97 protein-coding genes and 2 tRNA genes (2 of these 99 running past the window's edge) are annotated in these 115,343 nt (G+C 71.4%); 56 read left to right on the plus strand and 43 right to left on the minus strand.

The features are described from left to right. Together ACRYCC_RS11405 and ACRYCC_RS11410 are read left to right on the plus strand one after the other, a co-directional pair. Positions 1-737, plus strand: partial view of a TatD family hydrolase gene (locus tag ACRYCC_RS11405; protein ID WP_433811054.1) — the 3' portion only. Its footprint begins 82 nt before the window's first position; 737 of the gene's 819 nt are visible here — the last part of the coding sequence; its start codon lies beyond the left edge, outside the window; the stop codon is at positions 735-737. Between the two features lie 176 nt (positions 738-913). Continuing rightward, on the plus strand, positions 914-4,129 hold the full coding sequence (locus ACRYCC_RS11410; RefSeq protein WP_433811056.1) for a LamG-like jellyroll fold domain-containing protein: 3,216 nt from the start codon (positions 914-916) through the stop codon (positions 4,127-4,129). Between the two features lie 411 nt (positions 4,130-4,540). On the opposite strand, the gene ACRYCC_RS11415 is transcribed toward ACRYCC_RS11410, so the two are convergent. The 5 genes from ACRYCC_RS11415 to ACRYCC_RS11435 all read right to left on the minus strand — a co-directional run bounded on the left by ACRYCC_RS11415 (position 4,541) and on the right by ACRYCC_RS11435 (position 9,744). Next, the gene (locus ACRYCC_RS11415; RefSeq protein WP_433811057.1) at positions 4,541-7,219 is read right to left on the minus strand and encodes a right-handed parallel beta-helix repeat-containing protein; all 2,679 of its coding nucleotides are present in this window, start codon (positions 7,217-7,219) and stop codon (positions 4,541-4,543) included. 154 nt (positions 7,220-7,373) lie between these two features. Continuing rightward, entirely contained in the window at positions 7,374-7,958 is a 585-nt protein-coding gene (locus tag ACRYCC_RS11420) for a hypothetical protein (protein WP_433811059.1), read from the minus strand. Between the two features lie 73 nt (positions 7,959-8,031). Continuing rightward, on the minus strand, positions 8,032-8,502 hold the full coding sequence (locus ACRYCC_RS11425; protein ID WP_433811061.1) for an FAD synthase family protein: 471 nt from the start codon (positions 8,500-8,502) through the stop codon (positions 8,032-8,034). Positions 8,503-8,506: 4 nt separating this feature from the next. After that, a complete protein-coding gene (locus ACRYCC_RS11430; RefSeq protein WP_433811062.1) occupies positions 8,507-9,316 on the minus strand; it encodes a CDP-alcohol phosphatidyltransferase family protein in 810 nt (269 codons plus the stop codon). Continuing rightward, positions 9,313-9,744, minus strand: coding sequence for an FAD synthase family protein (locus tag ACRYCC_RS11435; RefSeq protein WP_433811064.1), 432 nt, complete (start codon positions 9,742-9,744; stop codon positions 9,313-9,315). Before ACRYCC_RS11435 ends, ACRYCC_RS11430 begins: the two co-directional genes overlap by 4 nt. Before the next feature lie 220 nt (positions 9,745-9,964). On the opposite strand from ACRYCC_RS11435, the gene rsmA reads away from it, so the two are divergent. The 3 genes from rsmA (at position 9,965) to ACRYCC_RS11450 (ending at position 13,599) form a co-directional block, all read left to right on the plus strand. Continuing rightward, positions 9,965-10,777: a 16S rRNA (adenine(1518)-N(6)/adenine(1519)-N(6))-dimethyltransferase RsmA gene (gene rsmA / locus ACRYCC_RS11440; protein WP_433812148.1), complete on the plus strand. Its 813-nt coding sequence runs from the start codon at positions 9,965-9,967 to the stop codon at positions 10,775-10,777. 130 nt (positions 10,778-10,907) lie between these two features. Continuing rightward, the gene (locus tag ACRYCC_RS11445; RefSeq protein WP_433812149.1) at positions 10,908-11,810 is read left to right on the plus strand and encodes a 4-(cytidine 5'-diphospho)-2-C-methyl-D-erythritol kinase; all 903 of its coding nucleotides are present in this window, start codon (positions 10,908-10,910) and stop codon (positions 11,808-11,810) included. Positions 11,811-11,823: 13 nt separating this feature from the next. After that, a complete protein-coding gene (locus ACRYCC_RS11450) occupies positions 11,824-13,599 on the plus strand; it encodes an ABC-F family ATP-binding cassette domain-containing protein (protein WP_433811066.1) in 1,776 nt (591 codons plus the stop codon). Positions 13,600-13,690: 91 nt separating this feature from the next. On the opposite strand, the gene ACRYCC_RS11455 is transcribed toward ACRYCC_RS11450, so the two are convergent. Beyond that, positions 13,691-14,227, minus strand: coding sequence for a MarR family winged helix-turn-helix transcriptional regulator (locus tag ACRYCC_RS11455; RefSeq protein WP_433811068.1), 537 nt, complete (start codon positions 14,225-14,227; stop codon positions 13,691-13,693). A 57-nt stretch (positions 14,228-14,284) separates the two neighbouring features. Here ACRYCC_RS11455 and ACRYCC_RS11460 point away from each other — a divergent pair, with 57 nt between their 5' ends. Continuing rightward, positions 14,285-15,133, plus strand: a complete 849-nt coding sequence (locus tag ACRYCC_RS11460) for a trans-aconitate 2-methyltransferase (RefSeq protein WP_433811070.1) — start codon at positions 14,285-14,287, stop codon at positions 15,131-15,133. Between the two features lie 246 nt (positions 15,134-15,379). Continuing rightward, a complete protein-coding gene (locus tag ACRYCC_RS11465) occupies positions 15,380-15,745 on the plus strand; it encodes a VOC family protein (protein WP_433811072.1) in 366 nt (121 codons plus the stop codon). 84 nt (positions 15,746-15,829) lie between these two features. Here ACRYCC_RS11465 and ACRYCC_RS11470 read toward each other — a convergent pair whose 3' ends face one another. From ACRYCC_RS11470 to ACRYCC_RS11485, 4 genes are all read right to left on the minus strand, one after another. After that, positions 15,830-16,210: a hypothetical protein gene (locus tag ACRYCC_RS11470; RefSeq protein WP_433811073.1), complete on the minus strand. Its 381-nt coding sequence runs from the start codon at positions 16,208-16,210 to the stop codon at positions 15,830-15,832. Beyond that, positions 16,207-16,665, minus strand: coding sequence for a hypothetical protein (locus tag ACRYCC_RS11475; protein ID WP_433811075.1), 459 nt, complete (start codon positions 16,663-16,665; stop codon positions 16,207-16,209). The genes ACRYCC_RS11470 and ACRYCC_RS11475 overlap by 4 nt, the downstream gene beginning before the upstream one ends. A gap of 62 nt (positions 16,666-16,727) precedes the next feature. Then, positions 16,728-17,522: a TetR/AcrR family transcriptional regulator gene (locus ACRYCC_RS11480; RefSeq protein WP_433811077.1), complete on the minus strand. Its 795-nt coding sequence runs from the start codon at positions 17,520-17,522 to the stop codon at positions 16,728-16,730. A gap of 17 nt (positions 17,523-17,539) precedes the next feature. Then, positions 17,540-18,484, minus strand: a complete 945-nt coding sequence (locus tag ACRYCC_RS11485) for an acyl-CoA desaturase (protein ID WP_433811078.1) — start codon at positions 18,482-18,484, stop codon at positions 17,540-17,542. 333 nt (positions 18,485-18,817) lie between these two features. On the opposite strand from ACRYCC_RS11485, the gene ACRYCC_RS11490 reads away from it, so the two are divergent. The 13 genes from ACRYCC_RS11490 to rfbD all read left to right on the plus strand — a co-directional run bounded on the left by ACRYCC_RS11490 (position 18,818) and on the right by rfbD (position 32,203). Next, positions 18,818-18,892 (plus strand) — tRNA-Gln (locus tag ACRYCC_RS11490). Positions 18,893-19,088: 196 nt separating this feature from the next. Continuing rightward, complete coding sequence (gene glmU, locus ACRYCC_RS11495) at positions 19,089-20,579, plus strand: bifunctional UDP-N-acetylglucosamine diphosphorylase/glucosamine-1-phosphate N-acetyltransferase GlmU (protein ID WP_433811080.1); 1,491 nt, start codon at positions 19,089-19,091, stop codon at positions 20,577-20,579. Between the two features lie 28 nt (positions 20,580-20,607). Beyond that, positions 20,608-21,585, plus strand: a complete 978-nt coding sequence (locus ACRYCC_RS11500; protein WP_433811082.1) for a ribose-phosphate diphosphokinase — start codon at positions 20,608-20,610, stop codon at positions 21,583-21,585. 281 nt (positions 21,586-21,866) lie between these two features. Further along, positions 21,867-22,493 carry a 50S ribosomal protein L25/general stress protein Ctc gene (locus ACRYCC_RS11505; protein ID WP_433811084.1) on the plus strand — a complete coding sequence of 209 codons (627 nt, stop codon included), beginning with the start codon at positions 21,867-21,869 and terminating at the stop codon, positions 22,491-22,493. Between the two features lie 157 nt (positions 22,494-22,650). Continuing rightward, the gene (gene pth, locus ACRYCC_RS11510) at positions 22,651-23,235 is read left to right on the plus strand and encodes an aminoacyl-tRNA hydrolase (RefSeq protein WP_433811086.1); all 585 of its coding nucleotides are present in this window, start codon (positions 22,651-22,653) and stop codon (positions 23,233-23,235) included. A gap of 340 nt (positions 23,236-23,575) precedes the next feature. Continuing rightward, the gene (locus tag ACRYCC_RS11515; RefSeq protein WP_433811087.1) at positions 23,576-25,036 is read left to right on the plus strand and encodes a sugar transferase; all 1,461 of its coding nucleotides are present in this window, start codon (positions 23,576-23,578) and stop codon (positions 25,034-25,036) included. A gap of 29 nt (positions 25,037-25,065) precedes the next feature. Beyond that, complete coding sequence (locus tag ACRYCC_RS11520; protein ID WP_433811089.1) at positions 25,066-25,872, plus strand: 3'(2'),5'-bisphosphate nucleotidase CysQ; 807 nt, start codon at positions 25,066-25,068, stop codon at positions 25,870-25,872. A gap of 48 nt (positions 25,873-25,920) precedes the next feature. Then, positions 25,921-26,835 (plus strand): sulfate adenylyltransferase subunit CysD, encoded by a 915-nt coding sequence (gene cysD, locus ACRYCC_RS11525; RefSeq protein ID WP_433811091.1) that lies wholly within the window; start codon positions 25,921-25,923, stop codon positions 26,833-26,835. Positions 26,836-26,876: 41 nt separating this feature from the next. After that, positions 26,877-28,139 (plus strand): sulfate adenylyltransferase subunit CysN, encoded by a 1,263-nt coding sequence (gene cysN, locus ACRYCC_RS11530; RefSeq protein WP_433812151.1) that lies wholly within the window; start codon positions 26,877-26,879, stop codon positions 28,137-28,139. A gap of 106 nt (positions 28,140-28,245) precedes the next feature. Then, the gene (locus ACRYCC_RS11535) at positions 28,246-29,169 is read left to right on the plus strand and encodes a glycoside hydrolase family 26 protein (protein WP_433811092.1); all 924 of its coding nucleotides are present in this window, start codon (positions 28,246-28,248) and stop codon (positions 29,167-29,169) included. Between the two features lie 132 nt (positions 29,170-29,301). Beyond that, positions 29,302-30,369 carry a glucose-1-phosphate thymidylyltransferase gene (locus ACRYCC_RS11540; RefSeq protein ID WP_433811093.1) on the plus strand — a complete coding sequence of 356 codons (1,068 nt, stop codon included), beginning with the start codon at positions 29,302-29,304 and terminating at the stop codon, positions 30,367-30,369. Then, positions 30,366-31,346 (plus strand): dTDP-glucose 4,6-dehydratase, encoded by a 981-nt coding sequence (gene rfbB, locus ACRYCC_RS11545; RefSeq protein WP_433811095.1) that lies wholly within the window; start codon positions 30,366-30,368, stop codon positions 31,344-31,346. The genes ACRYCC_RS11540 and rfbB overlap by 4 nt, the downstream gene beginning before the upstream one ends. Next, entirely contained in the window at positions 31,343-32,203 is an 861-nt protein-coding gene (gene rfbD / locus ACRYCC_RS11550) for a dTDP-4-dehydrorhamnose reductase (RefSeq protein ID WP_433811097.1), read from the plus strand. The genes rfbB and rfbD overlap by 4 nt, the downstream gene beginning before the upstream one ends. 66 nt (positions 32,204-32,269) lie before the next feature. Here the strand turns inward: rfbD and ACRYCC_RS11555 are convergent, their stop codons facing one another. Further along, entirely contained in the window at positions 32,270-32,863 is a 594-nt protein-coding gene (locus ACRYCC_RS11555; RefSeq protein ID WP_433811098.1) for a dTDP-4-dehydrorhamnose 3,5-epimerase family protein, read from the minus strand. 46 nt (positions 32,864-32,909) lie between these two features. Between ACRYCC_RS11555 and ACRYCC_RS11560 the strand changes: the two genes are divergently transcribed. Further along, positions 32,910-33,995 (plus strand): hypothetical protein, encoded by a 1,086-nt coding sequence (locus tag ACRYCC_RS11560; RefSeq protein WP_433811100.1) that lies wholly within the window; start codon positions 32,910-32,912, stop codon positions 33,993-33,995. A gap of 39 nt (positions 33,996-34,034) precedes the next feature. Here ACRYCC_RS11560 and ACRYCC_RS11565 read toward each other — a convergent pair whose 3' ends face one another. The 3 genes from ACRYCC_RS11565 to ACRYCC_RS11575 are packed head-to-tail and all read right to left on the minus strand — an operon-like array spanning position 34,035 to position 38,346. Beyond that, entirely contained in the window at positions 34,035-35,420 is a 1,386-nt protein-coding gene (locus ACRYCC_RS11565) for an O-antigen ligase family protein (RefSeq protein ID WP_433811101.1), read from the minus strand. 5 nt (positions 35,421-35,425) lie between these two features. Beyond that, a complete protein-coding gene (locus ACRYCC_RS11570; RefSeq protein ID WP_433811103.1) occupies positions 35,426-37,189 on the minus strand; it encodes a right-handed parallel beta-helix repeat-containing protein in 1,764 nt (587 codons plus the stop codon). Next, positions 37,186-38,346: a DUF1972 domain-containing protein gene (locus ACRYCC_RS11575; protein WP_433811105.1), complete on the minus strand. Its 1,161-nt coding sequence runs from the start codon at positions 38,344-38,346 to the stop codon at positions 37,186-37,188. The genes ACRYCC_RS11570 and ACRYCC_RS11575 overlap by 4 nt, the downstream gene beginning before the upstream one ends. A gap of 159 nt (positions 38,347-38,505) precedes the next feature. Between ACRYCC_RS11575 and ACRYCC_RS11580 the strand changes: the two genes are divergently transcribed. Genes ACRYCC_RS11580 through ACRYCC_RS11590 form a run of 3 tightly spaced genes read left to right on the plus strand, consistent with a single transcriptional unit; the run spans position 38,506 to position 42,360 of the window. Continuing rightward, positions 38,506-39,645 carry a glycosyltransferase family 4 protein gene (locus ACRYCC_RS11580; protein WP_433811106.1) on the plus strand — a complete coding sequence of 380 codons (1,140 nt, stop codon included), beginning with the start codon at positions 38,506-38,508 and terminating at the stop codon, positions 39,643-39,645. After that, positions 39,635-41,059 (plus strand): GumC domain-containing protein, encoded by a 1,425-nt coding sequence (locus ACRYCC_RS11585; RefSeq protein ID WP_433811107.1) that lies wholly within the window; start codon positions 39,635-39,637, stop codon positions 41,057-41,059. The genes ACRYCC_RS11580 and ACRYCC_RS11585 overlap by 11 nt, the downstream gene beginning before the upstream one ends. After that, complete coding sequence (locus tag ACRYCC_RS11590) at positions 41,056-42,360, plus strand: polysaccharide biosynthesis protein (protein WP_433811109.1); 1,305 nt, start codon at positions 41,056-41,058, stop codon at positions 42,358-42,360. Before ACRYCC_RS11585 ends, ACRYCC_RS11590 begins: the two co-directional genes overlap by 4 nt. Here the strand turns inward: ACRYCC_RS11590 and ACRYCC_RS11595 are convergent. From ACRYCC_RS11595 to ACRYCC_RS11605, 3 genes are all read right to left on the minus strand, one after another. Further along, a complete protein-coding gene (locus ACRYCC_RS11595) occupies positions 42,336-43,346 on the minus strand; it encodes a sulfite exporter TauE/SafE family protein (RefSeq protein ID WP_433811111.1) in 1,011 nt (336 codons plus the stop codon). The genes ACRYCC_RS11590 and ACRYCC_RS11595 overlap by 25 nt on opposite strands. A gap of 79 nt (positions 43,347-43,425) precedes the next feature. Continuing rightward, positions 43,426-44,949 (minus strand): adenylyl-sulfate kinase, encoded by a 1,524-nt coding sequence (gene cysC / locus ACRYCC_RS11600; protein WP_433811113.1) that lies wholly within the window; start codon positions 44,947-44,949, stop codon positions 43,426-43,428. Between the two features lie 170 nt (positions 44,950-45,119). Continuing rightward, positions 45,120-45,848 carry a class I SAM-dependent methyltransferase gene (locus tag ACRYCC_RS11605; RefSeq protein ID WP_433811115.1) on the minus strand — a complete coding sequence of 243 codons (729 nt, stop codon included), beginning with the start codon at positions 45,846-45,848 and terminating at the stop codon, positions 45,120-45,122. A 243-nt stretch (positions 45,849-46,091) separates the two neighbouring features. Here ACRYCC_RS11605 and mfd point away from each other — a divergent pair, with 243 nt between their 5' ends. The 4 genes from mfd (at position 46,092) to ACRYCC_RS11625 (ending at position 53,780) form a co-directional block, all read left to right on the plus strand. Beyond that, positions 46,092-49,619 carry a transcription-repair coupling factor gene (gene mfd / locus ACRYCC_RS11610; RefSeq protein WP_433811118.1) on the plus strand — a complete coding sequence of 1,176 codons (3,528 nt, stop codon included), beginning with the start codon at positions 46,092-46,094 and terminating at the stop codon, positions 49,617-49,619. 77 nt (positions 49,620-49,696) lie between these two features. Further along, positions 49,697-50,371, plus strand: a complete 675-nt coding sequence (locus tag ACRYCC_RS11615; protein WP_433811119.1) for a SurA N-terminal domain-containing protein — start codon at positions 49,697-49,699, stop codon at positions 50,369-50,371. Between the two features lie 3 nt (positions 50,372-50,374). Then, complete coding sequence (locus ACRYCC_RS11620; protein WP_433811120.1) at positions 50,375-51,337, plus strand: nucleoside triphosphate pyrophosphohydrolase; 963 nt, start codon at positions 50,375-50,377, stop codon at positions 51,335-51,337. 109 nt (positions 51,338-51,446) lie between these two features. Further along, positions 51,447-53,780 (plus strand): transglycosylase domain-containing protein, encoded by a 2,334-nt coding sequence (locus ACRYCC_RS11625; protein WP_433811122.1) that lies wholly within the window; start codon positions 51,447-51,449, stop codon positions 53,778-53,780. 701 nt (positions 53,781-54,481) lie between these two features. Here ACRYCC_RS11625 and ACRYCC_RS11630 read toward each other — a convergent pair. The 5 genes from ACRYCC_RS11630 to ACRYCC_RS11650 are packed head-to-tail and all read right to left on the minus strand — an operon-like array spanning position 54,482 to position 58,572. Next, positions 54,482-54,919: an RrF2 family transcriptional regulator gene (locus ACRYCC_RS11630; protein WP_433811124.1), complete on the minus strand. Its 438-nt coding sequence runs from the start codon at positions 54,917-54,919 to the stop codon at positions 54,482-54,484. Between the two features lie 25 nt (positions 54,920-54,944). Then, entirely contained in the window at positions 54,945-55,916 is a 972-nt protein-coding gene (locus ACRYCC_RS11635; RefSeq protein ID WP_433811125.1) for a sulfate/molybdate ABC transporter ATP-binding protein, read from the minus strand. Then, entirely contained in the window at positions 55,916-56,704 is a 789-nt protein-coding gene (locus ACRYCC_RS11640) for a sulfate ABC transporter permease (RefSeq protein WP_433811127.1), read from the minus strand. Before ACRYCC_RS11640 ends, ACRYCC_RS11635 begins: the two co-directional genes overlap by 1 nt. Continuing rightward, positions 56,697-57,593 carry a sulfate ABC transporter permease subunit CysT gene (cysT, locus tag ACRYCC_RS11645; protein ID WP_433811129.1) on the minus strand — a complete coding sequence of 299 codons (897 nt, stop codon included), beginning with the start codon at positions 57,591-57,593 and terminating at the stop codon, positions 56,697-56,699. The genes ACRYCC_RS11640 and cysT overlap by 8 nt, the downstream gene beginning before the upstream one ends. Before the next feature lie 4 nt (positions 57,594-57,597). Next, the gene (locus tag ACRYCC_RS11650) at positions 57,598-58,572 is read right to left on the minus strand and encodes a sulfate ABC transporter substrate-binding protein (protein ID WP_433811131.1); all 975 of its coding nucleotides are present in this window, start codon (positions 58,570-58,572) and stop codon (positions 57,598-57,600) included. A 249-nt stretch (positions 58,573-58,821) separates the two neighbouring features. Here ACRYCC_RS11650 and eno point away from each other — a divergent pair, with 249 nt between their 5' ends. The 5 genes from eno (at position 58,822) to ACRYCC_RS11675 (ending at position 62,971) form a co-directional block, all read left to right on the plus strand. Then, a complete protein-coding gene (eno, locus tag ACRYCC_RS11655; RefSeq protein WP_433811133.1) occupies positions 58,822-60,105 on the plus strand; it encodes a phosphopyruvate hydratase in 1,284 nt (427 codons plus the stop codon). Positions 60,106-60,164: 59 nt separating this feature from the next. Then, on the plus strand, positions 60,165-60,635 hold the full coding sequence (locus tag ACRYCC_RS11660) for an FtsB family cell division protein (RefSeq protein ID WP_433811135.1): 471 nt from the start codon (positions 60,165-60,167) through the stop codon (positions 60,633-60,635). A gap of 130 nt (positions 60,636-60,765) precedes the next feature. Continuing rightward, complete coding sequence (locus ACRYCC_RS11665) at positions 60,766-61,218, plus strand: DUF501 domain-containing protein (protein WP_433812153.1); 453 nt, start codon at positions 60,766-60,768, stop codon at positions 61,216-61,218. Continuing rightward, positions 61,215-62,132, plus strand: a complete 918-nt coding sequence (locus tag ACRYCC_RS11670; protein ID WP_433811137.1) for a Ppx/GppA phosphatase family protein — start codon at positions 61,215-61,217, stop codon at positions 62,130-62,132. The genes ACRYCC_RS11665 and ACRYCC_RS11670 overlap by 4 nt, the downstream gene beginning before the upstream one ends. An 8-nt stretch (positions 62,133-62,140) precedes the next feature. Further along, positions 62,141-62,971, plus strand: coding sequence for a uracil-DNA glycosylase (locus ACRYCC_RS11675; protein WP_433811139.1), 831 nt, complete (start codon positions 62,141-62,143; stop codon positions 62,969-62,971). 1 nt (position 62,972) lies between these two features. On the opposite strand, the gene ACRYCC_RS11680 is transcribed toward ACRYCC_RS11675, so the two are convergent. Next, the gene (locus tag ACRYCC_RS11680; protein ID WP_433811141.1) at positions 62,973-63,638 is read right to left on the minus strand and encodes a DUF4232 domain-containing protein; all 666 of its coding nucleotides are present in this window, start codon (positions 63,636-63,638) and stop codon (positions 62,973-62,975) included. A 330-nt stretch (positions 63,639-63,968) separates the two neighbouring features. On the opposite strand from ACRYCC_RS11680, the gene ACRYCC_RS11685 reads away from it, so the two are divergent. From ACRYCC_RS11685 to ACRYCC_RS11700, 4 genes are all read left to right on the plus strand, one after another. After that, positions 63,969-65,306, plus strand: a complete 1,338-nt coding sequence (locus ACRYCC_RS11685) for an NAD(P)/FAD-dependent oxidoreductase (RefSeq protein WP_433811143.1) — start codon at positions 63,969-63,971, stop codon at positions 65,304-65,306. A gap of 20 nt (positions 65,307-65,326) precedes the next feature. After that, positions 65,327-66,598: a class I SAM-dependent methyltransferase gene (locus ACRYCC_RS11690; protein WP_433811145.1), complete on the plus strand. Its 1,272-nt coding sequence runs from the start codon at positions 65,327-65,329 to the stop codon at positions 66,596-66,598. Positions 66,599-66,799: 201 nt separating this feature from the next. Beyond that, a tRNA-Leu gene (locus ACRYCC_RS11695) sits at positions 66,800-66,873 on the plus strand. 88 nt (positions 66,874-66,961) lie between these two features. After that, positions 66,962-67,762 carry a Bax inhibitor-1/YccA family protein gene (locus ACRYCC_RS11700; RefSeq protein WP_433811147.1) on the plus strand — a complete coding sequence of 267 codons (801 nt, stop codon included), beginning with the start codon at positions 66,962-66,964 and terminating at the stop codon, positions 67,760-67,762. Between the two features lie 121 nt (positions 67,763-67,883). Here the strand turns inward: ACRYCC_RS11700 and ACRYCC_RS11705 are convergent, their stop codons facing one another. The 3 genes from ACRYCC_RS11705 to ACRYCC_RS11715 form a co-directional block, all read right to left on the minus strand. Next, positions 67,884-68,111: a DUF4287 domain-containing protein gene (locus tag ACRYCC_RS11705; protein ID WP_433811149.1), complete on the minus strand. Its 228-nt coding sequence runs from the start codon at positions 68,109-68,111 to the stop codon at positions 67,884-67,886. Between the two features lie 225 nt (positions 68,112-68,336). After that, complete coding sequence (locus tag ACRYCC_RS11710; protein WP_433811151.1) at positions 68,337-69,557, minus strand: acetyl-CoA C-acetyltransferase; 1,221 nt, start codon at positions 69,555-69,557, stop codon at positions 68,337-68,339. A gap of 204 nt (positions 69,558-69,761) precedes the next feature. Beyond that, positions 69,762-71,162 (minus strand): cystathionine beta-synthase, encoded by a 1,401-nt coding sequence (locus ACRYCC_RS11715; RefSeq protein ID WP_433811153.1) that lies wholly within the window; start codon positions 71,160-71,162, stop codon positions 69,762-69,764. Between the two features lie 233 nt (positions 71,163-71,395). On the opposite strand from ACRYCC_RS11715, the gene ACRYCC_RS11720 reads away from it, so the two are divergent. After that, positions 71,396-72,439 carry an SGNH/GDSL hydrolase family protein gene (locus ACRYCC_RS11720; protein ID WP_433811155.1) on the plus strand — a complete coding sequence of 348 codons (1,044 nt, stop codon included), beginning with the start codon at positions 71,396-71,398 and terminating at the stop codon, positions 72,437-72,439. Positions 72,440-72,530: 91 nt separating this feature from the next. Next, positions 72,531-73,889: an outer membrane protein assembly factor BamB family protein gene (locus ACRYCC_RS11725; protein ID WP_433811156.1), complete on the plus strand. Its 1,359-nt coding sequence runs from the start codon at positions 72,531-72,533 to the stop codon at positions 73,887-73,889. Positions 73,890-73,898: 9 nt separating this feature from the next. Here ACRYCC_RS11725 and ACRYCC_RS11730 read toward each other — a convergent pair whose 3' ends face one another. Continuing rightward, the gene (locus ACRYCC_RS11730; protein ID WP_433811157.1) at positions 73,899-76,391 is read right to left on the minus strand and encodes an FHA domain-containing protein; all 2,493 of its coding nucleotides are present in this window, start codon (positions 76,389-76,391) and stop codon (positions 73,899-73,901) included. 217 nt (positions 76,392-76,608) lie between these two features. Continuing rightward, complete coding sequence (locus ACRYCC_RS11735; protein WP_433811159.1) at positions 76,609-78,759, minus strand: MMPL family transporter; 2,151 nt, start codon at positions 78,757-78,759, stop codon at positions 76,609-76,611. A 169-nt stretch (positions 78,760-78,928) separates the two neighbouring features. On the opposite strand from ACRYCC_RS11735, the gene ACRYCC_RS11740 reads away from it, so the two are divergent. Next, positions 78,929-80,107 (plus strand): cystathionine gamma-synthase, encoded by a 1,179-nt coding sequence (locus ACRYCC_RS11740; RefSeq protein ID WP_433811161.1) that lies wholly within the window; start codon positions 78,929-78,931, stop codon positions 80,105-80,107. A 129-nt stretch (positions 80,108-80,236) separates the two neighbouring features. Beyond that, the gene (locus ACRYCC_RS11745; RefSeq protein ID WP_433811163.1) at positions 80,237-81,220 is read left to right on the plus strand and encodes an alpha/beta hydrolase; all 984 of its coding nucleotides are present in this window, start codon (positions 80,237-80,239) and stop codon (positions 81,218-81,220) included. Here ACRYCC_RS11745 and ACRYCC_RS11750 read toward each other — a convergent pair. From ACRYCC_RS11750 to ACRYCC_RS11760, 3 genes are all read right to left on the minus strand, one after another. Then, a complete protein-coding gene (locus ACRYCC_RS11750; protein ID WP_433811165.1) occupies positions 81,217-81,780 on the minus strand; it encodes a hypothetical protein in 564 nt (187 codons plus the stop codon). The two genes, ACRYCC_RS11745 and ACRYCC_RS11750, sit on opposite strands and share 4 nt — an antisense overlap. Before the next feature lie 58 nt (positions 81,781-81,838). Continuing rightward, positions 81,839-83,791 (minus strand): hypothetical protein, encoded by a 1,953-nt coding sequence (locus ACRYCC_RS11755; protein ID WP_433811167.1) that lies wholly within the window; start codon positions 83,789-83,791, stop codon positions 81,839-81,841. A 75-nt stretch (positions 83,792-83,866) separates the two neighbouring features. Further along, positions 83,867-85,267, minus strand: a complete 1,401-nt coding sequence (locus ACRYCC_RS11760) for a sigma 54-interacting transcriptional regulator (RefSeq protein WP_433811168.1) — start codon at positions 85,265-85,267, stop codon at positions 83,867-83,869. Positions 85,268-85,508: 241 nt separating this feature from the next. On the opposite strand from ACRYCC_RS11760, the gene ACRYCC_RS11765 reads away from it, so the two are divergent. Together ACRYCC_RS11765 and ACRYCC_RS11770 are read left to right on the plus strand one after the other, a co-directional pair. Continuing rightward, on the plus strand, positions 85,509-86,669 hold the full coding sequence (locus ACRYCC_RS11765) for an FIST signal transduction protein (RefSeq protein WP_433811170.1): 1,161 nt from the start codon (positions 85,509-85,511) through the stop codon (positions 86,667-86,669). Beyond that, positions 86,662-87,630 (plus strand): ROK family protein, encoded by a 969-nt coding sequence (locus ACRYCC_RS11770; protein WP_433811172.1) that lies wholly within the window; start codon positions 86,662-86,664, stop codon positions 87,628-87,630. Before ACRYCC_RS11765 ends, ACRYCC_RS11770 begins: the two co-directional genes overlap by 8 nt. A 20-nt stretch (positions 87,631-87,650) precedes the next feature. Here ACRYCC_RS11770 and ACRYCC_RS11775 read toward each other — a convergent pair whose 3' ends face one another. Further along, positions 87,651-88,298 carry an HD domain-containing protein gene (locus ACRYCC_RS11775; RefSeq protein WP_433811174.1) on the minus strand — a complete coding sequence of 216 codons (648 nt, stop codon included), beginning with the start codon at positions 88,296-88,298 and terminating at the stop codon, positions 87,651-87,653. A 209-nt stretch (positions 88,299-88,507) separates the two neighbouring features. Here ACRYCC_RS11775 and ilvA point away from each other — a divergent pair, with 209 nt between their 5' ends. Continuing rightward, the gene (gene ilvA, locus ACRYCC_RS11780; RefSeq protein ID WP_433811175.1) at positions 88,508-89,725 is read left to right on the plus strand and encodes a threonine ammonia-lyase; all 1,218 of its coding nucleotides are present in this window, start codon (positions 88,508-88,510) and stop codon (positions 89,723-89,725) included. A 140-nt stretch (positions 89,726-89,865) separates the two neighbouring features. On the opposite strand, the gene ACRYCC_RS11785 is transcribed toward ilvA, so the two are convergent. The 5 genes from ACRYCC_RS11785 to hppD all read right to left on the minus strand — a co-directional run bounded on the left by ACRYCC_RS11785 (position 89,866) and on the right by hppD (position 96,303). Beyond that, entirely contained in the window at positions 89,866-91,275 is a 1,410-nt protein-coding gene (locus tag ACRYCC_RS11785; RefSeq protein WP_433811177.1) for a M1 family metallopeptidase, read from the minus strand. A gap of 111 nt (positions 91,276-91,386) precedes the next feature. After that, positions 91,387-92,772: a M1 family metallopeptidase gene (locus ACRYCC_RS11790; protein WP_433811179.1), complete on the minus strand. Its 1,386-nt coding sequence runs from the start codon at positions 92,770-92,772 to the stop codon at positions 91,387-91,389. A gap of 91 nt (positions 92,773-92,863) precedes the next feature. Next, complete coding sequence (locus ACRYCC_RS11795) at positions 92,864-94,381, minus strand: M1 family metallopeptidase (RefSeq protein WP_433811181.1); 1,518 nt, start codon at positions 94,379-94,381, stop codon at positions 92,864-92,866. A gap of 45 nt (positions 94,382-94,426) precedes the next feature. Continuing rightward, positions 94,427-95,131, minus strand: a complete 705-nt coding sequence (locus ACRYCC_RS11800) for an RDD family protein (RefSeq protein WP_433811183.1) — start codon at positions 95,129-95,131, stop codon at positions 94,427-94,429. 77 nt (positions 95,132-95,208) lie between these two features. Further along, positions 95,209-96,303, minus strand: coding sequence for a 4-hydroxyphenylpyruvate dioxygenase (hppD, locus tag ACRYCC_RS11805; protein WP_433811185.1), 1,095 nt, complete (start codon positions 96,301-96,303; stop codon positions 95,209-95,211). A 151-nt stretch (positions 96,304-96,454) separates the two neighbouring features. Between hppD and ACRYCC_RS11810 the strand changes: the two genes are divergently transcribed. Further along, entirely contained in the window at positions 96,455-96,940 is a 486-nt protein-coding gene (locus tag ACRYCC_RS11810) for an Lrp/AsnC family transcriptional regulator (protein WP_433811187.1), read from the plus strand. Between the two features lie 115 nt (positions 96,941-97,055). Here the strand turns inward: ACRYCC_RS11810 and greA are convergent, their stop codons facing one another. Further along, positions 97,056-97,556, minus strand: a complete 501-nt coding sequence (gene greA / locus ACRYCC_RS11815) for a transcription elongation factor GreA (protein ID WP_433811189.1) — start codon at positions 97,554-97,556, stop codon at positions 97,056-97,058. Between the two features lie 312 nt (positions 97,557-97,868). Between greA and mca the strand changes: the two genes are divergently transcribed. After that, complete coding sequence (gene mca / locus ACRYCC_RS11820) at positions 97,869-98,723, plus strand: mycothiol conjugate amidase Mca (RefSeq protein WP_433812154.1); 855 nt, start codon at positions 97,869-97,871, stop codon at positions 98,721-98,723. Next, positions 98,723-98,977, plus strand: a complete 255-nt coding sequence (locus tag ACRYCC_RS11825) for a hypothetical protein (protein WP_433811191.1) — start codon at positions 98,723-98,725, stop codon at positions 98,975-98,977. Before mca ends, ACRYCC_RS11825 begins: the two co-directional genes overlap by 1 nt. 44 nt (positions 98,978-99,021) lie before the next feature. Here the strand turns inward: ACRYCC_RS11825 and ACRYCC_RS11830 are convergent, their stop codons facing one another. After that, entirely contained in the window at positions 99,022-100,335 is a 1,314-nt protein-coding gene (locus tag ACRYCC_RS11830) for a sensor histidine kinase (protein ID WP_433811192.1), read from the minus strand. Positions 100,336-100,435: 100 nt separating this feature from the next. Further along, positions 100,436-101,125 carry a response regulator transcription factor gene (locus ACRYCC_RS11835; RefSeq protein ID WP_433811194.1) on the minus strand — a complete coding sequence of 230 codons (690 nt, stop codon included), beginning with the start codon at positions 101,123-101,125 and terminating at the stop codon, positions 100,436-100,438. An 88-nt stretch (positions 101,126-101,213) separates the two neighbouring features. Between ACRYCC_RS11835 and ACRYCC_RS11840 the strand changes: the two genes are divergently transcribed. The 4 genes from ACRYCC_RS11840 (at position 101,214) to ACRYCC_RS11855 (ending at position 107,542) form a co-directional block, all read left to right on the plus strand. Further along, positions 101,214-102,584, plus strand: coding sequence for a dihydrolipoyl dehydrogenase family protein (locus ACRYCC_RS11840; RefSeq protein ID WP_433811196.1), 1,371 nt, complete (start codon positions 101,214-101,216; stop codon positions 102,582-102,584). A 93-nt stretch (positions 102,585-102,677) separates the two neighbouring features. Continuing rightward, on the plus strand, positions 102,678-104,039 hold the full coding sequence (locus ACRYCC_RS11845; protein WP_433811198.1) for a right-handed parallel beta-helix repeat-containing protein: 1,362 nt from the start codon (positions 102,678-102,680) through the stop codon (positions 104,037-104,039). A gap of 102 nt (positions 104,040-104,141) precedes the next feature. Continuing rightward, complete coding sequence (locus ACRYCC_RS11850; protein WP_433811200.1) at positions 104,142-106,136, plus strand: thioredoxin domain-containing protein; 1,995 nt, start codon at positions 104,142-104,144, stop codon at positions 106,134-106,136. A 227-nt stretch (positions 106,137-106,363) separates the two neighbouring features. Further along, on the plus strand, positions 106,364-107,542 hold the full coding sequence (locus tag ACRYCC_RS11855; RefSeq protein ID WP_433811202.1) for a C40 family peptidase: 1,179 nt from the start codon (positions 106,364-106,366) through the stop codon (positions 107,540-107,542). A 58-nt stretch (positions 107,543-107,600) separates the two neighbouring features. Here the strand turns inward: ACRYCC_RS11855 and ACRYCC_RS11860 are convergent, their stop codons facing one another. Both ACRYCC_RS11860 and ACRYCC_RS11865 read right to left on the minus strand, forming a co-directional pair. Next, positions 107,601-108,203 carry an acyl-CoA-like ligand-binding transcription factor gene (locus ACRYCC_RS11860; protein ID WP_433811204.1) on the minus strand — a complete coding sequence of 201 codons (603 nt, stop codon included), beginning with the start codon at positions 108,201-108,203 and terminating at the stop codon, positions 107,601-107,603. Further along, on the minus strand, positions 108,184-109,707 hold the full coding sequence (locus tag ACRYCC_RS11865) for an MFS transporter (RefSeq protein WP_433811206.1): 1,524 nt from the start codon (positions 109,705-109,707) through the stop codon (positions 108,184-108,186). The genes ACRYCC_RS11860 and ACRYCC_RS11865 overlap by 20 nt, the downstream gene beginning before the upstream one ends. A gap of 115 nt (positions 109,708-109,822) precedes the next feature. Here ACRYCC_RS11865 and abmR point away from each other — a divergent pair, with 115 nt between their 5' ends. From abmR to ACRYCC_RS11890, 5 genes are all read left to right on the plus strand, one after another. Beyond that, positions 109,823-110,335: an ATP-binding transcription factor AbmR gene (gene abmR / locus ACRYCC_RS11870; RefSeq protein WP_433811207.1), complete on the plus strand. Its 513-nt coding sequence runs from the start codon at positions 109,823-109,825 to the stop codon at positions 110,333-110,335. 260 nt (positions 110,336-110,595) lie between these two features. Continuing rightward, positions 110,596-111,159 carry a hypothetical protein gene (locus ACRYCC_RS11875; RefSeq protein WP_433811209.1) on the plus strand — a complete coding sequence of 188 codons (564 nt, stop codon included), beginning with the start codon at positions 110,596-110,598 and terminating at the stop codon, positions 111,157-111,159. 79 nt (positions 111,160-111,238) lie between these two features. Further along, positions 111,239-112,033, plus strand: coding sequence for an isoprenyl transferase (locus ACRYCC_RS11880; protein ID WP_433811210.1), 795 nt, complete (start codon positions 111,239-111,241; stop codon positions 112,031-112,033). Between the two features lie 132 nt (positions 112,034-112,165). Then, a complete protein-coding gene (gene phoH2, locus ACRYCC_RS11885) occupies positions 112,166-113,545 on the plus strand; it encodes an RNA 5'-3' helicase PhoH2 (RefSeq protein WP_433811212.1) in 1,380 nt (459 codons plus the stop codon). A 410-nt stretch (positions 113,546-113,955) separates the two neighbouring features. Beyond that, the gene (locus ACRYCC_RS11890) at positions 113,956-114,888 is read left to right on the plus strand and encodes an aggregation-promoting factor C-terminal-like domain-containing protein (protein ID WP_433811214.1); all 933 of its coding nucleotides are present in this window, start codon (positions 113,956-113,958) and stop codon (positions 114,886-114,888) included. 77 nt (positions 114,889-114,965) lie between these two features. Here the strand turns inward: ACRYCC_RS11890 and ACRYCC_RS11895 are convergent, their stop codons facing one another. Next, on the minus strand, positions 114,966-115,343 hold the 3' end of the coding sequence (locus ACRYCC_RS11895) for a class II fumarate hydratase (protein ID WP_433811216.1). It continues 1,017 nt past the right edge of the window; the window shows 378 of its 1,395 coding nt (coding positions 1,018-1,395); the start codon falls outside the window, past its right edge; its stop codon occupies positions 114,966-114,968.

A 115,343-nucleotide genomic window follows, 5' to 3' on the forward strand; every position in this document is an offset into this window, starting at 1 on the left:
ACCTCGACCTGCTGGAGGTCCCGGTGGCGAGGGCCGTGGCGGCCGCCCACGCGGTCGGGGTGCGACGGCTCATCACGATCGGATGCGACCTCAAGTCCTCGCGCTGGGGCACCGAGGCGGCCCGCGACCACGGTGACGTGTTCGCGGCCGTCGCCATCCATCCCAACGAGACCACGGCCCTGCGCGACGACGTCCTGGACGACATCGCGGAGCTCGCCGTGCTGCCCCAGGTGCGGGCCATCGGCGAGACCGGCCTGGACTACTACCGGGACTGGGCGGGGGTCGAGGACCAGCAGCGGTCGTTCCGCGCGCACATCGAGATCGCCAAGCGCACCGGCAAGACCCTGGTCATCCACGACCGGGAGGCGCACGACGACGTGCTGCGCATCCTGCGCGAGGAAGGCGCACCGGACAAGGTGGTCTTCCACTGCTTCTCCGGCGACGCCGCGATGGCCGGGGTCTGCGTCGACCAGGGCTACGTGATGAGCTTCGCCGGAAATGTGACCTTCAAGAACGCCGGTCCGCTGCGGGAGGCGTTGAAGGTCGCGCCGCTGGAGCTGCTGCTGGTCGAGACCGACGCGCCGTTCCTGACCCCGATGCCGCACCGCGGCAAGACCAATTCCTCCTATTTGATTCCGTTGACGGTTCGTCACATGGCCGAGGTCAAGGGCGCTGACCTGGCCGAACTCTGCACCGCCATCTCCACGACCGGAGACCGCCTTTTCGGCCCCTGGTGACCCACCATCTCGGAACCCTTCGGGAACGCTTAGTTACGATTTGATAAGTACCCGTTTGCCATGAAAGCCGTCCGTTAGCATCCCTTGACCGGTGTGGCCTAGAGGGCCCCCGGGGGGCGATGGGGCGGGTGAAGGTGAACGTGAGATCTATTCTGCGTGGGCGCCGACGTGCGGGGATGTCGGGCGTGCTGGTGGTGGCGATGTCGCTGCTGGGCCTTTCGGGGCTGCAGACGTCGGCCTCGGTGGCGGACACCGATCCGCCGGAGGGGACGCCGCCGACCGTCAGCGCCGACCCGCTTCCGACCTGGCAGATCGACGGAGTGGTCTGGAGCCAGACCCTCGTCGGCAACACCGTCTACGCGGTGGGGAGCTTCACCAAGGCCCGCCCGCCGGGTGCGGCCGTGGGGGCGGCCACCGAGGTCGCCCGGGCGAACATCCTCGCCTACAACATCACCACCGGGAACCTCATCACCTCCTTCGACCACACCCTCGACGCGCAGGCCCTGCGGGTGGTGGCCTCGCCGGACGGTTCGAAGATCTACGTCGGCGGTGACTTCACCACCGTCGACGGGCAGCCGCGCAGCCACATCGCGGCCTTCAGCACCGCCACCGGCGCGCTGGACCCGAACTTCCACCCCGACGTCTCCAACACGGTGCGCGCCATCGCGACCGACGGCACGACCGTCTACTACGGCGGCAACTTCTTCAATGTCGACGGGCGCACGCGCACACGGCTGGCCGCCTCGGACGCGGCCACCGGCGCGCTGTCGCTGACCTGGAAGCCCGCGGCCGACGACGACACGGTCTACGCCCTGGCGCTGTCCCCGGACCACACCCGGGTCATCGTGGGCGGCCGGTTCCAGCAGCTGAACGCCGAACCGCACGTCGGGGTCGGCGCGGTCGACACCGACACCGGCGCGAGCGCGCCGTGGAGCAGCACCCCCATCCCCGCCAAGAGCGGCACGAACTACTCCTACGTCACCGACCTGCAGGTGCAGGGCGACGTCGTCTACGCGGGCGACGACGGCGAGGGCGGCCACTGGTTCGACGGCCGCTGGGCCGCCAACGTCAACACCGGTGACCTCGTCTGGCTGGACAACTGCTACGGCGCCACCTACAGCGTCGTGCCCGTGGGCCAGGTGCTCTACAGCGTCTCGCACGCGCACGACTGCAGCTCGCTCGGCGCGTTCCCCCAGCCGAGCACCGCCGCGTGGCACCGGGCGCTGGCGGAGACCATCTACCCGACCGGCACCGACCCGTCCCCCCCGGGCAGCAACAGCAGCTACTCGGGGCAGCCCGTCCCGACCCTGCTGCACTGGTTCCCGACGCTGAGCCCGGGCACCTTCACCGGGCAGTCCCAGGCGGCGTGGTCGGTCGTCGGCAACGCGAACTACATCGCGGTGGCGGGAGAGTTTCCCCGGGTCGAGGGCAGGGCCCAGCAGGGCCTGCAGCGCTACGCCATCAAGTCCATCGCGCCGAACAAGTTCGGGCCGGAGGCCGGCGCGCTGACCGCGCCGACCGCGGTCGCGCTGACCGGCGGGAAGCTCCGGGTCGCCTGGAAGGCCACCTGGGACCACGACAACAACAAGCTGAAGTACGAAGTGCTCCGGGACGGCGGCACCACCCCGGTCTACAGCACCACCGTCGCCTCCTCGTTCTGGGTGCTGCCGCGGATCGCCTACGTCGACTCCGACGCGGCCTCGGGCTCCACGCACACCTACACGGTCCGGGTCACCGACCCCTCCGGGAACTCGATCACCAGCCCCGTCTCCAACTCGGTGACCGCGAGCACGGTCACGGCCAGCCCCTACGCCGACAAGGTCGTCTCCGACGGGGCCGTCGACCTGTGGCGGCTCGGTGAGCCGAGCGGCGCCACCGCCTACGACTACGCCGGCGGCAACGACCTGGCCCTGGCCTCCGCGGTGACCCGCAACGTCACCGGCGGGATCGTCGGCGACCCCGACAAGGCGTCCTCGTTCAGCGGCAGCAGCAACGGGCGCGGGGTCACCCCGGCGATTCCCACCCCCGGTGACCTCAGCGTCGAGGCCTGGTTCAAGACCTCCAGCTTCCTCGGCGGCAAGATCATCGGGTACGGGGACAAGACCAGCGGTTCCAGCTCGTCGTACGACCGGCAGCTGTACCTCAGCAACAACGGCACCGTCGTGTTCGGCATGTACCCGAACGCGGTCAAGACCGTGCAGTCCGGCAACGGCTACAACAACAACAAGTGGCACCACGTCGTCGGCACGGTCGACGGGTCGGCCGGCATGAAGCTGTACGTCGACGGCAACCTGGTCGGCAGCGACGCCACGGCCAAGAGCGGCCAGCCCTTCTCCGGGTACTGGCGGGTCGGCGGCGACAACGTGGCCGGGTGGCCGCTCGCTCCCTCGAGCTCCTACCTGAACGGCACCATCGACGAGGTCGCGGTCTACCCCAAGGCGCTGTCCGCCGCCCAGGTCGCCACCCACTACGGGCTCGGGACCGGCACGGTGACGCCCAACAAGCCGCCGACCGCCGCGTTCGCCTCCTCCTGCACCTGGCTGGACTGCACGCTGGACGCCTCGGGGTCGGCGGACACCGACGGCACGGTGGCGAGCTACGCGTGGGACTTCGGCGACGGGCAGACCGGCACCGGCCAGAACCCGACGCACTCCTACGCCCTCGCGGGGGACTACACCGTCAAGCTGACCGTCACCGATGACAAGGGCGACTCCGACTACGTGATCCACACGGTGTCGGTGCAGTCGAAGGCACTGGCCCGCGACGCCTTCGGCCGGTCCGTCACCGGCGGCTTCGGGACCGCGGACCTCGGCGGAGCGTGGACCAGCACCGGGACGGCGGCCAACCTCTCGGTGGACGGCGGCGCGGCCAAGGTCGCGCTCCCGACGCTCAGCGCCGGACCGGGTGCCTACCTCAACGGCATCTCCACCACCGACGCCGACGTCGGTGTGGCGCTGTCGGCCGACAAGGTGGGCACCGGCAACGGCACCTACGTGTGGCTCGCCGCCCGCCGGATCAGCGGGGCCGGCGAATACCGGGCCCGGGTGCGCCTGCGTCCCTCCGGCGTCGTCTCCCTGCAGCTCAGCAGGACCGACGCGGCGAACGCGGAGACGGCCATCGGCACGGAGCAGACCGTCGCCGGTCTGACCTACGCCGCCGGTACGGTCCTGCACGTACGGCTGCAGGCCGTCGGCACCTCGCCCACGGAGCTCAAGGCCAAGGTGTGGACGGGTGCCACCGAGCCCGACTGGCAGGTCACCGGGTCGGACTCCACGGCCGGGCTGCAGGCGGCGGGAAGTGTGGGCATCCGCACCTACCTCTCCGGCAGCACGACCAACGCCCCCATCACGGTGACCCTGGACGACTTCACGGCGGACCGCACCGCCCAGTGACCCTCGTCCGGTGAACCCGACCGGCCGGCAGGGCCGCGAGCAGCGGTCCTGCCGGTACGGCAGCGCACACCTCACGCCCCCGGGAAGCCTTCCCGGGGGCGTGAGCCTTGTCCGAGGTCACGAGCCGAGCTCACGCCTCGTCCTCCCACCGCCCGTCGCGTCCCCGCGCACAGTCCCCACTCCGTGAGCGTGCAATCGTTCGTCGAACGATTGCATGGTCACGGATGACATGAGGTGGGGCCGGGCGGTCGCACTGCCACGGCGGCACGATCCCGCGCCCGGTGAGGACGGCGCAGGACCCTCCCGATCCCCAGGAGAGTCCTGCGCACTGCCAGGAGGAAAGCGACCGTACGCCGCCTACGTGACGTACGGCGCCTGTATGGCGATGCCGGTAGCGGGGTGGTGCGGTGCTCAGCCCCAGGCGCCCATGTGGCGGACACCGGCGGCACGGCCCAGCGCCGTGGCGATCAGGTCGGGCAGCGGGCGCGCGGCGGCGGCCACCTGGGCCTGGAGGGAGCCGTCGAGGGTCCCGTCGGTGCGCGCGGCCGTGGTGCTGTCGAAGCCCAGCCCGTGCGCCTCCTGCCCGGTGCCGGACCGGAAGGGGCCGATGCCGGTGTAGGTGGCGGGGTTGCCGGCACCGCGGGACCAGACGATCAGCCACGCGGGCGTGCCCGTGTCCTGCCGCGCGTAGACGTTGCCGTCGGCCTCGATCTGCATCTGGGCGGCGCTGCGCTCGTGCGAGTAGTCCTCGACGCACAGCACGCAGGTGGCCCCGCTCCGGACGCGCGAGAGGATGTTGTTGCCCACCTTGATCTGCCCGACGAGCCAGGTCATCGTGGGGTCGGGCAGCTTCTGGCGCGGATCGTGACCCGGCGTGGACAGGTTGGACGCACGCCGGCCGTCCTGCACGAGGTTGATCGTGCGCATGTTGCCGCTCAGCGTGTTGTTCCAGATCTGGACGCCGGCCGTGTCGTTGACGCGGATGCCGTCGTCCTTGCTACCAGTGATCACGTTGTCCGCGACCAGCGCCTTGGCGGAGAGCTCCAGCGAGATCCCGTGGTGGGTGTTGTCGACGATGTCGTTGCCGGTGAGCTCGATGTCGTAGACGGACTCGTCCATCCAGATGCCGGTGCCGAGGTTGGCGTGCAGCCGGCTGTTGACGATGTCGACCCTCCGCGAGCGGGTCACCTTGATGCCGCCGGCCACCGGGGCGGACTTGAAGTGCTCGAGGTTGTTGTTCTCGCTGAGCACCGACTCCATCCGCAGGTCGTCGGCGTAGTTGGCGTGGATGCCGAGCATGCCGTTGCCGCGGCTGGTGACGTGCTTGAGCGTGATGTGGTTGGCCAGGGCGCTGAACCCGGTGGTCGCGCTGTCGATGACGGTGACGTTCTCCACCGTCACGTTGCCGGCCACGATCTTGACGGTGGCCATCTTCGGCAGCGAGGTGGCGTAGCGCCGGACGCCGATCCCGCGGAGCACCGACCCGCCGGCCCGGATGGTGATCGCGTCCGCCAGGTCGGTGGCCCGTACCTCCCGCCCGGACGGGTCCGAGCCGACGTACAGGCGGTGGGCGGCGTAGTCGGCGAAGAACGTCCCGCCGGTCACCTCGGCCCGGGAGCCGACCTGGCGCTGCGGGGCTCCGCCGATCCAGAGCTCATCCGGATGGGCCGCCATCGGATACTTCGGGTCCACGAACTGGAAGGCCGAGTCCGAGCTGACGGAGCCTCCCGCGGTGTAGGTGGGGCTGGCGTCGAACTGGGCCGTCCAGTTGTCGTGGTACCAGTCGCCGCCGTCGGACTTCCAGCCACCGACGGTGGTACTGCCGTCGAACCAGACGGCCTCGTGCGGGTACGACTGGATGGTCAGCGCCTTGGTCGCAGGCACCGTCACCGACTCGTGGTACGTGCCCGCCCGCAGGACGATGGTGCCCCCGGCCGGGGCCTTGCCGATGGCCTGGGCGACGGTCCGCAGCGGTTCGGCCACCGTGCCGGCCGCCGAGTCGCTGCCGCCCGGAGCGACCACGATCGCCTTCGCCGGGACCGCGTAGGCGGTGGAGCCGACCGCGGCCGAACCGGCCTTCGCCGACTTGCGGTCACCGCTGCCGTCGGTGGACGGCGAGCCGGGTACCGGGCCCGCCGGGGTACCCGGTGCGGCCGGGGACGTCCCGGTGCCGGGGGAGGCGGAGCCACTGGGCGAGGGGCTCACCGGGGAGCTTCCAGAGGAGCTCACGGAGGGGCTCGCCGTGGGACTCGCCGTGGGGCCCGCCGTGGGAGTGCCGGCGGGGCTGGTCACCGGGGCCGGGTTCGCGGTGGCCGGCTGCCCGGCCACCGAGTCGACGGTGAAGCCGCCGACGAGCACCGAGGCGGGGGTGCCCTGGCGGGAGAGGTAGGTCCAGACCCCGAGGGCTCCGGCGGAGGTCACCCGCTGGTCGCTCTGGTCGGTGGCGGTGTGCTGCCACTGGGCGGGCACGGGGGCACCGACCAGCCATGCCTTGCTGGCCAGCGTCACCGGGGCCGTACCGGTCACGCGGGTCTGCAGCACCATCTGCTGCCCCTCCGGCAGCCGCGTGGGCAGTTCCGTCTCGCCGCCGAACAGGGTCTCCTGGCCCGCGTTGACCCTGGAGAACGACAGGCGGACCCCGCCGCCGGGCAGGACCCGGAGCCGGGCCCGGTAGGCGTTCTTGGCAGCGGAGGCACGCACCATCACGGCGCTGTACACGCCGGTGCCCGTGATCGGGATCTGCGGCACGGAGACGGTGAGCGTGCTCTCGACGTCCGTGCCGGTGGTGCCCGAGAGCATGGCCACCACGGAGGAGCCGGGATCGGCCAGGTCGAGCCGGGCCGCGCCGGGCTTGACCGAGGTGGCCTTGTCCGAGCTCACGTCGTAGCCGCCGCCGAGATCCGCACGCCCCCACCCGCTGCCGACGGTACGGGTCATCGTGTCGGTGACGACCCGGGCGGAGTCGCTGACGAGCTGATACCCGGACCCGGTGGGGGTGACGACGGCGGCCGCGGCCAGGACCGTGGCCAGCCCGGCGGCCCGGGTGACGACGATGCGCCGTAGGCGGCGGTTCCGAAGCGAACGGGGCATGAATTCGACCTAACGCAGGGAGGCACGTTGGTCGAAGAACGTAGCCGCGCACTATGTTCGCTCGCCAGGCCTGTAACGGATAATTTCGCTATTAACGTGTAATTTCGCTGTTAGATCGGACAAACATGCCGTTTGAGCACGAGCGGCCGGTGGCCTAGCGCAACGATCCGGTGAACGACGTGACGGGGTGCTTGGCATCCAGCTGGACGCGCAAGGTGACGGACTTGTAGCCCGAGGAGGGCACCGTGAACGCGTAGGACGCCGACCGGGTCTGCCCCGCCGCGACGGTGCCGTAGAAGTCGTTGAGGTTGCCGTAGTAGGTCCGGACGGCCTGGCTCTTGCGCGGCCCGTACACCGCGCTGACCTTCACCTGGTCGAGGTTCAGCGGCTGTGCCGTCGCGTTGGCGAAGCGCACCGTGAAGATCGTGATGACCTGGCCCTTGATCGATCCAGGTCCGATGTCCTTGACCTTGGCGGACTTGATCGCGGCGATCGAGACGACGACCCGGTCCTTGTAGGTGACCTTCTTGCGAAAGCCCACCGAGGTGCGCAGCCCCTTGGCGCCCGGCACCGTCGTGGTGTCCTGGCCTGCGGCGATCGTGCTCTCACCGGTGGGCGGAGTAGGAGTCGCCTCGGCCTTCTTCTTCGACCCCGAGCACCCGCCGACGGCCACCACGAGAGCGCAGCCCGCCGCGGCGGTGCGGGTCAGCAGGCCGGCTCGGGCCATGCGACGTGCCATGCCTTCATCTCCTCGATCATGTCTCGGGGCGATCCGGGTCCCGGCGGGCACCGGATCGCGTCGTCCGGGGTGCTCAGCGCATCGGCAGGATCTGGGCGCCGTCGGCGGGGGCCGACGCCTCGCTTCCGCCCGCGTTGATCAGCTGGCGCAACGCCGTGCTGGAAGTGTGCACAGTGTAGGGAAAGTACACGACTCGTACTCCTACCGCGCCGAGGTCGGCCTCCAGCCGATCGCCTTTCTCGGTGCCTTTCCAGTCGTCGCCTTTGAATAGCACATCGAACTTCAGTTGCTGCCACATCACGAACTTGTCGCTCGACACATCGGTGACGGCCTCGTCGACGACGTTGATGCTGCGCACGATCTCGAGCCGTTCCGCCAGGGGAACGACGGCGGCCCTGCCCTTGGCCCGGACGAGCACCTCGTCGGTCACCACCCCGGCGATGAGGTGGTCGCATTCGCGCCTGGCGCGCTTGAGGATGTTGAGGTGCCCGATGTGGAACATGTCGTACGCACCCGGAACGTAACCGACGACCCCCATGATCATCGCCTCAGCTCTGCTGCGGGACGAGGTCGTGCTCCTGCCGCCGGGCCGCGGGGGGCGTGTCCAGCGCGGACATGTCCCGGAACCACTTGACCAGGGCGGCGGCGAGGAAGAGCAGGTTGCCGGCGAACAGTAGCACGTACAGCACGAAGAACAGCTCCGGGGACCCCAGCAGCAGGAACGCCAGGCACAGCACCCCGTAGTCGGTCGGCATCACCATCAGCGAGCGGATCGTGGACGGCCTGGCGGGTTCCTGCGGGCCGGCCCCGGTGGTCGCCTGATGCACCCGGCGCAGCTGGTCGTTGAGGATCATCCCGAAGAACATCACCGCGGCGACCACGCAGAAGCCGATCGGGACCAGCAGGTAGGCCGGCTCCGCGAGGTCGAAGAAGCGGTAGCAGGCGATCAGCATGGCCGAGTGCAGCAAGGAGATCTTGGCGCAGTCGATGATGTGGTCCAGCCACTCGCCCGACTTCGAGCCCCCGCCGCGCAGCCGCGCGAGCTGCCCGTCGGCGGAGTCCAGGGCATAGCCGAGGATCAGCGCCAGGCTCACCCCGACGCCGGTGAGCGGCGACGGCGGCACCAGCGCGAGCAACGCGATGCCGGCGAAGGAGAACAGCGCGCTGATCGCGGTGACCTGGTTGGGCGTGAGACCCATCGTGTAGGCGAGCGCGGCGAGGACCCGGCCCAGCTTCCGGTTGACGAACCGGGAGTAGGCGGGCGCCCCCTTGGCGGTCTTCTGCGCGGACGACAGGCTCCGCAGCGCCTGGCCGAACCCGCGCGGGGCGGTGCGGGTGGTGTCGGTCTCAACGGTCACGCTACTGACGTCCTTGCCGGAGTACGGGTGAGTGCGGTGTGCAGGGCGGGGCTCGTCGTTCCGGGCACGTCGGTCAACCGTACGACCCGTACGCCCGTGCCGGTGAGCGCCTCCTCGAGCCGGGCGGCGCCGGGCAGCGCGTCCGGGCCGGCGAAGGCGGTCTGGAAGGCGAGCGAGGCCCACACGGCCCGCGGGTCCGCGTCGGTGAGCGGGACGGCGTGGTCGACGTACCGGACGTGACGGACGAGCTCGAGGCGCTCGATGAGCGGTACGTACGGCCTGACCCCCGAGAGCTCCTCCGCCAGCTCGTCGGTCAGCACCCCGACCGTCAGATGGTCACAGGAGTTCCTGGCCCGCCGGAGGACCTCCAGATGCCCCACGTGGAACAGGTCGAAAAGCCCCGACGTGTAGCCCGTCACCCCGTGCACCCGTTCCCCTTGCGTTGTTCTGGTCGCTTGGTCACCTCGTGATAAAGCCGCTGGTTAAGCTAGCAGCCATTGATTTCGCTCATGTCACGTTTGCGGAGACCTGCCGGACATTTCGCGAGCCTCCGGTCGGTGGTGCGGTGGGCACCTGTTCGGCTGAGCTGCGACACTGATCTCCGTGGGGGACACTTCGGAGCTGCTCGGCCCGGCCGAAATACGGGAGATGGCCGCCCGGCTGGGTATCAGGCCGACCAAGACGCTCGGGCAGAACTTCGTGATCGACGCCAACATCGTGCGGCGGATCGTGCGGGCGGCCGAGCTGGACCCCGGTGACGTGGCCATCGAGGTCGGCCCGGGCCTCGGCTCGCTCACCCTCGCCCTGCTCCCGGCCGTCCGGCGGCTCGTCGTGATCGAGATCGACCCGCCACTGGCCGAGGAGCTGCCCCGCACGGTCGCCGCGCGAGCCCCCGGGCTGGCGGACCGGCTGGAGGTCGTGCGGGCCGACGCGCTGCGGATCGCCTCCGTCCCCGGTCCCGACCCCACCGCGCTCGTCGCGAACCTGCCGTACAACGTGGCGGTCCCCGTCGTGCTGCACCTGCTGGCGCTGCTGCCCTCGCTGCGGCACGGGCTGGTGATGGTGCAGGCCGAGGTCGCCGACCGGCTCACCGCGCCGCCGGGAAGCAAGATCTATGGGGTGCCCTCGGTGAAGATGGCCTGGTACGCGCAGGCTCGGCGGGCGGGCCAGATCGGCCGGTCGGTGTTCTGGCCGCCCCCCAAGGTGGACTCGGGCCTGGTGGCCTTCACCCGCCGGGAGCCGCCGGTCACCACTGCCTCCCGGGTCGAGGTGTTCAAGGTCATCGACGCGGCCTTCGCCCAGCGGCGCAAGACGCTGCGCGCCGCCCTGGCCGGCTGGGCGGGCTCTCCGGCCGCGGCCGAGCAGGCGTTGCGCGCCGCGGGCGTCGATCCCTCGGCCCGGGGCGAGGCGATCGACGTGACCGCCTTCGCGCGCGTCGCCGAGCACCGCCCGGCGATGTGATCTCGACGAATGACGGGGCCCGTCCGGCGGGCCGGCCCCCCGAGCCCGCCGCGGTGCCCGGGCGGCGGCGGTATGGGGCGGCGGACGCACCATCGGCGCCGTGGTCGTACGATCTCCGGCTGTGACCAGTGTGACGGTACGGGTGCCAGCGAAGGTCAACCTTCAGCTCGGGGTGGGGCCCCGCCGCGACGACGGCTATCACGACCTCGTCAACGTCTTCCACGCCGTCTCCCTGTTCGACGAGGTGACCGCCGCCCCCTCCGGGCGCCTGGAGGTCCTGGTCGAGGGCGAGTCCATCGAGGGGGTGCCCACCGACGGCGACAACCTGGCGGCCCGGGCGGCCCGGCTGCTGGCCGAGCGGATCGGGGCGCGTCCCTCGGTGACCCTGCGGATCCGCAAGTCGATCCCGGTGGCCGGCGGCATGGCCGGCGGCAGCGCCGACGCGGCCGCGGCCCTGGTCGCCTGCAACGAGCTGTGGCAGGCCGGCTTCTCGCGCGAGGACCTGACGGAACTGGCCGCGATCCTGGGCAGCGACGTGCCGTTCGCGCTGGTCGGCGGCACCGCGGTCGGCGTCGGGAGGGGGGAGCGGCTGACTCCGGCCCTGGTCCGCGGGCGCTTCCACTGGGTCATCGCCTACGCGGACGGCGGGCTGTCCACCCCGGCCGTCTACGCCGAGTGCGACCGGATGCGCGGCGGCGGGCGGGACGGGGTCGGCCGGCCGCGGACCTCCGACGACCTGATGTCCGCGCTGGCGACCGGCGACGCGTACGCGCTCGGCGCCGCGCTGAGCAACGATCTGCAGCCCGCCGCGATCGCCCTGCGTCCGTCGCTGCGCCGCGTCCTCATCGCGGGACGCAACTTCGGGGCGCTCGGCGGCATGGTCTCCGGCTCCGGGCCGACCTGCGCGTTCCTCGCCGAGTCCGAGGAGGACGCCGTCGACCTCGCGACCGCCCTGTCGGACGTCGACGTGGTCCGGGCGGTCTCCCATGTGCACGGCCCCGTCCACGGCGCCACCATCATCGAGAGCCACTAGCCTTGATGACGTCGTGAATCTGATCAATCTCGAGAACGTCAGCAAGGCCTACGGGCCCGCGCCGCTGCTCGACGCCATCTCCCTCGGGGTGGAGGAGGGCGAGCGGATCGGCGTCGTCGGCCTCAACGGCGGCGGCAAGAGCACGCTCATCTCGATCATCGCCAAGGACGTGCCGCCGGACGACGGCAGGGTCACCCATTCCCGCGGCCTGCGGATCGGCGTGCTGGCCCAGCGGGACGAGTTCCCCGACGGCGCCACCGTCCGCGGCCTCGTCCTCGGCGACCGGCCCGAACACGAGTGGGCGGGCGACAACAGGATCCGCGAGATCCTCGCCGGGCTGCTGGCCGATCTGGATCTGGACGCCCCTGTCGCCGGGATGTCGGGCGGCGAGCGGCGCCGGGTGGCGCTGTCCCGGCTGCTGGTCCCCGAGACCGAGCTGCTGGTGCTCGACGAGCCCACCAACCACCTCGACCTCGAGGCGATCGCCTGGCTGGCCGGCCACCTGAAGTCCCGCAAGAGCGCGCTGATCGTCGTCACCCACGACCGCTGGTTCCTCGACGAGGCCACCGAGCGCACCTGGGAGGTCGTCGACGGCCAGGTCCAGCGCTACGAGGGCGGCTACTCGGCGTACGTGCTGGCCAAGGCCGAGCGGGCCCGCATCGCCGCCTCCACCGAGGAGAAGCGGCAGAACCTGCTGCGCAAGGAGCTCGCCTGGCTGCGGCGCGGCCCGCAGGCCCGCAGCACCAAGCCGAAGTTCCGGGTCGACGCGGCCCAGGCCCTCATCGCCGACGTGCCGCCGCTGCGCGACAAGGTGGAGCTCACCAGCTTCGCGACCGCCCGTCTCGGCAAGACCGTGTACGACCTCGAGGACGTGAGCGTACGGCTCGGTGACCGCGCCATCTTCCAGCGGCTGACCTGGCAGCTGGGGCCGGGGGACCGGATCGGCGTCGTCGGCGTCAACGGCAGCGGGAAGAGCACGCTGCTGCGGCTGCTCGACGGTGTGATCAAGCCGGAGTCCGGCCGGGTCGTGCGCGGCAAGACCGTACAGCTCGCCCATCTGTCCCAGGATCTGGAAGAGCTCGACCCCGCCCGGCGGGTGCTGGAGTCGGTCGAGGAGATCAAACGCCGCATCACCGTCGGCAAGCGCGACTGGACCGCCGGTCAGCTGCTGGAGCGGCTCGGCTTCCGCGGCGACGCGCAGTGGACCCCGGTCGGCGACCTGTCCGGTGGCGAGCGGCGCAGGCTGCAGCTGCTCCGGCTGCTCATGTCCGAGCCCAACGTCCTCCTGCTGGACGAGCCGACCAACGACCTCGACATCGAGACGCTGACCGAGCTGGAGGACCTGCTCGACGGCTGGCCGGGCACCCTGGTGGTGGTCAGCCACGACCGTTACTTCCTCGAGCGGATCACCGACAACGTCTACGGGCTGCTCGGCGACGGCGGGCTGCGGATGCTGCCCGGCGGCGTCGAGGAGTACCTGGCCCGCCGCGCCGCCGGCGACGCCGGCACGGGACTGAGCGGCACCGCGCCGGCTCCCGCGGCCAGACCCGCCGCGAAGCCCGCCGCACGCCCCACCGGGCAGGACTGGAAGGCCAAGAAGGAGCTCGACCGGCTGGAGCGGCGGCTGGCGAAGCTGACCGCCCGGGAGGCCGAGCTGCACGAGCTGCTGGCCGCCCACGCCACCGACTACGAGAGGCTCCTGGCCTTCAACGAGGAGCTCAAGTCGGTCGCGGCCGAACGCGAGCAGGTCGAAGAGGACTGGCTCACCCTCGCCGACGCCCTCGGCTAGCCGCCCCACCCCCGATCACCCAGCGCCCCACCCCTGATCACCCACGTCCCCACTCCGTGATCATGCAATCAATCGACGAACGATTGCATGATCACGCTGGGGGAGTGGCCGGGGCGGAGGAGGAGGGTCGCGCGTTCGCGTCGGCGTCGAAGGGGACCAGCAGGCTGCGCAGCAGCACCGTCAGATCCTTGCGTTCGGTGGCGCTGAGAGCGCCGAGAAGCTCGTGCTCGCGGTCGATGAGATCGGTGAGCGCCGCGTCGACCCGGGTCCTGCCCGCGGCGGTCAGCCGTACGAGCACGCCGCGCTTGTCCTGCGGATCCGGGTGGCGCTGGACGAGCCCGGCGGCCTGCAGGCGGTCGATGCGGTTGGTCATGGTGCCCGAGGTGACCAGGGTCGCGCGCAGTAGCTGACCGGGGCTCAGCTGGTAGGGCTCGCCGGCCCGGCGCAGGGCGGTGAGCACGTCGAACTCCCAGGACTCGATCTCGTGGGCGGTGAAGACCGCCCGCCGGGCCCGGTCGAGGTGCCGGGCGAGCCGGGAGACCCGGCTGAGGACGTGCAGCGGCTCCACGTCGAGATCCGGGCGTTCCACGCGCCAGGCCGCGACCAGCCGGTCCACTTCGTCCTCCATGGGCACCCACCCTACCTGTCTTGACATCGAGATACCGGGTTGGCACGATGTCTCTTGATGTCGAGAGAAATGGACTCCGAGATGCCCGAGGACCCGGCAGGGCCGCCTCTGGCCGACGACGTCTGGGACCCAGCGCAGTACTGGGTCTTCGCCGACGAGCGCAGCAGGCCGTTCTTCGAGCTGGTCGGCAGGATAGGCGCGCAGGCGCCGTCCCGCGTCGTCGACCTCGGCTGCGGTCACGGAGAGCTCACCGCCACCCTCGCCCGGCGCTGGCCCGGCGCGGCCATCACCGGCATCGACAGCTCGACGGAGATGATCAATGCCGCGCGGAGATCGGCGGCGGGCCACCCCGGGAGCCTGGAGTTCGCCGTCGGGGACATCGCCGGCTGGGCGCCCGACCGGCCGGTCGACGTCATCGTCTCCAACGCCGCCCTGCAGTGGGTGCCCGAGCACCGGGAACTGCTGCCGCGCTGGACCCGGGCCCTGACCCCCGGCGGCTGGCTGGCCTTCCAGGTGCCGGGCAACGCGGACGCGCCCAGCCATGCGCTGTTGCGCGAGCTGTGCACCTCACCGCGCTGGCGGGACCGGCTGGCCGACGTGCTGCGGTGGCATCCGGTCGATGAGCCGGCCGGTTACCTCCGGCTGCTGGCCGCCCAGGGGTGCCGGGTGGACGCCTGGGAGACGACCTACTGTCAGGTGCTGCAAGGCGAGGACGCGGTGCTGGAATGGGTCAAGGGCACCGCCCTCCGTCCGGTGCTGGCGGCCCTCGGCGGGGAGGAGGCGCCGCGGACCGCGCGGTTCCTCGCCGAATACGCCGGGCTGCTGCGCGAGGCCTATCCGCCCGGCGCGCACGGCACGCTCTTCCCGTTCCGCCGGATCTTCGTCGTGGCCAGGACGGGCTCGTGACCCGCCGGCGGCGCGGCCCCGCCCGGGGGGTCACCTAGACGTGGCTGCCGTCCGCCGCGGGACGGCGGGTATTTCGTTCCCCTGCGGTGTGCCCTGCCCCGCGGCGGACGGCAGCCACCCGGCAGCATGCACCGAGGACCGCCTTCCCCGAAAGCGTGGACCGCGCAGCCGGTCTCCGCTCGGGAGCGACACCCGTGCACCCGGCCAGGTCCACCCCGTTCACCCCGGAGCAGGAGGAGCACGCCCGTGCCCGTCATCGGAATCCACCATGTGCAGCTCGCAGCCCCGCCCGGCAGCGAGGAGATCCTGCGGGCCTTCTACGCCGGGGTCCTCGGCCTCACCGAGGTGCCCAAGCCGCCTGAGCTGGCGGCCCGTGGGGGAGCGTGGTTCCGCGGCGCCGGGATCGAACTCCACCTGGGCATCGAGCCCGACTTCCGGCCCGCGCGCAAGGCGCACCCGGGCATCCTGGTCGCCGGCCTGGACGCGCTCGCCGCGCGCCTGCGGGACGCGGGTCACCAGGTCCGCGCCGACGACCTCTTCCCGGGCCACCGGCGCTTCTACACCGACGACCCGGTGGGCAACCGGCTGGAGTTCCTGGAGCCGGCCGGCTGACGGCCCCCGGGGATCCGTCGTCAGCGGGACCCGGACCCTGGAAGCCCGGCCGCCCGGCAGGGAAGCCCGGGCGGCCGGGCTGACTCACCCCGTGCCGGAGCCCCCCGTGGGCCGCCCGCCGGCCTCGCCGCCGGTCTCCGGCCCCGCCTCCGGCCAGGCTTCGGGCCCGGCGTCCGGCTCGGTCTCGGGCCCGGGCGCCGGCCCGGCCGCCGGGTCGGTGCGTGCGCCGCCCTCGGTGGCCGCGGCCTCCTCCCAGCCGGTGAGGACCCGGTGCAGCCGGTACAGCAGGCGCCGGAGCTCGACGATGTGATCGGTCTTGCGGGTGGCCTGCCGGAAGTGGTTGTCCTCGGCCCGCTGGATGTCCTGGAGCACCCAGAGGATCTCGTCCAGCTCGCCGAGGAACCCCTCCGCGCAGTCGTCGGCGGCAGTGTCATGGGCGGTGCGGCCCTCATGACGAGCGATCATCGGCCCGGCCCCCCGGCGGTCGCCGTCCAGGCCCGGTGCAGCCGGCCGGAGGCGGCCCGGGTCCGCACGACGGTCGCGTAGAGCTCGCGCAGCCGGCCGGCCAGCAGGTCGGTGGGGACCGGGCGCAGATCGGGCGTCTCCAGCACCTCCCCGGCATCGTCGATCCGCAGGATGAGCCGCACCAGCTCGGCGGGCGAGGCGGCGTCCAGCGAGGCCGGCTCCAGGGCCGACAGCGCGAGGTGCAGCGGGGCCAGTGCCGCGGCGAACGCCCGCGGGCCCAGCGCGCTCAGCCCCGGCCGCTCCAGCTCGGCGACCGCTAAGTGCAGCCGCCGCGCGAGCGGATCGTCGGGGACGGCGCGGCCGGCGGATCCGAGTGCGCGGGCGCGGCGCCCGAGGTCCGCCCGGCCGGGCGGGGACGCGGGCATCGGGCCGGGGAGCCGTGTGAAACCATCCATCACTCACCCTCCTCTTCGAACTTTTGTTCGAAGGGTAAGGAGGGGCTCCGACATTTTCCGGGTCAGTCGGTCTCCGGGCCCGGCTCGGGGTCGTCGGTCTCGATCCGCCGGACCCGCCGCTCGGCCTTGTCGGCCCGCGCCGCGGCCCGCTCTTCGGCCTTGCCCTGCTTGACCGCCACCTTCTCCATGCGCTTGGCCTGCCGCTCCTGCTCCCGGCGGCGGCGGCGCGGATCCAGGGAGGGTTTGGGCTCCAGGCCCGACAGCCCGTTCCAGGCGAGGTTCACCACGTGCGCGGCCACCTCTTCACGACGGGGTTTGCGGACGTCGAGCCACCACTGCCCGGTGAGGGCGACCATACCGACGAGCATCTGCGCGTACATCGGTGAGGTCTTGTCGTCGTAGTCGTGCCGGTCGAACTCCTGGCCCAGGATATGCTCGACCTCGGTGGCTATCTCGCTGAGCAGGCTGGCGTAGCTGCCCGTGCCGGAGGCGCCGTGCGAGTCCCGCACCAGGATGCGGAACCCGTCGCTGCACTCCTCGATGTACTGCAGCAGGGCCAGTGCGGCCTGTTCGAGCTTCTCGCGGTAGTGGACCCCGTCGGCCAGCGCCCGGGTGACCAGGGCGAGCAGCCGCTCCATCTCCCGGTCCACGACGACCGCGTACAGGCCCTCCTTGCCGCCGAAGTGCTCGTAGACCACAGGCTTGGAGACACCGGCCTTGGCCGCGATCTCCTCAACCGAGGTGCCGTCGAACCCGCGCTCGGCGAAGAGCGTGCGGCCGACGTCGAGCAACTGCTGGCGTCGTTCGGTGCCGGTCATGCGTTTCCGGCGTGACCGGGGGGCTGCTGATTCGCTCACAGGATCAATAATGGCGGTCATCGCAGACGCTTTGCCGCCAAGCGATCCGCTTTCGGCCACCGGACGTCGGTCGCCCAGCCGAGTTTCTCGAAGGCCCAGATGATGCGGGCGCTGATGTCGATCTGGCCCGGCAGGGCGCCGTGCCGCGCGCAGGTCGGATCGGCGTGGTGCAGGTTGTGCCAGGACTCGCCGAGCGACGGGATGGCCAGCCACCACACGTTGCGCGCCTTGTCCCGCGAGTCGAACGCCTCGTCGCCCACCATGTGGCAGACCGAGTTGATCGACCAGGTGACGTGGTGCAGCAGGGAGATCCGGACCAGCGACCCCCAGAAGAAACCGGTGAGCGCGCCCTGCCAGGACATGGTCAGCAGGCCACCGAGCAGGGCCGGGGCGCCCAGCGAGCCGAGCACGATGACCGGGAACAGCCGCGAGATGGTCTTGATGTCCTTGTCGGCGACCAGGTCGGGGCAGTACTTCTGCCATGACGTGCGGTGCCGGTCGAACAGCCAGCCCATGTGGGCCCAGAAGAAGCCCTTGGTCAGGGCCTTCCAGTCGCTGCCGAACCGCCACGGCGAGTGCGGGTCGCCGAGCTTGTCGGAGAACTTGTGGTGCCGGCGGTGCGTCGCCACCCAGTCGATCACCCCCATCTCCAGGGCCATGCTGCCGGTCAGCGCCAGGAAGATGCGCAGCGGCCGGTTTGCCTTGAACGATCCGTGGGTGAAGTGGCGGTGGTAGCCCACCGTGATGCCGGCGGCGGTGACGACATAGAACAAGGCGAAGATGACGATGTCGCTCCAGCCCAGCCCCCACCCCCAGGCGAGGGGGACCGCCGCCAGGACGGCCAGGAACGGAACGACGATGAAGACGACCAGAAGGATGAGCTCGAAGTCGCTCTTGGGCTTGGCGTCGATGTCAGGTCGAGGCTGAGCGCGTGCCGGCTCGATCACAGGAACTGTGGCCATGAAGCGATTCGCTCTCTCTTTGGGGGCGCCTTACCTACGCAACCGTAACCTACGGTTGCGTAGCTTTAGGAGTATGCCCCGGGAAATCGGGATGAACCTGGCGTCTCGGCAAGGGCTGCCTTCCCAGGTCAGATCAGGTGTCCGCGGTCGATGCCGCTTCTCCTGCATCCATCCCCGCTATCGGAGGCCCGTCACGTGATGTCACTCACACGCGTGGGGCCGGAGGTGCCGGGAAACTCGCGAGGACCGGGAAATAGGCGCGAACTGGATGGTGAGTCCCCGGTATCGTGGGCCGGGACCGGCGGGTGCTCCCATGGACCGAGACCGGTCCCTTCCGACGTGGTGTAATCGGCAGCACAAGGGTTTTTGGTGCCCTTAGTCCAGGTTCGAGCCCTGGCGTCGGAGCCACCCGAGACGTGCCGTACCCCTCCACTGTACGGCGCCGGGGGCGCCGGCCCGGGGCCGGGCGGTATCCTGCAGGTGTCGGGCGAGTTACGGCCTGCCGCTTCGGTGAAGCCGCAGGTCGTCCCATGGACGTGCGCACCGCGTCCAGCGCCCATGCTGAGCCAGACCGTCCCAATCCGCGATGCCGAGGAGCCTCTCCGTGAGCGCGAGCCGTCCGGCTGCCGTCGTTGTCCTTGCCGCCGGCGAGGGGACGCGGATGAAGTCCCGTACTTCCAAGATCCTCCACGAGCTCTGCGGCCGCAGCATGGTCGGCCATGTGCTGGCCGCCGCCGGAGCCCTCCAGCCCGGAAAGCTGATCGTGGTCGTCGGTCACCGGCGCGACCAGGTCATCGACCATCTCCGGCGGACCGCCCCGGACGCCGTACCGGTCGTCCAGGAGCAGCAGGCGGGCACGGGTCACGCGGTCCGCATGGTGCTGGAGCAGGTCGGCACGCTGACCGGCACCGTCGTCGTCACCAATGGCGATCACCCCCTGCTGACCGGCGCCACGCTCGAGGAGCTGGTCCGCACCCACGAGACCGAGGGTAACGCGGCGACCATCCTGAGCACCGACATCCCCGACGCGACCGGCTACGGCCGGATCGTCCGCCAGGCGGACGGCAGCGTCGCCTCGATCGTCGAGCACAAGGACGCCACCGACGCCGAACGCGCGATCAGCGAGATCAACGTCGGCATGTACGCCTTCGACGGCGAGCTGCTGGAGAGCGCGCTCAAGCGGGTGACCACCGACAATGCCAAGGGTGAGGAGTACCTCACCGACGTCGTGGCCATCCTGCGGGCCGACGGCCACCGCGCCGGGGCCTACAAGAGCCCCGACTGGATCGAGACCCAGGGCGTCAACGACAAGGTCCAGCTCGCCCAGGCCCGCCGGCAGCTCAACGACCGCATCGTCGAGGCCCACCTGCGCGCCGGCGTCACCGTCGTCGACCCGCAGACGACCTGGGTGGACGTGCAGGTGACGCTGGAGCCGGACGTGGTCCTGCACCCCAACACCCAGCTGCACGGCGCCACCACCGTCCGCGAGGGCGCCGAGATCGGGCCCAACACCACCCTGACCGACACCGTCGTCGGCGCGGAGGCCGTGGTCACCAACGCCGTCTGCATCGGGGCCGAGGTCGGCGCCGACGCGTCGGTCGGGCCGTACGCCTATCTCCGGCCCGGCACCCGGCTGGCCCGGGGGGCCAAGGCGGGCACGTACGTGGAGATGAAGAACGCGGTGGTCGGCGAGGGCTCCAAGGTGCCGCACCTGACCTACGTCGGGGACGCCGAGATCGGCCAGGGCTCGAACATCGGGGCGGCCTGCGTGTTCGTCAACTACGACGGCGTGCACAAGCACCGGAGCACGATCGGTGACCACGTCAAGGTCGGCAGCGACAACATGATCGTCGCGCCGGTGACGGTGGGCGACGGCGCCTACACCGCGGCCGGCTCGGTGATCATCAAGGATGTGCCCTCCGGGGCCATGGCCGTGGCCCGCGGGCAGCAGCGCAACGTCGAGGGCTGGGTGGAGCGCAAGCGCCCGGGAACCCCCTCCGCCGAGGCCGCTCGCCGGGCCCGGGAGGCGGCCGCCGTGACGGCTCCGGACGAGAACACCGGTGTGGGCGCGGAGGCCCCGCAATCCGGCGAGTAAGCGCACGTACCAAGGGGGAGCGACAAAGGTGAGCGTTATCAAGGTGAGCGGTGAGAAGAAGCTGATGCTCTTCTCGGGCCGGGCGTACCCGGAGCTGGCTCAGGAGGTGGCGAGCAATCTCGAGATCGAGCCGACCCCCACCGCGGCCTACGATTTCGCCAACGGTGAGACGTTCGTGCGCTTCATGGAGTCGGTACGGGGCAGCGACGCCTTCGTGATCCAGAGCCATGCCGCTCCGATCAACCAGTGGATCATGGAGCAGCTGATCATGGTCGACGCGCTCAAGCGTGCGTCGGCCAAACGGATCACCGTGGTGGCCCCGTTCTTCGGCTACTCCCGGCAGGACAAGAAGCACCGTGGGCGGGAGCCCATCTCGGCCCGGCTGATGGCCGACCTGTTCAAGACGGCGGGCGCGGACCGGCTGATCACCGTGGACCTGCACACCGCGCAGATCCAGGGCTTCTTCGACGGGCCCGTCGACCACCTCTTCGCGCTCGACCTGCTGGCCGACCACGTCGAGCGCAGCCTGGACACCTCCCAGGTGACGGTGGTGGCCCCGGACGCCGGGCGGGTCCGGGTGGCGGAGCGCTGGACCGACCGGCTGGGCTGCCCGCTCGCGATCATTCACAAGCGGCGCGACCCCGAGGTGGCCAACGAGGTCAAGGTCTTCGAGGTGGTCGGTGAGGTCAAGGGCCGTACCTGCGTCGTCGTCGACGACATGATCGACACCGGTGGCACGATCGTGAAGGCCGCCGACGCGCTGTTCGACCAGGGCGCCGCGCGGGTCGTGGTGGCCGCCACCCACGGTGTCCTGTCGGGCTCCGCGGTGGACAGGCTGAAGAACTCGCGGATCTCCGAGGTGGTGCTCACCAACACGCTGCCGATCCCGGACGACAAGCAGTTCGACAAGCTCACCGTGCTGTCGATCGCGCCGCTCATCGCCAGGGCGATCAACGAGGTCTTCAGTGACGGCTCGGTGACCAGCCTCTTCGAGAGCCAGTACTGACGGCGTCGCCGGTGAGCCCGCCCCCGCCGCTCCGAAGGTGTTCGCCAGAAGGTCCTTGATTGCCGGGGCGATGCGGTCTAAGGGACGGGGATCGGCTAGACTCCTATGACTGCGTGCGCCCCAGCGAGTGCAGTACGGCTCCCCAGACGGGCCGTACGCCGCGGGGAACGCAATGGTCTTCGAAGCACTCTGCATCGAGTATCGATTCGCGCCAGCAAGCTTGGTCCTCGGCGGACGCCCTCACGGGTGGCCGGGGATCGCAACAACGAGGAGTTTTCGTCGTGTCCGAGGTACGCATCGCCGCCGAGCCGCGCACTGAGTTCGGTAAGGGTGCCGCCCGGCGCACCCGCCGGGCCGGTAGGGTGCCCGCCGTCCTCTATGGTCACGGCACCGACCCACAGCACATCTCACTGCCCGGGCACGAGCTCATGCTCGCCCTGAAGACCTCGAACGTGCTGCTTCGCGTTCAGGGCCTCAGCGGTGCCGACGAGCTCGCGCTGCCGAAGGACGTGCAGCGGGACCCGATCAAGGGTTTCCTCGAGCACGTCGACCTGCTGCTGGTGAAGCGCGGTGAGAAGGTCGCCGTCGAGATCCCGGTGCAGCTGACCGGTGAGATCGTCTCGGGCAACCGGCTGGACCAGCAGCTGGTCCAGATCGCGGTCGAGGCCGAGGCCACCCACATCCCGCAGTCGGTCGAGATCAACGTGGACGGCCTGGACGTCGGCGCAGTGATCTACGCCAAGGACGTCGAGCTGCCGCGCGGGGTCACCCTCGCCGTCGACGAGGACGCGCTCGTCCTGCAGATCGTGGCCGAGAAGACCGCCGAGCAGGCCGAGGCCGAGATCGCCGGCGAAGGCGCCGAGGCCGCCGCCGAGGAGCCCTCGGCCGAGGAAGCCTCCGCCGAGTAACACTGCCTGGTCGTGGTCTCCGGCCCTTGTCACGGTGCGAACCGTGCGAGGGCCGGAGGCATGTCGGGCACCGGGCCTCCACCGCGGCTCACCGCACCCCACCGCATCTCGCGGCGGCCCGTGCCGGTGCCCGCGGGCCGTCGAGCGGAGCGAGCTGATGAACACCGATCTGTGGCTGATCGTCGGTCTGGGCAATCCCGGCCCGGACTACGCCGGAAACCGGCACAACGCCGGTTTCATGATCCTCGATGTGCTCGCCGGGCGGATCGGCGGACGTTTCAAGAGCCACCGGGCGCGGGCGGACGTGGTCGAAGGCCGCCTGGGCGGCCCCGGCGGCACCCGGGTCGTGCTGGCCAAGCCCCGCACCTTCATGAACGAGTCGGGCGGCCCGGTCGCCGGACTGCGCGACTTCTTCAAGGTGCCCGTCGAGCGCCTCATCGTCGTGCACGACGAACTCGACATCCCGTACGGCGCCGTACGGCTGAAGCGCGGCGGCGGGGACAACGGTCACAACGGGCTGCGCTCCATCACCCGCTCCCTCGGGGACAAGGAGTACCTCCGGGTCCGCTTCGGAGTGGGCAGGCCGCCCGGCCGGATGGACGCCGCCGCCTTCGTGCTGCGTGACTTCTCCGCCGCGGAGCGCAAGGAGCTGCCGCTCGAGCTGGAGCGCGGCGCCGACGCGGTGGAGATGCTCGTGGCGCAGGGCCTCGAAGCCTCCCAGAACGCGATCCACGGCTCCTAGGCGACCGCCCGCCCCCCTATGAGGTCGGTCACACCGGCGCGACCGTCGAGGTGGAGACCCGATCCGGACATCCCTGAACCCCGGTGCCCGGCCCGCCGGGCCGGCCGCCGGGACGGGCCGGGAACGGCCGATCACCAGCGGTGACGGCCTTCGGACGACCGGGCAGAGTCAGGTCGAAAGTGACCTAATTGAGCCGGGATGGAGGTTGGTGTTCGGTAACGTGAAAGTAAGATGCACGTCGATTGGGACTTGAGAGACACGTGAACAATAGCTGTCGTGCGGGTGTCGTCCGGGAGTCCGCGTCCTGGACGGAACTGTGTCCGACGGTGGTGAGGCGTGCATGACGATCGTCAACGGAGTGCAGGCACGGGTCTCCGCCCGGTCGGCGGCCCAGCTGGAGGGGGCGACCGCCTGGCTGACCCGGTATGAGCGGAACGCGCGGGCCATCGACTTCCTGAGCGTGTGCGCCGCCAGCCTGCTGGCGTTCCTGCTGCGGTTTTCGGGCGTCCCCGAGACCTACCCGTACGTCGCGCTCAGCGTTGCGCTGCCGTTCCTGTGGATCCTGTCGCTGACGTTGTCCCGCGCCTACGAGCCGCGGCTGTTCGGAGTGGGCTGGGAGGAGTTCCGCCGGGTCCTGAACGCCGGGTTCGCGCTGACCGCGACGGTCGCGATCGTCGCCTACGCCACCAAGGTTGAGGTGGCCCGCGGCTATGTGGTGATGGCGCTGCCGCTGGCGACCTTCCTCGACCTCGTCGGCCGCTACTGGCTGCGCAAGCGCCTGCATCGGCAGCGGTGGCAGGGCGCCTGCATGCGCCGGGTCGTGGCCGTCGGCCATCGCGCGGCCATCAGCGACCTGATCAGGCTGCTGCGCCAGAAGCGCTACCACGGGATGGCCGTGGTGGCGGTCTGCCTGCCGGAGCGGCCGCCCAACGGCGAGCACTTCGTCGAGGGCGTCCGCGTGCACGGCGACTTCAAGGAGATCGCTCAGGTGGTCCATGCCATCGGCGCCGACTCGGTCGCGGTGCTGGCGTGCCCCGAGATGGACGGCACCGCGCTGCGCCGGCTGGCTTGGCAGATCGAGCAGGACGACATCGAGCTCGTGGTGGCGCCGGCGCTGATGGACGTGGCGGGGCCGCGCATCTCGGTCCGGCCGGTCGCCGGCCTGCCCCTGCTGCACGTGGACCATCCCGAGCTGACCGGCGGCCGCCAGCTCGTCAAGAGCCTGTTCGACAAGATCGGCGCCACGTTCGCCCTCGTGCTGCTGGCGCCGCTGCTCGCCGTGATAGCCCTGGCGATCCGGGTCACCAGCGCCGGTCCGGCACTGTTCCGGCAGACCCGGGTCGGCAAGGACGGCAAGGAGTTCACCGTCCTGAAGTTCCGCACCATGGTGCAGGAGGCCGAGGCGCTCAAGGTCGGGCTGGCCGAGCGGAACGAGCACGACGGCGTACTGTTCAAGATCAAGAAGGATCCCCGCATCACGCGGGTGGGGGGCGTCCTGCGCCGGTATTCGCTCGACGAGCTGCCCCAGCTCATCAACGTGCTGCGCGGCGACATGTCGATGGTCGGGCCCCGGCCGCCCCTGGCGGAGGAGGTGGCACAGTACGGTGATGACGTGCGGCGCCGGCTGGTGGTCCGCCCGGGTCTGACGGGTCTGTGGCAGGTGAACGGACGCTCGGATCTGACCTGGGAGGAATCCGTCCGCCTCGACCTGCGCTATGTGGAGAACTGGTCTCTGGCGCTCGATCTGCTCATCCTGTGGAAGACGTGCTCCGCGGTGGTGCGCGGGTCAGGCGCGTACTGACACGAGCGTACTGACGCAAAGGGAAGTGGATGCAGGAGTACTCGGGGGACGACCATGAGGTCGCGGCACGGCTGGCGACCGAGGCGGGGCGGCTGCTGCTGCGGATCCGGGCCGAGGGCGGCCCCGATGTCCGGGACGCCGGCGACCGTGGATCACACGACTTCCTGATGGCGGCGCTCGGCCGGGCGCGCCCCGGGGACGCCGTCCTCAGCGAGGAGGGTGCGGACGACCTCGCCAGGCTCGACGCGGACCGGGTGTGGATCGTCGACCCGCTCGACGGGACCCGCGAGTTCGGCGAGGAGGGACGGCCGGACTGGGCCGTCCACGTCGCCCTGTGGCGGCGGGACGCGACGGGCCCCGGCGGCGGTCTCAGCGCCGGTGCGGTGGCGCTGCCCGCCCGGGAGGTCACACTGAGCACGGCGGCGGCCGGCGCCAGGGCCGGAGACCTTCCGCTCACCGTTCAGCCGCCCCGGCCGGGTAGGATCCGCATCGCGGTCAGCCGCACCCGGCCGCCGGTCTTCGTGCAGCGGATGGCCGAGCGGCTGCCGGCGGAGGTCGAGCTGGTCCCCATCGGATCGGCCGGCGCGAAGATCTCCGCGGTGCTGCTCGGCGAGGTCGACGCGTACGTGCACGCCGGTGGCCAGTACGAATGGGACTCGGCCGCACCGGCCGCCGTCGCGCTGGCCGCGGGAGCGCACGCCTCCCGTGTCGACGGCACGGAGCTCGCGTACAACCAGAAGGACACCAAACTCCCCGATATCCTGGTCTGCCACCCCTCGCTGGCGCCAGTGCTGCTCGCCGGTATCCGGGAAGTAAGCGACGCCCTGCCGGGTTAGTCCAACCACGACCGACCACGGCCGACCACGCGGAGAGAAGTTCTGATCATGCAGCGCAGCGACTACCTGCTGTCACAGCTCGACGTCCTCGAGGCCGAGTCGATCCACATCATGCGTGAGATCGCCGCCGAGTTCGAGCGTCCCGTCCTGCTCTTCTCCGGAGGCAAGGACAGCATCGTCATGCTCCGTCTCGCGCAGAAGGCGTTCTGGCCGGCGCGGATCCCGTTCCCGGTGATGCACGTCGACACCGGGCACAACTTCCCGGAGGTCATCGAGTACCGCGACCGCCGGGTCGCGGAGCTGGGGCTGCGGCTGGTGGTCGCGAGCGTCCAGGACTCGATCGACGCCGGCCGGGTCGTCGAGGAGACCGGCAAGCGGGCCAGCCGTAACCGGCTGCAGACCACGGCGCTGCTGGACGCCATCGAGGAGCACGAGTTCACCGCGGCGTTCGGCGGAGCCCGCCGGGACGAGGAGAAGGCCCGCTCCAAGGAGCGGGTGGTCTCGGTCCGGGACGACTTCGGCCAGTGGGACCCCAAGAACCAGCGGCCCGAGCTGTGGAACCTCTACAACACCAAGATCCGGCGCGGCGAGCACGTCCGGGTGTTCCCGCTGTCCAACTGGACCGAGCTGGACATCTGGGAGTACATCGACCGGGAGCAGGTGGAGATCCCGTCCATCTACTTCGCGCACACCCGGATGGTCTTCGAGCGCGACGGCATGCTGCTCGCCGACAGTCCCTACGCCAAGCGCGACGAGGGCGAGCCGGTCTTCGAGGCGACCGTGCGCTACCGGACGGTCGGGGACCTGACGGTGACCGGTGCCGTCAAGTCGTCCGCGGCGACCCTCTCCGAGGTCATCGACGAGATCAAGGCCACCCGGGTCACCGAGCGGGGACAGACCCGCGCCGACGACCGGGCCAGCGAGGCGGCGATGGAAGACCGTAAGAAGGAAGGGTATTTCTAGTGGCCAGCTCTGGTTACAGTCCCCAGAAGGCCGGGCACCGGGTGGACATCCTGCGGTTCGCCACCGCCGGCTCGGTCGACGACGGCAAGTCCACGCTCATCGGCCGGCTGCTCTTCGACTCCAAGTCGATCTTCGAGGACCAGCTGGAGGCGGTCGAGCGCACCAGCCAGGACCGCGGCGAGGACTACACCAACCTCGCGCTGCTGACCGACGGGCTGCGCGCCGAGCGCGAGCAGGGCATCACCATCGACGTCGCCTACCGCTACTTCGCGACGCCCAAGCGCAAGTTCATCATCGCCGACACCCCGGGGCACATCCAGTACACCCGGAACATGGTCACCGGAGCCTCCACCGCCGACCTCGCGATCATCCTGGTCGACGCCCGCAAGGGCCTGCTGGAACAGTCCCGGCGGCACGCGTTCCTCACCACGCTGCTGCGCGTCCCGCACGTGGTGGTCGCGGTCAACAAGATGGACCTGGTCGACTACGACCAGGAGGTCTTCGACCGCATCCACGACGAGTTCACCGCGTTCGCCGCGAAGCTGGCCGTGACCGACCTGACGTTCGTGCCGATCTCCGCGCTCAACGGCGACAACGTGGTCGAGCGGTCGCCGAACATGCCGTGGTACGACGGCTCCTCGCTGCTGCACCACCTCGAGAACGTGCACATCGCCTCCGACCGCAACCTGATCGACGTGCGCTTCCCAATCCAGTACGTCATCCGGCCGCACAAGTCGACCGACCCGGAGCTGCACGACTACCGCGGTTACGCGGGGCAGGTCGCGGGCGGGGTGCTGAAGACCGGTGACGAGGTCGTGCACCTGCCGTCCGGGCTGACCACCACCATCACCGGCATCGACACGATGGACGGGCCGGTCGATCAGGCGTTCCCGCCGATGTCGGTGACGCTGCGGCTGGCCGACGAGATGGACATCTCCCGCGGTGACATGATCGCCCGGCCCAACAACCAGCCCAAGGTGGCCCAGGAACTGCAGGCGATGGTCTGCTGGCTGACCGATGACCGGGTGCTGTCCCCCCGCACCAAGCTGGTCATCAAGCACACGACCCGTACGGCGCGGGCGATGGTCCGGGATCTGCACTACCGCCTGGACATCAACACCCTGCACCGCGACGAGGGCGCGGAGTCGCTGAAGCTCAACGAGATCGGCCGGGTCGGCCTGCGGATCACCCAGCCGCTGTTCGTGGACGACTACAGCCGTAACCGTCTGACCGGGGGGTTCATCCTCATCGACGAGGCCACCAACGGAACCGTCGGAGCCGGGATGATCATCGACACCAAGTAGAAGCGGTGACCATGGAACCCCCCTTCAGGCGCTCCGCCCGGCCGGTCCCGGACCAGCGGGCATGAGGGCCGTGCGCAGGCGCGCCGCCGCGGCGGGCACAATCGTGATGGCCGCTGCCCTGGCGCTGGCGGCCTGCGGCCAGGCGAAGAAGACGCCCACGATCCGGTCGACCGTCCCGCCGGGGGTGGCGCCGACCCCTCCGGTCCAGGGCGCCTACTTCGGGGCCGCGGTGGACGAGCGCCAGGGGATGGCCAGGTTCGAGACGGGACTGGGCCGGCAACTGGACATCGTCTCGGAGTACCGGAGCTGGGACCGGCCATTCCCCGCCCCGGCGGAGCTGGCGGCACTGGGGCCCAACCGCCTGCTGATGCTCTCGTGGGACGGCGGCGACACCCAGGCCATCCTGTCCGGGAGCCAGGACGCCCTGATCCGGCAACGGGCCCGCGCCGTGAAGGCGCTCGGCAAGCCGCTGTTCCTGCGCTGGCGGCGCGAGATGGAACGCCGGGAGGTCCGCAAGCAGGTCGGCCCGCCGGCCGGCTACATCGCGGCCTGGAAGCACATCCGGGAGATCTTCCGCCAGGAGCGGGCCGACAACGCCGCGTGGATCTGGTGTCCCGCCGCCAAGGGGTTCGCCTCCGGTGCCGCGGCCGCCTACTACCCCGGCGACGACCAGGTCGACTGGCTCTGCGCGGACGCCTATCCCGAGCGCCCGGCCGAGTACGCCGAGCTGGCCCCGGTGGTCAAGCCGTTCCTGGAGTGGGCCAAGGAACGCCCCAAGCCCATCATGATCGGCGAGTTCGGGGTGCCTCGCGCCTACGGCCCCCGGCGGGCCGAGTGGCTGCGCAAGGCCGCCCAGACCCTCCAGGATCCGCAGATCAAGGCGGTGGTCTACCACAACGAGGACGTGGTGGTGGGGAGCACCAAGGTGCGGTACTCGCTGGACGGCGACCAGCCGGCCATGTCCGCGATGCGGGAGCTGGCCACCACGCCGTATTTCAACTCCCGCAACCTGCCGGTCAGCAGTGGCTGAGAGCCGTCCCGGATCGCAAGGCCATTGTGACGATTGGGACCGCAGTTGTGCCGTAAAGTTTGCGAAGCTCCCCGTTATCCGCGTTGTGGCCATACGTTCACCGGTCAGGGCTGCTCATGTGAGGGAGAGTCGATGAAAGCGCTCGTCCTGTCCGGAGGTGCGGGTTCGCGGTTGCGGCCCATCACCCACACCTCGGCCAAGCAACTGGTGCCGGTGGCCAACAAGCCGGTCCTGTTCTACGTGCTCGAGGCGGTCCGCGAGGCCGGGATCACCGAGGTCGGGATCGTGGTGGGCGAGACCGCCCTGGAGATCCAGGAGGCGGTCGGCGACGGCTCGCAATTCGGGCTCGACGTGACCTACCTGCCGCAGGAGGCCCCGCTCGGGCTGGCGCACGCCGTCCTGATCTCCCGGGAGTTCCTGGGCGAGGACGACTTCGTGATGTACCTCGGCGACAACTTCATCGTCGGCGGGATCAGGCCGCTGGTCGAGCGGTTCCGCGCCGAGCGGCCGCACGCCCAGATCATGCTGACCCGGGTCTCCGACCCCCGTGCCTTCGGGGTGGCCGAGCTGAACTCCGCCGGCCAGGTCATCGGGCTGGAGGAGAAGCCGAGCGTGCCCAAGAGCGACCTCGCGCTGGTCGGCGTCTACATGTTCAGCCCGGCCGTGCACGAGGCGGTGGCCTCGCTCAAGCCGTCCTGGCGCGGCGAGCTGGAGATCACCGACGCCATCCAGTGGATGATCGACGGCGGGCACCGGGTGGACTCCACGGTCATCTCGGGTTACTGGAAGGACACCGGCAACGTCACCGACATGCTCGAGGTCAACCGGCTGGTGCTGGAGGGCATCGAACCGCTCATCGAGGGCGACGTCGACCGCGGCAGCGAGCTGATCGGGCGGGTGGTGATCGAGGCCGGGGCGACGGTGCAGAGGTCGCGGATCGTGGGGCCGGTCATCATCGGCGCCGGCTCGCTGATCCGGGACTCCTACGTCGGGCCCTCCACGTCGATCGACCGCGACTGCCAGGTGATCGACAGCGAGATCGAGTACTCGATCGTCCTGCGCGGCTCCTCCATCGACGGGGTGAGCCGCATCGAATGCTCTCTGATCGGCCGCGAGGTCGAGGTGACCCCCGCTCCCCGGGTGCCCAGGGCACACCGGCTCGTCCTAGGAGATCACAGCAAAGTGCAGATCAGCTCATGACCGCCCGCGTCCTGGTCACCGGCGGAGCCGGGTTCATCGGCTCGCACTATGTCCGCACGCTGGTCTCGGGGGGATACCCGGCCTGGGCGGGCTGCGAGGTGACGGTGCTCGACAAGCTCACCTACGCCGGCAACCTGGCCAACCTCGAGCCGGTGGCGGGCCGGTACGCCTTCGTGCACGGTGACATCTGCGACGGGGAGTTGCTCGCCCGGGTGGTACCGGGCCACGACGTCGTGATCAACTTCGCCGCCGAGTCGCACGTCGACCGCTCCATCGAGGGGGCGGGGGAGTTCGTCCGCACCAACGTGCTCGGCACCCAGACCCTCATGCAGGCCTGCCTCGACGCGGGCACCCGCACGGTGGTCCAGGTGTCGACCGACGAGGTCTACGGCAGCATCGAGACCGGTTCCTGGGACGAGGACACCCCGCTGAGCCCGAACTCGCCGTACTCCGCGGCCAAGGCGGGCGGCGACTTGATCGCGCTCGCCTACCACCGGACGCACGGCCTGCCGGTCACCCTGACCCGGTGCGGCAACAACTACGGGCCGTACCAGTACCCCGAGAAGCTCATCCCGCTGTTCGTCACCAACCTCCTGGACGGCGGGAAGGTCCCGCTCTACGGCGACGGTGGCAACGTGCGCGACTGGGTGCACGTGGCCGACCACTGCCGCGGCATCCAGGTCGTCGCCGAGCGCGGGGCGGCCGGTGAGGTCTACCACATCGCCGGCACCGCCGAACTGACCAACAAGCGGCTCACCGAACGGCTGCTGAGCGCCTTCGGCGCCGGCTGGGACCGGGTCGAGCCGGTGACCGACCGCAAGGGCCACGACCGGCGTTACTCGCTGTCCGACGACAAGCTGCGGGCGCTGGGGCACACGCCCGGCATCGGCTTCGAGGACGGCATCACCGAGACGATCGAGTGGTACACGGCCAACCGGGACTGGTGGGAGCCGCTGCGGAAGCGGGCCGCCGGATGAGCGAGCGCAAGGCCGGCCCCTGGCTGGTGACCGGTGCCGCGGGGATGCTGGGCTCCGAACTCGTGACCCGGCTGCGGTCCGAGGGCGCCGAGGTGCTCGGGCTGGCCCGCACCGACCTCGACCTGTGCGATCACGACGCGGTACGGGCGGCGGTCCGCCGGTACGGCCCCGCAACGGTGGTGAACTGCGCCGCCTGGACGGCGGTCGACGACGCCGAGACCCAGGAGGCCGCCGCACTCGCGCTCAACGGCGACGCGGTCCGGGCCCTGACCGGGGCCTGCGCCGACGCCGGGGCACGGCTGGTGCACGTCTCCACCGACTACGTCTTCGCCGGCACCGGCACCGAGCCGTACGCCGAGGACGCCCCGACCGCGCCGGTCAACGCCTACGGGCGCACCAAGCTCGCCGGTGAGCGTGCGGTGCTGGAGTCCGGGGACGGCTACGTCGTCCGCACGGCCTGGCTCTACGGCGCGTACGGGCCGAACTTCGTGCGCACGATGACGCGGCTCGCGGCGGAGCGGGAGACCGTCACCGTGGTCGACGACCAGCACGGCCAGCCGACCTGGACCGGGGACCTCGCCGACCGCATCATCGCGCTGGCCCGGTCGGGCGCACCGGCGGGCGTCTATCACGGCACCAACGCGGGCCGGACGACGTGGTACGGGCTCGCCCGGGAGATCTTCACACTGCTCGGGCTGGACCCCGGCCGGGTGCTGCCCACCACCGGTGACGCCTTCGCGCGGCCCGCCCCGAGACCGGCCAACAGCGTGCTCGGGCACGCCCGCTGGGCCGACGCCGGGCTACCGCCGCCGCGGGACTGGCGTGCGGCGCTGCACGAGGCCTGGCCGCGGCTCTAGCGGCGGGCCTCGCCGGCGCGGCGTCCCGCGATCCGGCGTCCCGTCGCTCCGGCTCGGGGCGCCGCCCTAGATCGCCAGTTTCGCGTAGTAGTCCAGGCATTCCTGGTAGTCGGGCAGCAGGCCCGACTCCAGCGCCTGGGCCAGCGTCGGCGCGGCCTCGTCCTTGGGCGAGAGCGCGGGCACGATGTCGGCAGGCCAGGCGATGCCGAGGGCGGGGTCCAGCGGGTCGATCCCGTGCTCCCGCCCGGGGCTGTAGGAGCTCGAGCAGAGATAGATCACGGTCGTGTCGTCGGTGAGCGACAGGAAGGCGTGTCCCAAACCCTCCGCGATGTAGATCGCCTGGCGCCGTTCCTCGTCCAGCCGTACCGCCTCCCACTCGCCGAACCTCGGCGAGCCGACCCGCAGGTCGACCACCACGTCGAGGATGGCGCCGCGCACGCAGGTGAGGTACTTCGCCTGGCCGGGGGGTACGTCGGCGAAGTGCACGCCGCGCAGCACCCCGCGGGTCGAGACCGAGCAGTTGGCCTGGGCCAGGTCCAGCGGGTGGCCGATCTCGGCGGCCAGGACGTCGGCGCGAAACCACTCGAGGAAGGACCCTCGGTGATCCCCGTGGATACTCGGAGTGAACAGATAGGCGCCATCGATCCCGAGTTCTTCCATCTGCGGCATAATGCCACAGCTTCAACGGTGAAGGGGATGCTGCACAATGACCGAGCAGTACGGCCGTGATGTCCGGTTCCGCCGGGTGTTCGTCGTTGCCGTGGTGGTGCTTTCGGGCCTGGTGAGCGCCCCTTGGGCGGTCGCGGCGCCGCGGGGTGCGCCGAGCCCGACGCCCAGCCCGACTCCGGCCGTACGGACCACTCCCGCCGTGCAGTCGACGTCGACCCTGGCGGACAAGCGGATCACCAAGCCGACGGGCATGGTCATGAGCTCGCTGCATCGCGGCGTCCTGTGGATGATCAGCGGCAAAACGCTGTTCGCGGTCAAGACCTCGGGCCGCACGGTCGGCGCGTACACCTTCAGCGGGCCCGCCCCGCTGACGCTGGAGTCGCTGGCGATGACCAAGGACGAGCGGGGGCGTCCGATTCTGGTGATGGGGGACACGGGAGACCCGCACCAGTCCCGGAGCAAGGGCGTGTGGCTGCTCATGGTCCGCGAGCCCGAGCGGCTCGGCAACGCCACGCTGCGGCCGCTGCGCTACCACCTGGAGTTCCCGGACGGACCGCAGAACGCTCGGACCCTGCTCGTGGACCCGTCCGATCAGCGGCTCTACCTGGTGTCGATGGTGTCCACCGGAGGCAACGTCTACGCGCTCCCGGCGGCGCTGGGCCTGGGGATGACCAACCTGCTGACCAAGGTGAACCCGCTGCACTTCGTGTCGCAGGACGGCGGCTTCCTGCCCGACGGCCGGGTGATCCTGCGGGGCCGGTACCAGGCGCACGTGCTCGCGGGCATCGGCGGCAAGCGGCTCGCCTACCTGCAGATGCCCCGGGACGCGGACGGGCCGATCGCCGTCGTGCCGGGCGGAGAGTCCCTCATGGTGGCGGGGTCGGCCCCGAAGAGCAGGCTCTGGCTGCTGCGCATGCCGCCGCTTCCCGCGGCGCCGCCGACGCCCGGCCCGCAGGCAGATCACACCGTCCGGCCCGCTCCGGTGGCGTCGACGGGCCCGCTGTCCGACCGGGCGGTGGGGCTGGCCGCGTTCGGCGGGATGGTCGCCATCGCGCTGCTGGGCGGGGTGCTGCACCTGCGCCGCCGTTCCCGGGTACGGGCCGGAGAGCGCCCGCCGGGCTGACCGGGCGCGAGGGGCCGGGTACGCCGCGGCGACCGCGCGTCAGGACCGCGCGGTCAGGCTTTCGCCGTAGGGCGTCGCGGTCGGGGCTTCGGTGTCGGGGCTTCGCGGGGGTGCCGCCGGTACGGGGTCCGCGGACACGGGGTCGCCGGCCCCGGCGCCGGGGGAGCGGCTCCGGTCGCGCTCCGTCCGCCGGATGGTCTCGGCCCAGGCGATGAGCACGAACAGCCAGATCCCGGAGACGTTGGCGGGGGCCGCGAGCCCCTCGGTGGTCACGCCGTCGGCGAGGAAGCACACCAGGATGCCGAGGAGCAGACCGGCATCCCGCCGGGTGGCGGGCCGGCGGGCCAGGTCGATCAGCACCGCGGCGAGCGTCAGCAACAGGCAGGTGAAGATCACGGTGCCGACGGCCCCGTTGTCCACCAGCGCGTTGATGAAGGCGTTGTGGCCGCCGCCCAGCCCGATGTCCCGCAGGAACAGGCCGCGGGAGGCACCGAGGCCCCGCCCGAAGATGGGCTCCTCGCCGTAGGCGCGCAGCGCGAGTGACCACAGGTCGGTGCGGGAGTTGAGCGTCATCAGCTTGGCGCTGGTCTCACCGCGCTGGACGAACTCCAGGATGGCGCTGGAGAAGGCCAGCGCCCCGACGATGACCGAGGCCGTGCCGATCACCAGCAGATCGGCCCGGCCCCGCGCGCCGTTGACCGAGGCGAGCAGCACGACGACCCCCAGCGCGCAGCCCAGCGCCGCCCCGCGAGTGCCGGTGGCGATCAGCGCACTGGCCAGCACGGCCAGGCACAGCAGGTAGGTGCCGGTCCGCCAGAGCCGGGTGGCGGTGTCGCCGGGGCGTACGAGATAGCCCACGACCAGCATGACCGCCAGGGCGAGATAGACCCCCGCGATCACCGGATGGACGAAGAGCCAGTTGAACCGGCTCTCGGTCAGGTGGGTGCGCGGGAAGGGATGCACCACCCCGATCACGATCGATCCGATCACCACCACGATGAAGGCGTGCGCGAACCGGTGCAGCTCCGCCACGGTCGCCCGGGTGGCGATCACCTGCGCCACCGCCATGGTGATGAGCATCTGGACGCCGCGGACCACGCCGAGCTGGAGATAGGGCGTCCACGCGGCCGACAGGGCGACGTAGCCGGCCCACGTCCACCCCATGAACAGCAGCCCGGTCGTCCGGCGGGTCGGTGGCCGCAGGCCGAAGCGCAGGTAGAGGAACAGCGCGGCCATGCCGTAGATCGCGATCTCCAGGAAGATGGTGAGATCGGGGCTGCCGCCGACCGTGTCGCCCACCGGCCTGCTGCGCAGTTTGTAGTCGCTGGCCAGCATCAGCGCGAGCGGCAGCACCACGGGCCAGCGCCGGTGGACCGCCGAGCCGCGGCCCCGGGCGCGCATGCCGGGCAGGATCCGGATCAGCATGGTGGTCAGCCTACGACGCCATAGGCGCCGATACCGGCACGATCACCGCTGTGCAGGCCGAGCAGGGTCGCGACGTCCGCGGGCAGCGGCAGGCCCGCGCGCAGCGGGTCCGAGCCGGGCCGCAGCCGGAAGCTCCGGCGGTCGGTGAACGGTGACGGACCCTCGGCGGCGATGCCGTGCGCCTCCTGGCCGGTCCGGTCGGTGAACTCCACCAGCCCGCTCAGGTCCTTGGTCTTGCGCGCCGGGTCGACCCAGTGGATCAGGGCGTTGGGCCCCTGGGACGGCCGGTAGAACGCGTCGCCGTCGGCGTTCACCATGGCGGCCGCGCCGTACCGCTTGTTCATGTCCTCGACCCCGAGCAGCTGGTCCCCTCCGGGGCGCGACTCGAGCAGGTTGTTGCGGAGCTGGACGCCGGTGAGACGGCCGAGCCGGCCCGCGTCCATGACGTCGATCTGACGGCGGGCGTTGGCCGACACCGTGTTGTTCCAGACGCGGACCCGGCTGGACTCCAGGATGCGGATGCCGTAGCGCGCGTTGTCCACGACCACGTTGCCGGCGATCAGGGCTCCGTCGGAGATCTCGTACTGGATCCCGTGCCCGGTGTTGTGCCGGACCACGTTGCGGGCGATGACGGCCTGGCTGCAGGCCTCGTCCAGCCAGATGCCCGCGCTGCCGTTGTCCTCGACGTCGTTGTCGAGCACCCGCAGCCCCCGGGACGTGGTGATCTTCATGCCGCCGGCCACTGGGATGATCTTGAAGTGGGCGGTGTTGTTGCCGGTCATGACGTTGCCGGCGATGACGGCACCGTCGGACTTGTGACCCTGCAGCCCCAGCTGGCCGTTGCGCAGGAAGGCGTTGCGCCGCACCGTGATCCGCGAGCCGCGGATGCTCAGGCCGGTCAGCGCGGTGTCGGCGAAGACGTCGTTCTCGAAGAGGAGATCGTTGGCGTAGCCCTTCACCGCCCCCATCCGCTTGATCGGCGTGGCGTAGCGGCGGAACCCGATGCCGCGCACCACGGACCCGTCGGCCCCGTGCAGGTAGAGCGCCTCGGACAGGACGGAGGCCTCGACCGTGGCGCCGGCGGGGTTCGAGCCGAGGTAGAGCCGCCCGGTGGCGTAGTCGACGGCGAACGTGCCGGCGCGCACGGCGGCCCGGTCGGCGACCTGCTCGAGCTCCCGGCCGTCGACGAACACCTGGTCCGGCCAGCGGGCCATCGGGTAGTGGGGGTCGGTCATCTGGAACACCCAGTCCCGGCCCCTGGTCGGGTCGGTGTTGTCGAACCTGGTGGTCCAGCCGTCCTTGCGCCAGACCGATCCGTCCCGCACCCAGCCGGTCACCCGGCGGCTGCCGTCGAACCACACGGCCTCGCCGGGATAGGACTGGATCGTCAGATGCCTGCGGTTGATCTCGAGCGACTCGCGGTAGACGCCCTTGCGCAGCACGATCGCCGAGCCCGCGGGGGCCCGCTGGACCGCGTGGGCCAGCGTCCGCCACGGCGCGGACCGGGTTCCGGCGGCGGTGTCGTTCCCGCCGGGCGCCACGAAGCGGGCCCCGGCGGGCACCGGATAGCGGGTCTTGCCGATCGGCACGGGACCGTAGGCCGGTGCCCTTCCCGCGGTGACCTTCGTCGACGGCGGCGCCGGGACCGTGGCGGCCGCGGCTCCGCTCGGCGGCGGCCGGACCCCGGCGGACCCGCCCGAACACGCCGCCACTGCTCCGGTGAGCACGGCGGCGAGAAGGGTGCCGAGCAGGGCCCGCGTGCTCGTCAAGCGCTGGCCCTCCGCCTGCGGCCGGGCCGTACGGTGGCGCGGGTCAGCCTGCGGGCCATCAGATCGGCGCAGAGCCGTTCGTACTGCTGGGCCACGTCGTCCCACACATAGTGCTGGGAGGCCCGCTTGTGCGCCATGGCACCGCGGTCGGCGGCCTCGCCCGGCTCCGCCTCGGCGATCTCGATCTCGCGGGCGAGGCCGGCGGGGTCGGCGAAGAACCGGCCGGACTCACCGAGCACCTCGCGGTTGAACACCACGTCGTAGGCGATCACGCTGGCGCCGGCGCCCATCGCCCGCAGCAGGGACGGGTTGGTGCCGCCGACCGAGTGCCCGTGCAGGTAGGTCAGGGCCCCGGCGTAGAGCGAGTCGAGCAGTTGCTGGTCCCAGACGCCGCCGAGGAAGCGGATCCGCGGATCGTCGCCGGCCAGTCCGCGCACCCGCTCGGTGTACTCGTCGGCGTACGGCGCGGATCCGACGACGACCAGCGGCTTGGTGGCCTTGCTGTTCCGGTAGCCCTCGACCTTGAGGTGGACGTGGTTCTCCGGCTCGAACCGGGCGACCACGAGGTGATACTCGCCGGGCTCGTAGCCGATCTCCTGGAGCTTGCCGGCGTCTGGTCCGTCGAGGAGGGGGGCGCCGTAGGCGATGAAGACCGACTCCGCCTGGAACCGCTCCCGGTAGTAGTCCTGGATGCCGAGGGCGTCCGCGATCAGCGCGTCCGACCAGCGGACCGCCATGCTCTCGGCGGCCTGGTAGTAGCGCTTGCCCGCGCCGCTCCACTTGGCGCGCTGCCACTCCAGCCCGTCGACGTGGGTGGCGACCGGGATCCGGAGCATGCGCAGGACCGGGAGCAGCGGCGAGTTGGCGGCGTTGAAGACCAGGGCCACGTCGGGGCCGCGGCGGGTGATGCGCCGACCGGCGGCGTGCAGCACGGACAGGCCGGTGTGGCTCAGCGTCTCGGCGACCTTCTGCTTGATCGCGGGTAGATGGACCAGCCGCATGCCCTCATACTCGGACTCGGGATGGCGCTCACCCCGGCAGTAGACCGTCACCTCGTGACCGGCGGCAGCCAGCCGCTTTCCGATTTCCTCGATGGCGGTCTCGAAACCGCCGTACCGCGCCGGCACCCCGCGAGTACCGATCATGGCGATGCGCACAGATCCCCACCTTCGTGACTTATCGGATGATGGAGACAGGGTAATGGTTGATCTTGCGTAACGTTGCTCTAGCGCACGAGAGTTAATCTCCGGGTTACGCGTTGCCTGATAAGTGTGGTGTGGAATGTGGCCGTAAGGAGAATTTTGGGAGAGAACAGGGTGGAAGATCGCCCCGTCGTCGTCCTGGCGCATCCGTCGCCGGACCTGTACGGCTCCGACCGCATGCTCATCGAGTCGGTACGTGCGCTCAACGGCGATTTCCGGGTCGTCGTCACCCTGCCCGCGGACGGGCCGCTCTGCGCGAGCCTGCGGGACGCCGGCGCCGAGATCCTGGTGCTGCCGGTGCCGATCCTGCGGAAGGCCTACCTGTCGCCCACCGGCCTGGTCCGGCTGTCGGTGGCGGCGCTCAGGGCCCTGCTGCCGGCCGTCAGGATGCTCCGCCGCGAACGGGCCGCCGCGCTCTACGTCAACACCGTGACCATCCCGATCTGGCTGGTGGCGGGATGGCTGGCCCGGGTGCCCATGGTCTGCCACGTCCACGAGGCGGAGGACGGCGTCCCCGGACCGGTCCGCGCGGCTCTGGGGCTGCCGCTGCGGCTGGCCCGCCTGGTGGTGGTCAACAGCAAGGCCAGCGCGGTGGCGCTCGGCGGGCCCGGGCGGCGGGCGCGCGTGATCTACAACGGCGTCGACGAGCCGCCGGCCGTGACCGCGCCGCGCCCGGAGGTCCGCAGCCCGGCCCGGATCGTCCTGGTCGGCCGGCTGTCGCCGCGCAAGGGGTCCGACGTCGCCGTGCGGGCGGTGCACCTGCTCCGGGAGCGCGGCTACGACGCCGAGCTCACTCTGGTGGGCAGCGTCTTCCCCGGTTACGAGTGGTTCGAGGAGGAGCTGAGAGCCCTGGCGGGCACGGCCGGCTTCGTGGAGTTCGCCGGATTCCGCCCATCGGTCTGGGAGTCGTTCGCCGCCGCCGACATCGCAATCGTGCCATCTCGGGTCGAACCATTCGGTAACGTCGCGGTGGAGGCCATGCTGGCGGAGCGCCCCGTCGTCGTCAGCGCGACCCAGGGGCTCGTCGAGATCGTGCGGGACGGGGACAACGGCCTGCTCGTCCCCCCGGACGATCCGGCCGCGCTCGCCGGCGCACTGCAGAGACTGCTCGATGACTGGGACGGCGCGCTGGCCATGGCCAAACGTGCGAACGAGGACGCCGGCAGCCGGTTCGGCAAAGACCGTTACCATCACGAACTTCGAAGCACAGTTCACGAACTAGCCCGAGGACGACAGAGCCGCGATGACAGCTGACACTCCCTCAACGCCGGCACCGGAGATCAGTCTCGTCGAGGCGGTCTGGCGGTACCGGCTGATGTCCGTGCTCATCGTGCTGTCCTGCGGGCTGGCCGCGGTCGGCGCGACCCAGCTGCTGTTCGGCGGCGCGACCGCGACGGCGCGCTTCGCGGTCACCGACCCGACGAACACCAACTCCCTGCACATGGGCGTCGTCTCCGGGGCCGGCTACGCGACCTACACCGCGCAGCGGGCCGCGTTCGCCCAGTCGGCTCCGGTGCTCAAGCGGGCGGCGGAGATCATCGCCGGCGGCAACGGCCCGCACTTCACCCTGGAGGTGATGCGGGCCAGCGTCCACACCGCCTCCCGGCCGGACGGCGGTGTCGTCGAGGTGAACGCCTCCGGCTCGTCGGTGGCCATCGCGGCCACCAAGGCCAACGCGGTCGTGCAGAGCTACCAGGAGCTCACCGCGCAGTCGATCACCGGCAAGCGGGACGCCCAGCTCCGGGCCATCAACAACGCCGAGAAGAAGGTCGCCCAGCAGCTCGCCGTCACCAAGGGGCGGGACGCGGTCTCCCTCGCCGCCAACCTGGCCAAGCTGCAGACCCAGGAGAGCCAGCTCCTCGCCGACGACGCGGGAGCCAACGACGGCGTCCAGTTCGTCGACCAGGCGGACCCGTCCGCCTCCGCCCCCAGCAAGCTGCCGCAGAACGCCGTGATCGGCCTCGCCGTGGGCGTGCTGATCGCCTGCGTGGCCTCGTTCCTGCGCGCCTCCGCCCCGGCCCGGCTGGGCGGTGCCGGAGGCTCGCTGTTCGGGCGTGCCTCCGGTCCGCGGGGGCCGGGCAAGGCCGACGGCCCGAGCCAGAGCGCGGAGGCCGAGCGCGCCGCCAAGCTGGCGGCGCAGGCCGAATGGGCGAACCTCGCCCGGCAGGCCGAGCGCGCCGAGCTGGCCGAGCGGGCCCGCCAGGCCATGAAGGCCGAGCAGGCGTTGAAGAACGCGCAGGCGATGAAGGCCGAGCAGGCCGCGAAGGCCGAGCGCGCCCTCAAGGCGGAGAAGACGCTCCAGGCGGAGCGCGCGCTCGCCGCCGAACGCCAGCTGCAGGCCGAGCGGGAACTCCAGGCCGAGCAGGCGGCCAAGGCCGAGCTGGCGCGCAAGGCCGAGAAGGCCAAGCAGGCGGACCTGGCGCTGCAGGCCGACCTGCCGCTGCCCGGTGAGCGCGAGACGCCCCGGCACGGCGCGCCGGCGGAGCCGGAGACCGAGGAGTGGCCCGCCTCCGCGGAGCGGGCACCGTGGTTGCAGAGCGCCGCCAAGCCGGGATCGAGCACGTCCTCCGAGGGTGGCGAGGAGGGCGAGGACCAGGTGGAGAGCGAGTCCCTGCCCCCGAGCATCCGCGCCTCCCGGCTGATGCACTACTACGACGCCGACCGGTGACGTTCCCCGCACGGGGCAGGCTGGTCCGGCTGGCCTCCTCCGCGGGCGGAGCCGTCACCGTGCAGTTCCTGAACGCCGGGGGCAGCTTCGTGCTGCAGGCCACGGCGGCCCGCACCCTGGGGGCCTCCGGATACGGCGCCTACGCCCTCTTCACCTCGGTGCTGGTAATGATCACCGCGGTGCAGACCAGCTGGGTCGGGGACAGCCTGACGGTCTTCGACCGCTTCGAACGGCGGCTGCGCGGCGGCATCGAGATCTCGGTGCTGGTCACGGTGGGCGCCGGTGTCGCCGTCTCGGTGCTGATCTCCGCCTCGATGGGTCTCGCGGGACCGGGCGGCACCGGGCTCTTCGGCCTGCTCATCGCGCTGTGGCTGATCGAGGAGACCGGGCGCCGGGTCTTCACCGCCCGCATGGAGTTCTGGCGGCTGGTCCTCAACGACACCTGCTACCTCGTGAGCACGCTGGCGATCGTCGGCGCCGTGGTCGCCACCGGCGGCGAGGTCTCGGTGGAGGTCCTGCTGGCGGCGATGGCCGTGGGCGCCGCCACCGCCGTCATCGTGGCCTGGATGCAGCTGCCGGGCACGGAGTACCAGGCGGTGCCGCTGCGGAACACCGCTTTCCGCGAGATCCTCTCCTTCGCCTCATGGCGCTCGGTCCAGGCCGGGGTCCGGCCCGCCGCGCTGCTCGGGGCGCGGATGCTGATCGCCGCCTTCGCCTCGCAGGCGGTGCTCGGCGGGATCGAGGCGGCCCGCCTGCTGCTGGCCCCGGCGCTGACATTCGTCAACGGCTCGGGCTGGTTCCTGCTCGGCGACTACGCGAAGGCACAGAAGTCCGGCCGGCCGTTGCCCGCGTCCGCGGCGCTGCGCGCCTGTGCCGCGATGGCGGGCATCACGCTGGTGCTGAGCCTGGCCGGGGTCGTGTCCGCGGACTGGGTGGGGCCGTACGTCACGGGCGGCGCCTTCAGCGTCGACCGGGTCGCGCTCGCCGGCTGGGCGGTGTACGCGGTCTCGCTGTCGTGCACCCTGCCGCTGAGCAGCCTGGCCACCGCCCGCAAACGCTCCCGGCTGGTCTTCGGGGTCCGCGGGGTGGAGAGCGTCACGGGGCTCGCGGTGCTGGTCGTCCTGCTGGTCGTCGACCCCGCCTGGGCGCCGTACGCCCCGTACTGCCTGGGCGGCGGCGGCCTGGTCTCGGCGGCGCTGCTGTGGCGGCTGCTGCGCAGGGAGGATCCGGGCCGGACGGGCTCCGGGATCCCGGCGGGAATGCCCGCCCCGGACGGTCACGCGGTCGGCGCCGCGTCCTGATCCGCCGCCTCCCCGTTCTCCCCGGCGGGGGGACGGCCGCGCGCCGCGGCGCCCTCGCGGAAGGGCAGCGCGGTCAGGCCGTGGCGTTTGCGGAGCACGATCCACACCAGCGGGCTCGCGAACAGCACCACCAGCAGCACCGCGACCGTGACCGTGTTGCTGAGCTCGAACATCTTGAGCGCGGAGGCGAGCAGCACGAACGCGAGAGCGCGCCGGATGAGCCCGCCCGGCGCGCGGGAGGAGATCCGTGAGCCGAGGTAGACCCCGGGGATGGAGCCCACCAGCAGCGCGGTCGTCACCTCGAGCTTGAAGTCACCGAACAGCAGGTGGCCGAAGGCGGCCGACATGACCAGCGGGACCGCCTGGACCAGGTCGGTGCCGACGAGCTGGTTCGCCTTGAGGGCCGGGTAGAGCGCCAGCAGGGCCACGATGATCAGCGATCCGGAGCCGACCGAGGTCATGCCGACGACGAGACCGCCGACGCCTCCGATCACCACGGTGGCCAGGGGGCGTACGACGATCGCCGGAAGCCCGGTCGCCGCGGGCTCGCCGGGGGCGGCCGTCCGGCGGCCGCCCTCGGCGCCACCGGCGGCGCGGTCCCGCAGCGCCAGGTAGCCGCGCACCGCGAGCCCGGAGGCGGCGATCAGCAGCGCCACCCCCAGGGCCTTCTTGATGACCGACTGCACGTCGGCGCCGTCCCCCAGGGCGCGAGCGATCAGCACGCCGCAGAAGGCGGCGGGGATCGACCCCGCGCACAGCCAGCCGACGAGCTTCAGGTTCACCGTGCCGCGGCGCAGGTGGACGGCGCTGCCGACCGGCTTCATCACGGCGGCCGCCACCAGGTCGCTGGAGACCGCCGCCAGCGGCGGGACGCCGAAGAAGGTCACCAGCATCGGCGTCATCAGCGCACCGCCGCCCATACCGGTCAGCCCGACGACGATGGCCACCAGGAACGACCCCGTCGCCATCGTGTAGTCGAAGTGCATGACGGTGCCCTACTCCATCTGTAGGAAAACTGGGATGGAGTGTACGGGCCGCCCGAGACCGCCTCGTAATCGGCCTGGGTCACTCGGGGCGGATCCAGCCCCCCGAGACCAGCAGCTCCAGGACCGCCCGCACGGCCGCCTCGGGTGCCAGCTGCGAGGTGTCCAGGACCAGGTCCGCGTCACCGGGCTCCTCGTAGGGATCGGAGATCCCGGTGAACTCCGGGATGAGCCCCGCCCGCGCCTTGGCGTACAGCCCCTTGCGGTCGCGCCGCTCGCACTCGGCCAGCGGAGTCGCCACATGGACCAGGACGAAGTCCCCGACCTCGGACACCATCCGCCGGACCTCGGCCCGGGTCGCCGCGTAGGGGGCGATCGGCGCGCAGATCGCCAGCCCGCCGTGCCGGGTGACCTCGGCGGCGACATAGCCGATCCGCCGGATGTTGAGGTCCCGGTCGGCCTTGGAGAAGGTCAGGCCGGACGACAGCAGCCGCCGCACGACGTCCCCGTCCAGCAGGGTGATGGTGCGGCCGCCCCGCTCGACCAGGGCGTCGGCCAGCCCGCGGGCCACCGTGGACTTGCCCGACCCCGACAGCCCGGTGAAGAACACGGTGACGCCGCGCCGGTGCCGGGGTGGCCGTGCGGCGCGCAGCTCGGCGGCCACCGCGGGCGGGGTGAACCAGTCGGGGATCGGGTCCCCGCGGTCCAGCAGCGCGCCGAGGTCCGCCGGGGTCAGCTCGGCCTGCACATGGTCCGGCTCGATCTTGGCGGTGGGCCGCCAGACCTCCACGTCCGCGTCGTAGGCCCACGGCTCCGGCGTCACCACCGGGAGGGTGCCGGCCTCGGCGGCCTCACCCGCGGGCAGGTCGGCCAGCAGGAAGGTGGCGCCGTACGCGGCCGCCACATGCGAGCGCAGCAGCAGGTCACGGCCCTCGTCGGCGCGCGCGGGCAGCGGGACCGGCACGAGCAGGGCGCCCTCGGGCAGTTCCTTGCGCACCGCCAGCAGCGACCGGACCAGGGACTCGTCGTGGGCGCTGCCCAGCAACGGCAGCACCAGCACCCGCGCCGCCAGCCGCTCGGCCTCCTGGCGAAGCTGCCCCAGCTGCTTGCGGTGCAGCGGGTCCCGGGTCGTCACGGCCAGCACGGGCCCCGGGCCCAGCTCGGCGCGGACCTCGGCGGGGTCGCGGCGCAGCCGGTGGAACGGCCCGTGCGCCGGCGCGCGCACCGGCCGTACGGGACCGGCCAGATGCCAGTCGTCCCCCTCGGCCGGGCCGGGGCCGGCCGGGATCGTGGTGGCCGAGGGGGTCTGCCAGGCCTCGGTGACCTCCAGCACGGCGAGCGGCACCCCTTCGGGGTCCTGCAGCACCACCCGTGGCTCGCCGGTCAGCTCCTTGGGCACCGTCAGCGTCACCGGCACCGGCCAGGGGGTGCCGTCGGCCAGCCGCCCGCCCGCCAGCACCGTGGCGGCGTCCAGCGAGCCCTGGAACCCGGTCAGCGGTGCGAACGCCCCGGTCAGCAGCAACTCCAGGTCGGCGAGTTCGGCCGGGCTGGGAGTCCAGGCCGGCAGGTCGCGCAGGACGTCGGGAATGCCGGATTCGGTGGTCACCTGATGCTCCGGGAGTCTGGTTCGGAAGAGGTACGACCAGCAAACGGTAGCTCTGAGCTGCCCCGGAACCTAGCGCAGCCACGCAGAAGTCCTCGGGGCCGGGGATGTCCGGGCCTGGTTTCCGCGCCGACCGCCGGCGCGAGACCGGTCCCCTCGCGGTGCCGCGCGGGTCAGATGACCCGGGCGAAGCGGTTCTCCGGTTTGCGGATCACGAAGGTGACCTCGCCGTGCCCGGCGGTGAGCCGTCCGCGGGACAGCGCGGCGACCATCCGCCCCAGCCCCTGCACCAGCCCGGCCCACCGGCCGTAGGCGTGCACGGTGTCCTGCGAGGTCTGCTCGCCGGAGATCACCAGCCCGCGCATCACGCAGTACCACTGCATGCCCCGGCAGGAGGCCACCGGCTCGTAGACCGCCGGCGGCGCGGCCGGGCCGGCCTGCAGCAGCCTGCGCAGGCGCGGCGGGATCAGCCGGTCGACGAGACCGAACGCGGTGTCGCGGTCCCGGAACTGGACGATCATCAGGCCGCCCGGCTTGAGGGCCGCGACGATGCGGTCCAGGACGAGCTCGGCGTTGGAGATGCGGTCGACGAGGTACGGAGCGCACACGATGTCGTAGGCGCGCGGCGGCATGGGGACCGTACGCAGGTCGCCGAGGTGCCAGGAGTCGAGGTCGCTCCTGGCCTGGGTGTGGGCGCGCAGCTCCGGGGTGTCCAGGTCGACCCCGGTGATGTGACGCTCGACGTGCCCCGCGTCGAGGCGGGCGAGGTCGAGCTCGCCGCCCCAGCCCGACCCCGCGACCAGGATGTGCACCCGCCGCAGGGGCTTCTCGTAGGCGTATTGGCTCACACGTTCTGAGAACAGATCCCCGTCGTGGACGGGTGGCGTGCGCAGATCGGTCACGTCTCGCAGCGTAATCAAGCGACTCCGTGGTGTCCGCTATTTGCCTATTCTTGACGTGAACGTGTCGGCGAGGTCACCTTGGCGGCCGCCGCGGGGGCCACCAGGGAGTTCACCAGGGGACAACCACGGCGGTCAGCGGGGCCGCGTAGGCTGGTAGCGACCCGGGGGTCAGGTGAATCCCGGGGGATTCGGGCTGCCCAACCGAGGTCGCCTCCGCTCACAGGCCACGACTCTGGCAGACACATGACGCTCAATGGACTTCTCGCCCTCGCCCGCACCGACCCCGCGCTCCGGCGTGCCCTCGGCGACGCCGCCACCGGGCACTACGACCTGGTCGCGCCCCCCGCGCTGCGGCCCCTCCTCGCCGCCTCCCTGGCCGCCGCGCTGGGCGAGGGACCGGTGGGCGGCACGGTGCTGGCCGTCACCGCGACCGGCCGCGAGGCCGAGGACCTCACCGCGGCGCTCAGCAGCCTGCTCGAGCCGAACGCCGTGGCGCACTTCCCCGCTTGGGAGACGCTGCCGCACGAGCGGCTGTCGCCGCGCTCCGACACCGTCGGCCAGCGGCTGGCGGTGCTGCGGCGGCTGGCCAACCCGGACCCCGGAGACCCGACGTCCGGGCCGCTGCAGGTCGTGGTCACCCCGGTCCGCGGCGTGCTCCAGCCGATCGTGTCCGGTCTGGGGGACCTTGAGCCGGTCCGCCTGCGCGCACAGGACGACGCCGACCTCGACACGACGGTGGAGAGGCTGGTGCAGGCGGGGTACCGCCGGGTCGACCTGGTCGACAAGCGCGGTGACCTCGCGGTCCGCGGCGGCATCCTGGACGTCTTCCCGCCCACCGAGGAGCACCCGCTGCGGGTCGAGTTCTGGGGCGACACGGTCGAGGAGATCCGCTACTTCAAGGCCGCCGACCAGCGGTCGCTGGAGGTAGCGCAGGAGGGGCTGTGGGCCCCGCCGTGCCGGGAGCTGCTGCTCACCCCCGAGGTGCGCGAACGCGCCCGGCGGCTGGCCGACCGGCACCCGTCCCTGGCCGACATCCTCGACCGGCTCGCCGAGGGCGACGCGGTGGAGGGCATGGAGGCCTTCTCCCCGGTCCTGGCCGACCACATGGAGCTGCTGCTCGACCTGCTGCCCAAGGGCTCCCACGTCTTCGTCTGCGACCCGGAGCGCATCCGCACCCGTTCCGCCGAGCTGGTGGCCACCAGCCAGGAGTTCCTCGAGGCCTCCTGGGTGACCGCGGCGGCCGGCGGGGAGGCGCCGATCGACCTGGGCGCGGCCGCATACAAGTCGCTCGAGGAGGTCCGGGAGCGCGCCGGGGAGCTGGGCGTCCCGTGGTGGACCACCACGCCCTTCGCCGCGGACGAGGAACTCGTCGACGACGCCGTGCTGGTCGGGGCGCACGCGGCGGAGGCCTACCGCGGCGACACCGCCCGGGCGCTGGCCGACGTGCGCCGCTGGATCCACGACGAGTGGCACGTGGTGCTGGTGACCGAGGGCCACGGGCCCGCCGAACGCCTCGCCGAGCTCGTCCGCGAGGAAGGCCTGGGCGCGCGGCTGGCCGACCTGCCGGGGCCGCCGGAGGCGTCGATCGTGCACGTGACGACCGGCCGGCTGGAGCACGGCTTCGTCTGGGACGCGGTCAAGCTCGTCGTGCTCACCGAGACCGACCTGTCCGGCCAGCGGTCCTCCACCAAGGACATGCGGCGGATGCCGTCGCGGCGGCGCGGCGGCATCGACCCGCTGCAGCTGTCCACCGGCGACTACGTGGTGCACGAGCAGCACGGCGTGGGCCGCTACGTCGAGATGGTGAGCCGCACCGTGCAGGGCGCCACCCGCGAGTACCTCATCATCGAGTACGCCAAGGGCGACCGGCTGTTCGTGCCCACCGACCAGCTGGAGGAGATCACCCGCTACGTCGGGGGCGAGTCGCCGTCGCTGCACCGCCTCGGCGGCGCCGACTGGCAGAAGTCCAAGGCGCGGGCGCGCAAGGCGGTCAAGCAGATCGCCGGGGAGCTGATCCGGCTGTACTCCGCGCGGATGGCCTCGCCGGGCATCGCCTTCGGGCCGGACACCCCGTGGCAGCGCGAGCTCGAGGACGCCTTCCCCTACGCGGAGACCCCCGACCAGCTCGGCGCCATCGAGGAGGTCAAGGCCGACATGGAGAAGCCGGTGCCGATGGACCGGCTGATCTGCGGCGACGTCGGCTACGGCAAGACCGAGATCGCGGTACGGGCGGTCTTCAAGGCCGTCCAGGAGGGCCGTCAGGTCGCGGTCCTGGTGCCCACCACGCTGCTCGTGCAGCAGCACCTGTCGACGTTCTCCGAGCGGTTCAACGCCTTCCCGGTGGTGGTCCGGCCGGTCTCCCGCTTCCAGAGCGACAAGGAGGTCGAGCGGACCATGGAGGGCGTCTCCGACGGCTCGGTCGACGTCGTCATCGGCACCCACCGGCTGCTCTCGCCGGCCACCAGGTTCAAGAACCTCGGCCTGGTGGTCATCGACGAGGAGCAGCGGTTCGGCGTCGAGCACAAGGAGGAGCTCAAGCGGATGCGCACCCAGGTGGACGTGCTCGCCATGTCGGCGACCCCCATCCCGCGCACCCTGGAGATGGGGCTCACCGGCATCCGGGAGATGTCGACCATCCTCACCCCGCCCGAGGAGCGGCACCCGGTCCTGACGTTCGTCGGTCCCTACGACGACAAGCAGATCGCCGCCGCGGTCCGGCGGGAGCTGCTGCGCGAGGGGCAGGTCTTCTTCGTGCACAACCGGGTGAAGTCCATCGACCGGGTCGCCGCGAGCCTGCGGGAGCTGGTGCCGGAGGCCCGGGTCGCCACCGCGCACGGGCAGATGAACGAGCACCAGCTCGAGCAGGTCATGGTCGACTTCTGGGAGAAGAACTACGACGTGCTGGTGGCGACCACGATCGTGGAGTCGGGGCTGGACATCCCCAACGCCAACACCCTGATCGTGGACCGCGCCGACACCTACGGGCTCTCCCAGCTGCACCAGCTGCGCGGCCGGGTCGGCCGGGGCCGCGAACGCGCGTACTCCTACTTCCTCTACCCGCCCGAGAGCCCGCTGAGCGAGACCGCGCACGAGCGGCTGACGACCATCGCGCAGCACACCGAGATGGGCGCCGGCATGTTCGTGGCGATGAAGGACCTGGAGATCCGCGGCGCCGGCAACATCCTGGGCGCCGAGCAGTCCGGGCATGTGGCGGGCGTCGGCTTCGACCTGTACGTCCGGATGGTCGGCGAGGCCGTCCGGGAGCTGCGGGACGAGGCGCCGGCGGAGACCGCGGACGTGAAGGTGGAACTGCCCATCGACGCGCACATACCGCACGAGTACGTTCCCGGCGAGCGGCTCCGGCTGGAGGCCTACCGGCGGATCGCCGCGATCCAGGGCACCGACGAGATCCCGGCGGTCCACGAGGAGCTCAAGGACCGGTTCGGGCCGCTGCCGGTGGCGGTGCTCAACCTGCTCGAGGTGGCCAGATTCCGGGCCAAGGCGCGGGCGGCGGGACTGACGGAGGTCACCCTCCAGGGCAACCACGTCCGCTTGGCCCCGGTGGAGCTGCCCGAGTCGCGGCAGATCCGGCTGCAGCGGCTCTATCCCAAGAGCCTGCTGAAGCCCGCGGCCCGGACCCTGCTGGTGCCGACGCCCAAGACGGCACCGCTCGGCGGCCGGCCGCTGCGGGACCAGGAACTGCTCAAGTGGGCGACGGACCTCGTCGAGGCACTCTTCCTCGAGCCCGCCGCCACGAGCAGGGCAAACTAAGGGGCGCTGACCGGACTACGTGATCATGCACTAGGTTCCGGACTCATTGCCCGATCATGACTGAGATTGGATCGCGTGTGTTCTCCACCACTGTCAAGACCGTCGCGCTCGGCGCCGCCGCGGCCGTGGCCCTGACCGCGTGCGGCGGGCCGGTGCGGCTGGGCGCCGCCGCGGTCGTCGACGGCCATCGCATCACCACCGCCGACCTGGACCGGACCGTCGCCGCCTGGCAGAAGCAGTTCGCCAAGGACCCGGCGGCGGCCCAGGTACAGCAGCAGGCGCAGCAGCAGGGCCAGCAACTGCCGGCCGACCCGGACTCCCCGCCGCGCAGCGCGCTGGCCCAGCTCATCGGTTTCCGGATCTGGGACGAGGTCGCCCGGGAGCAGAACGTCGCCGTGACCCCCACGGAGATCGACCGGATCATCGCCGCCAACGGCGGCCAGAAGGCGATCCAGGACCAGACCCTGGCCGGCGGCCTGCCGGTGAGCCACTCCCGGGACCTCGTGCGGGCGTTCCTGATCCGCAGCATGCTGCTGCAGCGCTTCGGCGCGGTGCCCAACGGGCAGGGCCAGGTCGACCAGCAGACCCTGCAGCAGGCCCAGCAGAAGCTCGTCGGCGCGCAGGCGCAGGCGCTGCGGAGCATGAAGATCAAGGTCAATCCGAGGTACGGCTCGTTCGATCCGAGCAGCGGGCTCGGCCCGGTGAGCTACGGGCTCTCCAAGTCCGATCCCGGCCTGAACGGCGCGGGCTGAGCCGTGCTCGTTCTGCTGGCCACCACCCACCGGGTCGCGCCCGGCCTGCTCACCTGGCGTGCCTGGGAGACGCTGCGATCCGCCGCCCGGGTGCTCACCGGATCGTCCGAGCATCCCCAGCTGCCCTATCTGCTGGAGGCCGGGATCCCGGTCGAGGTCGTCGACGCCGACCCGCGGTCGCTGGCCGAGGCGGCCCTGTCGGCCCCGGTGGTGTGGGTCGGCTCACCCGAGGGCGACGAGGCGCTGCTGCGCGCCCTCGGTGCCCTGGCGGTCGCCGGGGACGCACCGGAGATCGAGGTCCTGCACGGGTCCTACGACCTGCCCGGCGCCCGGCTGCTCGACCTGGTCCAGGTGATGGACGTCCTCCGCCGTGACTGCCCGTGGGACCGCAAGCAGACCCACGCGTCGCTGGCGCCGTACCTGATCGAGGAGTCCTACGAGCTGGTCGACGCCATCGAGGCGGAGGACCTGACGGGCCTCCGCGAGGAGCTCGGGGACGTGCTGATGCAGGTCGCCTTCCATGCCGTGGTGGCCGGTGAGCGCGCCCCGGAGGACGGCGGCTTCACCATCGACGACGTCGCCGCCGGGATCGTCGACAAGCTCGTACGCCGTCATCCGCACGTCTTCGCCGACGTGAGCGTCTCGGGCGCGGACGAGGTCAACGAGAACTGGGAGCAGATCAAGGCCGCCGAGCGCGCCGCCAAGAGCGAGGACCATTCGATCTTCGACGGCGTCGCGATGGGCCAGCCTGCGCTGTCCCTGGCGGCCCAGCTGTGGCGGCGGGCCGCCCGCGCGCAGGCTCCGGCGGAGCTGTCGTCCGGGCTGGGTTCGGAGCTCGGCGCCGAGCTGTTCGCGCTGGTCGCCCGGGCTCAGGAGCAGGGGCTCGACCCGGAGGCCGAGCTGCGCAGGGTCGCTCGCGACTACCGCGCCCGCGTCGAGACCTGGGAACAGGCCCCGCCCGACTGATCCGCCGTGCCGCTGTGATCTCTTGGTCGATGTGCAGCGGAATCGCAAGATCACTGAGAGCGCAGGGGTTGGGGTAGTCCTGCGGCATCTGTCCGTCTACGCTGGCCCCGTGTCCTCACGGGGCCGCCGGAAAGGTGGCGCAGCCTACGCCATCCGGCGACTCGCCGGGCTGGGCGTGCTCGCCGGCCTGCTGGTGGCGATGCTGATCCTGCCCATGGCGTGCACGGCGGGGGTGGGGGCCCGGGACACCGCGAGCTGGTTCCAGAAGGTCCCCGACGACCTGCGGACCCCGGAGCTGGCGCAGCGCTCGCGGATCCTGGCCACCGACGGCTCCACGATCGCGACCTTCTACTTCGAGAACCGGATCGACGTCAAGCTCGCCCAGGTGGCGCCGGTCGCCCGCCGGTCCATCCTGGCGATCGAGGACAGCCGGTTCTACGAGCACGGCGCCCTCGACTCCCGCGGCACCGTCCGGGCCCTGCTGAACAACCTCCAGCCCGGGACGGGAACCCAGGGGGGCTCGGGCATCACCCAGCAGTACGTCAAGAACATGCTGGCCGAGACCGCCGAGACCACGCAGGAACGGCAGGCCGCGCTGGCGGTCACCCCGGCCCGCAAGCTGCGTGAACTGCGCTTCGCCGTGGCGCTGGAGCGGCAGCTGTCCAAGGACGAGATCCTCCGCCGCTACCTCAATATCGCCTACTTCGGCGACGGCGCGTACGGCATCGAGGCGGCCGCCAGGCACTACTTCTCCAAGTCCGCCGCGAAGCTGAACCTCGGCGAGAGCGCCACGCTGGCCGGGATCGTCCGCAACCCGTTCGCCTACAACCCGCACCTGCACCCGGTCGCCGGCCGGGCCCGCCGCGACGTCGTACTGGAGCGGATGGCGGAGCTGGGCTGGATCACCCAGGCGGAGGCGGCCGCCGCCGGCCGGCAGCCGCTGGTCCTGAAGATCAATCAGACCGCGAACGGCTGCGTCACCAGCAAGGCCCCGTTCTTCTGCGACTACGTACAGCGGGAGATCCTCACCAACCCGGTCTTCGGGCGCACGCCGGAGGCGCGCAAGAGACTGCTGCAGCGCGGCGGGCTGACCATCCAGACCACCCTGGACTGGAAGGTGCAGCGGGCCGCGCAGCGCGCGATAGACCGGCATGTCCCCGCCCGCAACTCCGCGCACAAGGCCGCCGCCGAGACGCTGGTCGAGCCCGGCACAGGGGAGATCAAGGGCATGGCCGTCGACCGACTGCTGGGCCCGAACCGGGAACGCGGCAAGACTTGGATCAACTTCGCCGCCGACGCCGACCACGGCGCCAGTATCGGCATGCCGGCCGGATCGACCTTCAAGGTCTTCACCCTGGCGGCGGCGCTCGACGAGGGTCTGCCGTTCGGCACCCGGCTGAACGCGCCCACGGGATTCACCCCCACCGGCTACCGCAACTGCAAGGGCCAGCGGGTCGGTGACACCAGGACGCTGCACAACTCCTCGGACGGCGAGGGCGGGCGTTCGTTCAGCCTGGTGACCGGCACCTGGCACTCGGTGAACACCTTCTTCCTCGGGCTGGAGCGCAAGGTCGGGCTCTGCGACACCGCCAAGATGGCCGAACGGCTCGGCATGCGGCAGGGCAACGGCAAGCCGCTGGAGCAGTTCCCGTCGTTCACGCTCGGCTTCAACCCGGTGTCCCCGACCCGGATGGCGGCGGCCTACGCGGCCTTCGGCGCACGCGGCCGCTACTGCGAGCCCATCGCGATCAGGAGCATCACCGACGCGGCGGGCAAGCCGGTCGCGGTGCCCAGCGCGAACTGTCGGCAGGCCATCGGAAAGGGCGTCGCCGACGCCGTCACCCACGTGCTGCGCGGCGTGCTGACGAAGGGCACCGCCAGCGGCCTGGGGATCGGGCGGCCCGCGGCGGGCAAGACGGGCACCGTGGACGACTTCTCGGCGGCCTGGTTCGCCGGGTACACCCCGGATCTGGCGTCGGCCGTGTGGATGGGGGACCCCCGGGGCGGCTTCGGCCATCCGATGGGCGATCTCTGCATGGACGGGGAGTGCTACGGCGCGGTCTTCGGCGCCACCATCCCGGCGCCGATCTGGCACGACACGATGAGGGCGGCGCTCTCCGGCACGCCCGAGCGCGGTTTCCACTCGCCACCCCGGCACTACTTCAGCAAGGGCTCCGGTGAGGACGATCTCAAGATCCCCGATGTCCGCGGGATGAAGGCCGCCCAGGCGGTGCGGGTGCTGCGGTCCGCCGGTCTCCGCGTCCGGCTCGCCTCCGCCGCGTCCGACAAGTACCCCAAGGGCATTGTGATCGGCACGAGTCCCGGTGCGGGCTCGGCCGTGCAGCCCGGCAAGGCGGTCACCGTGTACGTGAGCAAGGGCAAGAGCGCCAAGCCCCTGGCCGGCCTTCCGCTGAAGCCGCCGCCCGGCCTTCCCCGCCACTGACGGCGGGAGCACACGACCACCCGGTGGCCGGAACACCGCCCGCCGGGTGGTCGTGCTCACACGGTGTCGACCTCCGCCGTCATGCCTCAGTGGCGGCCGTGGTGGTGCCCGTGGTGGTGGCCGTGGTGGTGGCCGTGGTGCCGGTGGTGACGGTGGTGCCTGTGGTGACGGTGGTGGCGGTGGTGCCTGTGGTGACGGTACCGGTGGTGGCGGTGACGGCAGTGGTGGCCGCGGCAGGGGCGAACGGTCGACACGGTCTGCGACACACTGGTCGTGGCGGCAGCGGCGGCCGCGGTCACGCCGGCCTGGGCGGACGTGCCGGCCGCGAGGACGCTTCCGGCGGCCAGTGCCAGGCCGGACAGGGTCAGTGCGAGGGACCTCGGAACATTCATGGTGTACCCCCCTGGAGAACGGAACCGTTATGGCGGAATTCGTTCATAGCGGGACATAAATGGTTCTTAGCGCGCTACGTCCCACCCTGGGCGGCTATTCCCGAAGGCAATCTTCTAAAAACCGGCTAAATGCCGTTCTTTGCGCTACCTTGAAATTGACACCCGCCGACATGACGCCTCATAGCCGAAACGGGGGTGGATGTCTCCGTGCAGTTACCGCCATTTCGTCGGAAATCTGATCACTGGACAAAAAATGGCGATATTAGCCTTTTGTCCGAAATCGTTCACGGTGAGGTCCAGGGGGCCGGCTCAGTCCTCGGGCATGAGGCCCCGGACATGGTCGGGCAGCCTTCCGGCGACGATGTCGGCGAGGGTGACCCCGTCCACGACGCTGAGCAGCGCCGTGTCCGCGGCCAGCCACACCTGCTGGAGATGGGCGGCCGCGCCATCGTAGGCGGCGTCCTGTGCCGGTTCGCCGCGTACCTCGGTCAGCGACCCGTCGACGACCCGGATGACCTCGCCCACCGAGATGTCGGCGGCGGGTCTGGTCAGCCGGTATCCGCGGTCGGGCCCCCGCTGACTGAATATCAGATCGGCCCGGCGCAGTTCGCTCAGAATGGTCTTCAGAAATGTCAGCGGCATGTGATGCCCGGTCGCCAGCGCCCCGGCGGTGATGGTGTCGGGTTCGGCCGCCGCCAGCGCGAGCATGGCGCGCAGGGCATAGTCGGTTCGTGCTGTGATGTGCAAGGTCACTTCCCCAGGGCCGGACCTCCTACTTCGCCGCCAGGGACCGCGCTCCCGGGCTGGGCCGGATGTGCACGGTGCCGCCGGGCTCGAGGTCGAGCCGTTCGGCGAGCCCGCGGGTGACCTGCGCCCACGCGTCATGGTCACCCGAATCAGAGGCCAGGCGCATCTCGACCCGGACCTCGAAACCGAGGCGTACGACGCGCTGGACGGTGGCCGGCTCGGTGCCCGGCTCCGCCGTGGTCGTCAGCTCGATGTCGTGCGGCCGGACGAGCTGCCCGTCGATCTCGGTGACGGGACCGAGGAAGCGCATCACGAACGGGTTGGCGGGGTTGTCGTAGATCTCGTGCGGGCTGCCGGACTGCACCACCTCGCCGCCCGCCAGCAGCACGATCGTGTCGGCGACCTCGATGGCCTCCTCCTGGTCGTGGGTGACGAAGACGGTGGTCACGTGGACCTCGTCGTGCAGCCGGCGCAGCCACGCCCGCAGCTCCTTGCGGACCTGGGCGTCCAGCGCGCCGAACGGCTCGTCGAGCAGCAGCACCTCCGGCTCCACGGCCAGGGCACGGGCCAGTGCCATGCGCTGGCGCTGGCCGCCGGACAGCTGCGCGGGGTACCGCTTGGCGAACTGGTCCAGGTGCACCAGCTCCAGCAGTTCGTGGACCCGCGTGCGGATCTGGTCCTTGGGCCGCTTGCGGATCTGCAGGCCGAAGGCCACGTTGTCGAAGACGGTCATGTGCTTGAACGCCGCGTAGTGCTGGAAGACGAACCCGACGTTGCGCCGCTGCGGGGACAGCCGGGTGGCGTCCACCCCGGAGATCAGCACGGTGCCCGAGTCGGGCTGTTCCAGGCCCGCGATGACGCGCAGCAGGGTCGACTTCCCGCCGCCGCTGGGGCCCAGCAGGGCCGTCAGCGAGCCGGAGGTCACGTCGATCGACACGTCCTTCAGCACCGGGGTCGAACCGAAGGCCTTGTTGATGTCGCGGACTTCGATGGCCATCAGTCTTCGCCCTTCGGACGGAACAGTTTGGTCAGCAGCAAGGAGACGATCGCGATCAGCGCCAGTGCCGTGGCGGCCGCGAAGGCGGCCGGCTGGTCGAAGTTCTGGAAGCGTTCCTCGACGAACAGGGTGAGCGTCTGGGTCTGGTCCACCAGCCGCCCGGAGACGACCGCCACCGCGCCGTACTCGCCGAGGGCCCGGGCCAGGCACAGGATGACGCCGTACGCGAGCGCCCACCGGATGCCCGGGATGGTGATGCGGCGGAAGGTCTGCCAGCCGCCGGCCCCCAGGGTGTGCGCGGCCTGCTCCTGCTCGTCGCCCATCTCCTCGAGCACGGGCACGATCGCCCGCACCACGAGGGGCAGCGACACGAACACGGTGGCCAGGACCATCCCGGGAGTGGAGAAGATCACCTGGATGCCCTGGTCCTCGAGCCAGCCCCCGACCGACGCGAACCTGCCGTAGATCAGGATGAGGGCCAGGCCCACGACCACGGGCGAGACCGCCAGCGGCAGGTCGATCAGGGCGTTCAGCAGCCTCTTGCCGGGGAAGCGGTGGCGGACGAGCAGCAGCGCGGTGCCGATGCCGAACACCGTGTTGAGGGCCACGGCCCACAGCGCCACGATGAAGGTCACCTTGAACGCGTGCAGGGCCGACGGGGTGCTCAGCGCGTCGAAGAAGGGGCCCACGCCGTGCTCGAACGTACGCCAGCCGATCAGGGCCACCGGCAGCACCAGCAGGAAGAGCAGGTAGATCAGCGCGACCGCGCGCAGTCCGTACCTAGCCACGACGGGCCCCCCAGCGCTGGAGGAAGTCGAGCGAGACCAGCACCACGAGCGCGACCACGAGCAGCACGGTGGACACGGCCGCCGCGCCCGTCGCGTTGTCGCCCTCGAGCTGGCTGAAGATGTGCACCGCGGCGACCTGCGTCTTGAACGGCAGGTTGCCGGAGATCAGCACGGTCGAGCCGAACTCGGCGATCGCCCGGGTGAAGGCCAGCGCGGTGCCCGAGAGCATGGCCGGCAGCAGGTTCGGCAGGATGATCCGCCGGAAGATCACGAACGGCCGGGCGCCCAGCGAGGCCGCGGCCTGCTCCATGTCCCGGTCGAGTTCCAGCAGGACCGGCTGGACCGTGCGGACCACGAACGGCAGGGTGACGAACAGCAGGGCCACCACCACGCCCGCCCGGCTGTAGGCGAGGCTGATCCCCAGCGGGCTGTCGCTGCCGTACAGCGCCAGCAGGACCAGGCCCGCGACGATGGTGGGCAGCGCGAAGGGCAGGTCGATCAGCGTGTCCACGACCGCCTTGCCGGGGAAGTTGTCGCGCACCAGGACCCAGGCGATGAGAGTGCCCATCACCAGGTTCACCAGGGCCACGATCACCGAGGCGCCGATCGTGAGCTTCAGCGCCGCCCAGGCGTCCGGCGTGGTGATCGCGTCCCAGAAGTAACCGGGCCCGTGCTCGGCGGACTTCCACACCACGGCCGCGAGCGGGATCAGCACGATCAGACTCAGGAAGATCAGCGAGGTGCCCAGCCCGAGGGCGGTGCCGCCCGCGCCACGGGGGAGCCCGGACGGCCGGTGCGGCCGGGGCCGGCCCGGCACCAGGCCGGCCCCCGCCGGACCGGGCGGAGTGCCGGCTCCGGCGGAGGCCACCGCGTCAGTGTCGGCGGACACCCGGCTACTTCTTCTCCGTGGTGACACCGAGCTTCTTCTCGATGCCGGTCACGATGCCGGCCTGCGGGTCGAAGAAGTCCTTGGTCACCTTCGTCCAGCCGCCGAGGTCCTGGATGGTGAACAGCCCGGCGGGCTTGGGGAACTTCTCCGCGCCCGGCACGCCCTGCTCGACCGGCCGGTAACCGTTCTCGACGAAGATCTTCTGCCCCGCCTGCGAGTGCAGGAACGTCAGGAAGGCCTTGGCCTCGGCCGGGTGCGCGCTGTTCTTGGTCACCGCGACCGGGTTCTCGATGAGGATCGTCGAGTCCGGCACCGTGTAGTCCAGCGCCTGGTTGTTCTGCTGAGCGAAGATCGCCTCGTTCTCGTAGGTGATGATCGCGTCGCCCTTGCCGCCGGCGAAGGTCTGCAGCGACTTGCGTCCGCTGTCGTCCTGGACCGGCACGTTCTTGAGCAGCGAGTCGAGGAACGCCACTCCCGCGGCCTTGTCGGTGTTCTTGGCAGACTTGGCCCCGTAACCGGCCAGGATGTTCCAGCGCGCGCCACCCGAGGTGAACGGGTTGGGCGTGATCACCTGGATGCCGGGCTTGGTCAGGTCGTCCCAGGTCTTGAGACCCTTGGGGTTGCCCTTACGGGTCCCGATGACCGCCACGGAGTCGGTGACCATGCCCTTGGTCGGGTTCTTGTTCCAGTCCTCGGCGACCAGGCCGGCCTTGGTCAGCCGGGTGATGTCGGTCTCCAGGGAGAAGGCGACGAGGTCCGCCTTCAGGCCGGACTCGACCGCCCGGCTCTGGTCCCCGGACGCGCCGTACGACTGGGTGAAGGTGACGTTCTTGCCCTCCGGCGTGGCCTGGAAGGCCTTGATGATCTTCTGGTACGCGGCCTGCGGGGTCGAGTAGGCCACCAGGGCCAACTGGACCTTCTTGCCGCCGCCCCCGGTGCCCGTGGAGTCGCTCCCGCCGCACGCTGCCAGTGCGGACATACCGATTCCCAGCGCTGTGATCGCGGCGATGCCTCTGGCTCTGCGGCCCATGGTCCTACTCCATATTTTCGACCTATTCGGTAAGAAAAGTAGACCAGGTAGGGATTTTACCGTCAACTCGGAACCTGGGCCCCGCCGGACACGGTTCTGTAACAGCGGGGAGGTGCCGGGCGGCGCGCCAGGTGCCCGCCCCCGCACCGGGCCCAGTAGGCTCGGGGGACGAAACACCCATCGCCTCAAGGAGCACTCGTGCCGTCGATCGACGCCGTTTACGCCCGGGAGATCCTGGACTCCCGTGGCAACCCCACAGTCGAGGTCGAGGCCTTTCTCGACGACGGGACCCAGGCGCAGGCCGCGGTTCCCAGTGGCGCGTCCACCGGCCAGTTCGAAGCCGTCGAACTGCGCGACGGCGGGGAGCGCTACGGCGGCAAGGGCGTGCAGCAGGCCGTCGCCGCGGTCAACGACCGGATCGACGAGCACATCGTCGGTTTCGACGCCGACGACCAGCGGCTCATCGACCAGACGATGATCGACCTCGACGGCACCCCCGACAAGTCGCAGCTCGGCGCGAACGCGATCCTCGGGGTGAGCCTCGCGGTCGCCAAGGCCGCGGCCAAGTCGGCCGGCCTCCCGCTCTTCCGCTATGTCGGCGGCCCGAACGCGCACCTGCTGCCGGTGCCCATGCTGAACATCCTCAACGGTGGCGCGCACGCGGACACCAACGTCGACATCCAGGAGTTCATGATCGCGCCGATCGGCGCGGCCACGTTCAAGGAGGGCCTCCGCTGGGGCGCCGAGACCTACCACGCGCTCAAGTCCGTGCTGAAGAGCAAGGGACTCAACACCGGGCTGGGTGACGAGGGCGGCTTCGCCCCCGAACTGCCCAGCAACCGCGAGGCCCTCGACCTGATCCTGGAGGCGATCCAGAAGGCGGGCTTCACCCCCGGCCGGGACATCGCCCTCGCCCTGGACGTCGCCGCGACCGAGTTCCACTCCGACGGCGCCTACGCCTTCGAGGGCCAGAAGCTCGGCTCCGAGGAGCTGACGGCGTACTACACCGACCTGATCGGCGCCTACCCGCTGGTGTCCATCGAGGACCCGCTGGACGAGGAGGACTGGGCCGGCTGGAAGGCGCTCACCGACGCGATCGGCGACCGGGTGCAGATCGTCGGCGACGACCTGTTCGTCACCAACCCCGAGCGCCTGGCCCGCGGCGTCGAGACCGGCACCGCCAACGCCCTGCTGGTCAAGGTCAACCAGATCGGCACCCTCACCGAGACGCTCGACGCGGTCGCGCTGGCCCATCGTGGCGGCTACCGGTGCATGATGAGCCACCGGTCCGGCGAGACCGAGGACACCACCATCGCGGACCTCGCGGTCGCCACCGACTGCGGCCAGATCAAGACCGGTGCGCCGGCCCGCAGCGACCGGGTGGCGAAGTACAACCAGCTGCTGCGCATCGAGGAACTGCTGGGGGACGCCGCCCGTTACGCCGGGAACGGTGCCTTCCCGCGGTTCCGCTGGGACGGCTGACCCGGCCGGCACCATGCCGGCCCACCCGGCCGGCACCACGACGGACGAAGGGCGCGGCGATGGCCGAAGCGAGGACTCGGGGGAGCGCGGACCGCGCTCCCGAGCCGCGGGGAAGGCCGTCGCCGCAGCCGCCCCGGGCCGCGCGGCCGGAGTCGAAGAAGGGCCATCTGACCAGCCGGGCGGCGATCCTGGCCATCGTCATGTGCGCGATCGCGCTGAGCCTGGCCTACCCTGTCCGCGAGTACATCGCCCAGCGCCGGGAGATCGCCGCACTGCGCCAGCAGGAGCGGGTCAACCAGAAGCTGGTGGAGGAACTCGCGCTCCGGGAGCATCGCCTCGGCGATGAGTCGTACATTAAACGGGAGGCCCGGCGGCGGCTGCACTACTGCATGCCGGGTGAGAAGTGCTTCGTCGTCCTCGACGGCAGCGGGGGTAACAGGCAGACGGCCCAGCCGGACGGCCCACGGCGCACGCCGCCGTGGTACACCACGCTGTGGCGGTCGGTGGAGGCGGCCGACGGCGGCCGTTAGCGCCCCAGGGGGCGTCTTCGGAGACCAGCGGTAAGCGCCGGCGCGGCCGGTTCGACGAGAAGGGGCACGGTTGATCGACGACAGCGATGCGGCGGCGATCGCCGCCCAGCTGGGCCGGAGGCCACGCGGCATGCGGGCGGTGGCGCACCGCTGCCCGTGCGGGCTGCCGGACGTCGTCGAGACCGCTCCCCGGCTGCCGGACGGCACCCCCTTCCCGACCCTGTTCTACCTGACCTGCCCCCGGGCGGCATCGGCGATCGGCACCCTCGAGGCGAGCGGGCTGATGCGGGAGATGACCGCCCGGCTGACGGTCGATCCCTCGCTCGCCGCGAAGTACGCCGCGGCCCACCAGGACTACCTGGACCGCAGGGACGGCGCCGCCCGCGACGAGGGCGTGGAGCCGCTGCCACCCGGCACCCAGAGCGCCGGCGGCATGCCCGAGCGGGTCAAGTGCCTGCACGCGCTCGTCGCACACGAACTCGCGGTCCCGGGGACGAACCCGTTCGGCCGTGAGGCGCTCGACGCGCTGCCCGAGTGGTGGCGCGGTGGTCCCTGTGTTGACACCCCCGAGGAGAGCCCGTGACGAGGGTCGCCGCCATCGACTGTGGGACCAACTCGGTCCGCCTGCTGATCGCCGATATCGGCGACGGAAAGCTGGTCGACGTCGAGCGCCGGATGGAGATCGTCCGGCTCGGCCAGGGAGTGGACCAGACCGGGATGCTGGCCCCCGAGGCGCTGGAGCGCACCTTCGCGGCCATGCGCGGCTACGCCAAGCTCATCGTCGACCACGGGGCCGACAAGGTCCGGGTGGTGGCCACCAGCGCCACCCGGGACGCCGGCAACCGGGCCGACTTCGTGAGCGGGGTCGTGGAGATCTTCGGAGTCGTGCCCGAGGTGGTGAGCGGCCATGAGGAGGCCGAGCTGTCCTTCGTCGGCGTGACCAAGGACCTCGTCGAGCTGCGCCCGCTCCGCCCGTACCTCGTGGTCGACATCGGCGGCGGATCCACCGAGTTCGTGGTCGGCAGTTCCCACGTCCAGGCGGCCAAGTCCGTCGACATCGGCTGCGTGCGGATGACCGAACGCCACCTGCAGAGCGACCCGCCCACCCCCGACCAGTTCGCCGCCGCGGTCGCCGACATCGACGCCGCCCTGGCGAAGGTGCGGGAGACCGTCCCCGTGGACGAGGCCCGGACCCTGGTCGGGCTGGCCGGCTCGGTCACCACGGTGGCCGGCATGGCGCTCGACCTGCCCGAGTACGACCCCGCGCGCATCCACCTGTCCCGGATCACCGCGGAGCGGGTGCACGGGGTGACCAGGAGGCTGCTGCACTCCACCCGCGCGGAGCGGGCCGCCATCGGGGTCATGCACCCCGGCCGCGTCGACGTCATCGGCGCCGGTGCGCTGATCCTCGACCGGATCATGCGGGAGTACAACTTCGGCGCGGTGGTCGTCAGCGAGCACGACATCCTCGACGGCATCGCCTGGTCCCTGGTCTGACGCAGGTCATGACGGCGCCAGAACACGAGGTGAACGCCCCCTTCGTGCCGCCCGGTACCGGGTGGCCGGACGATCCGGCCGGCCCCGGCACCCCGGTGGCGCACGATCCGGCGGAGGTGGCCGCTCTGGCCGCCGGCGCCCCGTCACTGGGGGAGCTGTGCGCCCGTCAGTCGGTGTGCCGGGCCTGCCCGCGGCTGGTCGCCTGGCGGGAGAAGGTGGCGGTCGAGCGGCGCCGGGCGTACGCGGACGAGACCTACTGGGGCCGGCCCATCGCGGGCTGGGGCGACGAGCGGCCGCGCATCCTCATCGTCGGGCTGGCCCCGGCGGCGCACGGCGGGAACCGCACCGGACGGATCTTCACCGGCGACCGGTCCGGGGACTGGCTGTACGCCTCGCTGCACCGGGTCGGCCTCGCCACGCAGGCCACCAGCACTCATGCGGGCGACGGCCAGCGGCTCATCGGGACCCGCATGGTCGCCACGGTGCGCTGCGCGCCACCGGACAACAAGCCGACCCCGGCCGAGCGGGACGCGTGCGCCCCCTGGCTCGCGCGCGAGCTGGCGGACGTCGCACCGAGCGTGCGGGTGATCGTCGCGCTCGGGGGCTACGCCTGGCAGGGCGTCTGGCCGGCCCTCCGGCAGGCCGGATACGCCCTGCCCAGGCCCCGGCCGCCGTTCGGCCACGGCGCCGAGGTGGTCCTCGCCCGGGGCGCGACGTCCACACTGCTGCTGGGGTGCTACCACCCCAGCCAGCAGAACACCTTCACCGGCAGGGTCACCGAGGACATGCTCGACGCCGTGTTCACCAGAGCCGACCGGTGGGCCGGCGAAGCGGGCTGACTCAGGCGCCGGGACCGGCCGTCAGGGGAGTGGTCTCGAGCCGGTTGTGCTGACAGACGGAGCCGCCGCTCCAGGGCGCGGCCAGCGGCACGGTCTCGTCGGGCGGGATCACCTGCAGGACGGTGGGCACGCCCTGGCAGGCCGGGCCGCCGGTCTCGTCGTCGGCGGGCACCGCGGACCAGCGCAGCAGGGTGTGGGCGTGCCCGCCGGGCGGGATGACGAACGTCGCCGGGCTGCCCTGCCGGCTCACCGCGCCGCCGAATCCCTCGGAGGCGGTGCCCAGGCCCAGGCCCGGCCAGCCCCGTACCTTGCACGAGTGCCCCGAGACGTTGGTGAACCGCAGCGTGGCGAAGCGCGAGCCCGCGCCGGCGTTGTAGCCGGTCACCACCGCGTGCAGCCCGGCGCTGTGGCAGCGGGCGATGCCCGTGGCCCCGCCGGCGGGCTGACCGGCCACCGGTGCGGCACTCGTGCCGCCGGTGCCGCTGGTGCCACCTGCGCCGGCCGTGCCGCCGGGAGCGGTCCCGGTGGGGGTGCCCGCGGTGGGTCCGGCCGTGACCGGGGCCGCGGACGCCGGGCCACCGGCCCCGGTGTGGACGGAGGCCTTACAGCCGGTGGCCGTCAGGGCGAGCGCGGCGACCGCGATCGTGCCCAGCGCAAAGCGGTTCATGGTTCTCCTGTTGCTGATGTGACGCGTGAATCCCCGTGCGGGGATGCGTCGTGGTGTCGTGTAACGCCCTGGGGCGGCCGTCACCCGGGTCGGGTCGAGTCCGGGAGATCACCGCGAGGGCCCCGGGGCAGGGCCGAGGCCAAGCGGTCGGCCCGCTTGGCGCCCCCGTCTGGCCCTGCCCCCGCACCTGGTTACGTGAAGTGAGATGCGTACGGTGATGTCCGGGTTCGCTCAAGGATGGGAGTTTCTTGAGTGAACGCGTGATCCTTGGGGGTCTGTGAGGGTGCTCACCCGAGGTGACGTGCCCGCCCGGCGGGGTACGGCTCTGGCATGCCCCAGAACAGCAGCACCCATATCTTGATCATCGGTGGCGGCTACGTCGGCATGTACACCGCGCTTCGGCTCCAGCGGAAACTGCGCGGGCGGCTCAAGCGCGGCGAGGTGCGGATCACCGTCGTCGACCCCCAGTCCTTCATGACCTACCAGCCCTTCCTGCCCGAGGCCGCGGCGGGCAACCTCGAGCCCCGGCACGTGGTGGCACCGCTGCGCCGGGTGCTCGACCGGGTCACGATCCTCAACGGGCGGGCCGTCCGCATCGACCACGAGCAGCGGCAGGCGCGGATCCGGCTGGCCGGCGCGGACGCCTACCGCGACCTGTCGTACGACCTGATCGTCGTGGCCGCGGGCTCGATCTCCAGGACGCTCCCCATTCCCGGGCTCGCGGAGTGCGGCATCGGCTTCAAGACCGTGGCGGAGGCCATCTACCTGCGCAACCACGTGCTCGCCCGGCTCGACATCGCCGCCTCCAACGACAACGAGAAGATCCGCAGGCGGGCCCTCACGTTCGTGTTCGTGGGCGGCGGCTACGCGGGGGTCGAGGCCCTCGCGGAGCTCGAGGACATGGCCCACGACGCGATCCGGTACTACCCCGGCATCCAGCCCGGGGACATGCGCTGGGTGCTGGTCGAGGCCAGCGACCGCATCCTGCCCGAGGTCGGCCCGGACATGGGCGCCTGGACCGTCGACGCCCTCCGCAAGAGGGGCATCGAGATCCGGCTCGGCACCATGCTGAAGTCCGCGGAGAGCGGCCACATCGTGCTCAGCGACGGCGAGTCGTTCGAGGCCGGCACGCTGGTGTGGACCGCCGGGGTCAAACCGCATCCGGTCGTCCGCGCGTCCGACCTGCCCGTCGACGACAAGGGGCGGCTGAAGGCGACCGCCGAGCTCACCGTCGAGGGGACGGAGCACGCCTACACCGCCGGTGACAACGCGGCGGTCCCCGACCTCACCAAGCCCGGCGAGTTCTGCGCGCCCAACGCCCAGCACGCCGTACGCCAGGCCAGGCGCCTGGCCGACAACATCGTCGCCGACCTGCGGGGGAAGCCGCGCAAGCCGTACAGGCACGCCTACGTCGGGTCGGTGGCGAGCCTCGGCCTGCACAAGGGCGTGGCCCAGGTGTACGGCGTGAAGACACGCGGGTTCCCCGCATGGTTCATGCACCGCACCTACCATCTGTCCCGGGTGCCGACGCTCAACCGCAAGGTACGCGTCGTCGCGGACTGGACGCTCGCGTTGTTCTTCCGCCGTGAGATCGTTTCCCTCGGAACGCTGCAACGGCCCCGCGAGGAATTCGAGCTGGCCACCGGTCAGCGGACGGAAGCGGACTGAGAGAACGGGAGGCACACCAGGTGCAGGACGGCGTCGCCTCCCGGCTGGCACCGCTGGCCGAGCGGATCCTGCTGAACCCGGCGAGCTCGGACGGCATGCTGCCGATCCGGATCCAGGCCTGGGACGGCAGCTCCATCGGCCCGGCGGACGCGCCGACCTTCGTGATCCGGCACCGCCGCGCGCTGCGGCGGCTGCTGTGGAAACCGGGGGAGATGGGGCTGGCCCGCGCGTACGTGGCCGGGGAGCTCGACATCGAGGGCGACATCTTCGCCGCGCTCGGGGCCGTCCAGCAGGTGATGCGCAGCGGAGAGCAGCCCATCCGGCTCAGCAGCGACGACAAGCGGGAGATCGTCCGGACCGCCGTCACCCTGGGCGCGGTGGGGCCCGAGCCCAAGCCGCCGCCCGAGGAGTTCCCCCTCGGGCGCGCGGCGGGCGCCGCCGCCCGGCAGCCGGGACCGCTCGGTGAGGGCGCCGCCTTCTTCGCCCCTGTCCTAGGGCCCACGCTGGCCTACCAATGCGCCCGCTGGGACGACGACACGGACGACCTGGAGCAGGCCCAGCGGGCCGCTCACGCGGCGATCGCCCGGCGCCTGGGCCTCGGGCCCGGCTCCCGGGTCCTGGACCTGTCCTGCGGCTGGGGGGCCTTCGCGCTGTACGCGGCGGCCGAGCACGGTGCCCAGGTGGTCGGCCTCACCCGCTCACCCGCCCAGGCCGAGCATGCCCGAGACCTGGTGAGACGCGCCGGGCTCACCGACCTGGTCGACATCCGGGCCGGTGACCACACGGCCGCGGGCGGCGTGCAGTACGACGCGATCGTGGCGCTCAGCGGCACCGACCAGGCGGAGCTGCTGGCGGCAGACCTCTACTCGCTGCTCAGACCGGGCGGGCGGCTGCTCCTCCAGCAGCTCACCCGCCGTTCCGGCCCGCACTCCACCCGCCGCACCTTCACCACCAGCTACGTCTTCCCGCGGAACGGGGAGCTGTCCCCGCTCGGTGAGATCGTCGCGGGGCTCGAGGAGGCCGCCCTGGAGGTACGGACCGTCGCACCGCTGCGGGAGCAGTACGCCAGGACGTTGCGGGCATGGGCCGCCGGGCTGCAGCGGAACTGGGCGGAATGCGGGCGGCTGGCGTCGCCGGGGCGGGCCCGGGTGTGGCTGCTCTACCTCGCGGCGTCGGCGCTGGCATGCGAAACCGGGCGTATCGGCATGTACGAGGTTTCGGTGGTCCGCCGGGATCCGGAAGGCGCCGTGGAAGAGGTCTTCGCTGACGGCGACGCAGCGTGGCCCTCGTGATTCAACCCTATTTCGGTCGTGCCCGACAAAGGCATCTCCTGTGACCGGTAAAATTTCCCCCACCTCGCTGACCTGGGGTTACATGCTCCTCTTTCGCGGTATCGGGCGAATTCAGTAGGCCGTCGCCGTCGATAAGGAATGGAATCATCCCGTATTTCCGGGTGGCCATGGCATTATCGAAGCACCGGTATGATTAACGCTGCCCCCGTAGCCCAACGGCAGAGGCAGACTCCCTAAAAGAGTCAATGGTGTCGGTTCGAGTCCGACCGGGGGCACTGGGCGTGCTGCATTTCGTGTGGACGGAACGATTCGGGCGTGCCGGACGTCTACACTGATCAGACCGCTCTGAGTGTGGAGGCTTCGATGGAGAGCAGGAACCCCGCCTTCCGGGGCGATTCGTTCCAGCGGCAGCTGCAGGAGAACTCCAGCCCGCAGCAGCTGAACAACATGTACAACGCACCGTCCTACGCCCCGCCGGCGCCACCGGTCACCCGGCCGATGACGCTCGACGACGTCGTGGTCCGTGGCTTCCTCACGCTGGGAATGCTGGTGCTGACCGCCGCCCTGGCCTGGACCCTGGTGCCGACCAGCCTGGCCATGCCGGTGCTGGTCATCTCGGTGCTGGCGGAGCTCGGCATCGGGCTTTACATCAGCTTCGCGCGCAAGGCCAACGCGCCGCTGGTGCTGATCTTCGCGGCCGTGTACGGCGTCGCCGTCGGGATCATCAGTCATGCGTACAACGACATTTACAACGGGATCGTCTTCCAGGCGGTCATCGGCACCGCGCTGGCCTTCGCGGCCATGCTGACGGTGCACTCCCTAAAGATCATCCGGGTCACGCCCAAGTTCGTGAGGTTCGTCAGCGCCGCCGGGCTCGCCCTGGTCGGTCTGATGATCATCAACCTCGTGGTGCAGCTCTTCGGCCACGCGGACGGCATCGGCATCCGGGACGGGGGCAACCCGCTCGCCTACGTCTTCAGCGCGGTGGCCATCCTGATCGGCTGCTTCTTCCTGCTGCTGGACTTCGACGAGATCGAGAAGGGGGTGCGCTACGGCGCTCCCGAGAAGTTCGCGTGGTACTGCGCCTTCGGCCTGGTGCTGAGCCTGGTCTGGATCTACCTGGAGATCCTGCGCCTGTTGTCGTACTTCTCCGGCAGAGACTGACCGGATCGCGACACGCCCGACGCCCGGTCTCCGCTTCGGCGGAGACCGGGCGTTCCGGTGTATGAGGGCGTTGCGGGCGCGCCGGAGAAGGGCGCGCCGGAGACCGGCGGCCTGGGCCGGGTCAGTAGCGGTGTTCGCGGCGGTGCCGGCCGTGCTCCTGGACGAGGGCGGCGGCGTATCCGTGGGAGATGCCATGCTCGTCCGCCAGCCAGTTCGCCCGCTCGTCGCAGCGCTGGAAGGACGGACCGTTCTCGATGGCCTCGAACCACTCGGGGAGTCCACGTCCTGTGACCGTGGGAATGCGGGCGATCAGATTCTTGTGCAGCTCCGGCGAGTGGGTTAGATACATCGGCACCTCCAGGTCGCTGTACGTTCTTCCTGCTGACTGTGCAACAAGTCTGGGGATGTGACAACCCTATAACGGCGACCTATCTGACAGGTTACCGGCTCCCGTCTTCCAGACGATCTTGATATGTGCTCCAGGGCGCGGCCGCGGAGACGGCGCCGAGCGCGCCGGAGAGCACGACGGCCCGGGCGGGCGCACGGTGGCGCCGCCCGGGCCGTCGAGATGAGGTCAGCTGAGGCGCTCGAGCACCATGGCCATGCCCTGGCCGCCGCCCACGCACATGGTCTCCAGCCCGTACTGCTTGTCGTGGAACTGGAGGCTGTTGATCAGGGTGGTGGTGATCCGGGCACCCGTCATGCCGAACGGGTGGCCCAGCGCGATCGCGCCGCCGTTGACGTTGAGCTTGTCGATGTCGATGCCCAGGTCCTCGGCGGACGGCAGCACCTGCGCGGCGAAGGCCTCGTTGATCTCGACCAGGTCGATGTCGTCGATGGTCATGCCGGCCTTGGCCAGGGCCTTACGGGAGGCCTCGACCGGGCCCAGGCCCATGATCTCCGGAGAGAGGCCGGTGACTCCGGTGGACACGATCCGGGCCAGCGGGGTGATGCCCAGTTCGGCGGCCCTGGTGTCGGACATGATCACCACCGCGGCGGCGCCGTCGTTCAGCGGGCAGCAGTTGCCGGCGGTGACGGTGCCGTCGGGGCGGAAGACCGGCTGGAGCTGGGACACCTTGTCGTAGGTGGTCCCGGCCCGGGGGCCGTCGTCCTTGGCCACGACGGAGCCGTCGGGCAGCGTGGCCGGGGTGATGTCCTTCTCGAAGAACCCGTTGGCCAGGGCCTTCTCGGCGAGGTTCTGTGACCGTACGCCGAACTCGTCCTGCGCCTGCCGGGTGACGCCGCGCAGCCCGGCGACGTTCTCGGCGGTCTGGCCCATCGCGATGTAGACGTCGGGCACCGAGCCGTCCTGACGGGGGTCGTGCCACACGCCCGAGCCGCCGGCCTCCAGGGCCTTGGAGCGGCCTTCGGCGTCCGCGAACACCGGGTTCTTGGTGTCCGGCAGGCCGTCGCTGCTGCCCTTGGCGAACCGGCTGACCATCTCCACCCCGGCGGAGACGATGACGTCGGCCTCGCCGGCCTTGATCGCGTGCAGGGCCATCCGGGTGGTCTGCAGCGAGGAGGAACAGTAACGGGTGATCGTCGCCCCGGGGACCGTGTCCAGGCCGAGCAGCACCGACACCACGCGGGCCATGTTGTAGCCCTGCTCCCCGCCGGGCAGGCCGCAGCCGAGCAGCAGGTCGTCGATGGTGGTCGGGTCGAGCTGCGGGACCTTGTCCAGCGCGGTCCGGACCATCTGAGCGGTGAGATCGTCGGGGCGCAGCTCCTTGAGCGACCCCTTGAACGCACGTCCGATCGGCGAACGGGCGGTCGCGACAATGACAGCCTCGGGCATGGTGAACTCTCTCTCCTCGGCGTCCCGGTGTTACTCACGGGTACACCGCAACTTAACCCTTTCGGGACGGCTTCGCACACACGGGGTCGGTCCTCCCCGGAAAATCGGTCGGCCAAGCCCCGGCCGGGCGCCCCTGTGCTCGGGTCGCATTGCCGTGACCACCCCCACGCGGCCCCCCACGCGGCCCCCGGCGGGGCGCGGGCGTCACGCCGGGCCGGGCAGGCCCTGGGCGCTGGCCAGGAAGGCCAGCAGATCCTGCCGGGTGACGAGGCCGGCCGGTTTGCCGTCGATCAGCACCACGGCCGCGCCGGCCTTCTCCAGCACCTCCACGGCCTTGGTCACCGGCTCGCCGGAGCCGATCATGGGCAGCGGCAGCGACATGTGATCGACCAGCTCGTCGTCCAGCCGGGCCCGGCCGTGCACCAGGGCGTCCAGCAGGTCCCGCTCGACGATGGAGCCGACCACCTCGGCGGCCATGACCGGGGGCTCCTCCTTCATCACGGGAAGCTGCGAGACCTCGTACTCCCGCATCAGCGAGATCGCGGCGCCGACCGTCTCCTCGGGATGGACGTGCACGAACTCCGGGAGGCCGCCGCCCTTGCGGGAGAGCACCTCGCCGACGCGGGCGCCCTCGGACGCCGGGGCCAGGAAGCCGTAGTCGGCCATCCACTCGTCGTTGAAGATCTTCGACAGGTAGCCGCGGCCGCCGTCGGGCAGCAGGACGACGATCACGTCTTCGGGGCCGGCGTCCGCGGCCACCCGCAGGGCCGCCACCACCGCCATGCCGCACGAGCCGCCGACCAGCATCGCCTCCTCCCGGGCCAGCCGCCGGGTCATGAGGAAGGAGTCCTTGTCGGAGACCGCGATGATGCGGTCGCAGATGTCGCGGTCGTAGGTCGCCGGCCAGATGTCCTCGCCGACCCCCTCGACGAGGTAGGGCCGCCCGCTGCCGCCGGAGTAGACCGAGCCCTCGGGGTCGGCCCCGATGATCTGTACCCGGCCGCCGGACACCTCCTTGAGGTAGCGCCCGGTGCCGCTGATCGTGCCGCCCGTGCCGATGCCCGCCACGAAGTGGGTGATCCGCCCCTCGGTCTGCTCCCACAGCTCCGGTCCGGTGGACGCGTAGTGCGAGCGCGGGTTCTCCGGGTTGGCGTACTGGTCGGGCTTCCAGGCCCCCGGGATCTCGGCCGCCAGCCGGTCGGAGACCGAGTAGTACGACTCGGGGTGGTCCGGGGAGACCGCGGTCGGGCAGATCACGACCTCGGCGCCGTAGGCCCGGAGCACGTTGATCTTGTCGCCGGCGACCTTGTCCGGGCAGACGAAGACGCAGCGGTAGCCCTTCTCCTGGGCCACGATGGCCAGCCCCACCCCGGTGTTGCCCGAGGTTGGCTCCACGATGGTGCCGCCGGGCCGCAGCGCGCCCGAGGCCTCCGCGGCCTGGATCATGCGTACGGCGATGCGGTCCTTCACCGAGCCGCCGGGGTTGAAATATTCGACCTTCGCCAGCACCTGGGGACCTTCGCCGGCACCCCGGCCGGTCACCCTGCGCAGCCGGACCAGCGGCGTGTCGCCCATCAGTTCAATCAGCGAGTCGTGTACGCGCACAGGGACTTCCTTGTCGGCTATTACGCTCACGCACTCCGGGCCCCTCGCGGCAGGGCCCGCACAGGGACACCTGCCGTCGCCTCCGGCCCGATGTGCGCGATCTCTCGGACGAAGCCGACCGTTCGGTCGGCCAATTCGGATAGATTCTTCTCTCCGAAGGTAGCTCACCTCGGCAGATCCGGGGATCTATCAGGTACAGGCGAGGAGCCAGGCGTCAGCAAACAGGGGGCCCGATGATCAGAGCGCTCACCGCCCGGCGGATCGCGACGGCGGCGGCCGTCGGTGGTGGCGGGATCACGGTGCTCGGCGGAATGACCTTCGGGCTGCTGGTCGTGGAGGCCAAACTCGCCCGCAAGATCATCAAAGCCAGCCCCTACGGCGCTCCTCCCGGCACCGACGGCCTCTACGGAGCGTCACACCCCGGTGATCCCATCTCCTTCGCCATGATCGGCGATTCCACCGCGGCCGGGCTCGGGGTGGACCGGCCCGACGAGACCTCCGCGGCGCTGCTGGCGGCCGGGCTCTCCGCGATCGCCTCCCGGCCCGTACGGCTGACCAACGTCGCCATCTCGGGCTCCCGGTCCTCGGGCCTGGACGCGCAGGTCACCCAGGCGCTGGCCGCCCGCCCGGAGATCGCGGTCATCATGATCGGCGCCAACGACGTCACCGCCCGGGTGACCGCGGGCGAATCCGTACGGCATCTGGACGGGGCGGTGCGCCGCCTGCACGCGGCCGGCTGCGAGGTGGTCGTCGGCACCTGCCCGGATCTCGGGTCGGTGGAGCCGGTGATGCAGCCGCTGCGCTGGATCGCCCAGCGGGCCAGCCGTCAGCTCGCCGCCGCGCAGACCATCGCGGTCGTCGAGCAGGGCGGCCGTACGGTCTCCATGGGCGACCTGCTGGGCGGGGAGTTCGCCGCCGCGCCGCGGGAGATGTTCTCCGCCGATCGTTACCATCCGTCTGCGCGAGGTTACGCCGCGGCAGCGATGGCGGTGCTACCGTCGATGGCTGCCGCACTGGGGCTGGAACCGGATGGGGAGTCGGAGGACTGGCTCGTGTCCAGGGCCGGCAAACGTCGCGGTGCAGGTGTTCTGCCCATCTACCTCGCGGCGGCGGAGGCCGCCGAGGAGCCCGGCACGGAGGTGGCCGGCACCAGGGTCGCGGGCCGCGAGCGCGGGCCCCGGGGCCGCTGGGCCACGCTGCTGCGGCGCCGGGAGGTCATCGAGGTCACCGAGCCGGACGGCTCGGCCACCCCGGAGGTCGCACCCGGCGCGGCCTGACCGTCTCGGTCTCGGATCCATCGCGAGGAGAGGGCCCGTCTACCCCCGGGAGTCCCTCATGGCCTCGCACGCCCATCGACGACTACACAAAGTGATCATTCCGGCACAATTCGCAATCGGCGCACTGCTGGCGGGCTGCTCCGGCGGGCCCGCCGCCGATCGGGCCGCGGCCGGCACCCTGTGGGCCGACACCGGTGTCAACGCGGTCAGCAGGCCGGTCAGCGGTGCCGGCGTCACCGCGGTCACCGGTCTCCGCAAGGACGGCGCGCTGGAGACCGACGTCTACGATCTGGCCGCGGGCAGGCGGCTGTGGTCCCGCGCCGCCACCATGGCCGGCCGGCCTGCCGGCATGGGCGTGCAGCCGCCCGCGGTGGCCGGTGCCGCGGGCACGGCGGTGGTCGTGGCCCTGGAGCCCCAGAAACAGGGCAGGTGGAACGCCACCCTGGTGGCCCGGGACGCGCGCACCGGCGGGCAGAAGTGGACCCGCCCGGTCGATTCCACGTTCGGTCCCGTGCGCTGCGGCCCGTACCTGTGCATGTCGGAGTTCACCGCCCGCAAGGACGCCCGCTTCGTCGCGCTGGATCCGGCCACCGGGCACGCCCTGTGGAAGATGCCCGGCATCGCCGAGGTGGAGTGGAGCGACGATCCGGCGGCCGGCCGCGCCCCGGGCGGGGCGGGCCGGGTCGTGGTGTTCCGGATGGCCAAGCACCCGGTGCTGGAGGGTCACGATCTCAAGACCGGCAGGACGCTGTGGACCTTCCCCGTGGAGCAGGCGGTGGGCATGGGCGTCAACCTCTCCGGGGGCTGGGCGTTCGGCGCCCAGGGCGACACCCTGGTCGGGTATCTCGCGCCGTACCAGGCGAAGAAGGGCCAGCCGCTGTCGACCTTCGGGTTCTTCGGCCTGCGGCTCGCCGACGGTCACCAGACGTGGACCCGGCCACGGCTGCTCCGGGTCTACCCGAGCGCCAATCCCGCCATCGCACTGATCACCCGTGAGATCGACGCGTCCGGGAAGTACGGCGGCTTCGCCCGGCTCGACCCGCGCTCTGGGCGGACGATCTCCCAGATCCCGGCCGGGCGGACGCCGCAGGGCGCCTGGTGGCTGGCGTTCCCGGCGGACCTGTCCGCGCTGGGCTTCTACACCAAGGACCAGGCCGGGGCGGCGTACGACCTGGCCCGCACCACCCCGGTCCCGGTCAAGGGGCTCACGTCCTGGTCGTTCTGCACGGTCGACCCCGCCCAGCTGCAGATCCAGGACCGGCCGGGCTTCTACCCGGTGGCGCCGCTGTGCGCCTACGACCTGGCGACCGGCAAGCGGGTCGGCGACGCCGGCCCCCCGCCCGCCTGGTACACCGGGGCGGTCGACGGCTGGCGGGTGTGGCGGGACGAGAACGGCGCGCTGCACGGCGCGCACGACGCGAAGGGCACCAGCCCCGGCATGTACGGGTGAGCGGTCCGGCTACCGGCGGCCGGGGCGCTGGCGCAGGAGCATCCACCAGGTGATGAGGGCGAAGATGATTCCGCTGCCGACCAGGATGCCCATGTCCATGAGCCAGGTGGCCGAGGTGTGCTCCCAGAGCCCGTCCGGCTTGCCCGGAGTGGGGGCGACCTTGGACAGGTCGATCGTGGCGGCCGCCGCCGCCAGCCCCCAGCGCGAGGGTGACAGCCACGCGAGCTGCTCCAGGCCCGGTTTGCCGGCGAGCGGCTGGATGAGGGCTCCGCACAGCACCAGCTGGCCCATGGAGATCACCACCAGGAGCGGCAGGGTCTTCTCCGAGGTGCCGACCGCCGCAGAGACGATCAGGCCCAGGATCATCGAGACGATGCCCAGCACGCCCATCGAGATCATGAGCTCGGGCAGGGGCGCGGTGAAGGTGCCGTCCGGTGGGAGCTTGTGGCCCAGCAGCCCGATGGCGACCAGCAGGGCGCTCTGCACTCCGGTGATGACGCCCAGAACCAGGAGTTTCGAGGTCAGATAGACGCCGGCGGACAGGCCGGCCGCCCGTTCTCGGCGGAAGATCGGGCGTTCCTTGATCATTTCTCGTACGGAGTTGCCGGTGCCCACGAAACAGGCGCCGAAGACCAGGACCAGCATCTTCGACGTGGCATCGGTGTTGCCGCCGGGACCGGCCACGGGCACCAAGCCGCCCGGATCGGGGATCGCCAGGATCAGGCCGCCCAGGATCAGCGGCATCACGGCCAGCAGGATCAGGAAGCTGCGGTCGGAGGCGATGACCGACAGGTAGCGGCGGCACAGGGTGCTCAGCTGCGCGAGGCGCCCCTGCGCCCGGGGCGGCCGGGGCGGCGCCATCCGGGGCGGGCCGACGGGAGTGCGGCCCGGGTTCAGCCCGGCCTCCACGTAGCGGGCGTGCTGCGGGGACCGCCGGAACTCCGCCGCCCAGTCCCGGTCGGGCTCGCGGTCGAAGGCCTGGAAGACGTCCGCCCAGCCCGGCAGGCCGAAGTAGGCGAGACCCTCCTGCGGCGGCCCGTAGTACGCCACCCGGCCGCCGGGCACCAGCACCAGCAGCCGGTCGCAGGCGTTGAGGTTGGCGACGCTGTGGGTGACCACGATGACGGTCCGGCCCTCGTGGGCGAGCTCGGCCATCAGCTCCATGACGGACTTGTCCAGGCCCGGGTCGAGCCCGGAGGTCGGCTCGTCCAGGAACAGCAGCGACGGCTTGGTGAGTAGCTCCAGGGCCACGCTGACCCGTTTGCGCTGCCCTCCCGACAGCGAGCTGATCTTGGTGTCGGCGTGCGCGCCCAGACCGAGCTCCGCCAGCACCTCCTCGACCCGCCGGTCGCGTTCGGCGGCCTTGGTGTCGCCGGGGAAGCGCAGCTCGGCCGCGTACCGCAGCGCCCGGCGGGCGCGCAGCTGGGTGTGCAGGATGTCCTCCTGCGGGACCAGCCCGATCCGGTGCCGCAGCTCGGCGTAGTCGGTGTAGAGGTCACGGCCGTCGTACACCACCGCGCCCTCGGAGGCGGGCCGCGTGCCGGTCACCGCGCCCAGCAGGGTCGACTTGCCCGCCCCGCTGGGGCCGATGACGCCCACCAGGCAGCGCTCGGGGATCGGGAAGCTCACGTGGTCCAGGATCACCTTGCCCTCGGGCGTGCGCACCGTCAGCGCCTGCGCCGACACCGCCACCTCGCCGGTGTCGAGGTACTCCTGGAGCTGGTCGCCGACCAGCCGGAACGTCGCGTGCCCGATGCCCACGATGTCCTCGGCGCCCAGCACCGCCGAGTTGGTACGGATGCCGTTGACGAAGGTGCCGTTGTGGCCGCCGAGATCGACGATCCGGTACCTGCCGTCGCCGGTGGCACGCAGCTCGGCGTGGTGCCGGGAGACCACGAGGTCGGACAGCACGATGTCGTTGTCGGTGGCGCGCCCGATCCGCAGCGTGCGGGTGGCCGCGCGGGGCGGCAGCTGGATGACGGAGCTGGGGGAGCGGTCGACCCTGGGCCCGGGGTGGCCGGCGGGCGGGGCGGAGCCGGGAGAGCGGTCGGCCCGCGGCCTGGGCTCCACGGGGGGCGGGGCGGCGGAGCCGGGAGGCCGGTCGGCCCGCGGTCTGGGGTCCACGGGGGGTGGGACGGCGAAGCCGGGAGGCCGGTCGGCCCGCGGCCGGGGATCCGCGGGGGGTGCGGCGATGGAGAACGCCAGCGTCGCACCCGTCTCGGGGTTGCCCAGCCGGATCACGCGATCGCCGTCGACCCGGATCCGGCCGACCCGCTCGCCGTCGGCGAAGGTCCCGTTGGTGCTGCCGCGGTCCTCGATGAACCAGCCATCGAGGCCGCCGCGCAGGATCGCGTGCTCCCACGACACCCGTGGGTCGGCCACGACGACATCGGCCTCAGGATTGCGACCCACCCGATATGAGGACCCCGGATGCAGCCGATGGACGGCGTCTTTCGTTCGCACGATGAGCTGCGACGACCCCGTAGAGCGCTCGGTCGGCATGTCACCTGAGTGTAGGTCGGTACGGGTTGGTTTCTATATCCATCGCAGAAAGAACATTGTGCATTGACAGTTCGGCTGTGGCGGGTGTTACTTCCCGCCCCGGACGGCGCACAGGGCGCCCCGGCCGTGGCCGGAACGCCCTGTGCGTCCTGTTCGCCGTGGTGAGCGCGCCGCCGGGACACCTCCGGGCAGGCGGCTCACCACGAGCCGTCGAGCCTCAGTGCACCGGGGTCGGGCTCCGGTCCGTCTCCTGCTGCGCGTGGCCGGTGACCGCGTCGCCGTGCCCCGGCCACCAGGCCCAGTGGCCCAGCAGCGCGGTGAGGCCCGGCACCAGGAAGGCCGACATCACGAACGCCGAGAGCAGGATGCCGATCGCGACCCCGAAGCCGATCTGCGCCACGAACGACATCGGCGACAGCACGAGCACCCCGAAGGTGCCGGCCAGGATCACACCCGCCGCGGCCACCGTCGGGCCCGCGTGCTGGACCCCGAGCTCGGCTGCGCGCCGGGGGCTGTGGCCCTCACGCGCCTCCTCCCGGAGCCGGGCGATCATCAGGATGTTGTAGTCCGTCCCGATCGCCATGACGAACAGGTAGAGGAAGATCGGCAACTGGAAGATCAGGCCGGGCTTGCCCTCGATGCCCTGGAAGAGGAACACCGTGGCGCCGAGGGTCGCGGCGAAGCCCAGCAGCACCGCCACCACCAGGTAGAGCGGTGCCACCAGCGAGCGCAGCAGCAGGGCCAGGATGATCGCGATCAGGATCACCGCGACCGGCAGGATGACCGACAGGTCCCGGTTGTTGATGACGTTGATGTCCGCGAAGGCCGCCGTCTGACCGCCGACCAGCGCCTTGGTGCCGGGCGGGGCGTTCTTGTGGACGTAGTCCCTGAGCGGCCCCTTGACCAGCCTGATGGCCTCGTTGGAGTTGGGGTTCTGCTTGAGCACCAGGCTGAGCTTGGCGACGGACTTGTCCGCGCTCATCACGGCGGGGGCGACCTGGGCGACCCCGGGCCCGCCCGACAGGGTCTTGCCGAAGGAGGCGACGGTGGCCTGGTCGAGCGGGCCGCCGCCCTTGACGAAGACGTCGGTCGGGGTCAGCGTGCCGGCTGCGAAGTTCTTGCGCAGGTCCTTCATCGCCTTGGCCGACTCGGTGTTCTGCGGGGCGCCGGCGGTGAAGTCGTAGTCCGCCTTGAAGCCGAGCGCGCCCACGGCGAGCACGAGCAGCAGCAGGCCGGAGGCGAGCGCGGTGACCGCCGGACGGCGCCCGACGGCACCGCCGAGCTTGACCCACAGGCCCGGCTTCGGCTCCTTCTTCCACGCCTTCGACGGCCAGAACACCGCCGGGCCGATCAGCGAGACCAGCGCGGGCACCAGCGTCATGGACGTGATGAACATCACGCCGACCGCGATCGCCAGCTGCGGGCCGAGGGCACCGTAGGACTTGAAGGAGGCGAGCAGCAGCACCAGGAACGCCACGATGACCGCGCCGGCCGCGGAGGCGACGGCCTCGCCCACCCGCTCGACCGTGTTGATCATCGCGACCTTCTTGTCCTCGCCCAGCCGCAGCCGTTCCCGGTAGCGGAAGAGCAGGAACAGGATGTAGTCGGTGCCGATGCCGTACAGCACCACCACGATGATCGTCTCGAAGCCCTTGTCGATGTTCAGGCCCACCGCTTTCCCGACGATGGCGGTGACCGCGCTCGACACGAACGACACCAGGGCGATGACCACGATGGGCAGCACCGCGGCGATGGGACTGCGGAAGATGACGGCCAGGATGACGATGATCAGCACGATGGTCGCGATGCCGATCAGGGCCAGGGTCTGCTGGTCGGACTTCTCGTTGTCGACCTGGCTCGCGACGTTACCGGTCACGCCGTAGGTCAGCGGGCTGCCGCGGATCTCGTCGGTGGTGACCGTGCGGATCTTCTTGACGGCGTCGCTGTTCTTCTTCTGCGTGTCCTGGTCCCAGCCGGAGGGCAGCGGCACCGCGATCAGCTGCATCGACTGGTCCTTGGCCAGCGTGTCCGGGCCGGTCAGCACCTTGCTGACCTGGGGGATCTGCTTGGCCTGGATGGCCTGGGTGAGCTGCGCGACCTTCTGCTGGTCGGCGGCCGTCAGCGGCTTGCCGTCGGACCGCTTGACCACGATCATTTCCGGGCTGGTCTTCTGGTCCTCGCTGGGGAACGCGGTGTCGGCCAGCTTGGCCGCCTGGACCGACTCGTACTTCGACGGCAGGAAGTCGGTCTGGTCCGTCTTGGTCTCCAGGTTGGGAGCGAACGCGATGACGGCGACCGCGGTGACCAGCCACGCGACGATCGTCCACCACGGATGTCGCACTACAACGTGCCCGAGCCGCCCGAACATGACACCTTCTCTCGCGAGTTTTCGTAAAATCCAGGTCAACGGTACGAGATGAACCGACCGATTCGCTCGCTCCACGCGTGGAACTTCCTCCTGCTACCTGCGAGGGAGCCTCTCCTCCTCTGGTAGGGGATGACGTGGTGGGGAGGCGTGAACGGCTACTCTCATGGTCATGACTTCCAGGGGGTACGAGGGACAGGACGCGGCCGGTGAGATGGCCGGATTCGACACGCTCGCGATTCATGCGGGCCAGGATCCCGACCCCACGACCGGAGCGGTGGTCCCGCCGATCTACCAGGTCTCCACCTACAAGCAGGACGGCGTCGGCGGACTGCGCGGCGGCTACGAGTACAGCCGCAGCGCCAACCCCACCCGCACCGCGCTGGAGGAGTGCCTGGCCGCGATCGAGGACGGCGTCCGCGGGCTCGCCTTCGCCTCCGGCATGGCCGCCGAGGACACCCTGCTCCGGACGGTCTGCAGGCCGGGCGACCACGTGATCATCCCGGACGACGCGTACGGCGGCACGTACCGGCTGTTCGCCCGGGTGCTGGAGCCGTGGGGGGTCTCCTACGACCCCGTTCCGCTGGGCGACCTCGAGGCCGTACGCGCCGCCATCCGGCCCGAGACCGTGGCCATCTGGGTCGAGACGCCCACCAACCCGCTGCTGGGCATCGCCGACATCGCGGCGCTGGCGCAGGCCGCCCATGCCGCCGACGCCCTGCTGGTCGTCGACAACACCTTCGCCTCGCCGTACCTCCAGCGGCCGCTGCAGCTGGGGGCGGACGTGGTGGTGCACTCGACCACCAAGTACCTCGGCGGCCACTCCGACGTCGTCGGAGGCGCGCTGGTCGTCGGTGACGCCGCGCTGGGCGAGCGGCTGGCGTACCACCAGAACGCCATGGGCTCCGTCGCCGGGCCGTTCGACGCGTGGCTGACGCTGCGCGGGATCAAGACCCTCGGGGTGCGGATGGACCGCCACTGCGCCAACGCGGAGAAGATCGTCGAGATGCTGGTGCGCCATCCCCGGGTGACGCAGGTCCTCTACCCCTGGCTGCCCGGTCACCCCGGGCACGAGATCGCGGCCAAGCAGATGAAGGCTGGCGGCGGCATGGTCTCCTTCCGGCTCGCCGGCGGTGAGGACGAGGCGGTGGGCGTGTGCGAGCGCACGAAGCTGTTCACGCTCGGGGAGTCCCTGGGTGGAGTGGAGTCCCTGATCGAGCACCCCGGACGGATGACGCACGCCTCGGCGAACGGCTCGCCGCTGGAGGTGCCCTCGGACCTGGTGCGGTTGTCGGTCGGCATCGAGGACACCGCCGATCTGCTGGCCGACCTCCGGCGGGCCCTGGGCTGAGACCCCTCGGCCGGGCCACCGGCGCCCGGACGGCCCGTGACGCCGGCCGCCCGCGGGATTGCGTGGATAAGGCGTGTTTCATGATCCACCCCTTATGCTGAGCGTCTCTCCCCCGAGAAAGGGACGCCTGTGCGCAAGGTGCTGGCCCTCGGCATGACCCTCGCCGTGGCAGGGACGACCACGGTGGCAGCGGCCGAGGCGGCCACCGCGGCCACCGGGAGGACCTCCGTCACGGCGAGGCCGGCGACTCCGGCGACTCCGGCGACTCCGCCGGCTCCCTGGGTGCCCGAGGTCGTCGCCCCGGCGTCCACGGCGGACCTGCCGCTTCCCGTACGTCAGCAGACCTACGCCTACGGGAGCGACCCGCGCCAGCGGCTGGACGCCTACTGGACCACGCCGCTCGCCGGCAGGCAGCCCGGCGTGCTGCTGCTGCACGGCGGATACTGGCTCACCGGTGACAAGGGCTCGTGGAAGAACTTCGCCAGGAGGCTCTCCGCGCGGGGCTACGCCGTCTTCGCGGCGAACTACCGGCTGAGCCCGCAGCGGCACTGGCCCGCACAGCGCGACGACTCGTCGGCCGCGCTGACCTACATCAAGCGGAACGCGTCCCGTTACCACCTCGACCCGGACCGGATCGTGGTCGTCGGCGCCTCCGCCGGGGGCCAGCTCGCGGCCATGCTGGGCACGTACGGCGCCGGCCGGAAGAACGTGCGCGGTGTCGTGGCGCTGTCGCCGGTGAACTCGCCGTACCTCGCCTACCTCGACGGGGCGAGGCCGGCGGCCAGGGCCTCCCAGCGCAGGCTGCGTACCGCCGTGACGCAGCTGATCGGCTGTACCCCCCGGCCGCAGGGCGCGGCCTGCTGGGACCGGTTGCAGGACGTCACCCCGGTCGACCACGTGGACGGCGGCGACGCGCCGATGCTGCTGATGCACTCGGCGGGGGACTTCGTGCCGTACGAGCAGAGCGTCGCACTGCGCGACGTCCTCACCGCGGTGCGGGTGCCCGCGACCCTGGTCCGGGTGCCGGGCTCCGCCCACGGCGCGGGTCTGCTCGCCGACCCGCAGGTGGCGGCGACCGTGGTGAACTGGGTCTACTCGGTGACCCGCCGCTAGCCGCCGTACCAGATCATCAGGAACAGGATCACCAGCCAGAGCAGCGCGATCACGCCGGACAGCGCGGCGATCCGGCCGCGCTCCACCTCGGCGATCTCGCCGGTGGCGGCCCCCTGCGCGGCGGCGGGCTCCGCCTCGGGCCCGGCGGCGGGTTTCCCGGCCGCGGCGGGCTCCTCGGCGCCGGCGGGCGCCGGGGTGGTGGACGGCTCCGCCGGGGCGGGCGGCTCCGGCTCGCCGGCGGCCAGTTGCAGCGCGTGCAGCGCCCGGCTCTGGTCGCGGTCCACCAGCAGCAGCAGGACCAGCGCGACGAGGAACAGCGTCATCGACGCCGTCAGCCACACCCGTGCGAACTCTCCCTTGGCCAGGAGCAGGCCGAACAGGAAGATGCCCAGGGACCCCAGCCCGTAGATCCGCGTCGCCCTGTGCAGGTAGCGCAGGACGGGGACGTTCCGCGTCCTGATGTACCGCGGCGTCGCCATGATCGCGGCGGTCAGGGGCCCCAGCGCGAAGATCGCAAAGCCGATGTGCAGGATGAGCAGCAGGCGGTCGGAATTCGGCATGGGGACGACCTTAGTTCGGGGCCGTCCCCGGGCCTAGCAGGTCCGCGGGGCGAGCCGGTCACCCCGCCCGGCGGCGTACCCGCAGGTAGTCGCTGACGACGTACTCGCCGAGCCGGTCGGCCGCCGGGGCGAACACCCGGCCGCCGTTGCGCCGGGCGACCTCCTCCACGAAGGCCACCAGCCTGCGGTCCTCGGCCAGCATGAAGACGTTCAGGGTGGCGCCGCGCCGGGTCATCTTGTCCACCTCCGCCAGGGTCAGCGTCAGGGTCTCCGGCGACGGCGGGTAGTCGAAGAGCGAACGGCCGTCCGGCAGCAGGTGCGCGGTCGGCTCGCCGTCGGTGACCACCAGCACGATCGGCTCGAAGTCCGGGTGCCGGTCGAGGTGGCGTCCGGCGATCATCAGCGCGTGGTGCAGGTTGGTGCCCTGCACCATGTCCCAGTCGAGGCCCGCCATCTCCGTCGTGTGCAGGACCCGGGCGTAGTTGGAGAAGCCGATGATCTGGATGGCGTCCTGCGGATACTTGCTGGAGACCAGCGCGTGCAGGGCCAGCGCGGTCTGCTTGGCCGCACCCCAGGTGCCGCGCAGCACCATGGAGTACGACAGGTCCACCAGCAGGCACACCGCCGCCGCCGTACGGCGTTCGGTCTCCAGCACCTCGAAGTCGTCGACCGAGAGGGCGATGCGGGGGGCGCGGGCGCCTCTGCGGACCGCGTTGCCGAGGGTGCGGACCACGTCGAGCGGCTGCTCGTCGCCGAACCTCCACTCGCGGCTGGCTCCGGTGAGCTCGCCCGTCTGGCCCGCGTCGTGCTGGTCGTGGTCCCCGCGGCGGCCCGCCTCCAGCTGGGAGAACACCCGGCGCAGCGCCGTCTCACCGAGCCGCCGCACCGCCTTGGGGGTCAGCTCCAGCCCGCCGCCCTTGCGGCGCAGGTAGCCCTGGCGCTCCAGCTCGGCCTCGATGCGGCGCAGGGCGGCCAGGTCGTCGACCGCGTGGCGGCCGAGGGCCCGGCGGACGGCCTCCTCGTCGATGTCGTCCATCCGCGCGCCGGGGTAGTCCTGGCTCAGAGCGGCCTCGAGATCGGCCAGGTCGGCGAGCTCGGCCAGCGCGGTGGTGGCGTCGCCCATGCCGAGGGGGTCGTCGCCGGTCATGTGCTCCGGGCTGCCCCAGTCGAGGTCCGGGCGGCGGCCGTGCAGCGCGTCGGAGAGCCGGGACATCTCCAGGGCCAGCCCGGCGTCCTCCAGCGTCTGCTCCATCAGCCCGGACAGCTCGGCCCGCTGCTCGGGGGTCAGCGAGGCCATCAGCCGGTTCATGGCCGCCGCCCGCCGGGCCAGCGAGTCGACGAGCTCTTCGAGGTTCTGCGGATTGTCGGGGAAGAAGTCGCCGTACTCCTGCATGAACCGGTCGAAGTCCTCCTGGGTGTGCTCGCCGCGCGCGTCCTTCTCCAGCATCGTGTTGAGCGCGCCCATCATCTCCTTGATCCGCTGCATGGTCTGCGGATCCTGGTTCTGCAGGGCCTCGCGCATGCCGCGGAACTGGGAGTCCAGCACGTCCCGGCGGAGCAGGTTCTTGAGCTCGTCGAAGGTCCGGCGGGCCTCCGGCGAGCGCCAGTCGTAGTCGGTCAGCCGCCGGATGGCCTGCGCGGTGTCGGTGGGCAGCGTGTCGAGCTCGGCCTCGCGCAGCCGGGCGTCGTCGCTCGGATCGGGGAACAGCGTGGCGCGTTCCTGCCCGATCGCCTTGTCCAGCAGTGCCCGCGCCTGCTCGAGGGTGCCGTCCAGCCGGCCCTGCCCGCGCAGGCTGCGGCGGCGTTCCCGTACCTGGCGGAGCAGGTCGTCGAGCCCGCGCCGCCGGTCGGCGCCGGGCAGGCCACGGCGCAGCAGGTCGCGCAGGGCCTCGGCGGCGTCGGTGCCGTCCAGCACCGCGTCGCCCATCTCGTCGAGGGCGGCGCGCACGTCGTACGGCGGCGCCAGCGGATCCGGCCCCTCGTGGTAGGACCCATATCTGTAGCGACTCATCTGAGCCCCCCACCTTCTCCCTCCGTGATCATGCAATCGATCGACGATCGATTGCATGATCACGGAGGGGTTGTGTCAGGTTCGGTAGGTGCTGGTGCCGCCGGTGTCGTCCTTGGACAGGCGGCGGGTGAGGAAGAGGCCTTCGAGGGCGAACTCCAGGGCGGCGGCGGCCTGCCCCGGGGACTCCCCGGTCAGTCCGAGCCGTTCCATGATCTTCGCCAGGCCGGGCACCTTGCCGATACGGCGCAGCAGTTCGGGGGCGGCGACGAGCTCGCCGGAGTCGACGGTCTCGCCGGAGTCGAACTTGTCCAGCAGCCCGGTCAGGTCGGCCGGCCCCAGCGTGCGCCGGTAGGTCTCGGCGATGGCCCGCCGCAGCAGGTGCTCCAGCACCTCCTGCTCGCGGCCCTCCTCGCTGACCTCGAACTCCACCTTGCCGAGCAGCGTCGGCACCACGGCGGGAAGGTCGCACACCCGCGCGACCGGAGGCTCCTCGCCGGTGAGGGCGGCCCGCCGTACGGCTCCGGCCGCGACGGTCTCGGCCCCGGCGATGGCGAACCGCGCGGACACCCCGGAGCGGGAGTCCACCGCGGTCGACTCGCGGACCAGCCGGGTGAACCGGCCGATGACCTCGACGAGGTGGTCCGGCACCTCCGCGCCCAGGTCCACCAGCCTGGCCTCCTGGCGGATCAGCTCCAGCTCCAGGGAGAGCTCCAGCGGGTAGTGGGTGCGGATCTCGGCGCCGAAGCGGTCCTTCAGCGGGGTGATGATGCGGCCCCGGTTGGTGTAGTCCTCGGGGTTGGCGCTGGCCACCAGCAGCACGTCGAGCGGCAGCCGCAGGGCGTACCCGCGGATCTGGATGTCGCGCTCCTCGAGCACGTTCAGCAGTGCCACCTGGATGCGCTCGGCCAGGTCGGGCAGCTCGTTGATGGAGAAGATGCCGCGGTTGGTGCGCGGCACCAGCCCGAAGTGCAGGGTCTCCGGGTCGCCCAGGGTGCGGCCCTCGGCCACCTTGATCGGGTCGATGTCGCCGATCAGGTCGCCCACGCTGGTGTCCGGCGTGGCCAGCTTCTCGCCGTACCGCTCGCTCCGGTGCTTCCAGGAGACGGGCAGCCCGTCGCCGAGGTCGGCCGCGAGGCGGCGGCAGCGTACGCAGACCGGCTCGTACGGGTGGTCGTTGATCTCGCAGCCGTCGATGACCGGGGTCCACTCGTCGAGCAGCCCGACCAGCGTGCGGATCAGCCGGGTCTTGCCCTGGCCGCGCTCGCCCAGCAGGACGAGGTCGTGCCCCGCGATGAGGGCGCGCTCCAGATGGGGGAGCACGGTCTCGTCGAACCCGACGATCCCCGGAAAGCGGTTGTCCCCGGATTTCAGCCGGGTCAGGAGGTTGTGCCGTAGCTCGGCCTTGACGGTGCGCTGCACGTGGCCGCTCGTTCGCAGCTCACCCAGCGTGGTCTCTTGGGGTTCGGAATCACGCACGGGATCGACACTACGTCGCTGATGTACGGACTTGCACCCGGTCCGGGTCAGTGATCTGGTCATGTCGGCGCATGGAAGGCCCCAGAGAAAGCGACAAACCGCTTATTGGATGGCAATTTGCCCGGCAGTAGTCTCGGTATCACGGTGCCAGGAAGGAGAATGGGTCCGGCGGGGCGATCTTCGCATAGCTTCCCGGTTCCCGGGGACAGACAGGGAACGGATCACGAGGAGGGAGACGCCGGTGGCTCGGTTCGGCGACGGGCTGGCGCTCGGCCCAGATCTCCTGAGCGCTGCGGAGTCGGCGGTACGGCAGGCGGTGGCGCCGCTGACCGGCCGTCCCGACCTGCTGTGCGTGTTCGTCACCGGGGAGGACCCCGACGAGGTCGAGGACGCGGCCCGGCGGGCGATGGCCGTCGCGGACGCCCGCACGGTCGTGGGGTGCAGCGCCTCCGGAGTGATCGGGGGCGGCCGGGGGATCGAGGAGACCAGTGCCGTGAGCGTCTGGGCCGCGGTGCTGCCCGGCGCGCGGCTGGAGCCCTTCCGGCTGGAGACGCTGCGCACCGAGGACCGGCTCGTCGTGGTCGGCATGCCGGAGGGGCAGGACGACGACGTGGTGGGCGTGCTGCTGGCCGACCCGTTCACCTTCCCGGTGGACGCGTTCGTCGAGCGGTCCGGCGAGGTGCTGCCCGGGCTGCCGCTGGTCGGCGGGCTGGCGGGCGGCGAGAGCCGCGGCTCCACCCGGTTGTTCGTGGACGACGAGGTCTTCGAGGACGGTGCGGTGGGCGTGGTGATCGGCGGCCCGGTCACCGCGATGACCCTGGTCAGCCAGGGTGCCCGGCCGATCGGCCCGGACATGGTGGTGACCAAGGCCGACGAGAACGTGCTGTACGAACTGGCCGGCGCGCCCGCGCTCGACAAGCTCGAGCAGATCGTCGCCGAGCTGGCCGAGCACGACCAGGAACTCGCGTCCCAGGGCCTGCTGATCGGCGTCGCCATGGACGAGTACGCCGACGAGCACGAGCAGGGCGACTTCCTGGTCCGCGGGGTGGTGGGCGCCGACACCGACACCGGGGCGATCGCCATCGGGGACGTGGTGGAGGTCGGCCGGACCGTGCGGTTCCAGGTACGCGACGCGGGCGCCGCCGACGACGACCTCGCCGGGCTGCTGAGCCGCTTCGACGTCGGCCCGATGGAGGGGGCGCTGCTGTTCTCGTGCAACGGCCGGGGGCGGGCGATGTTCCCCACCTCCGACCACGACGTGCGGGTCGTGCGCAGCACCCTCGGGGCCGGCGGGGTCGGCGGCTTCTTCGCCGCGGGCGAGATCGGCCCGGTGGGCGGCCGCAACCACGTGCACGGGTTCACCGCGTCGATCCTCGCGTTCGGGGGCGACGACGATGCCTGAGGCCGGGTCCGGCACCGAGGAGCCGGTGCTGGCGATCGATATCGGAGGCACCAGGATCACGGCGGGCCTGGTGGAGCCCGGCGGCCGGATCTCCGCCCATGATCGGGTCGAGGCCGTGGCCGGGCACCGGCTCGACGCCGAGGGGCTGTGGCGCACCCTCGAGTCGATGGTCGACAAACTGCTCGCCGACAACGGCAGCCCCGAGATCGCCGGGGTGGGCGTGGGCTGCGGCGGCCCGATGACCTGGCCGGTGGCCGAGGTCTCACCCCTGAACATCCCCGCCTGGCAGGCCTTCCCGCTGCGCGAGCGGCTGCGCGAGCGCCACCCCGGGCTGCCCGTCCGCGTGCACAACCAGGCGGTCTGCATGGCGGTGGGCGAGCACTGGCGCGGCGCGGGCCGTGGCGCCGACAACATCCTGGGCATGGTGGTCTCCGACGCGGTCGGCGGCGGTCTCGTGCTCGGCGGGCACCTGATCGACGGGGCCAGCGGCAACGCCGGCCACATCGGCCACGTCGTCGTCGACGCCGACGGGCCCGAGTGCGCGTGCGGCGGCCTCGGCTGCCTGGAGGCCATCGCCGGCGGGCCGGGCCTGGTCGGCTGGGCACAGGACCGCGACTGGCGCCCCGACATGCCCCACGTGACCGAGGTGGACCTCGCCGACGACGCCCGGCGCGGGCACCCCGTCGCGGCCGCCGCGATGCGGCGGGCGGGCCGCGCGCTCGGCATCGCGATCGCCTCGGCCACCCACCTGCTGGACCTCGAGGTGGTCTCGATCGGCGGCGGCCTCTCGCAGGGCGGTCCGCTGCTGTTCGACCCGGTGGACGAGACGTTCCGCGCGCACGCCCGCATGGAGTACGCCCGGGAGGTACGGGTCGTACCGGCCGCGCTCGGCCACACCGCCGGGCTCATCGGCGCCGCGGCCCTGGTGTTCGCCGCCGACCGGTACTGGAACGCCGACTGAGCCCTCTCCCGGTCGCCGGGCTACTCCGGCCAGGGGGAGTTCTCGATGACCTCCACGAAGTCGCCGCGCCGGAAGCCGGGGACGAAGTGCTCGAGGACGTCGGCCTTGACGTTGCCGAAGGTGGTCTCGGGCCTGGGGGCGATGCCCTCGGTGAAGGCCCGCAGGATCTGGCGCTTGAAGTCCGGGCGCGGATGCAGGGCGGTGATCTCCGCACGCGCGGCGGCGTCGATGTCGTCGTAGCCGATGCCCAGCACGTCGTACTCCACCCCGGCGGTCACCAGGGCGACCTCGGGCTCCATGTACTGCGGGATGCCGGGCGTGGTGTGCAGCGCGATGGCCGTCCACACCCGCCGGACGCTGTCCTCGGGCACTCCGTGACCCTGCAGGAAACGCCGGGCCTCGTCGGCACCGTCCACCTCGAAGCGCCGGCCGCCGGCCCGGAACGGCTCGTTCAGCCCGAGGTCGTGGAACATCGCGCCGATGTACAGCAGCTCCGGATCCCAGCTCAGACCCCGGGCGCGGCCCTGCAGGCTGCCGAACCAGAAGACCCGGCGCGAATGGTGGAAGACCAGGTCGCTGGTCTGCTCCCGGACCAGGTCGGTGGCCTCCGCGGCCAGTCTGGTGTCGGGCACGCTCACGCCCGCGGCCGACGCCGGATGGGCGACCATGAAGCGGCTCCTCTCGTGGACTCCGGCGGGCTCCCCGGTGCCCCGCCGACCGGGGATGCCCTCCGGCACCCGGCATTGCTCCTACCACCGGCGATGAGGCCGGCAACCGGGCCGGGACGTAAAGCTCCTCCCATGAAGACCGTCCCGCCGCACGACGGACGCCGTGTCGCGGGCGGCGAGCAGGGTCCCCGCCAATGGGACACTGAAGCGTGAGACACGTCAGCGTTGACGACATCCGGGCCGCGCGGGAACTCCTCCGCGGTGTCGTGGTCGAGACCCCGTTGCAGCATTCCCGGTTTCTGTCCGAGCTGGTCGGGGGGCCGGTCTACCTCAAGTGCGAGAACCTGCAGCGCACCGGGTCGTTCAAGATCCGCGGGGCCTACGTCCGCATCGCGCGGCTCTCGGATGCCGAACGGGCCCGCGGGGTGGTCGCGGCGAGCGCGGGCAACCACGCGCAGGGGGTCGCGCTGGCCGCCTCGATGCTCGGCGCCAAGGCCACCGTGTTCATGCCGGAGGGGGCGCCGCTGCCCAAGGTGGCCGCGACCAAGGCCTACGGCGCCGACGTGGTGTTCCCGGCGCAGACCGTGGACGGCTGCCTGACCGCCGCGCAGGCGTACGCCGAGGAGCGCGGCGCGGTCTTCATCCACCCCTTCGACCACCCGGACGTGGTGGCCGGGCAGGGCACCATCGGGCTGGAGATCCTCGAACAGTGCCCCGGCGTCCGCACCATCGTGGCGCCCGTCGGCGGGGGCGGGCTGGTGTCGGGCATCGGCGTGGCGGTCGACGAGGCACTGCGGGCCCCGGGCAAGGGCGCCGTGATCGGGGTACAGGCCAAACGCGCCGCCGCGTTCCCGCCGTCGCTGGCCGCGGGCCAGCCGGTGCAGATCGAGACCGAGACGACCATGGCCGACGGCATCGCCGTGGGCCGGCCGGGGACGCTCACGTTCGATCTGGTCTCGGAGCTGATCCGCTCGGTGGTGACGGTGACGGAGGAGTCCCTCTCCCAGGCTCTGCTGCTCTGCCTCGAGCGCACCAAGCAGGTCGTCGAGCCGGCCGGCGCCGCCGGGGTGGCCGCCATCCTGGAGCACTCCTACGCCTTCGAACCGCCCGTCGTCGCGGTGCTGTCCGGCGGCAACATCGACCCGCTGCTGATGGCCAAGGTGCTGCGGCACGGGCTGGCGGTGGCCGGGCGCTATCTGGTGATCCGCTGCCGGCTGACCGACCGGCCCGGCGCGCTGGTCACCCTGCTCGGCGAGCTGGCCGAGCTGGGGGTCAACGTCCTGGACGTGATGCACGAGCGGGTGGCCGCCCGGCTGCACGTCGAGGAGGCCGAGGTGCTGCTGCACCTGGAGACCCGCGGGCCCGAGCACTGCGAGGAGGTGCTGGGCCGCCTCCGCAAGGAGGGCTACACCCTGCACCGGTCCTGACGCGATGCCCGGCCCCCCCACGCCCCCGACACCCCTGATCACGCGCTCGACCCTCCGTGATCATGCAATCAATCGGCGAACGATTGCATGATCACGGAGGGAGGTGGGGCCTGAAGGGGCCTGGCGGCGCCGCAGGCGCCTTAGAGGCTGGGCTTGGCGGGGGTGTAGACCCACGCGGTGAAGAACGCCTTCAGGTTCTGGTGGGAGACCTGCTCGGCGGTCTTGATGAAGGCGGCGGTGGTGACGTTGCCGTACCGGTTCTGGTCGGCCCAGCGCCGGATCAGCGCGAAGAAGGCCTTGTCGCCGATCTTGTTGCGCAGCGCCTGCAGGGTCATCGCGCCCCGGTTGTACACGGTCCAGTCGAAGATGTGGTCCCGGCCCGGGTCGGCGGTCTTCAGCTTCCACCGGGCGTCGGTCGCGGGTCGGGCGTAGACCTGGTCGAAGGTCTTCTGCACGCTCACCCCGGTGGTCTTCTCGGTGTACAGCCACTCGGTGTAGGTCGCGAAGCCCTCGTTCAGCCAGATGTCGGCCCACTTGGCCGGGGTGAGGCTGTCGCCGAACCACTGGTGGCCGAGCTCGTGGGCGATGGTGGACTCGTCCAGCTCGCTGGACTCCTGGTCGTACACCGGCCGGCTCTGGGTCTCCAGCGCGTAGCCGACGCCCGCGTTGACGATGATCCCGCCGGTGGAGTCGAAGGGATAGCGGCCGTAGACGCCCGACTCCCACGTCACCAGGTCGCCGGTGAGGTCGTTGAACGCCTTGCCCTGACCGGGCCGGGTGTCCAGCGCGCTCTGGATCGCGGTGATGTTCGGGATGCCCGCGCGGGTCTTGCCCTTGGTGACGTTGAACTTCCCGATGGCGACCATCGAAAGCTCGCTCGCCATCGGCTTGCGGATCGCCCAGCCGGACGTCGTCGTGGCGCCCTTGGACGAGGTGCCGGTGGGCTCACCGTTGGCCAGCACGGTCAGGCCCTTCGGCACGGTGATCCGGTAGCTGTAGGTGGCCTTGTCCCGGGGGGTGTCGTTGACGGGGTAGTACGTGGCGGCGCCGAACGGCTGGTTCAGCCCGACGGCGCCCTCGTCGGTGGCGACCCAGCCGGAGACGCCCAGCGCCGGGTCGTCGATCCGCTGCGGAACCCCGGAGTAGGTGACCGAGACGGTGAAGCGGGTGCCCCGGCGCAGCCCGTGCCCGGGCGTGATCACGAGTTCCTGCGCGCCGGTCCGCTGGAAGGCGGCCTTCTTGCCGTTGACGGTCAGCTTGCTGATCTTCAAGGGGCCGAGGAAATCCAGGTCGAACCGGGACAGGTTCTGGGTCGCCGTGGCGCTGATGACGGCCGTACCGGACAGCACCTTGGTCGCGGGGTCGTAGGCCAGGCCGAGGTCGTAGTGGCGGACGTCGTACCCGCCGTTGCCCATGTCCGGAAAGTACGGATCACCGGCCCCCGCGGCCCCGGGGGTGAACGGGCTCGCGGCGTTCGCCGCGGTCGCCGGGGCCAGCAGTCCCGCGGTCATGGTGATCGCGGCGGCGGTGCTCAGGATCCTTCTACTCATTCACTCATCCTCGGTCAAGGGGGCTGTTCAGCGTCACAATGGCAACAAACTTCCATTGTGCCCCCATCCGAGGCAAGCGCGATTCGATCTCGAATCAGCGGGGAGCCCCGCTCAGCGCACCGGCTTGGCCGCCGTGTAGAGCCACCTGTCGAAGATCGGGCCGAGCGGCCGTCCGGACACGCGCTCGGCGAGCGCCCGGAAGTCGGCCGTCGAGGCCGTGCGGTGGCGGTGCTCGGCCACCCAGGTCCGCAGGATCGTGAAGAAGGCGGCGTCGCCGACCGCCGTGCGCACCGCGTGCAGCGTCATGGCGCCGCGGTGGTAGACCGGGAAGACCGCGAAGAGACGCTGCGGGCCCGGATCGCCGGGCGCGATCCGCCAGTCGGGGAAGTCCGCCGGGATCGCGTACAGCCGGTCGAAGCGCTGCTGGGCGGGCGGCCCGCCGTGCTGCTCGTCCCAGAGCCACTCCACGTAGGTCGCGAAGCCCTCGTTGAGCCAGATGTCCTTCCACGACGCCACGCTCACGCTGTCGCCGAACCACTGGTGCGCCAGTTCGTGCACGACCGTGGTGTGGTCCGGCGGGTCGCCGTAGACCGGCCGGGTCTGGGTCTCCAGCGCGTAGTCGACGTGCGAGTCGTCCACGATCCCCCCGGTCGAGCCGAACGGGAAGGCCCCGAAGGTGCGCACCTCCCAGTCGGTGGCCTCGGCGGTCGCCTGGGTGAGCGCGGGCAGGCTCGCCGCGAAGCCGTCGTCCACCGCGGTGATGCCGAGGAGCCCCCCGGGCGTCCGGCCGGTGGCGACCTTGAAGTGACCGATCGCCAGCATCGCCAGATAGCTCGCCATCGGCTCGGCGGACCGCCACGAGAACGTCTCGGTCCCTCCGCCCGCGGCCCGGCCGGCCGGCTCGCCGTTGGCCAGCACCGTCAGGCCCTGGGGCACCGTGACGTGGAACGTGTACGTGGCCTTGTCGGACGGATGGTCGTTGACCGGGAACCAGGTCGCCGACCCGACGGGCTGCGACAGCGTCACCGCGCCGTCCCCGGTGTAGAGCCAGCCGGTGCGGCCCAGGTCCGAGCCGGTGAGCGTCTGGGGCGAGCCCGCGTACGAGACGGTCACCCGGAACCGCCGGCCCTGGCGCAGGCCCGCCGCGGGGCTGATCACCAGTTCCTGTCCGCTGCGCGTGTAGGAGGCCGCCCGGCCGTCGACCGTGACCCCGCCGACCTCGAGGCCGAGGAGGTCCAGGTCGAAGCGGGACAGATCCTGGGTGGCGGTCGCCATGATCTCGGTGGTGCCCGTGACCCGCCGGGCGGCCGGGTCGTACCGCAGGGTCAGGTCGTAGTGCCCGACGTCGTACCCGCCGTTGCCGGCCAGCGGGAAGTACGGGTCGCCCGCCCCCGGTGCTCCGGGGAGGAACGTCGCGGCCCGTACCGGCGCGGCGGCCGGCAGCAGGCAGAGTACGGTCGCGGCCAGGGAGCTCATCACCCGAGCGGTCGTCTTCACCGGTCCCAGCCTGGCGGCGCCGGGGTAGGCCGTCGCGGGACGCGGCCGGGCCGGCCCCAGATTTTGCCCGGGGCCGACCGGCGTCAGAGGTCTACCAGCGCGTCGGCCGGGTCTTGCCGTACAGCCAGGCCTGGAAGAGCGCGTCCAGGTTCGCGCCCGACACCCGCTCGGCCGTGGCGATGAACTCCGGGGTGGTGCCGTTGGCGTGCCGGTGCTCCTTGGCCCAGGTGCGCAGGATCGACCAGAACTTGTCGTCGCCGACCCGTTTGCGCAGGGCGTGCAGTGTCATCGCGGCCCGGTCGTACACCGCGAACTGGTCGAACATGTCCTTGCGGCCCGGGTCGCCCGGCGGCTTCTGCCAGCGAGGGTCGTTGACCAGCCGGTACCGGTCGTCGTACCGCCTCTGGACGGTGGCGCCGCCGGATCGCTCGCCCCAGGTCCATTCCGCGTAGGTGGCGAAGCCCTCGTTGAGCCAGATGTCCTGCCATTTGGTCACGCTGACGCTGTCACCGAACCACTCGTGGGCGAGCTCGTGGGCGATGATCTCGGGCTGGGCGCCGAAGCCGCTGAACACCGGCCGGCTCTGGGTCTCCAGCGCGAAGGCGACGTCGGCGTTGTCGACGATCGCCCCGGTGGAGCCGAACGGGTAGGGGCCGAAGAGCTTGGTCCACGCGTCGGTGATCTCGGCGGTCTTGGCGTAGACGTCCTCGACGTTCACCGTCCCGATGCTGGGGTCGACGGCCACGATGATCGGCACCCCGCCGGACGTCCGCCCGCTCTTGACCAGGAAGTTCCCGATGTCGATGGTGGCGAGATAGGTCGCCATCGGGTCCTTGACCTGCCAGTGGCTGGTCGCCATGTCGCGCCGCAGGGCGGCGGTGGTGATCGTCGGTGACTCGGTGGCCGCGGGCCTCCCGGTGCCGGTGGGCAGCCCGCCCACCGGCTCGCCGTTGGCGATGACCGTCAGTTCCTTCGGCGCGGTGATCTCGAAGTCGAAGGTCGCCTTGTCACTGGGATGGTCGTTGGCCGGGAACCAGGTGTGCGCGCCGCTCGGCTGGCAGGCCACGAACACCCCGTCCGGGGTCCGGATCCAGCCGTACCTGCCCAGGAGCGGGTCGTTGACCGGCTGCGGGGTGCCGGAGTACGCGACGGAGACGGTGAACGTGGCGTCCTTGACCAGCGGCTTCGCCGGGGTGACGACCAGCTCGCTGTTCTGCCGCTCGTACCTGGCCGGGGCGCCGTCGACCGACACCGACCCGATGGTGAGCCCGGTCAGGTCCAGGTCGAACCGGGACAGGTCCCTGGTGGCCCGGGCGGTGATCTGGGCGGTGCCGTCCAGCGCCCGGGCCTGGTCCGCGGGGTTGACGGTCAGCTTCAGGCCGTAGTGCTGGACGTCGTATCCGCCGTTGCCGTCACCGGGGGTGTAGAGGTCCCCGGCCGACGACTCGCTGACGTCGAGGTTGGCGGGGGTCTGGGGCGCGGCCGAGACGGTGGGCGGGGAGGCCGTCGGCGACGTACCGCCGGATGTGCAGCCCGAGCCGATCAGGGCCACCGCCGTGGCGGCCGCCGCGATCCCCGGGGCCATTCGGAAGGTACGTGTCGTCTTCACAGGCCCAGCCTGCCGTTGATCGGGCGCACTGGGCAAGCCGGACGATCAGGACGTGGTCGTCGCATAGGGTGCGGGCGCCCCCGGCCGGTCCTTCACGACCACGGTCCGGGCGGCCTTGTCGTGCAGGGCCTGCCGACGGCGGTCCCAGAGGATCCAGGCCACGTTGACGAGGCCGAAACAGCTGCAGAGGTTGCCCAGGACGGCGTACACCAGGGCGCGCATCAGCGCCTGGGTGTTGCCGATGGGCCCGCCGTCATCGGCCCGGACCACCCTGATGCCGAGGATCCGCTTGCCCACCGTCCGGCCGTTCCACCGGTACGTCAGCAGCCAGAAGTAGAGGAAACCGATGATCAGGCCGACGAGGTTCAGCTTGTACTGCTCGGGGGAGACCAACTCGCCGTGCCGGGGGTGGGTCAGCCGGTGCCAGCTGACGAACGGCAGCGAGATCAGGGAGCCGGCGACGCCCAGGAGGATCAGGTCGATGATCGCCGCGCCCAGCCGCGCCCACCGGCCGGCCAGCCGGGCCGCCGGCCCCGGCGGGCCACCGTAGGCCCCGCCGCCGTACTGCGGCAGGCCGCCCTGGCCGTACGGCGGCGGCCGGTCACCCCCGCCGTGCGGCGCGGGGTGGCCGTATCCGCCGCCGTACGGGGGCGGTGCCGAGCCGTACGGGTCCGGCGGGCCGGGACGCGGCGGGCCCGGGTCCGGCCAGGGTCGATCCTCCGGTGCCGGCTGGTCGGGCGGTTGGCTCATGCCGAGAACGTGTGCGCGGCGGAGCGCCGTCAAACGGTGACACGCACGACCGGGAGACGATCTTTACCGGTTGGCCGTCAAAGGTTTCCGCGGCGCTCCTGCTCACGCTCGATCGCCTCGAAGAGCGCCTTGAAGTTGCCCTTGCCGAATCCCTGGGAGCCGTGCCGCTCGATCAGCTCGAAGAAGACCGTGGGCCGGTCCTGCACGGGCTTGGTGAAGATCTGCAGCAGGTAGCCCTCCTCGTCCCGGTCGACCAGGATGCCCAGCCGCTGGAGCTCCTCCACCGGGACGCGGACGTCGCCGATCCGGGCGCGCAGCACCGGGTCCTGGTAGTAGGAGGCCGGCGTGCTCAGGAACTCCACGCCCGCCGCCCGCATGTGCTCGACCGAGGCCACGATGTCACCGGTGGCCAGCGCGATGTGCTGGACGCCGGGGCCGCCGTAGAACTCCAGGTACTCCTCGATCTGCGACTTCCGGCGGCTCTCGGCCGGCTCGTTGAGCGGGAACTTCACCTTGCGGCCCCCGTCGGCGACCACCTTCGACATGAGCGCGGAGTACTCCGTGGCGATGTCGTCACCGATGAACTCGGCCATGTCGGTGAAGCCCATGACCCGGTGGTAGAAGTCGGCCCACTCGTTCATCCGCTCGACGTTGCCGACGCAGTGGTCGATGGCCTGCCAGTGTTCCCCGGCGGGGACCCCGGCGAACTCCGATCCGGGCGCCGGCGTCACGATCGGGTCGGCGGCCACGAACCCCGGGAGGTAGGGGCCGGAGTAGTTGGACCGGTCGACCAGGGTGTGCCGGGTCTCGCCGTAGGTGGCGATCGCGGCGAGCGTCACCTTGCCGTGCTCGTCCTCCAGCACGTGCGGCTCGGTCAGCCCGCGGGCGCCCTGCGCGGTCGCGTGCCGGTAGGCCGCCTCCACGTCGGGCACCTCCAGCGCGAGGTCGACGACGCCGTCGCCGTGCTCGGCGACATGGCGGCCGAGCTCGGTCCCGGCCCGGACGGGCCCGCGGAACACGAACCGGGCGGTACCGGACTGCAGGACATGGGCTGCCTCGTCCCGGAAGCCCGTCTCGGGGCCCCGGTAGGCGACCCGGCGCATGCCGAACGCTGTCGAGTAGTAGTGCGCCGCCTGCTTGGCGTTGCCGACGGCGAAGACCACTGCGTCCATCCCTTTGACGGGAAACACATCATTCATGGTCCCTACTGTCCATTCAGCCTGGCAAACTGCGCAATAGTCGCTTCGAATGCTGCACAATATGTCTACTCTGGTCGTGAGGCCCGCCGGGCCGTCTGTGCAGACTGACCAGCGAAGGAGAGCGATGATCGATGGGCTGGACGCGCGACTGATCGAGCTGTTCACCGAGGAGCCGCGGATCGGGGTGCTGGAGTGCTCGCGGCGGCTCGGGGTGGCCCGGGGGACGGTGCAGGCCCGGCTGGACCGGCTGGCGGAGCGGGGGGTCATCAAGGGCTTCGGTCCGGAGATCGAGCCGGGGGCGCTCGGGTACGGTGTGACCGCCTTCGTGACCCTGCAGATCCGCCAGGTGGGCGGCCACGACCCGGTGGCCGACCGGCTGGCCGGGGTGCCCGAGGTCATCGAGGCGCACACGATCACCGGTACGGCGGACATGCTCTGCCGCGTCGTGGCCCGCAGCAACCAGGATCTGCAGCGGGTGCTCGACGTGATCGTGGACGTGGAGGGCGTCGAGCGGGCCTCGACCGTCATCTCACTCGCCACCCAGGTGCCCTACCGGACCCTGCCTCTGGTCCGTGCGGTGGGAGGCGGGCCGGGTGCGCCCGATGCGTGATCATGCAGTCGTTCGCCGGTACGCGAAGGAGCGATCGCATGACCACACATCGGGGCCGTGTGCCAGGGCGGGGGGAGCGCCCCGCGTGCGGTCCGCCTGGGGCCGGACCGTTCCGTCACATGCCGGCGTACGGCGTGGCGTCGAGGACCTCGACGGACATGCTGCGGCCGTTCGGCAGGTTGTACGACGCCTTCTCCCCGACCTTCTTGCCGTTGATGGCGGCACCGAGGGGGGACTTGGGCGAGTACACGTCGATGGGCGAGCCGCTCTCCTCCCGCGAGGCGAGCAGGAAGGTGACCTCCTCCTCGTCACCCTCGAACCGGATCGTCACGGTCATGCCCGGCCCGACCACGCCGATGGTGCGCGGTGGCTCGCCGACCCGCGAGGTCTCCAGGATGTGGGTGAGCTGGAGGATCCGCCCCTCGATCTTGCCCTGCTCGTCCTTGGCGGCGTGGTAACCGCCGTTCTCCTTAAGGTCCCCCTCTTCCCGGGCTGCCTCGATCTTCTGCGCGATCTCGATGCGTCCGGGCCCCGAGAGGTGATCCAGCTCGTTCTTGAGCCGGTCGTACGCCTCCTGGGTGAGCCAGGAGACGGTATCTGCGCGGGTCTCGGTCACGGTGGTGCTCCTCATCCACGTGAAATGTGGTCAGGTGAAACCTCAAGCCTAGCCGGTGCGTAAGAGTAAAGGTTCCCCCTTGCGGAGTTCTGGAACGTCTGATCGGCGACAGAGTGTGAGCCGGGGAATCCGGATACGGGCGCGGACGTTGTCAGGGACAATCGACGACAGGGCGGGGGCGTGTCCCCTGCCCGCACCGGATTGTCGGTGGGTCCCGCTAACGTGAGGGGCTTCGTTCATCCGCACTGGTTGCAGAGGGAGTCCCCCAAGGTGGCTGAGACAGCGCGCCCCGCCGATTCGACGTTGCGGCTGATGGCCGTGCACGCGCATCCCGACGACGAGTCGAGCAAGGGCGCGGCGACCATGGCGCGCTACGTGCACGAGGGCGTCGACGTGCTGGTGGTCACCTGCACCGGCGGGGAGCGGGGCGACATCCTCAACCCGGCGATGGAGCGGCCCGAGATCAGGGCCGACATCGCCGCCGTGCGCATGGAGGAGATGAACCGCGCCAGGGAGATCCTCGGCGTCCGGCAGACCTGGCTGGGCTTCGTCGACTCCGGCTTTCCCGAGGGCGACCCGCTGCCGCCGCTGCCCGCGGACTGTTTCGCCGTGCAGCCCCTCGAGGTCGCGTCCGAGCCGCTGGTGCGCGCGGTCCGCGAGTTCCGGCCGCACGTGATCCTCACCTACGACGAGCAGGGCGGCTACCCGCACCCCGACCACGTCAAGTGCCACGAGGTGTCGATGGAGGCGTTCGAGGCGGCCGGCGACCCGGACCGCTACCCCGGCACCGGTGAGCCGTGGCAGCCGCTCAAGCTCTACTACCACCTCACCTTCACCAAGGACCGCATGGTCGCGCTGCACGAGGCGATGGTCCGGCAGGGGATCGAATCCCCCTACACCGACTGGCTCAAGCGGTTCGACGACCAGCCGCAGCGCTGGGAGATCACCACCAAGGTGCCGTGCGGTGACTACTTCGAGACCCGCGACCGGGCACTGCTCGCGCACGCCACCCAGATCGACCCGAACGGCTTCTGGTTCGCCTGCCCGCTGGAGGTCCAGCGAGAGGCATGGCCGACGGAGGACTACCATTTGACCAGGTCCTTGGTCGACACCGAGCTACCGGAGGACGATCTGTTCGCCGGAATCCGGGAGAAGGTGTGTCTGTAGTGTTCGTTCCGCTCGCGATTCCCCTGAACGACGACACCGTGACGCCGGGATTCCTCGGGTTCGGGGTCGTCGTCGCCCTGGGGGTGGCGCTGTTCCTGCTGCTCCGCTCGATGAACAAGCAGATCTCGCGGATCCAGGCTCCCAAGGAGGCCGATCTCAAGCAGGCCGAGTGGGAGCGCGCCAACCTCGGCCGCACCGACGATGACGCGGCCGAGGCCGCCACCGCCGAGCCCCAGGGCAAGACGGCCGACTAGCGCGTGCCCGCCGGGGGCGCTCGGGTGGGCTCCGCGGCGGCGCCCTAGGCGTCCTCGCCCGGCAGCAGCAGGGTGAACACCGGCGGCTCCGGCCGCCGCAGCACGAGCCTGCCGCCCTCCGCCTCGGCCAGCGAGCGGGCCAGGGCCAGCCCGATGCCGTGCCCCTCGCCGTCCGCCGACGCGGAGGCGCCGCGGACGAACAGGTCGTCACCCTCCGGGACCCCGGGCCCCTCGTCCCCGACCTCGATGGCCACTCCGCTCCCGACGTCCACCGCCGCCACGGTGATCCGCCCCCGGCCGTGCCGGAGCGCGTTGTCGATCAGCACGTCGAGGATCTGGCGGATGGCCCCCGGGGCGGCGCGTACCTCCGGCAGCGGCTGCTGGCCGGTCACGGTCAGGCTCCGCCCGGCGGCCGTCAGCGGCCCCTGCCACTGGGCGCGCACCTCGGCCAGCAGGGCGGTGAGGTCGAGCACCTCCCGGCGCGGCCGGCTGTCCCGGGCCAGCCGGAGCAGGTCCTCGATGATGTCCTGCAGATGCTCGCCGCGTTTGAGGGCGGTACGGATCGCGGCCCGCGGGTCGGCGCCGGGCCGGGTGAGCGCGGACTCCAGGCCCAGCAGCATCCCGGTGAGCGGGGTGCGCAACTGGTGGGAGACGTCGGCGCTGAAAGCGCGCTCCCGTTCCAGCACGTCGCCGAGCCGGCGCGCGGTGGCCTCCAGCGCCAGACCCGCGGCATCGGCCTCGGGCACCCCCGACCGCTGGGCCCGGACGCTGAAGTCGCCGCCGCCCAGCGCCTGGGCGGCGGTGGTGAGCCGCTCCAGCGGCCCGGCCAGCCGGGCGGCCTGGCGCCGGGCGTAGACGGTGGCCAGGAACAGGACGATGAGCGCCAGCGCGGTCATCAGCAGCCAGGTGTGCCAGGTCCGGTCGGAGATCTTCTTGTAGGGGGTGCTGATCCGTACCACCGCGACCGGGCCCTGGCCGGAGGGCACCGGGGTGGACACGGTGAGCGCACCGCGCTCCACGGCCTCGTGGCTGCGCCCGTCCCGGGCCCGCCTCGCCACGTCGGACCAGGCGGGTCCGGCCCCGACGAGGTGTTCTCCGCCCAGCCCGTAGACGCCGACCGTCTGCCGGGAGGACAGCCCCCGGGGAATCCGCGGCAGGGTCCGGTGCACGGCGATGTCGTCGGGGACGACCGCCGCGACCCGGGTGGCGTCCCGTTCCAGGGCGGTGATGGCCTCCTCGCGGTAGAGCCGCTGCACGGCCACCGCCAGCGGGATCGCGAACAGCACCACCGCCAGTGCCGCGATCCCGACGATCGCGGTGAGCACCTGGCGCCGCAACGGAGTCGCCCGCCGGTTCACGCCGCGAAGCCTCCCACCTGCCGGGCCGGCTCGGCAGGGCGGTCGGCCGGCCGGTCTTCCGGCCGGTGCGCGCGGCGCGCGGGACCGCCGTGGCCGGTGCTCAGGGGTCGACCTCGTAGCGGTAGCCGCGGCCGCGCAGGGTCGTGATCCGGTTGGGGTCCTCGCCCAGCTCACCGAGCTTGCGGCGCAGCGCGGAGACGTGCACGTCGAGCGTCTTGGTGGAGCCGAACCAGTTCACGTCCCACACCTCCTCCATCAGCTGCTCGCGGGAGATCATCTCGCCGGAATGGGAGACCAGCAGGGCCAGCAGGTCGAACTCCTTGGGCCGCAGCGGCAGATCGGCGCCGCCGACCTGCGCCCGGCGGGCCGCCAGGTCCAGCCGCAGCCGCCCGACCGTCATGGTGCGGTCGCCGGGCACCGACGACTGGCGGCGCAGATGGGCCCGGAGCCGGGCCATCAGCTCGGTGAGCCGGAACGGCTTGGTCAGGTAGTCGTCGGCGCCCGCGTCCAGCGCGACCACGACCTCGAACTCCTGCACCCGGGCCGTCAACACCACGATCACGGTCAGGGGCAGCGTGGCGCGCAGCCGGCGGCAGAGCGCCACTCCGTCCACGTCGGGCAGCCCCAGATCGAGCAGCACCAGGTCGGGCGGGCGGCTGCGCACCTCGTCGAGCGCGTCCAGCCCGGTCGCCGACAGCGCCGCGTCGTAGCCATGGCCTCTCAGCGCCTCGACCAGCTCAGAGCCGATCGCCGGATCGTCCTCGATGACGAGTACGCGCGAGGGAAACACACCTGGCAGTCTAGGGCTCGATCCGCCGTGCGGGCCGTGCCATCCGGGGTGCGCGCCCACCGGACGTGCCGTGGGGTAGAGGCTGCTCATGACTGCCAAGGAAGTCGACGTCGTCGTCATCGGGATGGGGCCGGGAGGCGAGGACACGGCGGGGAGGCTGGCCGAGGCGGGGCTGGTCGTGGCCGGCGTCGAAGCCCGGCTGGTCGGCGGCGAATGCCCCTACTTCGGCTGTGTCCCCACCAAGATGATGGTCCGCGCGGCCGGCCTGCTGGCCGAGGGCCGCCGGATCCCGGGCTTCGCCGGCGATGCCACCGTACGGCCGGACTGGGCGCCCGTGGCGCGGCGGATCCGCAGCGACGCCACCGATGACTGGGACGACAAGGCCGCCGCCGACCGGTTCACCGGCAAGGGCGGGCTGCTCTTCCGGGGCCGCGGGCGGATCACCGGCCCCGGCCAGGTCACGGTGACGGGCGAGGACGGCGAGCAGCTCCTGCGGGCGCGCCGCGGGATCGTGCTCAACGTCGGCACCGAGCCGGCCGTTCCCCCGATCGAGGGCCTGGCCGGCACGCCGTACTGGACCAACCGGGACGCCGTGCGCGCCGAGCAGGTGCCCGGCTCGCTGATCGTCCTCGGCGGCGGGGCGATCGGGTCGGAGTTCTCCCAGGTGTTCTCCCGCTTCGGCAGCGAGGTCACCGTGGTCGAGGCGGCGGACCGGATGCTGCCGCTGGAGGAGCCGGAGTCCGGCCGGCTGCTGGCCGAGATCTTCGAGCGCGAGGGCATCGGCGTGCGCACCGGTGCCCGGGCCACCAGGGTCGGCCACGACGGCGGGACGTTCACCGTCTCCCTGGGCGAGGAGAGGCTGACCGCGACCCACCTGCTGGTCGCCACCGGGCGCCGTACCGACCTGAGGGCGCTCGGGGCCGGGGCCGTCGGCCTCGACGAGGACGCCAAGGTGATCGACGTGGACGACCGGTTGCGGGCCGCGCCCGGCGTCTGGGCGATCGGCGACGTCACCGGGAGGGGCGCCTTCACCCACGTGTCGATGTACCAGGCGGCCATCGTGACCAGGGACGTCCTCGGGCAGGACGGCCCGCCCGCCGACTACCGGGCGCTGCCCCGGGTGACCTTCACCGACCCCGAGATCGGTGCGGTGGGGCTGACCGAGGCCCAGGCCCGGGAACACGGGCTCACCGTGCGCACCGGCATCGCCCAGGCCGGCGCCACCGCCCGGGGCTGGATCCACCAGGCCGACGGCTTCGTCAAGCTGGTCGAGGACGCCGGCCGGGGGGTGCTGGTCGGCGCGACCTCGGCCGGGCCGGCCGGCGGAGAGGTGCTCGGGGCACTCGCCGTGGCCGTCCACGGCGAGGTACCGACCGAACGGCTCCGGCAGATGATCTATGCCTATCCGACTTTCCACCGGGGGATCGAGGACGCGCTCCGGGACCTTTCCGGGGAGTGATCTCAGGAATCATTTGCCCCTGCGATATGCAAGCGAACGGCAATAATCGCCATGCCGGTGATTCGGGCCCGCATTGCTGCTTCTATGAGCATCATGTCGTCACCCGTCCTCCACCGGTCGGCCGTGATCCTGCTGATCGTGGTCACGGCGGCCTGCACTCCCGTCACGGCCCAGCACCCGCCACCCGGCGTGCGGCCGCAGCCCACCGCCACCTCGCAGCGCCACCCCGAGCGGCCCACGCTCGCCGCCCGCCCGGCCGCGCCCCCGGCCCTGCACTTCCTGCGCACGTTCCACGTGGACGCCGCACACGGTGACGACGGCAACTCCGGCAGGAGCCCGGCCGCCGCCTGGCGGACGCTGGGCCGGGTGAACCGCGCCTCCTTCAGGCCCGGGGACGGCGTGCTGCTCAGGCGGGGCGGCTCCTGGCGCGGCCCGCTCGAGCTGCGGGCCAGGGGCACCCGCAAGGCGAAGATCACGCTGGCGGCGTACGGCGACGGCGCGCGGCCGGTGATCTCGGGCGGGGGTGTGGAGGTCGGTGGCTCCTACTGGGTCGTCCGCGGGGTCCGGACGACCGGTGCCCGCTGGGCCGGGGTGGAGCTGAGCGGTACGCACAACGAGGTGCGCGACGTCCACACCGACCACAACGTCGTCGGGGTGTCGATACCGGATCGCGGGTCGGACAACCTCGTCGCCGGCAACGCGATCGTCGATAACAACAGAATGAGCGTGAACACCCCGAAAGCGCACAATCCCTACGACGACTCGGGGGCGTTCGGCGTGCTGCTCAATGGTGATCGCAATATCGTGACGCATAACAAGATCTCCGGCAGTTTCGCGAAAAGCTACGACTACGGCACCGACGGGGCGGCGGTAGAGATCTACAACGGTGATCGAAATGTCATTTCGCACAATGTGACCAGCGACAACGACACGTTCACCGAGCTGGGCAGGGAGGGCCGCCGGACCGCCGACGGCAACGTGTTCGCCTACAACGTCGTCACCACGACCAAGGACCGCGGTGCCTTCCTGGTGACGCGCGGCGCGGGCGACTCGCTCGGCCCGGTGCGCGGCACGGTCGTCGCCAACAACACCGTCTCCCTGCCCGGCCGGGGCGGGGGCTGGGTCTGCTACGCCGGATGCGCGCCCGGCATCCTCAAGCTCCGCAACAACGTGATCTCCGTCGGCGGGGTGGTCGGCCAGGAGGACGGTGCGGGCGCCGACGACGACACCGGGGTCTACCAGGGCCGGATCCGGTTCAAGCTCGGGTCGAGGTCGGTGGTGGCCGATCCCCGGTTCGTCAGCCGGACCAACCTGCGGCTGCGGACGGGCAGCCCGGCGATCGGGCGCGCGGTGCCGCTGGGCGGCGTCCTCGACCTGGCGCTGGGGCGGCGGCCGTCACCGGCCGCGCGGGCGAGCCGCCGGCTGGACTCCGGCGCCTACGACTGGACCGGCTGACCGTACGGCTCGATCCCGCGGTCCGGAGGCGGATTAGGGTTGGTCGCAAGAGACGCGACCCCGCGCGCCGTCCGGGCGCGCGGAGCAGCCAGGGGGTCTTCGATGAACCGGTTGAAGGACGCGACGAGTCCTTACTTGCTGCAGCACGCGGACAATCCGGTCGAGTGGTTCCCCTGGGGCCCCGAGGCCTTCGCGGAGGCGGCGCGCCGGGACGTCCCCGTCCTGCTGAGCGTGGGGTACGCCGCGTGCCACTGGTGTCACGTCATGGCCCACGAGTCGTTCGAGGACGAGGCGACCGCGCAGCTCATGAACCGGCTGTTCGTGAGCGTGAAGGTCGACCGGGAGGAACGGCCGGACGTCGACGCGGTCTACATGGAGGCCACCCAGGCGATGACCGGCCAGGGCGGCTGGCCGATGACGGTGTTCCTCACCCCGGACGGCCACCCCTTCTACTGCGGCACCTACTTCCCCCGGCCGCGTTTCCAGGCCCTGCTGCAGGGGGTGGCCAAGGCCTGGACCGAGCAGCGCGACGACGTCGTACAGCAGGGCCAGGAGGTGGTGACCGCGCTCACCTCCCGTGCCCCGGAGGCGCTCGCCGGCGAGCCGCCCGCCGCCGGGCGGCTGGACGAGGCGGTCACGGCACTGCGCCAGGGCTACGACGCCGTACGGGGCGGCTTCGGCGGTGCCCCCAAGTTCCCGCCGTCCATGGCGCTGGAGTTCCTGCTGCGGCACGCCGCCCGTACCGGCGACCAGGACGCGCGGTCGATGGCCGGGCACACGCTCGAGGCCATGGCCAGGGGCGGCATGTACGACCAGCTCGGCGGGGGGTTCGCCCGGTACTCGGTCGACGACCGCTGGATCGTGCCGCACTTCGAGAAGATGCTCTACGACAACGCCCTGCTGGCCCGGGTCTACGCGCACTGGTGGCGGCTGACCGGCTCGGAGCTGGCCCGGCGGGTCGCGCTGGAGACCTGTGACTGGATGCTGCGCGACCTGCGCACGCCCGAGGGCGGGCTGGCCTCCGCGCTCGACGCCGACAGCGAGGGCGAGGAGGGCAAGTACTACGCGTGGACCCCGGCGGGGCTGCGCGAGGTGCTGGGCGAGGAGGACGCCGCGTACGCGGTGGAGCTGTTCGAGGTGACCGGCACCTTCGAGCGCGGCACCTCGGTGCTGCAGTTGCCGCGGGATCCGCAGGACGCCGAGCGGTACGCGGCCGTGCGCGCCCGGCTGCTGGCGGCCCGCGCCGAACGGGTGCCGCCGGCCAGGGACGACAAGGTCGTCGCGGCGTGGAACGGCCTGGCGGTCGCCGCGCTCGCCGAGTGCGGCGCCCTGTTCGACCGGCCGGACCTGGTCACCGCCGCGCGGGAGGTGGCGGGGCTGGTGACCGGCGTGCACATGAGCGGCGGCCGGCTCGCCCGCACCTCCCGGGACGGCGCCGCCGGGCCGCACGCCGGTGTCCTGGAGGACTACGCCGACGTGGCGGAGGGCCTGCTGGCGCTGCACGCGGTCACCGGCGACCCCGCGCAGGTACGGCTCGCCGGTGAGCTGCTGGAGGCCGTCCTGACGCACTTCGGTGACGGCACCGGCGGGTTCTACGACACCGCGGACGACGCCGAGGCGCTGTTCCGGCGCCCCCAGGACCCGACCGACAACGCGACCCCGTCGGGCCAGTTCGCCGCGGCCGGCGCCCTGCTGTCGTACGCGGCGCTGACCGGCTCGGCCCGGCACCGGGAGGCGGCCGCGGCCGCGCTGGCGCCCGCCACCCTGCTGGCCGAGCGGCACGCCCGGTTCGCCGGGTGGGGTCTGGCCGTCGCGGAGGCCTGCCTCGCCGGCCCGGTGGAGATCGCGGTGGTCGGCCCGGCGGACGACGCCCGGACCCGGGCGCTGCACCGGGCCGCGCTGATGGCGACGTCACCCGGGGCGGTGGTGAGCTTGGGCGAGCCCGGGTCCGGTGACGCGGCCGGGGCGGCGGTTCCGCTCCTGGAAGGGCGCGGGCTGGTCGGCGGCGCCCCGGCGGCCTACGTGTGCCGGGACTTCGCCTGCCGGCTGCCGGTCACCGATCCGGACCGGCTGCGTGGCGAGCTCGTGACCGTCTGAGGATGCTCTCATTGGATTTCCCGTCCAGTTCTGTGGTGACGGCGCCACAGTTGTGCGAAGGTGTTGGGCTACCAGTGAGTAGCAGCGTCTGGACGGACAGAGCGTGGTCACTGCGGCGCGAAGGGTCGATCCCGAGGGCCGTGGGATATCTGGACGGTTGTCGTCTCAGTGGTCCATAGTCGTGTGACCCCGGATACACCGGGACGGGGAGCCGAGGGAGTGTTGCTGTGCGGAGGCCGAGCCGGCGAGTTCTACCGACGGTCATCGGCGTATCCCTGCTGACCACGCTCGCCGCGAACATCTCGGTGGTCGTGGCGCAGACGGATTCGGGCAAACCCCGCACGCAGGCCGCCAAGAAGCAGGGCTTCGTCGCCAGCGCGGCCTCCTCGCCGTACTCCGCCGTCGCGCCACTGCGGCAGCGGCTCTCCCCGCATGTCCTCGTCGCCGGGGGGAGCACCCTGCCGCCCGCCGTGATCGCCAAGATCCGCAGGTACAAGGGCGTCAAGGGCGTCGAGGTGGTGGACGCGGTGCAGGCCCTGGTGGGCGGCAAGCGCGTCGGGCTGCTGGGCGTCGAGCCCTCGACCTTCCGGTCCTACACCCCCAAGCCCACGGCGGAGTCCGACGCGCTGTGGCGCAACGTCGCCGCGGGCGACGTCGCCGTCTCCTTCCTGCTGGGCAAGGACGGCGGGCTGCAACTCGACAGCCGGGTGCCCATCGGCGGCAAGACCCGGCAGGTCCAGACCCGCGTCGGCGCCTACGCCACCATGGGCATCGGCGAGGTCGACGGCGTGGTCTCGCACACCGTGGCCCGGTCGCTGGGGATGCCGTCCGGCAACGCCCTGCTGATCAGCGCACCCAAGGTCAAGCTCGACCGGCTGAACAAATGGCTCACCAAGAAGGTGCTGCCCAAGGGTGCCAAGCCGATGCTGCTCAACACCAGGCTCGACTACGTCGGCGGTACCGGGGCCGGTCAGCTGCCGCAGTCCAACGGCCAGTTCATGAGCGCGGCGCAGATCTCGGTGGCGATCAGGGCGGGCTACACCAAGCTGGGCGTGCCCTACGTGTGGGGCGGCGAGTCGGACGCCGAGGGCGGCTACGACTGCTCGGGGCTCGTGCAGTGGGCGTTCCGCCAGGCCGGCATCAAGATGCCGAGGGTGGCCGCCAGCCAGGCTCTGACCGGCCCCATCGTGCCCTACGCCCAGGCCCGTCCCGGCGACCTGCTGATCTGGGCCAACGACCCGACCGCACCCGGCTACATCTCGCACATCGCGATCTACATCGGCGACAACAAGATGCTGGTGGCGCCGCACACGGGCGACGTCGTGAAGATCCAGAAGGTGTACCTGCGGAACTTCAGGGGCGCCGTCCGGGTCAACCCGCGGCTCTCGCCGCGGGTGGCCGGCTGACGCCCGGCCCGGCCCGCGGCCGGCCCGCCCGGCTCCGGTCCTGCCGTCCCGTACGGCCTCAGAGGGGACAGCCGGCGGACAGGTAGTCCAGGGCCTGCTCGAGCAGTGCGAGCACGTCACCCTCGCCGCCGTCCTCGACCCAGGTCATGATGGTGACCTGCCAGACGCCCAGCAGCGCCGCCGAGAAGGCGCGGAGCTCGAACTCGTCCGGCGACCGGCCCAGCCGCTCGGCCACCATCCGGGCGATGAGGCGCTGGGTCTCCTGCGTGTTCTCCCACTGGCGGGCCCGCAGTGCCGGGACCGACATGGACAGCCTGACCCGCTCGAGGATGCGCTGCCGGTCCGTGACCAGCATCAAGCCGACGATCTCCCGGAGGGTACGGCGCAGCGCCTCCACCGGGGAGAGCTCGGCGGGCTGGCGCCGGAGCGACTCGGCGATCAGCGGGTCGTACTCGTCGGTGATGACGACGTCTTCCTTGGTGGGGAAGTAGCGGAAGAAGGTGCTGGGCGAGACCTCGGCGGCCGCGGCGATCTGCTCGACGGTGGTGGCGTCGTAGCCCTCGGACAGGAAGAGCCGGAGGGCGTGCTCCTGGATCGCCCTCCGGGTCTTCAGCTTCTTGCGCTCGCGCAGCCCGAGCCGGTCAAGCGGCGACGTGGTCATGCGTCGATTCTCCGGCATGCTCGGCCGCGGGCGCACCCTGGTCCCGCCTACCCGGGACGAGGAACGGGACGACGAGGGCAGTGATCGCCATCAGCCCGGCACTGGCGAGGAGGGTGGCGTTCATCCCGTGCACGAAGGCGCTCCGGACCGAGCCGAGCAGCGCCGGGTCGCCGAGCCGTTCCGCCAGCGTGACGCCGGCGGTCACGCCCTGCCGCACCGGGGCCGGCGCCGAGGCCGGCAACCGGTCGCGGTAGGTCGTGGCGAGCAGGCTGCCCAGGATCGCCGCGCCGAAGGCCCCGCCGGTCATCCGGACGGTCATGAGGACGGCCGATCCGACTCCGGCCCGCTCGGCGGACAGCGCGCCCATGGCCGAGTCCATCGCGGCGGGCAGGACCAGGCCCATGCCGAGGCCGACGATCGTCAGCCACAGGGCGACCGGACCGTACCCGTCGTGCACGGAGGTGAAGCCCCCCGTGGTCGCACCGGCGACCAGGACGATCAGTCCGCCCACGATCACTGCCCGGGGGCCGTGCCGCCGGGCGAGCCCCGGGCCCAGCCTCGCCGTCACCACCAGGCCGGCGATCATCGGCAGCAGCCGGATCCCGGTCCCCAGCGCGTCCTGACCCTGCACCGCCTGGAGGTACTGCGGGACGGTGAACAGCACGCCGAACATGGCGAAGGTCAGGATGGTGGCGGGCAGGGCCCCGCCGAGGAACCGGCGGTCCCGGAAGAGCTCCAGGTCGATCAGCGGGTCGGAGGAACGGCGGGTCCAGCCGACGAAGGCGGCCAGCGCCGCCAGGCCGCCTGCCATGGTGCCCCAGACCAGCGGCGAGCCCCAGCCGCGTTCGGGCTGCTCGATCGTGCCGTACACGACCGCGAGCAGCCCGCCGGTGGACAGCAGCAGTCCGATGACGTCGGTGCGGGGCGCGACGGCGGCCCTGGTCTCGGGGATGAGCAGGACGGCGGCGAGGAGGGCGATCCCCGCGACCGGGATGTTGACCAGGAAGATCGAGCCCCACCAGAAGTGGTCGAGCAGGTAGCCGCCGATGATCGTGCCGAGGGGCAGGCCGAGGAACGAGGCGCCCGCCCACGCGGCCAGCGCCTTGGGCTGTTCCGCCCGCGGGAAGACGGCCACCAGCACCGACAGGCAGAGCGGGGTGATGATCGCGGCGCCCAGCCCCATCAGCGTGCGGGCGGCGATCAGCCCGCCGGAGCTGTGCACCAGCGTCGCCGTCACGGAGGCGACCAGGAAGGCGGCAAGGCCGACGAGCAGCAGCTTCTTACGGCCGTAACGATCACCCAGCAGCCCCGCGGGGATGAGCAGCGTCGCCGAGACGAGCGTGTACGAGTCGATGATCCACTGCAGCTCTCCGGTGCCGGCGCGCAGGTCCGCGGCGAGGGTGGGCAGGGCGACGTTGAGGGCGGTGAGGTCGAGGCTGACGGTCACCATGATGACCACCAGGGCGCCGAGGACCCACCAGCGGCGCGTTCCGAGGGGTTGCATGACATCTACTTTCATTCGGAAGTCAGTGCTAAGTGACAGTAACTATCAAAAAATGCTGACTGTCAAACCCCTTCCGGTCCTGGCTTCGGCCGGATTGCTGTGTAATTCTTATTACATGATGACCACTGAAAGCCTGCGCGGCTGGTTCTCCGGGCGGCTGCCCGAGGCATGGTTCGAGGCGGCACCCGAGGTCGTGCTGGACCGCGAGGAGATCACGGTCGTCGGCCGGCTGCCCGAGCCGTCCATGGCGGAGGGCGTCTCCGACGGCGAGCGGGCGGGCGTCATCGCCGGGCACCTCCAGCGCTTCCGGGAGGACACCCGCGATCAGCGCATCGCGATCGCCGCCGAGGCGGAGCACCGGTTCGGCCGCAAGGTCTCGTGGGGCGTGGAGTGCGGCGACCAGCGGGAGATGTTCACCACGCTGTCGGTGCCGGTGATGACCCGGCTGCGCCAGCCGGAGCGGCGTGTCCTGGACACGCTGGTCGACGCCGGGGTCGCGCGCAGCCGCAGCGACGCGCTCGCCTGGTGCGTCCGGCTGGTCGGCAAGAACGCCGACGAGTGGCTGGGCGAGCTGCGGGAGGCCCTCCAGCACGTCGAGCGGGCCCGCGCCTCCGGCCCCGCCGTCTGAGGCACACGCTGGCGGGCGGGGGAGCGGGCGGTGTGAGACCGCTTGCCTCCGATCTCGCCGGGCGAGGTCGTACGCCGCCGGGCTCGGGGGGTGACGGCGGACTCGGCGGGTGACGCCGCCGCCCGGGGGTGGGCGAGCCGTGCGCGGCATGAGTCGGCAAAGGTTGGGCCGCAGGCGCCGATCATGGGGCTGATCTGCCTTATGGTGCGATTGTGGGTGGACTTCGCTGTGTCGATGGGTCATTCCTCGCGGTGATCCCCGTGCCGTCGTACGACCGCGGCGGGAGGCCGTTCGAGATCACGCTCGAGCTCGTACGGGACGGAGAACCGTTCGGCTCGGTGGGCGAGCGCTGCGGTTTCCATCTGGCCCGGCTCGCCCGGAGCGTCGCCGCCGCACGGGCCGACGAGTCACCGCAGGCCGCCCGGTGGCCCGACGTCGACGACCGGTTCCCCGATCCGCCGCTCGAGCAGGCCGCCGCGGCGCTGCCCGCGGTCGCGGGCCGGCTGCCCCGGGAGCCGGAGCTGTTCTCCTTCCGCTACCGTGACCGGGGAGATCTGGCCAGTACGGGGGAGCTGCGCTGTGCGCTGCGCACCTCGACGTTCTGGGCCGGCGGCCAGACCATGACCGCCGCCCCGCACGGCGGCTGGCGGATCGCCCGGCGCGCGGTCGTCGAGGCGTGGGGCGCGGGTGGCCGGGGAGTGCGCGCCGTGGCGACCTCCGGTCAGCTCCACCGCTTCCTCACCGAAGTTCTCGACGAGGCCGCGAACTCGGGAGCAAGTTACAGAGATCTAACGGTCGAGGTATCAACGGGGCGAACCAGGTGATAATTGGCCCTCGTTGCCCACCCAGACCATCGCGCGACCACTGCTTTTAGGAGTTGCCCACATGCGGGGTTCGGCTCGGATGAGTTCGGCGATTCGCCGGAGCAAGCCGTACACGGGCTTCCGCGACTTCGTCTACCGGTGGTACGAGCACCGGGTCGAGGACTCCCTGGCGACCGACATCGTGCCGCGGCACGTGGGCGTGATCCTGGACGGAAACCGCCGCTGGGCCCGCTCCATGGGGATGGCCGACGTCAACACGGGGCACCAGCGCGGTGCCGACAAGATCTCCGAGCTGCTGCAGTGGTCCACCGAGACCGGCGTCGAGGTGGTCACGCTGTGGCTGCTGTCCACCGACAACCTCACCCGCCCGGCCCAGGAGCTGGACCCCCTCCTGAGGATCATCGAGAACACGGTCCTGCAACTGGTGGCCGACGGCTGGCACGTCAAGCCGGTGGGGGCTCTCGACCTGCTGCCCGACAAAACTGCGCGTGTCCTCAAAGATGCCGGTGAAGCGACATCTGGCGTCGCTGGGTTGATTGTGAACGTCGCCGTTGGGTATGGAGGTAGACGTGAGATCGCTGATGCGGTGCGCTCTCTGCTCTACGAGCAGGCGAGTCAGGGCACCAGCATCGAGGAGCTCGCTGAGAGCCTCGATGTCGAGCACATCGCCGAGCATCTCTACACGCGCGGTCAGCCCGACCCCGATCTGGTCATCCGGACGTCGGGAGAGCAACGCCTCTCCGGCTTCATGCTCTGGCAGAGCGCCCACTCGGAGTTCTACTTCTGCGAAGTCCATTGGCCGGACTTCCGCAAGGTCGACTTCCTGCGCGCACTCCGTTCTTACGCCGCGCGACACCGGCGCTACGGCTCTTGAGTCCCAGGTCAGGGCTGTGACGCTCGTCACTACCCTGCCTTTGACATGGGGTCGTAGCGTGGCAGCAGGTTTCCCCGAGGTAAGGGCATCGTCCACCAGGCGAACACCCTGGTGGCGCCCGAAGGAGAGCGAGTGGCCACTTCCTCCCCGCGCCGTGATCCCGACCAGCCCGCTGGTTCGGCCCGGCGCACGTACGTCCTCGACACCAGCGTCCTGCTCGCCGACCCGGGGGCGATGACCCGGTTCGCCGAACACGAGGTCGTGCTTCCCATAGTCGTCATCACCGAACTCGAGGCCAAGCGCCATCACCCGGAGCTCGGCTACTTCGCCCGGCAGGCGCTGCACACTCTCGACGACCTCAGAGTCGACCACGGCCGCCTGGACGAGCCCATCGCCCTCGGCGACCAGGGCGGGACGCTCCGGGTGGAGCTCAACCACTCCGACGCGAGCGTGCTGCCCGACGGATTCCGGCTGGGTGACAACGACACCCGGATCCTGTCGGTGGCCCGGTGGCTGTCGGTCGAGGGCCGCGACGTCGTGCTCGTCTCCAAGGACCTGCCGCTGCGGGTGAAGGCCGCGAGCGTCGGGCTGACCGCGGAGGAGTACCGCGCGGAGCTGGCGGTGGTCGAGTCCGGCTGGACCGGTATGCGCGAGCTGGAGGTGACGACCGACAAGGTCGAGGAGCTGTACGAACACGGCCGGCTCGAACTCTCGACGGTGATGGCGGACGGGACGGGCGCCGAGACCCCGCTGGACGTGCGGGAACTGCCCTGCCACACGGGCCTGCGGCTGCTGTCGGCCAACGGCTCCGCGCTGGGGCGGGTGCTGCCGGACAAGTCCGTACGCCTCGTCCGCGGCGACCGGGAGGTGTTCGGGCTGCGCGGACGCTCGGCCGAGCAGCGCATCGCCCTCGACCTGCTCATGGACGAGGACGTGGGCATCGTCTCCCTCGGCGGCCGGGCGGGCACCGGCAAGTCGGCGCTCGCGCTGTGCGCGGGCCTGGACGCCGTGCTGGAGCGCCGTAAGCACCGCAAGGTCGTGGTCTTCCGCCCCCTGTACGCCGTCGGCGGCCAGGAGCTCGGGTACCTCCCCGGGTCGGAGAACGAGAAGATGTCGCCCTGGGCTCAGGCCGTCTACGACACCCTGTCGGCGGTGACGACCCCTGAGGTCATCGACGAGGTCCTCGACCGGGGCATGCTCGAGGTGCTGCCGCTGACCCACATCCGGGGGCGCTCGCTGCACGACGCCTTCGTGATCGTGGACGAGGCGCAGTCGCTGGAGCGCGGCGTGCTGCTCACCGTGCTGTCCCGGATCGGCTCGGGGTCGCGGGTGGTGCTCACCCACGACGTGGCGCAGCGCGACAACCTCCGGGTGGGCCGGCACGACGGCGTCGCCGCCGTGGTCGAACGGCTCAAGGGCCATCCGCTGTTCGCTCATGTGACCCTGACCCGGTCCGAGCGCTCGCCGATCGCCGCTCTGGTCACCGATCTCCTCGGGGACATCGGCGCCTGACCCCCGTCTCCCTCCGCGCTCATGTGATCCTGGATCACATGAGCGCGGAGGTTAGAGCGCTCCAATCCGGTCACTCTCCGCGGTCGCCCCTGCCCGCGTCGTCATGATGTGATTAACGTCACACCTGGCTCGTTGCCGCAAGGAAAGCCTGGTCCAGCTATGGATTGGGCCATTTTTGGGTCAAGTTGACAATGGACTCCCTGGCACCATTCATCACGTTTCGGTTGCGAGGTACCCCCTGATCTCCGGCAGGGTGGGGCGCCGTAAGCACCTCCCAGGTCCATGACCCCCCGGTTGGACGATCTGACGGGCATGCCGCTCACCGCCTCCCCCGGCGATGCGCGATGAAGCCCAGGAGGTGATCGGACCTCGAGCGCGCCCATGCGCGTCCGACCGTCGGAAGGATCGCCTTGAACGGAGACCGGAACGGGTCCCCCCACGGCGCGCCAGGACAGTCGACACCGTTCTCGATCGGCGAAGAGAGCGAGCAGGGCACCGGCTGGGACGCCCCCCGTACTCCGGACTTCGGCGTTCCGTACACCGATGTGAAGGTGGCGGGTGCGCCGGCCGCGGCGAGCACGGCACTGCTGACCCCCGGTCCCGCCCCGCAGGAGGAGTGGACCCGCGACGAGGTCGCCGACGAGGACGCCTTCCGTCCGGCCGGCCGTCGCACCGTCTCCCTGCCGGGACGCCTGGTCGTCCCGAGGATCGCCGTGGTGGCGGTCGCGGCCGCCGTGGTCGTGGGCGGCGGGGCCGTCGCGGCCTTCGCGCTCACCGGTGACTCAGGCGGCAAGCCCGACTCCGCCGCGGTGGTCCCCTCCTCGGCGGCCTCCGCCGAGGCCGATCCGGCCACCGATCCCGCCGCGCGGCAGGCCGCCGAGGCCGCGGCGCGCAAACAACTCCTCGACCGCGCCTCCCGGGCCGCCCGCAAGGACTCCGGCAAGCGCCCGGCGCTGGCCGTGAAGGGCTCGCCGCTGCCGAGCGCCACGCCCAGCAGCGCGGGCGGTGGCAGCACCGGCGGCAGCGACCCCGTGCCCGCCGGCCAGGCCCAGCAGATCGCCAAGGGCATGCTGCCCGGCTTCGGCTTCGGCGGCTCGGGGCAGTTCAGCTGCCTGGTGAACCTCTGGAACCACGAGAGCCACTGGAACGTGCACGCGGGCAATCCCTCCTCGGGCGCCTACGGCATCCCCCAGGCGCTGCCCGGCAGCAAGATGGCGAGCGCCGGTCCCAACTGGCACGACGACGCCAGGACCCAGATCAAGTGGGGCCTGGGGTACATCAAGAGCCGCTACAGCACCCCCTGCGGCGCCTGGAGCCATTTCCAGTCGTCCAACTGGTACTGAGCCGCCCGGTCCGCCCCGCACGCCCCACCGGCCCCGCTGAAGACCGCCAGGACGCCGCCAGGCGGCCCTGAAGGCCCTTAGCGGGGCCCGGTCATGCCGAGCACGTCCAGGGCGGCGTCGAGCTGCTCGAGGGTCAGCAGCCCCTGCTCCACGTAGCCGCGCTCCAGGACCACCTCGCGGATGGTCTTGCGCTCGTGCAGGGACTGCTTGGCCACGACCGCCGCCTGCTCGTAACCGAGGTAGCGGTTGAGCGGGGTCACGATGGAGGGCGACGACTCGGCGTACTCCCGGCACCGGTCGGCGTCGGCCTCGATGCCGTCGACGCAGCGGTCGGCCAGCAGCCGGGACACGTTGGTCAGCAGCCGGATCGACTCGAGCAGGTTGCGGGCGAGCACGGGCAGCATGACGTTGAGCTCGAAGTTGCCGGCGGCCCCGCCGAACGCGATCGCCGCGTC

Origin of the sequence: Actinomadura scrupuli (genome assembly GCF_050971785.1) — a bacterium.
Lineage (GTDB): Bacteria > Actinomycetota > Actinomycetes > Streptosporangiales > Streptosporangiaceae > Actinomadura_E > Actinomadura_E scrupuli.

Coding starts and splice junctions, on each gene's coding strand:
- ACRYCC_RS11730 (WP_433811157.1), bottom strand. CDS start 76,391: ATGCCGACCGAGCGCTCTACGGGGTCGTCGCAGCTCATCGTGCGAACG.
- ACRYCC_RS11475 (WP_433811075.1), bottom strand. CDS start 16,665: ATGGATGGTTTCACACGGCTCCCCGGCCCGATGCCCGCGTCCCCGCCC.
- rfbD (WP_433811097.1), top strand. CDS start 31,343: ATGAGCGAGCGCAAGGCCGGCCCCTGGCTGGTGACCGGTGCCGCGGGG.
- rfbB (WP_433811095.1), top strand. CDS start 30,366: ATGACCGCCCGCGTCCTGGTCACCGGCGGAGCCGGGTTCATCGGCTCG.
- ACRYCC_RS11735 (WP_433811159.1), bottom strand. CDS start 78,759: ATGTTCGGGCGGCTCGGGCACGTTGTAGTGCGACATCCGTGGTGGACG.
- ACRYCC_RS11755 (WP_433811167.1), bottom strand. CDS start 83,791: ATGAGTCGCTACAGATATGGGTCCTACCACGAGGGGCCGGATCCGCTG.
- ACRYCC_RS11785 (WP_433811177.1), bottom strand. CDS start 91,275: ATGAGTAGAAGGATCCTGAGCACCGCCGCCGCGATCACCATGACCGCG.
- ACRYCC_RS11460 (WP_433811070.1), top strand. CDS start 14,285: ATGTCGAGAGAAATGGACTCCGAGATGCCCGAGGACCCGGCAGGGCCG.
- ACRYCC_RS11555 (WP_433811098.1), bottom strand. CDS start 32,863: ATGGAAGAACTCGGGATCGATGGCGCCTATCTGTTCACTCCGAGTATC.
- ACRYCC_RS11410 (WP_433811056.1), top strand. CDS start 914: ATGTCGGGCGTGCTGGTGGTGGCGATGTCGCTGCTGGGCCTTTCGGGG.
- rsmA (WP_433812148.1), top strand. CDS start 9,965: ATGGCCGCCCGGCTGGGTATCAGGCCGACCAAGACGCTCGGGCAGAAC.
- ACRYCC_RS11750 (WP_433811165.1), bottom strand. CDS start 81,780: ATGCCGAATTCCGACCGCCTGCTGCTCATCCTGCACATCGGCTTTGCG.
- ACRYCC_RS11740 (WP_433811161.1), top strand. CDS start 78,929: ATGACTTCCAGGGGGTACGAGGGACAGGACGCGGCCGGTGAGATGGCC.
- ACRYCC_RS11880 (WP_433811210.1), top strand. CDS start 111,239: ATGAGTTCGGCGATTCGCCGGAGCAAGCCGTACACGGGCTTCCGCGAC.
- ACRYCC_RS11565 (WP_433811101.1), bottom strand. CDS start 35,420: ATGCTGATCCGGATCCTGCCCGGCATGCGCGCCCGGGGCCGCGGCTCG.
- ACRYCC_RS11515 (WP_433811087.1), top strand. CDS start 23,576: ATGACGATCGTCAACGGAGTGCAGGCACGGGTCTCCGCCCGGTCGGCG.
- ACRYCC_RS11585 (WP_433811107.1), top strand. CDS start 39,635: ATGACAGCTGACACTCCCTCAACGCCGGCACCGGAGATCAGTCTCGTC.
- ACRYCC_RS11535 (WP_433811092.1), top strand. CDS start 28,246: ATGGCCGCTGCCCTGGCGCTGGCGGCCTGCGGCCAGGCGAAGAAGACG.
- ACRYCC_RS11810 (WP_433811187.1), top strand. CDS start 96,455: ATGATCGATGGGCTGGACGCGCGACTGATCGAGCTGTTCACCGAGGAG.
- ACRYCC_RS11425 (WP_433811061.1), bottom strand. CDS start 8,502: ATGATCATGGGGGTCGTCGGTTACGTTCCGGGTGCGTACGACATGTTC.
- ACRYCC_RS11635 (WP_433811125.1), bottom strand. CDS start 55,916: ATGGCCATCGAAGTCCGCGACATCAACAAGGCCTTCGGTTCGACCCCG.
- ACRYCC_RS11850 (WP_433811200.1), top strand. CDS start 104,142: ATGAACCGGTTGAAGGACGCGACGAGTCCTTACTTGCTGCAGCACGCG.
- ACRYCC_RS11675 (WP_433811139.1), top strand. CDS start 62,141: ATGACGGCGCCAGAACACGAGGTGAACGCCCCCTTCGTGCCGCCCGGT.
- ACRYCC_RS11560 (WP_433811100.1), top strand. CDS start 32,910: ATGACCGAGCAGTACGGCCGTGATGTCCGGTTCCGCCGGGTGTTCGTC.
- ACRYCC_RS11770 (WP_433811172.1), top strand. CDS start 86,662: ATGCCTGAGGCCGGGTCCGGCACCGAGGAGCCGGTGCTGGCGATCGAT.
- ACRYCC_RS11520 (WP_433811089.1), top strand. CDS start 25,066: ATGCAGGAGTACTCGGGGGACGACCATGAGGTCGCGGCACGGCTGGCG.
- ACRYCC_RS11860 (WP_433811204.1), bottom strand. CDS start 108,203: ATGACCACGTCGCCGCTTGACCGGCTCGGGCTGCGCGAGCGCAAGAAG.
- ACRYCC_RS11415 (WP_433811057.1), bottom strand. CDS start 7,219: ATGCCCCGTTCGCTTCGGAACCGCCGCCTACGGCGCATCGTCGTCACC.
- hppD (WP_433811185.1), bottom strand. CDS start 96,303: ATGGACGCAGTGGTCTTCGCCGTCGGCAACGCCAAGCAGGCGGCGCAC.
- ACRYCC_RS11470 (WP_433811073.1), bottom strand. CDS start 16,210: ATGATCGCTCGTCATGAGGGCCGCACCGCCCATGACACTGCCGCCGAC.
- ACRYCC_RS11420 (WP_433811059.1), bottom strand. CDS start 7,958: ATGGCACGTCGCATGGCCCGAGCCGGCCTGCTGACCCGCACCGCCGCG.
- ACRYCC_RS11665 (WP_433812153.1), top strand. CDS start 60,766: ATGCGGGCGGTGGCGCACCGCTGCCCGTGCGGGCTGCCGGACGTCGTC.
- ACRYCC_RS11720 (WP_433811155.1), top strand. CDS start 71,396: ATGATCAGAGCGCTCACCGCCCGGCGGATCGCGACGGCGGCGGCCGTC.
- ACRYCC_RS11595 (WP_433811111.1), bottom strand. CDS start 43,346: ATGCACTTCGACTACACGATGGCGACGGGGTCGTTCCTGGTGGCCATC.
- ACRYCC_RS11710 (WP_433811151.1), bottom strand. CDS start 69,557: ATGCCCGAGGCTGTCATTGTCGCGACCGCCCGTTCGCCGATCGGACGT.
- ACRYCC_RS11485 (WP_433811078.1), bottom strand. CDS start 18,484: ATGGCCACAGTTCCTGTGATCGAGCCGGCACGCGCTCAGCCTCGACCT.
- ACRYCC_RS11680 (WP_433811141.1), bottom strand. CDS start 63,638: ATGAACCGCTTTGCGCTGGGCACGATCGCGGTCGCCGCGCTCGCCCTG.
- ACRYCC_RS11845 (WP_433811198.1), top strand. CDS start 102,678: ATGTCGTCACCCGTCCTCCACCGGTCGGCCGTGATCCTGCTGATCGTG.
- ACRYCC_RS11865 (WP_433811206.1), bottom strand. CDS start 109,707: ATGCAACCCCTCGGAACGCGCCGCTGGTGGGTCCTCGGCGCCCTGGTG.
- ACRYCC_RS11455 (WP_433811068.1), bottom strand. CDS start 14,227: ATGGAGGACGAAGTGGACCGGCTGGTCGCGGCCTGGCGCGTGGAACGC.
- ACRYCC_RS11540 (WP_433811093.1), top strand. CDS start 29,302: ATGAAAGCGCTCGTCCTGTCCGGAGGTGCGGGTTCGCGGTTGCGGCCC.
- ACRYCC_RS11660 (WP_433811135.1), top strand. CDS start 60,165: ATGGCCGAAGCGAGGACTCGGGGGAGCGCGGACCGCGCTCCCGAGCCG.
- mca (WP_433812154.1), top strand. CDS start 97,869: ATGGCCGTGCACGCGCATCCCGACGACGAGTCGAGCAAGGGCGCGGCG.
- ACRYCC_RS11705 (WP_433811149.1), bottom strand. CDS start 68,111: ATGTATCTAACCCACTCGCCGGAGCTGCACAAGAATCTGATCGCCCGC.
- ACRYCC_RS11840 (WP_433811196.1), top strand. CDS start 101,214: ATGACTGCCAAGGAAGTCGACGTCGTCGTCATCGGGATGGGGCCGGGA.
- ACRYCC_RS11685 (WP_433811143.1), top strand. CDS start 63,969: ATGCCCCAGAACAGCAGCACCCATATCTTGATCATCGGTGGCGGCTAC.
- ACRYCC_RS11800 (WP_433811183.1), bottom strand. CDS start 95,131: ATGAGCCAACCGCCCGACCAGCCGGCACCGGAGGATCGACCCTGGCCG.
- ACRYCC_RS11650 (WP_433811131.1), bottom strand. CDS start 58,572: ATGTCCGCACTGGCAGCGTGCGGCGGGAGCGACTCCACGGGCACCGGG.
- cysD (WP_433811091.1), top strand. CDS start 25,921: ATGCAGCGCAGCGACTACCTGCTGTCACAGCTCGACGTCCTCGAGGCC.
- abmR (WP_433811207.1), top strand. CDS start 109,823: ATGATGACCACTGAAAGCCTGCGCGGCTGGTTCTCCGGGCGGCTGCCC.
- pth (WP_433811086.1), top strand. CDS start 22,651: ATGAACACCGATCTGTGGCTGATCGTCGGTCTGGGCAATCCCGGCCCG.
- ACRYCC_RS11700 (WP_433811147.1), top strand. CDS start 66,962: ATGGAGAGCAGGAACCCCGCCTTCCGGGGCGATTCGTTCCAGCGGCAG.
- mfd (WP_433811118.1), top strand. CDS start 46,092: ATGACGCTCAATGGACTTCTCGCCCTCGCCCGCACCGACCCCGCGCTC.
- ACRYCC_RS11775 (WP_433811174.1), bottom strand. CDS start 88,298: ATGGTCGCCCATCCGGCGTCGGCCGCGGGCGTGAGCGTGCCCGACACC.